The organism is Pseudomonas atacamensis, from assembly GCF_017167965.1.
GTDB lineage: Bacteria > Pseudomonadota > Gammaproteobacteria > Pseudomonadales > Pseudomonadaceae > Aquipseudomonas > Aquipseudomonas atacamensis.
This window is the reverse complement of the sequence record NZ_CP070503.1, coordinates 854,736-969,659: the sequence shown is the minus strand read 5'-3', so window position 1 is coordinate 969,659 and position 114,924 is coordinate 854,736. Positions and strand designations below refer to the sequence as shown.

Sequence of the window (114,924 nt, the reverse complement as noted above, 5' to 3'; positions counted from 1 at the left end):
AGATGTCGTCACAATCGAAGGCGATGTGGTGCACACCGGAGCCGCGATAACTCGATAGCGCATGCGAAATGGCGGTGTTTCGGTTCTCGGAGATGTTCAGCGGCAGCCGGATCGAGCTGTCGCGACTGCGCAGTGCGCGGCTCTTCACCAGACCGTACGGATCGGGCAAGACCACCTCATCGTCGGCTTCGAAATCCAGCAGGCTTTTGTAAAACAGCACCCAACTGTCGAGGCTGTCGGCAGGCAGGGCCATGGCCATGTGATCGATACGCTTGAGGCCGCCGCCGGTCTGCGCGTCGGGCAACAGATTGAAATCGGTGCCGTACACGTCGGCGTCCGCATCGACCAGATAAATCAGGCTGCCGTCCGGTGCGCGCACCGCCGCCAGTTCCAGTTCATTCGGCCCGACCAGCCCGCGATAGGGCTGCCCCTTGTAAGCGACGGCGCGGGCCAGCGCACTGGCGCTGTCCTTGACCCGCACGGCCGTGGCGCACAGCGACGGGCCGTGAGCTTCGAAAAAGCTGTGGGCGAACGAATACGGCTCGGAGTTGAGGATCAGGTTGATATCGCCCTGACGCAGCAGGCTGACGCTCTTGGAGCGATGCTGCCCGGCCTTGGCAAAACCGAGGCGTTGCAGCCAGTGACTGAGCTTCGCGCCTAGCGCTTCGTCGACGGCAAACTCAAGAAATTCCACACCGTTGTATTCGCTGGCCGGCGGCGTTTCGAAAAGAATGTCACGGTTGGCCACCGGCGGCGCTTCCTGCTCGAGACGCTGGCGGGTCTTCTCTTCCAGATACAGCAGCGAGCGCAAACCGTCGGCGGCGTTGGCCCGTGGCGGCGCGGCGCGGAAGCCGTCGTTGAAGATTTCCAGCGACAACGGCCCGGTATAACCACTCTTGATGATCGGCGCGAGGAACCCCGGCAGATCGAATTCGCCCTGCCCCGGGAAACAGCGGAAATGCCGGCTCCACTCCAGCACGTCCATGGCCAGGATCGGCGCGTCGGCCATTTGCACGAAGAAGATCTTGTCGCCGGGAATGTCGGCGATCGCGCTGGGATCGCCCTTCAGCGACAGGGTGTGAAAGCTGTCGAGCAGCACGCCGAGGTTGGGGTGATCAGCTTGACGGACGATGTCCCAGACCTGTTGATAAGTATTGACGTGACGGCCCCACGCCAGCGCTTCGTAACCGATGCGCAAGCCACGGGCGCCGGCGCGTTCGGCCAGCAGGCGCAAATCATCGACGAGGATTTGCTGATCGCCGACACTGTCCGGCGAGGCGTTGCTGCAGACCAGCACCAGGTCGGTGCCAAGTTCCTGCATCAGATCGAACTTGCGCTCGGCACGCTCCAGGTTACGCGCCAGGCGATCGCGGCGGCAGCCTTCGAAGTCACGGAACGGCTGAAACAGGGTGATGGCGATCCCCAGATCGGCGCACATCTGTTTAATTTCCCGGGGACTGCCGTCGTAGTACAGGAGGTCGTTTTCGAAAATCTCCACGCCGTCGAACCCGGCGGCGGCAATGGCTTCGAGTTTTTCCGGCAGGGTGCCGCTCAAGGAAACGGTGGCAATGGAACGCTGCATGTTTCAACTCCCGGACTGCGCCGCTTTATCTTTACTGTAGGAGCTGCCGAAGGCTGCGATCGTTTGATCTTGATTACCAAAACAGCAAAATCAAAAGATCGCAGCCTTCGGCAGCTCCTACCGGGGAATGGGTTTTTATAGTGAGGGAAATTATTGGCTGCATCCCTGCGCGCAGCAATTTAAAGTGTACTACCCGGTTAGTTTTGCGTGCGATTATCGAACACTAAGGCGATTTGGCGAATTGACGATTTTTTGTTCACTGCCCAACATCGGTTGCACATCGAGTCCGGCCACTAACCACCGGGCAAGGTGTTCGACAGAAAAGAACACCAAATAACAAATCCAAAAACGGGTGGAACACATGATTCCTTCACAGACTTCCCGCATGGCTCCGGCCATGAGCACTGCCACGGGTGGCATAGGCGACAAGATCCGCGGCGCCATGGCTGTCGGCAAGACCCGCTGGGGCATGCTGGCGCTGGTGTTTTTCGCCACCACCCTCAACTACATCGACCGCGCCGCCCTCGGCGTCATGCAGCCGATCCTCGCCAAGGAAATGAGCTGGACGGCGATGGATTACGCCAACATCAACTTCTGGTTTCAGGTCGGCTACGCGATCGGTTTTGTCCTGCAGGGACGCCTGATCGACCGGGTCGGCGTCAAGCGCGTGTTCTTCTGCGCCGTGCTGCTCTGGAGCCTGGCCACCGGCGCCCATGGCCTGGCGACCTCGGCGGTCGGCTTCATGGTCTGCCGCTTCATCCTCGGCCTGACGGAAGCGGCCAACTACCCGGCCTGTGTAAAGACCACGCGCCTGTGGTTCCCGGCCGGTGAACGTGCAGTCGCTACCGGCATTTTCAACGCCGGCACCAACGTCGGGGCGATGTTCACGCCGATGCTGCTGCCACTGGTCCTGCATGTGTGGGGCTGGCAAGCCGCGTTTCTGTGCATGGCGGCACTGGGTGGCATCTGGCTGTTGTTCTGGGGCTTGAAGTACTTCAATCCGGAAGATCACCCAACGGTTAAACAGTCGGAGCTCGATTACATCCAGCAGCAAGTCGAACCGGAACAGGCCCGCGTGCCGTTCAGCAAGATCCTGCGCATGCGCGGCACCTGGGCCTTCGCCCTCGCCTACTCGCTGACCGCGCCGGTGTTCTGGTTCTATCTGTACTGGCTGCCGCCGTTTCTCAATCAGCAATACAACCTCGGCATCAACGTCACGCAGATGGGTATTCCGCTGATCATCATCTACGTCACGGCTGACTTCGGCAGTGTCGGCGGCGGGATTCTGTCCTCGTTCCTGATCGGTCGCGGCATGAACTCGATCAAGGCGCGGCTGCTGTCGATGTTGCTGTTTGCCTGCTGCATCATCGGCGTGGTCATGGCTGCCGGCTCGGCGAATCTGTGGGTGGCGGTGGCGGCGATCTCGCTGGCGATCGGCGCGCATCAGGCCTGGACTGCGAACATCTGGAGCCTGGTGATGGACTACACGCCCAAGCACATGATGAGCACGGTGTTCGGCTTCGGCGGCATGTGCGCAGCGATCGGCGGGATGTTCATGACCCAGATCGTCGGCCACATCCTCACCGTCACCAACAACAACTACACGGTGCTGTTCACGCTGATTCCGGCGATGTACTTCCTCGCACTGACGTGGATGTACTTCATGGCACCGCGCAAGATTCCGACTGTCGAATAACCCGCTAAATTGCCCCTGTAGGAGCTGCGGAACGCTGCGATCTTTTGATCTTGCTGTTTAAGATCAAAAGATCGCAGCCTCGTTTCACTCGTCAGCTCCTACAAGGGATCTTTGCTCCTCCTCAGCGCCGGCTCTGCTGCCACGCTGCCGCCAATCCGCTGCAACAGATCACCGCAATACCAATCACCGTCAACCCGCTCGGTGTGTGATTGAACAGCAGCCAGCCCAACAACCCGGCAAAGACGATCTGGCAATAGCCGAACGGCGCCAGCAAGGCTGGTGCGGCGTGACGGAAGGCCTGGGTCAGGAACAGATGCGCCGTCATCCCGCAACTGCCCAGCGCCAGCATCAGCGCGGCATGAGGCAACGTCGGCACTTGCCAGAAGAACGGCACCAGCGCGCTCATCACCAAGGTATTGCACAGCCCGGCAAAGAAGTTGCTGGTGGTCGGGCTGTCCACTTCGGCGAGCTTGCGCGTCAGCAATTGGTAGAAGCAGAAGAACAGCGCCGAGCAGAACGGCAGCAGGATCGCCGGGGTAAACAGTTCGCCGCCCGGGTGGACGATGATCAGCACGCCGATGAAGCCGCAGATCACTGCAATCCACTGCCCGCGCGTCACGCGTTCCTTGAGCAACGGCACCGATAACGCCGTCACCAATACTGGCGCGAGAAAGTTGACCGCCGTGGCTTCCGCCAGCGGGATGTAGAGCAGCGCCGTGGTGAAAAACAGGCTGGTGCCGAGCAGGCACAGGGCACGGGCGAGCTGCCATAACGGTTTCTTGGTGCGCAGCACGCGCAAACCGGACTGCGGCAGGAAAATCCCCGCCATCAACAAGGTGTGCACCACATAGCGCGCCCACACCACCATCACGATCGGATAAAAACCGGAGAGGTATTTCGACAACGCGTCGTGGCTGGAAAACAGGAACGTCGCCACGACAATCAGCAGAATCCCCTTGAAGGGCTGGTTGACACCGGAGAGCGGGGTGCTGACGGTCATTGGCAATCTCTGAAAAAAATCCGGGCGAGCGTTCGCGCTGGCGGCAATCGTTGTGGCAATCATAGTCGGCTGAGCTTTCAGCAACCGCACAGGTTGCACTCTTCTTCGCCGGGAAACCGCCGCCAGGCAAAACCTTGAGGCAAGATTCCCGCCACTTCGGCGCCCGGCCAGTGTGCAACATCACAGACTGCCGTCGAAACAGCGGGTTCATGAATTCGACGGAAGAAATTCCACTCGGGATTGAATTCACGGCCCGCTCGACCGTCAATACCAGGCCCGCACCATGTGGGCGCGTGTGCATGGACGGACGACCGGACTGGCGCCACACTCACACAGCGGCAACACTCATCACCAGCAGATTCATCACCGGCAATAAAAGAGGATTCCCATATGCTATGGAAAAAAGGCCGACGCAGTGACAACGTCGTCGACGCCCGGGGTGATGATGCCGGCGGTGGCGGCGGCATGCGCTTCGGCGGCGGCAAGGGCCTGAGCCTGACGGCCATCGTGCTGATTGTCGGCATCGGCTGGCTCACCGGCCAGGACCCGATGCAGATTCTCGGCCAGTTGACCGGGCAGATGGAGCAGCCGGCGCCCACCTCGCAAACCCGCCAGGCCCCACCGGCCAATGATGAACAGGCTGAATTCGTCCGCTCGATCCTCGGCGACACCGAAGACACCTGGGGTCCGATCTTCCAGCAGGCCGGACGCCAATACAAAGACCCGACACTGGTGCTGTTCAGCAATCGGGTGAACTCCGCGTGCGGCATGGCCACTTCTGCCACCGGCCCGTTCTACTGCCCGGCCGACCAGAAGGTCTATCTGGACATGGCCTTCTTTCAGGAAATGTCGCAGCGCTTCAAAGCCGCCGGCGATTTCGCTCAGGCTTACGTGATTGCGCACGAAGTCGGCCATCATGTGCAGACGCTGCTGGGCGTCTCGGCGAAGATGCAGGCGGCGCGTCAGCAAGGCCGGCAGATGGAGGGCGACGGCGGCTTGCTGGTTCGCCAGGAATTGCAGGCGGACTGTCTCGCCGGTGTCTGGGCGTATAACGCGCAGAAACGCCTGAACTGGCTGGAACCGGGCGACATCGAAGAAGCCTTGAACGCCGCCAACGCCATCGGCGATGATCGCTTGCAGCAACAGGGTCAGGGCCGCGTGGTGCCTGACTCGTTTACCCACGGTACGTCAGCGCAAAGGGTGCGCTGGTTCAAAACCGGATTCGCGCAAGGCCAGGTAAGCCAGTGCGACACCTTCGCGGCGAAAACCCTGTAAATGCATAAATGGCTTGTGGCGTTACTGTTCATCGTCGGCACCGCGCAAGCGGCCGGCGTCGATGCGATCAGCCCCGGTCGCCTGCAACTCAAGGCCGGGGAAATGGCAGTGGGCATCGGCCCGGCACCGGAGAAGATCGAGCGGGTGCTGATCGTCATTCACGGTCGCCTGCGCAACGCCGAGACCTACCGCAAAAGCGCGGAAAGCGCCGCCGAGCTCGCCGGGCAGACCGCGCACACGCTGGTGATCGCTCCGCAGTTTCTCAATGAAAGCGACGTCACCCTGTATTCCTTGCCGCCGACGGTGCTGCGCTGGCAGGGCAACGAGTGGATGGGCGGCGGCTTGTCCACCGGGCCAAATCCGCTGAGCTCCTACGCGGCGCTGGATGAAATCGTCGCGCGGGTCAGCGATCGCAAACAGTTTCCGGACGTAAAGCAGATCGTGATTTTCGGCCACTCCGGCGGTGGTCAGGTGGTGCAGCGTTACGCCCTGCTGGCCAAGGATCAGCCAGCGCTCAAGGCCAACGGCATTCGCTTGCGCTATGTGGTGGCCAATCCTTCTTCTTATGCGTACTTCAACGAGCAGCGGCCAGTGGCGTTCGATCACGCGCAATGTCCTGGTTTCAATCGCTGGAAGTACGGCCTGGCGGACATGCCGGTGTATGCCGGCGGGCAAACGCCGTTGCAGGTCGAGAGCGCTTACGTCAAACGCGAGGTGATTTATCTGCTCGGGCAGCAGGACGTCGATCCGGAACATCCGGCGCTGGACAAGAGCTGCGCGGCCGAGGCGCAAGGGGCTTACCGCTTGATGCGCGGGAAGCTGTATTTCGGTTATTTGCTGCGTCGCCATCCTGAGGGGGTCAATCAGCGGCTGGTGGAGGTGCCTGGGGTCGGGCATGACGGGAATGGCATGCTGACATCGGCGGAGGGGCAGAAGGCGTTGTTTGATCAGTAGGTTTTTTTCTGAATCCACCGCCCCCTTCGCGAGCAAGCTCGCTCCCACATAGCTCTATGACATGCACAAAATATGTGTGCACTGAAGATCCAATGTGGGAGCGAGCTTGCTCGCGAAGGGGCCCGCTCAGGCGACGAAGATGTCAGGCAAACAGCATCCGCCGCAACTCAACACAATCCTTCGCATGCCAATCCGTCAACTCCGGCCACGGGTTATCCGGCAGATTCACCAACACCGTCCGCGCCCCCGCTGCTCGGCCGCAATCCAGATCAAAGCGGTAATCGCCGACCATCACCATGTCACTGGCCGGCACTTGCCAGGCATCGGCCAGTTTCAGCAAACCGCCGGGATGCGGCTTCGGCGGTGCTTCGTCGCGACCCAGCACATCCTCGACCGCAAAGCAGTCGGCCAGGCCGATCGCCTCCAGCGTGACATGTGCCAGCTCCCGCGCATTGCGCGTGAGAATGCCGAGGCGATAACCGCGCGCATGCAGGTCGCGCACCAGCTCCACCGCGCCGGTGGCCGGGGTCGAGCCCAACGCCAGATCGCGTTCATGCTCGAGCAACCAGGCATGCTTGGCCGCCGCTTCATCCGCCGGCAACGCCGCGAGGTGGGTGAGGATGTCGTCCTCCGGCGGAATCGCCAGCACCACACGAATCGCCGCAAAGTCATGCACGGCGACGGTCAAGGTGCCGTCCATGTCGAACACCCAATGGCGAACTGCGGTCAGGCTCATGCCCAGTCCTTGCGATGGCGGATCAGACCCTCCTGAGTCACCGAAGCGACCAGTTGCCCGGCGCGGTTGAACACGCTGCCACGGGAAAAACCACGGGAGTTGCCGGCCCACGGACTGTCCATCGCGTAGAGCAACCAGTCATCGGCGCGCAGGTCGTTGTGGAACCACAGCGCGTGATCGAGGCTGGCGACCTGCATGTCTTTCTGCCAGACCGACTTGCCGTGGGGCAGCATCGACGTGGTCAGCAGGCCGAAGTCCGAGGCGTAGGCCAGCAGGTATTTGTGCAGCGCAGGAATGTCGGCGAGGGCGCCGTCGGCGCGGAACCACACATATTTGATCGGATCGGCCGGTTGCGGGTTGTACGGATCCTTTTCGGTGACCGGGCGTACTTCGATCGGTTTCGGGCACAGCAGTTTTTCACGCATGTGCTCGGGAATCAGGTGCGCACGCTGCTGGATCAGTTCCAGTTCCGAGGGCAGGTTTTCCGGGCCAACCACCGCCGGCATCTGGCCCTGATGCTCGAAGCCTTTTTCGTCGTACTGGAACGAAGCGCTGCACGTGAAGATCGGGTGGCCCTTCTGGATCGCCGTCACGCGGCGAGTGCTGAAGCTGCCGCCATCACGCACGCGATCAACCGAATAGACCACCGGCAACTTGGCATCGCCCGGGCGCAGGAAATAACCGTGCAGCGAGTGCACATGACGCGCCTCTTCCACCGTCTGACTGGCCGCCGACAGCGACTGGCCGAGCACCTGACCGCCGAACAACTGGCGGAACCCCAGATCCTGACTACGACCACGGAACAGGTTTTCTTCGATCGGTTCCAGGGTCAGCAGATCGACCAGATCTTCCAGCACTTGGCTCATTCAGACTCTCCTCACACAAAGCAATGGCCGCGCAGTCTTGGCTGCGGCGGACGATTCAGGTTCTGGCACGGGCCAAATACGATGGCGGCCATTGTAAACGTCCGTGTCGGCTTATTCATGCAAGGTTTGCAGCCATTGTTCGCGGCTGATGCGATACAGAACATGGCGGCGCAACGGGTGATCGAGCGCAAGCCTGGGGTGATCGAAATCGTCCTGCGGATCGTGATGCATGCCGATCGCCTGCATGACCTTCTCCGACTGCGCGTTCTGCCCGGCGGTAAACGAGACGATTTCCTCCAGTTTCAACTGGTCGAAACCCGCGCGCAGTGCGGTCCACGCCGCTTCACTGGCGTAACCCAGGCCCCAGTGTTCCTTGGCCAGACGCCAGCCGATCTCCACCGCCGGGGTAAACGGCGCATCGAAGCCGACCACGCCCAACCCGGTAAAGCCGATGAACTCACCCGTGTCCTTGCGCTCCAGCGCCCACAGGCCAAAGCCATGCTCGGCAAAATGCCCGCGCACGCGGCCGATCAACGCGGCGCTTTCGAGCCGGGTCAACGGCGCCGGAAAGTAGCGCATGACCTGTGGATCGGCGCACATCGCGGCGAATGCCGGCAAATCCTCGTCCTGCCACTGACGCATCAACAGACGCGCGCTTTGCAGCTCCAGTATCGGCTCCATCGTCCCCTCCATTTCCATGCCGTTGAGTCTACATCGCTGGTAGGATCGTTCATTCTTTCCCTGGTTCTGCGCGAAACAAGCCATGCCCTTGCCGTTGATCTACCACGAAGACTACAGCCCCGAGTTTCCCGCGGATCACCGCTTTCCCATGGACAAATTTCGTCTGCTGCGCGATCACCTGGTCGACAGCGGCCTGACCCGCGACGCCGACCTGCTGCGCCCGCAGATCTGTCCCAACGACATCCTCGCCCTCGCCCATGACCGCAGCTATATCGAACGCTACATGAGCGGCGAGTTGTCCCGCGAAGACCAACGGCGCCTCGGCCTGCCGTGGAATGAAGCGCTGGCGCGGCGCACGGTGCGCGCGGTGGGCGGTTCGATTCTCGCCGCAGAGCAAGCGCTGGAGCATGGCCTGGCCTGTCATCTGGCCGGCGGCACCCATCACGCTCACTACGATTACCCCGCCGGCTTCTGCATCTTCAATGACCTGGCGATCATCAGCCAGTACCTGTTACAGAGCGGCCGGGTCAATCGCGTGCTGATCTTCGATTGTGACGTGCATCAGGGCGACGGCACCGCGCGGATTCTGCATGACACGCCGGAGGCGATTACCGTTTCCCTGCACTGCGAAAAGAATTTTCCCGCACGCAAAGCCGAAAGTGACTGGGATATTCCGCTGCCCAAAGGCATGGGCGATGCCGACTATCTGCAGGTGGTCGATGACACGCTCAATTACCTGCTGCCGCTGTATCAACCGGATCTGGTGCTCTACGACGCCGGCGTCGATGTGCACAAGGACGATGCCCTTGGTTATCTGCAACTGACCGACGAGGGCGTAGCCGAGCGCGATGAACGGGTGATGCGCCATTGCCTGGGCCGCGACATTCCGGTGGTCGGGGTGATCGGCGGCGGCTACAGCAAGGACCGCCACGCCCTCGCCCGCCGCCACGGCATCCTCCATCACAGCGCGCAACGAGTGTGGGATTCACACGGCTGTCATTGAAACGTGCTGCGTTACCCACAATCGCTGTGGAACTGCCTGTGGATAACCTGAGCGAAAGGGACTGCAGGCCATGCTGCCCAAGGCGCCCAGCGCACTGTTTATTTTTTAACCAGCCTCGAAATACACCGCAGCCCCGGTGGGAGCGAGCCTGCTCGCGAAAGCTTTAGCACCCACAACATCTAATTGACTGACAGACCGCGTTCGCGAGCAGGCTCGCTCCCACATGGTGTCTCCCACAGGGTTCAGCGCTGTTAGAATGCGCGCCTTGTCCCGCCATACCGCAGCGCACGCCCATGACCCAGAATTCCGCCCCCGCCAACACCCACGTCGCCATCATTGGCGGTGGCCCCGCCGGCCTGATGGCCGCCGAAGTGCTGAGTCAGGCCGGAATCCGCGTCGACGTGTACGACGGCATGCCCTCGGTCGGGCGCAAGTTTCTGCTGGCCGGGGTCGGCGGCATGAACATTACCCACTCCGAAGCGTACCCGGCATTCCTCTCCCGCTACGCTGAGCGTGCACCGCAAATCGCCCCGCTGCTGCGCGCATTCGATGCCGATGCGCTGTGCCAGTGGATTCATGAACTGGGCATCGAAACCTTCATCGGCAGCTCCGGCCGCGTGTTCCCCACCGACATGAAAGCCGCCCCACTGTTGCGCGCCTGGCTCAAGCGCCTGCGCGACAGCGGCGTAGTTATCCACACCCGCCATCGCTGGCTCGGCTGGGACGCAAGCGGTGCACTGCGCATCGCCAGCCCGCAAGGCGAAATCAGCGTAAACCCCGACGCCACCCTGCTCGCCCTCGGCGGCGGCAGTTGGTCGCGCCTAGGCTCGGATGGCGCGTGGATGTTGCCGCTGGAGCAGCGCGGCGTGGATCTGGCGCCGTTGCAGCCAAGCAACTGCGGCTTCGAGGTGCAAGCCTGGAGCGAGCTGATGGTGAGCAAATTCGCCGGCGCGCCGCTGAAAAACATCGCCATCGGTTTGAACGACGACATCCCGCGCTTGGGCGAATGCGTGATCACCGCGACCGGCATTGAAGGCAGCCTGATCTATGCGCTGTCGGCGCCGATACGCGAAGAAATCAATCGCTATGGCGCAGCGGTTATCCACATCGACCTGCTGCCCGGCCGGCCTGTGGATAAATTACAGGCAGCGCTGAGCAAACCACGTGGCTCGCGCTCGATGGCCAAGCATCTGCACAGTCAGGTGGGGATTGATGGAGTTAAGGCAGCGTTGTTGCGCGAGCTGACCGACGCCGAAACCTTCGCCGATCCGGCGCTCCTGGCACGAGCGATCAAGGCGCTGCCGCTGACTCTGGTGAAAACCCGTCCGCTGGACGAAGCGATCAGCAGTGCCGGTGGCGTAAGGTTCGAAGCGATGGATGAGCGCTTGATGCTCAAGGCGCTGCCGGGGGTGTTTTGTGCGGGCGAGATGCTCGACTGGGAAGCGCCGACGGGAGGGTATTTGCTGACTGGGTGTTTTGCCAGTGGGCGGGCGGCTGGGCAGGGAATCGTCCAGTGGTTCAAAAGCAGCAGCAAGTTCTGAGCTGCAAGCCGAAGCAAAGCGCTTCTAACTTGCAACTTGCAGCTGAACGCTCGAAGCTGCTTTCAGGGTTTGCGCTTGCGCGGTCCAGTATTGAACACCGGCACTTTGCGCACTGGCTTGATCGATGGCTCCGGTGCCGAGGTCTCGCCGCTGTCGACCCACTTGCCCAGATTACGCTTACCACCGCCACCGCCCGACGCTTTCGGCTTCTTCGGTTTTTTCGGCTTCTTGATCACCTGACCGCTGGCGTCGGTGTCCGGCACGCGGTGCTCGGGTTCGAAATCCGGTTCGTTCTGGCGCTTCAGGTTCTGCCGCGTCAGCATTTCGATCGCCGAGAGCATGTTCACTTCATCGGCACACACCAGCGAAATCGCCTCACCGGTGGCACCCGCGCGGCCAGTCCGACCAATGCGGTGAATGTAATCCTCGGCGACGATCGGCAGATCGAAGTTGACCACCAGCGGCAGGTCTTCGATGTCCAGACCACGAGCGGCAACGTCGGTCGCCACCAGAATCTGCACTTCGCTGAGCTTGAACCGGTCCAGTGCGCGTTGGCGCGTGGCCTGCGGTTTGTCGCCATGGATGCCGTCAGCATTCACACCGAGGCCCTGAAGCTTTTCCACCAGCGCATCGACGCCGTTGCGGGTCTTGGCGAACACCAGCACCTGCTTCCACTTGTTCTTGCGCATCAGGTGCACGAACAGTTCGGCCTTGCGCTTCTTGTCTACGGTGACGATCCACTGCTTGACCGTGTTGGCAGCGACGTTGCGCGGGCTGACTTCGACGCTCAAAGGATCGTTGAGCATCTGCCCGGCAAGCAGGCGGATGTCATCGGAGAAGGTCGCGGAGAACAGCAGGGTCTGGCGCTTTTTCGGCAGCATGCGGTAAATGTTCGCCAGTTCTTCCGAGAAGCCCAGGTCGAGCATACGATCGGCTTCATCCAGCACCAGCGTTTGCAGCTGATCGAGTTTCAGCGCGTTCTGGCGGAACAGGTCGATCAAGCGACCGGGTGTGGCGACCAGCACATCGACGCCGCCGCGCAGCTTCATCATCTGCGGGTTGATGCTGACACCGCCATACACCGCGTAAGTACGCAGCGGCAGATTTTCCGCGTACTGGCGCACGGCTTCGTGGACCTGCTCGGCGAGCTCGCGGGTCGGCACCAGAATCAGCGCACGCGCCGAGTTGGCGGTGACTTTCGGCCCTTCCATGGCCAGCAACTGCAACAGCGGCAAGGCGAAACCGGCAGTTTTACCGGTGCCGGTCTGGGCCGCTGCCATCAGGTCGCGACCGGCCAGCACCGCCGGAATGGCTTGCGCCTGCACCGGCGTCGGGGTCTGGTAGCCGAGCGTCTCGAGGGAGCGCAGCAAGGGTTCGATCAGGCCAAGGGAGGCGAAAGTCATGGGAGTACCGTAGGAAAAAATGACGCGGGGATGCAATGCCGCGCAGTTTACCCTAATTCGTACGCGCTTCCGTCGGAACGGCTTTCGCCTCTTCCACGGGTGGCTGCGCAGGTCGACGCCACTGCGGCAGGCTGATCAGCAGCACCGCGCTGATGATCACCAGCATCGCCAGCGCTTCTTCGATGCCGATGGTCTCGCCGACAAACACCACACCGAGCAACACCGCCACCGCCGGGTTGACGTAGGCATAACTGGTCGCTGCCGCCGGGCGCACGTGTTTGAGCAGATACATGTAGGAATTGAAGGCGATGATCGAGCCAAAGAAAATCAGATAGGCCAGCGCCAGCCACCCTTCGAGCGGCGGCATGGCTTGCAGGTGCTCGCCACTCAGCGCACTGCCGATCAGCAAGACCACGCCGCCGACGAGCATTTCCACCGCGCTGGCCATGGCCCCCGCTGGCAATGGCAGGTATTTGCTCCACACCGAGCCGAACGCCCAGCTCGCCGCCGCGAAGATCAGCAGCATCGCACCGAGCGGGCTCGATTGCAGGTTGGAACCCATGTTGAGCATGGCGATGCCAATAATCCCCAGCGCCACACCCGCCCACTCCAGCCGCGTATTGCGCGCGCCCCAGAAGTAACCGAACAACAAGGTGAACAGCGGCACCGTCGCCACCGCCAGCGCAGCGACACCTGACGCCACACCAGTGTGCTCGGCCACGCTGACCGCGCCATTACCAAAACTGAGCAGCAGAATGCCGACCAGCCCCGCTGCTTTCCACTGCGCCCAGGTCGGCGCCGGCGCCCCGCGCCAGCGCAGCCAGGCGTACATCAAGCTGCCGGCAATGACGAAGCGCACCCCGGCCAGCAACAGCGGCGGCCAGTATTCGACGCCGATGCGGATCACCAGATAGGTCGACCCCCAAATCACGTACAACGCAAAAAACGCAGCGATCAATGGCAGGGAAAAACGGCGCAAGGCAGGCATGGGCAGCTCGACAGTCAGATTTCTGTGGACCGGTCATTCTAGAAAGACCGCCGCGCAAAAATAAGTTACAAAACCTGTTTTTCGCGCCGGTACACTTTTGCATGAAAGCAGCTGAGACCGACAAGGTCCTTGTGGGAGCGAGCTTGCTCGCGAAGGCGGTGTATCAGCAGACATCCATCTTGGATCGTTCCCACGCTCCGCGTGGGAATGCCTCAACGGACGCTCTGCGTTCGGCTTTGAAAGGGACGCCGAGCGTCCTGGACTTCATTCCCACGCAGAGCGTGGGAACGACCAGTCGGAGTGCCTGGAATCAGCGATAACGCTGCAAATGCTCGCCGACTTTCGCCGCAGGGACTTTCTGCAACTTGCACAACAGGTCGTGATTCAACTCGCGCACCCCGTGCTTGCCCCGCAACTCTTGCGCCAGATGCGCCATCAGATTGGCCGCCATCTCGGCGTCGGCCATGGCCCGGTGAGCCTGACCGGTATGCGGTAGCCGCGCGAAAGTGGTGAGCGTGCCGAGCTTGTGATTCGGCGCCGCCGGCATCAGGCGCCGCGCCAGCAGCAGTGAACAGGCGAAATTCTGCAGGCGGGTGCGTTTGATCCGCCCTAGTTCGAAATCCCAGAACTTTTGGTCGAACGAGGCGTTGTGCGCCAACAGCGGCGTACAACCGACGAACTCGTTGACCTCTTCCATCACCCGCTCGGCCGGCGGCGCGGTGCGCAGCATGGCGTTGCTGATGCCGGTCAGTTGCTCGATGAACGCGGGGACGCGCACGCCGGCGTTCATCAGGCTCTGGTAACGCTCGACGATGCGGCCGTTTTCCAGCATGACCACGGCGATTTCCGTGGCGCGGCAGCTGCTGTTCGGCGACAGGCCGGTGGTTTCAAAGTCGATGACTGCAATGCGTTCCAAACCGGGGTGTACTCCGTTCAAATCTATTGTTCAGCTCAGCTCTTGAGCAACAGTGCGCCTTCGATCGGCACGTAGCGGCTGGCGGCGCGGATCAGCGAGTTGGCGGTCAGGCCGGGGACGCCGTAGGCCACCGCTTGCACGCCGTGCTTGTTGATGATGCGTTCGAGCAACATGTCGAAATCGCCGTCACCGGAGGCCAGCACCACTTCGTCGACATGGTCGGCGGCGTCCATGATGTCCAGGGTAATGCCCACGTCCCAGTCGCCCTTGGCCGAGCCGTCGCTGCGCTGGATGTAGGGCTTGAGCTTCACGGTAAAACCGAGGTTGCGCAGGATCTGCTGAAACTGCTGCTGCTTGCTGTCGCCACGGTCGATCGCGTAGGCGTAAGCCTCGACGATCTGCCCGTTCTTGCTGATGTCGGCCCACAATGCGGCGTAGTTGAAGTGGCAACCATAGGCCTGACGCACGGTGTAGTAGAGGTTCTGCACATCGGCGAACACTGCGATTTTTTTCACCGGAGTTCCTGTGAGCGCGCAAGCGCACGAAGCGGGGTCAGGCGATCAGGCCTGAAAAAGGCGCTCAGTATGCCAGCCCGAAGGAGGGTTCCGCGAATAATCGGCCACAGGCGCAAAGGTGCTGCTGACGAGTGGTGAGTGTGGCGAGGGGATTCATCCCCGTTGGGCTGCGCAGCAGTCCTCGCTTTAACCAGGAAAAGCGGGGGCTGCTGCGCAGCCCAGCGGGGATGAATCCCCTCGCCACAGTGTTTATGTCAGCCTTCAGAGGCAATGCCAGCCTTCAAAGGCGATGTCAGACAAAGGAGTCGTCGTCATCGAAGAACGACGAATTGTCGCTGCTGTAATCGGCGTCGCTGAAACCGCCCTGGTCATTGCCCGAGAAGCCGTTGTCCGTCACGCGCTGATCATCGCCCCAGCCGTTGTTGCTCTGGTCGGCGACCTGCGCCGGTTCTTCCTTGATGACCTCGACGATTTCTTCCGGTTGCTGATTGTGGTGGAACAGGCTGCTGATGCCCTGCGCCAGCATCACACCGCCGGCTACGCCCGCAGCGGTTTTCAGCGCGCCGCCGAGGAAGCTGTTGCCCGCCGCCGGGGCTGCCTGCTGCGCATAGTTGGGCGGCGCGGCGCCGAAGTTCTGTTGCGGTGCCGGAGTCTGGTAGCTCTGCTGCGGCGCCGGTTCACGCCAGCCGCCGGTGGACGACGGCGCTACGCTCTGGCTCGGCGCCGGACGCGAATTGCCGCCGCCAAAGATACTCGACAGGAAGCCACCGCCACCGCTGGATGCCGGTGCGCCGCTCTGGGCCTTGGCCGATTGCAGCTCGGCCTGCAGACGCTGGACTTGCTGAGTCAGCTGCTTGTTCTGCTCGTCGAGGCTTTTCAGCGCGGCCTCTTGCACCAGAATCGCCTGGGTCATGAAATAACCTGCCGCCGGTTGGCGCGTCAGGTGTTCCTTGATCCGCGCCTCGGCCTGGGCGTCGCGCGGGGCTGCCTCCGTTTCGGCCTGTTGCAGCCGGGAAAACAGTCCATCGATCAGGGTTTGCTCTTCGCTGTTCATGGCGACCTCGTAGATTGCCGGTAATAACGTGCCCGCGCCCACTCTGAGCGCGGTGCTCTCCTGTAATGGAGATAGTGACAAAACGTTTCAATGGCCTTTACCGAATGTTTACGTTTGTGTCGGCCCGCGTTGCATCGGTTAAAGTGAGCCACTGTTTTCGACCTGCGATACCAACTGATGAATGCCCTCGAAGTACTGCGCGACTCTTTGTATTTTTTCAAACGCCATCTGGGCAGCATCGTGCAGTTGTGCCTGCCGCTGGTGATTGTCGAAGCCTTCTTGCAGCAGGCAGTCGATCACGCCACCGGGCCGGACACCTTCGCCGGCGTCAGCATCATCGTCGGCCTGCTGGTGTATCCGCTTTACACCGCCGCGCTGATCCTGTTTCTCGATGCACGCAGCCGTGGCGAGTCGCCGCGCAACCGTGACCTGCTGGCGATGGCCGCAACCCTGTGGCCGCGCTTCGCGGTGCTGACCGCGCTCAATACCTTGCTGATTCTGCTTGGTCTGTCGTTGTACTTCCTGCCGGGCCTGATGCTGATGGTCATGCTCGCCTTCGCCGAATACCTGCTGGTGCTGCGCGGCCTCGGGCCGTTGCAGGCGATGAAGGAAAGCCTTCGCCTGACCCGTGGACACTTCTGGCGCATCCTGCTGTGCATTCTCTGCGTGATGACACCGTTGTGGCTGCTCAAGGGCGCGACGCTGGCGGTGTACCCCGAACCGCAGAATCCGCTGATTGCCGGGCTGATCGACAGCGCTCACAGCTTTCTGCAACTGTTCACCAGTGTGGTGCTGTTCCGTCTGTTCATGCTGATCAGCGAATTGCCTGACAAACGTAACGGCGCAGTCTGACCGCGCCGTGCTTGGGCTTCGCCGCTGCCGTCAGGTATGCTCGGGGCCACTTTCTGTAACGCTATAAGCCGAGCCATGACCCGTCTGCTGCGCTACACCCTGCTCCTCGTCATCCTCGCCGCCGTCCTGTTCGGCGTGCTGCTGTTCAGCCTGACCTGGCGCCCCGATGCCCGCGAAACCCTGCCGGTCAGTTGCGGCACTACCGCGCCGACGCTGGTGCCGGGGCAAGCGCTGAAAGTCATGACCTGGAACGTGCAGTTCCTCGCCGGCAAGCGCTACGTATTCTGGAATGACCTGGCCGAAGGCGACGATGAGGCGCCGACCGCCGAAGACATGGCGTTCAGCCTCGACGAAGTAGCGCGGGTGATCCGTGACGAACAACCGGATGTGGTGCTGTTGCAGGAGCTGGACGACGGCGCCAAGGCCAGTGACTACCAGAATCAGCTCAAGCTGTTGCAGGAACGCGTCGCCGACCTGTATCCGTGCAGTGCCAGCGCCTTCGACTGGAAAGCCGATTTCGTCCCCGAGCCACATATCTACGGCAGCGTCGGCCGCCAGTTGGCCACGCTGAGCCGCTATCGCATCGAACACGCCGAACGCCTGCAACTGCCCGTCGCCCCGAGCAACTTCATCAGCCGCCAGTTCCAGCCCAAAGACGCTTTGCTCGCAGTCAAACTGCCGCTCAGCGATGGCGGACAACTGACCGTGTTCAACACCCACTTGCAGCGCGCCAGCCAGGCGGACGGCAACGTGCAGGCGCAAGTGGCTGCCGTGGCCAAAGTCCTCGACAAGTATGAAAGCCAAGGCCTGCCGTGGCTGATCGGTGGCGATTTCAATCTGCTGCCGCTGGGCCAGTATCGACGCCTGCCGGTCGAGCGGCGCACGCCCTACTCTGCCGACAGCGAACTGCATCTGCTGTGGGACAAGTACCCGATGATCCCGACCAACAACGAGGCCGGCGGTATCGATCGAGCCAAATGGCTGACCCATTACCCCAACGACCCCGGCCTCAACGGCCCGGATCGCACGGTGGATTATCTGTTCTACAGCCCGAAGCTCAAACGCCTGCAAGCGCAGGTGCGGCAGGACGATACCCTGCGCATCTCCGACCACTTGCCGGTGATTGCGCGGTTCCTCCTGCCCGCTGCGCCCTGAGCGTTTTTGCCCTTATAGGCCGGGCGGAATGTAACCGGGGACAAACCGGACGCCCAGGCACTTGCCATGCAGGATTCGCCCGTCCTCGATCAGGAACTGTGCAATCTTCTTCTGTTGATCGATCTTCGCCTGCAATTTGCAATCGGAACTGTGCCCAACTTGCTGATAATGCTCGGTGTACACCATGCCGTTGCCGGTATGAGTCATCGAAGTGCCAGCCGCTTCGGTGGTGGTCCAGCTCGCGGACTTGTACCAGGTCAGCACGGCCAAGGGTTCGCCATTCGGGCCGATCTCCTTTTGCATCGAATCTGGCGTGCCGAACAGATTTAGTGCTTCCTGAAGATCGCGCCCTTCCCAACGGCTCTGCGCGATGGTGGTACAACCGCTCAAGAGCAATCCTGCCAGCAGGGTTGCCAGCCATAAACGTGTGTAAGTCATTGGATGCCTCGGCTTATTTCTTCAGTTCGAGCAGGCTGTCGAGGTTGTCCATCATCTGGCTCTTTTGCTGAATCGGCGCGAGCTTGAAGAACATCTGCTGCAGCATCTCGATCATTTGCAGGTATTCCATCTTGCCCACGGCGGCCATGTCGTTTTTCGCGCGACTGCCCGGCGCGCAGGCAAACTTCAGCGCTTGCTGGACCCAGAACTCTTTCGGGGTCTGCCATTGGTTGGCAACTTTCAGATGACGCATGGTGTAGGCGAGACGCTCGATGGACTGGCCATTGATAAAACGCACCTTGCCCGTAGAGCATTGGGCTTCGAGGTTGTAGACGTCGATCATCGGTTTGCCGGGTTCTTCATACACCAGCGTCACCGCGACCATGGTCGCGCCTTTGGTTTTCTGCGAAGGCACCACCGACGTCGCATCGGCGACGTACATGATGTTTTTCTGGGGCACGCCGTTGCCGTAGATAATCCACCAGTCGCCAATCGGATCGGGCTCTTCGGCCATGGCCGAACTGGAGGCGGCCAATAGCGCAGCCGACAAGAAGATCAACTTCTTGAGCTTGAAGAAAGAGGTCATGGGCAGTTCCGTTCCTTGGGCGCAAGTTGCCAGGCAACAAGGCTGTTATTGTTCAGGCGGCGATTTTGCGAGCCGGAACAACCAAGGGCAATTAGCACGGATGGGCTAATGGCGCGCAGCCATTGCGGGTCAGGTGCCGCGTGGTTTCGCCCGCGCCGTGGCTTCGGCGACCAAGGGATCGTCCGGCCAATAGTGCTTCGGATAGCGCCCCTTGAGATCCTTCTTCACCTCGGCATAGGTGCTGCGCCAGAAGTTGGCCAGGTCCTGCGTGACCTGCACCGGCCGCCGCGCCGGCGACAGCAGATGCAGCTTGACCACTTGCCGGCCACCGGCAATCCGTGGCGTATCGGCCAGACCAAACAGCTCTTGCAAACGCACCGCGAGAATCGGTGGATGTTCGCTGTAATCCAGACGAATCGATGACCCCGACGGCACGCTCAAATGATGCGGCGCCAGTTCGTCGAGCTTCTGCGGCAGCGGCCACGGCAGCAGATTACGCACGATGCTCGACAGGTCGAGGCTGGCGAAATGGCTGAGCCGCGAGACCTTGCCCAGATACGGCATCAGCCAGTCTTCCAGGGTATTCAACAATGCCGCATCGCTGACATCCGGCCATTGGCTATCGTCCTGAGTGTTCAGATCGAGCTGACGCAACAGCGCCACCCGCGCCTGCCACTGGCGCAGTTCCGGCGTCCACGGCAACAGCTCAAGACCCTTGCGCCGCACCAGACTGACCAGCGCCTGACTGCGCGCGTTTTCATCCAGACCGGGCAACGGTTCGCGGCTGAGAATCAGCTCGCCGACCTTACGCTGGCGCTCGGCACGCAGCACGCCTTCGCGTTCATCCCAATCGAGTTGATCGACGCTGCGCACTTGCTCGGCGAGCACCGAATCGAACAGCGCCGGATCGAAATCCGCCGCCAGATAGATGCGTTCTTCGCGCTGGCCCTGGCGACTGCCAAGGTCGGCGATGACGATCCACTCGTGCTTCATCAAGCTATCGGCCTCAGCGAACAGCGCCGCGCGACCGTTGGCCAAACGGTATTCGGCCCCGCCGGCACGCCGTTGCTGGGCGACGCGATCCGGGTAGGCCAGCGCCAGCAGGGCGCCGAGCCAGCGCGGATGCTCGGGATCGTTTACCGGTTCGCTCGGCTTGCCACGCAGGTAACCGCGGTACTGCCGGGCCAATTGCCGGGCGCGTTGCACCCCGCCCTGCGCGCCACGACCGGCACGTTCTTCGCCGGAAAGCAGGACCAACCGGCTGTGCAGATCCGCGCCAGCGCCGCGCAGGATATCGCGCTCGCCGAGCAGCGCCGCCACATCGCAGGCCATCGCCGCCAGCCCCAATGCCTGACCGCGCAACAGCAAATGCGCGATGCGCGGATGCGCCGGCAGTTCGGCCATGGCCTGGCCGTGGGCCGTCAGCGTGTCGCCGTGCACGGCGCCGAGGCGTTGCAGCAGATCCTGCGCTTGGGCATACGCGGCGGCGGGCGGTATGTCGAGCCAGACCAGTTCGCCCGGGGTCACGCCCCAGCGCCCCAGCTGCAAAGCGAGGCTGGCCAGATCCGCCGAGAGAATTTCTGCGCTGCCATAGGCTGCCAATTGTTCGTGCTGATCCTGCGACCACAGGCGATAGCACACGCCCGGCTCCAGTCGCCCGGCGCGGCCGGCACGCTGGGTGGCGCTGGCCTTGGAGATGCGTTGGGTGTCGAGGCGGGTCATGCCGCTGCCCGGATCGAAACGCGGCACCCGCGCCAGCCCGGCATCGATGACCACGCGCACGCCGTTGATGGTCAGGCTGGTCTCGGCGATGTTGGTTGCCAGCACCACTTTGCGCTGACCGGGCGGCGCCGGATCGATCGCTGCACGTTGCGCATCGAGGTCGAGTTCGCCGTGCAACGGGCACAGCAAAACGTCCTTGCGCTCACCGATGGCGTCGGCCAATTGCTGGTGCACGCGACGAATTTCCGCCTGTCCCGGCAGGAACACCAGCAGGCTGCCGGTCTCGTCGTGCAGCGCTTCGAGCACGGTTTGGGTAACCCGCTGGTCGACGTATTCGCCTGGCTGAAACGGCCGGCCCCAGCGCATCGTCACTGGATACATGCGCCCTTCGCTGCGCAGGATCGGCGCGTCATCGAGCAACCCGGCCAGACGCTCGCCTTCGAGGGTGGCCGACATCAGCAGAATCTTCAGCGGCTGTTCAGCGCGAAACAGCTCGCGACCGTTCAGACTGAGGGCCAGCGCCAGATCGGCGTCGAGACTGCGTTCATGAAATTCGTCGAAGATCAGCAGGCCCACACCCTCCAGCGCCGGGTCGTCCTGCAAGCGCCGGGTGAGAATGCCTTCGGTGACCACTTCGATACGCGTCTTCGGGCCAACCTTGCTGTCGAGGCGGATGCGATAGCCGACGGTTTCACCGACCTGCTCGCCGAGCTCGCTGGCCAAACGCTCCGCCGCCGCCCGCGCAGCCAAGCGCCGTGGTTCGAGCATGACGATGGTCTGCCCGGCCAGACAGGCTTCGTTGAGCAAGGCCAAAGGCACGCGGGTGGTTTTACCGGCGCCGGGCGGTGCTTCGAGCACGGCTTCGTGGCGTGACGCGAGGGCTTCACGCAGGGCGGGTAAAACATCGTCGATCGGCAAAGAAATCATGCTGGCTCCCAAACAGAGGGCCGAGTATAACGGCGAACTGCCGGGCGTTCGTCAGGGTCTTAACTTCACAAGACGAAGCTTCGTTATTTGATGACTCAGGAGACATTTCCATGCGCTTACCCTCTCGCCTGATCGGCGGTGTTCTGGTTGCCACTCTGCTCACGCAACTGTCGGCGTGCGGTTCGATTTTCTACCCGGACCGGCGTGGCCAGATCGACGGCAAGATCGACCCGGCGATTGCCGTGCTCGATGCCGTCGGCCTGCTGTTCTACATCATTCCCGGGCTGATCGCGTTTGCCGTCGACTTCGCCACCGGGGCGATCTATTTCGAACCGGGCCACACCGCGCAGATCGATCCGGCCAAGCTCAAGCAAGCCATCGGCCCGGATGGACAGGTCGACAATCACAAGTTGCAGGCGATTCTTGAGAGCGAGCTGGGCCGAGATTTTCCTCTGGATGATCCGCGCCTGATCCAGCACAAGGGCAGCACTCAGCAACTGGCGATGTTCGGCCTGCAACCGGCCGCTTGAATAAGGACGTTCAATGACCTCCAGCCCCGAACACGCCCGCCTGCTGCGGCTGGCGACCCGCGCCTCGGTGGCGGTCGCCTGCACGCTGATCGTCGCCAAGGCGATTGCGTGGTGGCTCAGCGGATCGGTGAGCATGCTCGCCGGCCTCACCGACTCGGCGCTGGATGGCGTCACCTCGATGCTCAATCTGCTGGCAGTGCATTACGCCTTGCGCCCGGCGGATGATGATCACCGTTATGGCCACGGCAAAGCCGAATCGCTGGCGGGCATGGCCCAGGCGTTGTTCATCGGTGGCAGCGCGGTGTTGATCGCGTTTCAGGCCTACGAGCGCTTGCAGAAACCAGAGCCGCTTGGCGCGCCGTGGCTGAGCATCGGTGTGATCGTGTTTTCCCTGCTGCTGACGGCGGCGCTGCTGATGTTGCAGCACCGGGTGATCAAGCAGACCGGCTCCAACGCCGTGCGTGCCGACTCGCTGCATTACCGTTCGGACCTGCTGCTCAACGGCAGCATCCTGATCGCGCTGGTGTTGGCCGCGATGGGTTTTGCGCAACTGGATGCGTGGTTCGGGCTGGGGATCGCCGTGTACATTTTCTGGAGTGCGATTCAGATCGCCCGGGAAAGTTTTTCGGTGTTGATGGACGAGGAACTGCCGACCGATGTCAGCCAGCACATGCTCGAACTGGCATGCAGCGTCCCCGGCGTACTGGGTGCGCACGAACTGCGCACGCGGATCTCCGGCAACCACTGGTTTGTGCAATTGCACTTGGAACTGCCGGGCGAACTGACCCTGTCAGTCGCCCATGGCATCAGCGACCAAGCGGCGGCGGCGATTCACAAGGCCTATCCGAAGGCCGAAGTGCTGGTGCACGCCGACCCTGTAAAAGCAGCCACAAGCGACAAGCCTCTAGCTTCAAGCTTGTAGCTCGTAGCTCGTAGCTCGTAGCTGCCCTATCTGACCTGATAACCGCGACTGCTCAGGCAGTTGCCCTGCGCCTGGCGATAGGCCTGAACCACTTCGGGTGCCGGTTGATAGGTCGCGGTGCGCGGGTCGAAACCGCTTTGCTGCACCGCGTACTGAGAGCACTGGTAACCGTCCTGCTGCACTTGCTGCGGCGACTGGCCGTTGGCCGGATAGGCTTCGACGTCATAGCCCTGAGCTTGCGGTTGCGACGGTTGCTGCAGCGGCGGCTCGACCACCACGTAATCCTGCGTCGCCTCTTGATAGGCGTAATACGAACCGGCAGCGAGGAACAGCAGCGAGCCGCCGATCCACACTTCACGGGCGTAATCCGGCAAATACTGGATGCGGATCCCGCGCGGTGGTTGCACGACGATGTAGCGCGGGCCTTGCGGGCGATACCAGTAGCCGCCGGAATAGAAGTAATCCTGACCGCGATACGGCACGCGGTAATCACGATCCGGGAAACGGTCGATCACATGGCCCGGACGATACTGCGGGCCAGGACCCCAGCCATTGCCATGACCGTTCGGCCGTCCCGGCCAGCGGTTGTCATCGGGACGCGGCCGCGTCTGCCACTGTTGATTGTGATAACCGTTCTGCGGGCGCTCGTCGCGGTAGTAACCCTGACGCGGTTCCTGGGTCTGGTGCACGGCGTCGGGACGCGGCTGGATCGGCAGGTTACTACCGGGCTGGCGAGGCGGTTGCGGACGCTCATCAGCACGGTTGCGGTTCTGCCATTGACCGTCATTGTTGTGCGGCTGGCCGTTGTGCTCGAACTGACGGCTGTTGTCGCCACGGATGATCCCGTCGTTCTGCGGCCCGTTGCCCGGCCCACGAATCTGCGGCTCATCGGCCAGCGCTTGCGCACCGACACCCACACACAGCAAACCAACACCGGCCAGACGCCAGATGCGCGAATTCATGCTTTTCCTCACTGCGGGAGCCTGTCGTTGGCAGGGCTTATTGCTGAGACTCGAAACAGCCCCACCGGGTTCTGCAACAGGTTATCAGTCGCGCGACTTATTTATTGAGGCGCCAACATGAAATCGCAGGCAAGAAAAAAGGGAGACCCGTCGGCCTCCCTTCTGAGAACTTCGTCCTGGCTCGACGCTTTTGACGTCGGCTCACCTCACGCCGTCTTCTGGACAGTGTGCAGCTCGGGGGCCGGCACATCCCCGGTGGGGGTGGCGGCCGCGGCGGGCCTGATTGGGCGGGCCGCGTGGACTGTATTACCGAGCAGTGATTCTGGTGATAAGAATAGGCCTGAAGCCGCGACAGAGGATTGCGAAAATTGCTCAATTAAACACTGCTTGCGCAATTTTTAACCCTGGATAGATAATCCGCCGCAATAGTTACGACCAAGGACAGATTGATGAGCAAACTCGACCGGTATGACCTGAGTATTTTGGCGGAATTGCAGCGCGACGCCCGTATCTCCAACCAGGAACTGGCCGAGCGCATCGGTCTGTCGCCCTCGCCCTGCTCGCGCCGGGTCAAGCAACTGGAAGACGATGGCTATATCTCGCGCCAGGTTGCGCTGCTCGATCGCAAGATGCTCGGCTTGAGCCTGACCGCGTATGTGCTGATCGGAATGGACCGGCACACGCCGGAGCGCTTTGAAAACTTCGAAGCGGCGATCCGCACATTGCCGCAAGTGCTGGAGTGCAGTCTGGTGACCGGAGTGGATGCCGACTACCAGTTGAAAGTGGTGGTGCCGGATATGGATCACTACCAGAAATTGCTGCTGGGACACCTGACCCGGATCGAGGGGGTCACCAGCGTGCGGTCGAGTTTTGTGCTGAACCAGGTGCTCAACAGCACCGAACTGCCGCTGACTCATTTGCGTAGCTGAAATCGCTTCGCGAGCAGGCTCGCTCCCACAGGGGAATGCATTTCAACCTGTGGGAGCGAGCCTGCTCGCGAAGGGGCCGGCACAGGCGACGCAGATCAATGCCCCGCCATCCGACCATGGCGTATACTCGCCGCCGCCCTTTCAGCCCTGTCCGCGCCGGAGATCGCCAATGGATCCAGCACTGTTCGAAGAGTGGATGATGACCGGTCTGGTCAGCATCCTGATCATTTTCATGGGTTTCATCGTCTGGGATCTGGCGAAGAAGTCCAAGGCCGGGCGGTTCGGCTCGTTCATTCTGTTTTTCGTGCTAGGCCTGGGCGTGGCCGCGTTCATCATCAAGAGTGTGGTGATCGGCCTGATCGAATCCGGCGCCTTATAAGCGCGCCGGCACTTCCCGCCACTGGCCCTGATCCAGCCCTTCAATCGTCCAGTCACCAATCCTGACTCGCACCAGACGCAACGTCGGCAATCCGACCGCTGCCGTCATGCGCCGCACCTGACGGTTGCGCCCTTCGCGAATCACCAATTCCAGCCACGAGGTCGGTATGGTCGCGCGAAAGCGTACCGGCGGATTGCGCGGCCATAACTGCGGCTCAGCCAGTTGCCGCGCTTCGGCGGGCAGAGTCATGCCGTCATTCAGCTCGACGCCATCACGCAGGCGCTGCAACTGCTCGGCCGTCGGCTCGCCCTCCACCTGCACCCAATAAGTCTTCGCCAGTTTGTGTTTCGGATCGGCGATGCGCGCCTGCAACTGGCCGTCGTTGGTCAGCAGCAACAAACCTTCGCTGTCGCGATCCAGACGTCCGGCCGGGTAAATCCCCGGCACATCGATGTAATCCTTGAGTGTCGCCCGCCCTTCACCGTCGCTGAATTGCGTCAGCACATCGAAGGGTTTGTTGAACAGGATCAGTTTCGGCTCGGCCGGTGGTGCTTTGGCAACACGGCGCGGCGCAGAAGACCGAGGCTTCACGCCGGGACGGCGGGAAGGTGGACGCGGGAGACGGGACATAAGAGACAGAACATTTAGCGATCAGGGCTGACAATGCTAGTGCCCCGACCGCCAAATGACCACGACTAACCGTTAACGGAACGGCGGCTCGTCGAAGCTGCGCAGTTTGCGCGAGTGCAGCGAGTTGAGTTCGGTACGCAGCAGATCCACCGCTTCGATGCCGATTTTCAAATGCTGGCTGACCGCACGCTCATAGAAGGCGTTGGCCGAGCCCGGCAGTTTGATTTCGCTGTGCAGCGGCTTGTCCGAAACGCACAGCAACGTGCCGTAAGGCACACGCAGGCGATAACCTTGCGCTGCAATCGTGCCGCTTTCCATGTCCACCGCAACCGCGCGGGACAGGTTGATCAGCGGCCGCTCCTGAGCCCAGCGCAATTCCCAGTTACGGTCGTCATAGGTCAGAACCGTGCCAGTGCGCAGGCGCTTCTTCAGATCGTCGCCCTTCTCGCCGGTGACATTCGCCGCCGCCTGCTGCAGAGCAAGCTGCACTTCGGCCAGTGCCGGGATCGGAATATTCGGCGGCACCACACGATCAAGAATGCCGTCGCGACGCATGTAGGCGTGGGCCAGCACGTAATCGCCGATGGTCTGCGACTGACGCAGGCCGCCGCAATGGCCGATCATCAGCCAGCAATGCGGGCGCAGCACGGCCAAGTGATCGGTGATGTTCTTGGCGTTGGACGGGCCGACACCGATGTTGACCAGCGTCACGCCGTGGCCATCGCTGGCGATCAGGTGATAGGCCGGCATCTGGTAACGGTGCCAGACCACACCGGCGGCAATCGCCGAGGCTTCGCCGTGGTCCATGCTCTTCTCGATGATCACGTTGCCCGGCAGGACCATGCGCACGAAACGCGGGTCGCGGCGCAACTGCTCCAGACCATGAACGATGAACTGATCGACGTAGCGATGATAGTTGGTCAGCAGAATCCACGGCTGCACATGGCGCCAGTCACTGCCGGTGTAATGCACCAGCCGGCGCAGCGAGAAATCCACGCGCGCCGCGTCGAACAGCGCCAGAGGCAGCGGATCGGTGTTTTCCCAGTCGTAGAGGCCGTCGGCAATGCCATCGGTGGCGGCGGACAGATCGGTGCTCGGGAACACCCGCGCCAGCACCGCTGCAGTGACGCCGGAACCGGCCAGTTCATCGCCCTGCTCGACCACATACGGATACGGAATGTTCTGCTGGCTGACGCCGACTTCGACGGTCACGGTGAAGTCGTGCATCAACGGCGTCAGTTGTTCGAGCAGGTATTTGCGAAACGCCGCCGGGTGGGTGACGGTGACGCTGTAAGTACCGGGCAACTGCACCTTGGCGTAAGCGCGGGTGGTCTGCGGCACTTCGCCCTGGCAGTGGTAGGTCAGACGCAGTTCAGGATAACGAAACAGGGCACGCTGTTCGGCGTCGGGCTCGACGCGGTCCTTGAGGTAACGCTTGAGGGCAGAATTCAGCGCAGTGGTGGCCCGCTCATGCAGCTCGGCCAGACGATCCACGGCTTGTTCGGCGGTTTGAACGACAATAAACGCTTCGGTCACGATCAGCTTCCTGTGTTCTGACTTGCAGAGCTTCATCTTGCCTGCATCGTGGACGCACGGGAACAGTGGCGTTGTGGGTGTACCGAAATCTTTCAGGTAACCCGAATCCCTGTGGGAGCTGGCTTGCCAGCGATGAGGCCGTCACATTCAACATCGATGTTGACTGACAGACCGCCATCGCTGGCAAGCCAGCTCCCACAGGGTTTTGTGGTGTCGGCGAAATTGCGGTCAGAAAAGCTGTGGAGTCGAGCGGGCGACGATCGCTTCAACGTCCAGCCCACGCGGCAACGCGCCGTAGACGCGACCGTCACCGCTCAGACGGCTGGCAATGAAGGCATCGCTGACCACGGAATTCCCAGCCTCCAGCAACAGTTTGGCCTGCAATCCAAGGGCAATGTCTTCGGTCAACTGCCGCGCCCGATACTGAATATCACTGGTGTCCTTGAACTGCGCCTGCAACTGCTGGATATGTGCGGCGAGACGCTTGTCGCCATGGCCATCGCCCAATTCGCTGAACAGCACATCCAACACACCCGGCTCCTTCGACAATGCGCGCAGCACATCCAGACATTGCACATTCCCCGAACCTTCCCACGTCGAGTTCACCGGCGCTTCGCGGTACAGACGCGGCAGGATGCTGTCCTCGACGTATCCAGCACCGCCCATGCATTCGGCGGCTTCGTTGATCATTCCTGGCGCGCGCTTGCAGATCCAGTATTTGCCCACTGCCGTCACCAACCGCGCGAACTGCGCTTCGTGGCGATCATCCAGATGATCGAGCGCCTTGCCCATGCGCAGACTCAGCGCCAACGCCGCTTCGCTCTCCAGCGCCAGATCGGCGAGTACGTTTTGCATCAGCGGCTGCTCGCTGAGCAATTTGCCGCCGACCTTGCGGTGCGCGCAGTGATGGCTGGCCTGGGTCAGCGCCTGGCGCATCAGCGAGCTGGAGCCGACCATGCAATCGAAACGGGTCATCGCCACCATTTCGATAATGGTCGGCACGCCGCGCCCTTCTTCGCCGATCATCCATGCCAGCGCCCCACGAAACTCCACTTCGCTGGAGGCGTTGGACTGGTTGCCGAGTTTGTTTTTCAGACGCTGGATGTAGAACTGATTGCGCGTGTCGTCCGGGCGATGGCGCGGCAGCAGAAAGCAACTCAAGCCCTTGTCGGTTTGCGCCAATGTCAGGAAGGCGTCGCACATCGGCGCCGAGCAGAACCACTTGTGCCCGACCAGTTCATAGGCCTGACCCGGGCCGCTGGCCCCGACCGGATAGGCTTTGGTGGTGTTGGCGCGAACATCGGTGCCGCCCTGCTTCTCGGTCATCGCCATGCCGATGGTCACGCCGGCCTTGTGCGCCATGCCGACGTTGCGTGGATCGTATTCGGTGGCGAGGACTTTCGGCAGCCACTGTTCGGCCAGGTCCGGCTGCAAGCGCAGGGCCGGCACGCTGGCGAAAGTCATGGTCAGCGGGCAACCACTGCCGGCCTCGGCCTGGCTGTGCAGATAGGTCATCGAAGCGCGGGCGACATGTGCGCCGTCCTGCGGGTGTGCCCAAGGCAGCGAGGTCAGGCCATGTTCGATCGCCGTGCGCATCAGCTCGTGGTAAGCCGGGTGAAACTCGACCAGATCGATGCGATGGCCGTAGCGATCATGGCTGGCAAATACCGGTTTGTTCTGGTTGGCGAGAAACCCCGCCTCCATCAGCGGCCCACCCGCGAGTGCGCCATAGGCATGGATGCGCGACTCGGCCCAACCGGCGCCAAAACGCCGCGACCACTCCTGCAGCGGCAGGTCGATGCGGTACAGGTTGGCGCCGTCCAGCGACGGCGGCTGATTGGTGACTTCGTGGGTTTCGGCGAACTGATGCAGGTTCATGACGGCGCTCCGTGTTCAGCAATGGCACCAGTTAAGCACTGGTGCTTTTTTGAACAAAGTGTCATAGACGCCGTTTTTGCGGCGCTTTTACCCCATCAGCAACTGAGCACGCGGCGCTGCAAGGCAGCCTGCAGATCCTCGAATTTCACCGGTTTGTGCAGATAGTCGATAGGCGCGCCCGGGGCGCATTGTTCGCGATCCGCACCCAGCGCCAGCATGAACACTGGCAAATGCGCGCAGCCTGGCAATGCATGGATCTGGCAGCACAGCGATGCGCCTTCGTGGCTGGGCAACTGGCAATCGATCAGCACCGCATCGAAGCTTTCCCGTTGCAGGCAGTCCAGCGCCGCGGCGCCGTTATCAGCGCTGCGCACGCGGAAACCGAGCTTGAGCAACATGCCACGCATCACCAGTTGGTTGACGCTGTTGTCATCCACCAGCAGCACCGTGCAGTCCTGCGGCGCACGAATGCAATCGCGGGGCGGCTGATCCGCAGGCGCTTCGACCACCGGCAGTTCGAATTCGACATCAAGCTGGAAGCGGCTGCCGCGTCCGGGCTCGGAGCGATGGGTGAGTTTGCCGCCGAGCAACTCGACCAGTTGCCGGCAGATCGCCAGACCCACCCCCAGGCCGCCGTATTCGCGAGTCATCGAACCGTCGAGCTGGAAGAAACGCTGATACAGGGTCGCCTCGCCCAGATCAGTGAAACCGATACCGGTGTCGATCACCGCAAACGACAGCGCCATGCGCTCATCCGCCGACGGCCGCCCGGTGACGCGCAGCGCCAACCCGCCGACGCGGGTGAACTTGATCGCATTGTCCAGCAGGCATTCCAGGCACTGCGCCAGTTTCGCGCTGTCGCCGAGCAAGCGATCCGGCAGGGTCGGCAGCACCTCGACCTTGAAGTCCAGCGACTTGCTCGCTGCATTGCCTTCGAACTGCACGCGCAACGCCTCGACCACTGCGCGCAGGCTGAAACTGCCCGGCGTCGCCTTGAGCTTGCCGGCCTGCAATTCAGTGAGCGTGAGGATGCCATTGACCATGCGCATCATGTCGCGAGCAGAACCGGCGGCGGTCTGTTGATATTGCTCCAGCTCGGGATCGAGGTCGACGGTCTGCATCAGCTCCAGCGAACCGATCACGCCGTTCATCGGCGTGCGCAGTTCGTGGGTCAGCGTGGCGAGGAATTCATCCTTGAGCTTGTTGCTGTGGGCCAGTTGCTGGTTGAGCACTTCGAGTTTCTGCCCGGCGTCGAACAAGGTCTGCGCCTGTTGTTCGCGCATGGCGTTGATGCGATCGGCCAGCGCCAGCGACAGCAGCGCAACCTCGATCGCCGAGCCGATCTGGCTGGCGTACATGGTCAAAAACACGTTGGGCAGCAGGCCCAGCACCATCAGCGTATTGACGATGCCGCCGAGCAGGAATGCCGACCAGGCGATGATGAAGTAACGCGCCACGCGCAGGCCGCGCCACCAGGCAAGGATCCCGGCGGCAAAGATCACCACGGTGAAGGTCAGCGCCAGTGTGGTCGCCAGGCGCAGGGCCAGGGCGTAACTGGTCATCAGCGACAGACCGATCACCAGTGCACTGAAGGCAATCAGGCCGATCAGCAAGCGATCCAGCCAGGGGCTGTGGGTCTTGGTCTGCAGGAAACTGCGGGCGAACTGGCTGCCGAACAGCCCGGCGCAACCGATGAAGAACGGCGTCGCGGCGTTGGCCCACCATGGGTTGTCCGGCCAGAAATACTCGACCGCCGCGCCATTCACCGACAATTGATAGAGGCCGAACGAGCCGATATAGAAGATGTAATAGAGGTAACTGGTGTCGCGCACGCTCAGGTAGATGAACAGGTTGTAGACCAGCATCCCCAGCAGTACGCCATAAATGATGCCGAGCACATACAGGCGCACCGGTTGATCTTCGAGGTACGCGGTGCTCGACCACAACGTCACCGGCGCCTGGATCGAGCCTTCGCTGGCCAGTCGCAGGTACAGCGTCTGCTGTTGATCCGGTTTGAAGGGCAGGTCGAACAGGTAGTTGTTCTGGCGGATCTCGCGACTGGCGAAGGGCAAGGCATCGCCGGTCTGGCGCACCAGTCGGTATTCGCCATTGGCGCCAGGCAAGTAAAGATCGAGGTGATCAAGCGGCGGATACGCCAGCTCCAGCAGCCAGGTGCGCTGGGCGGCCGGGTTGCTCGGGCGGTAATGCAGGTCGATCTTCAGCCAGAACGCCGAACGCGAGTAACCGGCATTGAGCGTGGCTTTGTCGTGGGCTTTGAACTGGCCGGCGGCGTCTTGCGCGCGGACGTCGGCAATCGTCGCCTGACCGCTCGGGTCTTCGAACACTTGCAGCGATCGGCCCAGTGGCAGGCTCTGGGTGAATTCGTCGAATTCGACGGCGCTCGCCATGAGGGGCAAGCAGAACAGCAACATCAGCAAATAGCGCATTGAAGCCCCAGCGTGGCTCGTCCGGTTGTGTCAGGAAGCCCCCCATTCCCTTTGAGTAGACGTAAAACCGGTATTACCTGTGATTGTTTGGATCCAGCCTAGCATAGCCGTTGATGGCCATTGAGCACCATGGAAATTTTTCCTACAACGGCTCTAGAACGGGCGTTCCAGGGCAAAGCACCGAGATAGAGCTGTTGGGTTGGTCAACTCGCGACGACAGCCTCCTTGATAGATGACCAATTGTGGCGAGGGGATTTATCCCCGTTCGGCTGCGAAGCAGTCGCAAGTCCATCCAGCGAGGTGTGTCAGAAAGAACCGGATTGCAGGGTTTGGGGCCGCTTCGCAGCCCAACGGGGATAAATCCCCTCGCCACAAATGTGCTCCAAATAAAGACTGCGGGGTTGTCCGACAATCTGCTCGCAAACACCGTGAGTACTGAACCCCAAAATCAGCTTTGGTGGTAAGCTCGCGCACCATGAATATCTACAGCTCCCGCCCCGTTGTCCTCTGTCTCTCCGGCCACGACCCCAGTGGTGGCGCCGGCTTGCAGGCAGATATCGAAGCCCTGCTCGCGCAGGGTTGCCATGCGGCTCCGGCCGTCACCGCCCTGACCGTGCAAGACACCGTCAATGTCACTGACTTCCGCGTCCTCGACCGTGAGTGGGTACTGGCCCAGGCCAACGCCGTGCTCAACGATTCCGAAGTCGCCGCAGTGAAACTGGGCATGCTCGGTTCGCTGGAGATGGTCGACACCGTGGTCGAACTGCTCTCGGCGCACCCGCATCTGCCGGTGGTCTGCGACCCGGTGCTGCGTGCCGGCGGCGGCGGACGCCTGGGCAAGGACGAGGTCGGCTACGCGATGCGCGAGCGTCTGCTGCCGCTGTCGATTATCGCCACGCCCAATCTTCCTGAAGCGCGCATCCTCGCCGAACTGCCCGAAGGCACGGCCGACGAGTGCGCGGAAAAACTCCTGCCATTCGTCAAAAACCTGCTGATCACCGGCGGCCATGGCGACGAAACTGAAATCCACAACCGCGTGTACAGCCGCGACGGCCTGCGCGAAACCTTTATCTGCCAGCGCCTGCCGGGCAGCTATCACGGCTCCGGTTGCACGCTGGCCAGCGCTTTGGCCGGGCGACTCGCTCAGGGCGAACACCTGGCCAGTGCCGTGCGCAGTGCGCTGGATTACACCTGGCGCACTTTGCGCGATGCCGAACAACTGGGCAAAGGCCAGTTCGTGCCGCGTCGCCTGCCGCTGGATTTCTGCTCGTAACGTCGTGAGGTCTGCCCGATGAAACTACGTGGCCTGTATGCCATTACCGACAGCCAGTTGCTGGCCGGCAAGTTTCTGTCTTACGTGGAGGCGGCGCTCGACGGCGGCGTCACCCTGCTGCAATACCGCGACAAGAGCAGCGACGAGGCCCGCCGTCTGCGCGAGGCCGAGGCGTTGCGCAACCTGTGCGAGCGCTACAAGACGCAACTGATCATCAACGATGACGCCGAACTGGCCGCACGCCTCAACGTCGGCGTGCACTTGGGCCAGACCGACGGCCCGCTGTCGCCGACCCGCGCCCTGCTCGGTTCGAAAGCCATCATCGGTTCGACCTGCCATGGGCAAATAGCTCTGGCCGAACAAGCCGCCAAAGAAGGTGCGAGTTATGTCGCCTTCGGCCGCTTCTTCAATTCCACCACCAAACCCGGTGCGCCGAGTTGCAGCCTCGACTTGCTCGACGAAGCCAAACGCACGCTGCACTTGCCGGTCTGCGCGATTGGCGGCATCACCCTCGATAACGCCGCGCCGCTGGTCGAGCACGGTGTCGATCTGCTCGCCGTGATCCACGGTTTGTTCGGCGCCGAGAGCAGCGCCGAAGTGACCCGCCGCGCCCGCGCCTTCAACGAACTTCTGAAAATCTGATTTGAGAGCCCGATCATGTCTCGTTCCGAAACCCTGTTTGCCAATGCTCAGAAACACATCCCCGGCGGCGTCAACTCGCCGGTGCGCGCGTTCAAGAGCGTCGGCGGCACCCCGCTGTTCTTCAAACACGCCGAAGGCGCTTACGTCACCGACGAAGATGACAAGCGTTATGTCGATTACGTGGGTTCGTGGGGGCCGATGATCCTCGGCCACAGCCATCCGGACGTGCTCGACGCGGTGCGCAATCAGCTGCAACACGGCCTGTCCTACGGCGCGCCGACGTCGATGGAAACCGAGATGGCCGATCTGGTCTGCTCGCTGGTGCCGTCGATGGACATGGTGCGCATGGTCAGCTCCGGCACCGAAGCGACCATGAGCGCGATCCGATTGGCCCGTGGTTACACCGGTCGCGACAGCATCATCAAATTCGAAGGCTGCTACCACGGCCACTCCGACAGCCTGCTGGTCAAGGCCGGTTCCGGCGCTCTGACCCAGGGCGTACCGAGCTCGGCCGGCGTGCCGGCAGCGTTCGCCAAACACACCCTGACCCTGCCGTTCAACGACATCGACGCGGTTGAAGCGATGCTCGCCGAAGTGGGCGAGGACGTGGCGTGCATCATCGTCGAGCCGGTCGCCGGCAACATGAACTGCGTGCCGCCAGCGCCGGGCTTCCTCGAAGGCCTGCGTTCGCTGTGCGACAAGCACGGCGTGGTGTTGATTTTCGACGAAGTGATGACCGGTTTCCGCGTCGCCCTCGGCGGTGCCCAGGCGCACTACGGCGTGACGCCGGACCTGACCACGTTCGGCAAGATCATCGGCGGCGGTATGCCGGTGGGCTGCTTCGGTGGCAAACGCGAGATCATGCAGCGCATCGCCCCGCTCGGTCCGGTGTATCAGGCCGGTACGTTGTCGGGTAATCCGCTGGCGATGGCTGCCGGCCTGACGACCCTGCGTCTGATCAGCCGCCCGGGCTTCCACGCCGAACTGACCGACTACACCGCGCGCATGCTCGACGGTCTGCAGCAGCGTGCCGATGCTGCGGGCATCCCGTTCGTGACCACTCAGGCCGGCGGCATGTTCGGTCTGTACTTCAGCGGCGCCGACGACATCGTCACCTTCGACGACGTGATGGCCAGCGACGCGGCAATGTTCGGTCGCTTCTTCCACTTGATGCTCGAAGGTGGCGTGTACCTGGCGCCGAGCGCTTTCGAAGCCGGTTTCACCTCGATCGCCCATGGCGAAGCCGAGTTGCAACTGACGCTGGACGCCGCCGAGCGTGCCTTCGCCGCATTGAAATAATCGCCGTACCGCTGACGTTGGCTATGGCCAGCGTCAGCTTTCGCCTACATCCGCTCGGTTTTTCCGACGCGTCTGCGAAAATCCTGCCTGAATCGGGCGATATATTCCCCACGCAGCAGAAAAACGAGTAAAGACTTTGTAAGGTTGGCCCTGCTTATTTCATAATGCGCGCTTATTGGATCCCTCGACGGGTCCGCGTGCCCTTCAGAGGTAAGTCGATTCCCATGAACCGCACCGGCCGCACCCTTGCATTGGGCTGCCTGTTGCTCCTTCAGCCCCTGCTCGCGCATGCACAAGCAGGCGGCAACTCGTTGTTGATCCCGGCGATGGGTCGTTGCACCCTCAATACTCAGCCGCAAGACGTCACGCAGGCATTGGCCGCCTGCCAGAAAGCGGCGGACGAAGGGGACGCGCAAGCGCAATACGAGTTGGGTGAGTTCTACTACGACGGCAAGAACGCGCCGCGCGACCTCAATCAAGCCCTGAGCTATTTCGAAAAGGCCTCGCTGCAAGGCCACGCCCAGGCGCAATTCAAGCTCGGCAGCATGTTCTTCCACGGCGAAGGCGTGCAGGCCAACAATATCCAGGCCTACATCGTGCTGAAGATGGCAGCGGTCAACGGTGCTGAAGAGGCATTGGACACGGCTGACGAAGTCTCGGAAAAAATGTCCCGCGAAGATCTCGAAACCGCCACTCAGGTGCTCGGGCAGATTTTCCGCAAATACCTGATGGAACTGCAGAACGCCGACGGGCGCACGCCATTCTCCCCACTGCCCTAAAGGCTGTGGAGATGACCTGTGGCGAGGGGATTCATCCCCGTTGGGCTGCGAAGCAGCCCCAAACCCTGCAACCCGGTTCTGCCTGACACATATTGCTGGATGGATTGCGACTGCTTCGCAGCCGAGCGGGGCGGTGCGACGTTTCGCTAAATCCCCTCGCCACAACATCATTCCAAATCCAAAGCTGTGCTTACTTCTCAGGCATCGGCATCGGAAACGGCATGACATTGCCGACCGCGCCCCGGGCCTCGCTGATTTTCGGCGTGCCCAGACGTTCCACTTCGTCGATGCGCACGATCGAATGCATCGGCACAAAACTGCGCACCACGCCTTCGAATTGCGCCTTGAGCTTTTCTTCGCTCGGATCGACGACCATTTGCGTGCGCTCGCCAAAGACGAATTCTTCAACTTCCAGGAAACCCCACAGATCACTTTGATAGATCTGCTTGGCGTACATTTCGAACACCTGGCCCTGGTTGAGGAAAATCACCTTGTAGATTGGAGCTTCGCGTTTGGTCATGGCGGGCGGATAACATCGGGGTAAAAATGAGGGCGCGAACTATAGCATAGCCACCGGACGCACAGCGGTAGGAACCTGACGGCTTGTTCCCTATAATGCGCGGTTCTTTGAATCACGTGACGACCCGAATCCATGGCCAAGAAGCTTTACATCGAAACCCACGGTTGCCAGATGAACGAGTACGACAGCTCGCGCATGGTCGATCTGCTGGGCGAACATCAGGCCCTGGAAGTCACCGCTCGCGCGGAAGACGCCGACGTGATTCTGCTCAACACCTGCTCGATCCGCGAACGCGCGCAAGACCGCGTGTATTCGCAGCTCGGCCGCTGGCGCGAACTGAAGCTGGCCAACCCCGACATGGTCATCGCCGTCGGCGGTTGCGTGGCCAGTCAGGAAGGCGCGGCGATCCGCGATCGCGCTCCCTACGTTGACGTGGTGTTCGGCCCGCAGACCCTGCACCGTCTGCCGGAGATGATCGACGCCGCGCGCAGCAGCAAGCTGCCGCAGGTCGACGTGTCGTTCCCGGAAATCGAAAAATTCGACCACCTGCCGGAGCCGCGTATCGACGGCCCGAGCGCTTATGTGTCAGTGATGGAAGGTTGCAGCAAGTACTGCACGTTCTGCGTGGTGCCGTACACCCGTGGCGAAGAGGTAAGCCGACCGTTCGACGACGTGATCGCGGAAATCATTCACCTCGCTGAGAACGGCGTGCGTGAAGTGACCTTGCTCGGGCAGAACGTCAACGGCTATCGCGGCCAGACCCACGACGGTCGCCTGGCCGACCTGGCCGAACTGATCCGCGTGGTCGCCGCTGTCGATGGCATCGACCGCATCCGCTACACGACGTCGCATCCGCTGGAGTTCTCCGACAGCCTGATCCAGGCCCACGCCGAAGTGCCGGAACTGGTCAAGCACCTGCACTTGCCGGTGCAGTCGGGCTCCGACCGGATTCTCGCGGCGATGAAGCGTAACCACACGGCGCTGGAGTACAAATCCAAGCTGCGCAAATTGCGCGCCGCCGTACCGGGGATCTGCATCAGTTCGGACTTCATCGTCGGTTTCCCCGGCGAAACCGAAAAGGACTTCGAACAGACCATGAAGCTGATTGCCGATGTCGGCTTCGATTTCTCCTACTCGTTCGTCTATAGCCAGCGCCCGGGCACGCCCGCTGCCGATCTGGCCGACGACACGCCGGAAGAATTGAAGAAAGAACGCCTGAACGCGCTGCAACATCGTCTGAATCAGCAGGGCTTCGAGATCAGCCGACAAATGGTCGGCTCGATCCAGCGCATTCTGGTGACCGATTACTCGAAGAAAGACCCGGGCGAGCTGCAAGGGCGTACCGAGAATAACCGTATCGTCAACTTCCGCTGCGACAATCCCACCCTGATCGGTCAGTTCGCCGATGTGCACATCGACGCCGCGCAACCGCACTCACTGCGTGGTTCTTTAATTCAATAACGCCGCATTTCTCCTGTGGGAGCGAGCCTGCTCGCGAAGGCGGTCTGTCAGACACATCAATTTTGAATGTGTCGCCGCCTTCGCGAGCAGGCTCGCTCCCACAGGTAAAGCGCAGCGGCGCTGATCGGCTGAGATATTTAAGAGCTTTCGCACCCACGCCACTGGCGTTATCCTTGATTTCATCCTAATTGCCCCAGGGCGGCTAAATACGACCTTGAACGCACCCATCGAACCACATCGTTTTCTCCTCGAGCCTTTTGAGGCTCGCCGCTTCGCCAATCTGTGCGGGCAATTCGACGAGCATTTGCGCTTGATCGAACAGCGCCTGGCCATCGAGATCCGCAATCGCGGAAACCAGTTCGAGTTGATTGGCGATCCAAAACTCACCACGTCCGCGGAAAACCTGCTGCGCCGCCTGTACCGGGAAACCAAGGGTACCGAGCTGTCGCCAGACCTGGTGCACCTGTTCATTCAGGAATCAGCAGATATCGACAACCCGGCCCCTGCCGAAGCGACCGTCGCCCTGCGCACCAAGAAAGGCATGATTCGCCCGCGCGGCTTGAATCAGCAGCGCTACGTGAAGGAAATCCTCGGTAACGACATCAACTTCGGCATCGGCCCGGCCGGTACCGGCAAGACCTATCTGGCCGTGGCCTGCGCGGTAGATGCGCTGGAGCGCGAGCAGATCCGCCGCATCCTGCTGGTGCGTCCGGCGGTCGAAGCGGGGGAAAAACTCGGCTTCCTGCCCGGCGACCTGTCGCAGAAGATCGACCCGTACCTGCGCCCGCTCTACGACGCGCTGTACGAAATGCTCGGTTTCGAATACGTCGCCAAGCTGATCGAGAAACAGGTAATCGAAGTCGCGCCGCTGGCCTACATGCGCGGTCGTACGCTGAACAACAGCTTCATCATTCTCGACGAGAGCCAGAACACCACCGTCGAGCAGATGAAGATGTTCCTCACGCGCATCGGCTTCGGCTCCACCGCCGTGATCACCGGCGACATCACTCAGGTCGACCTGCCGCGCGGCACCAAGTCCGGCCTGCACCATGTGATCGAAGTGCTCAAAGACGTGCCGGGCATCAGCTTCACCCATTTCCAGCCCAAGGACGTCGTGCGCCACCCGTTGGTGCAGCGGATCGTCGAGGCCTACGAGCGCTTCGAGACCCGTGCCGAAGCCGCGAAGGAAGCCTCGCGCGATGCTTGAGCTGGATCTGCAAATCGCCACCGAGGCCAGCGCGCCGAGTGAAGCCGAGTTCCGCCAGTGGTGCGAACTGGCCCTGCGCCAGCGCAGCGCTGATTCGGAAATGACCATTCGTCTGGTCGACGAGGAAGAAGGCCGCGAGCTCAATCACACCTGGCGCCACAAGGACTACGCGACCAATGTGTTGTCGTTCCCGGCGGAAGTGCCTGACGAGTTTCTCGATATTCCGCTGCTCGGCGATCTGGTGATCTGCGTGGCCGTGGTCGAACGCGAAGCCGCCGAGCAGGGCAAGGAACTAAAGGCCCACTGGGCACATCTGGTCATTCACGGCTGCTTGCATCTGCTCGGTTACGACCATATAGATGACGACGAAGCCGAAGAAATGGAAGCACTGGAACGCGAGTTGCTTGCTGAACTGGGCTATCCCGATCCGTACGCGGATGACGAAACCGAACACTCCCCCATCGTTACAACAAAGGATTCAGAGTAATCGCTATGAGCGAAGATCGATCGAGCAACGGGCAGAAGTCATGGCTGGGTAAACTGACCCAGGCTTTTGCCCACGAGCCGAAGAACCGTCAGGAGCTCCTCGAGCTGCTGCGTGATGCACATCAGAACAAACTGCTGGACAGCGAAGCGCTGGCCATCGTCGAAGGCGCCATCCAGGTGGCTGACCTGCAAGTGCGCGACATCATGGTGCCGCGCTCGCAGATGGTCAGCATCAAGGCGACCCAGACACCCCGCGAATTCCTCCCTGCCGTGGTCGACTCGGCCCACTCGCGCTATCCGGTCATCGGCGAAAGCCATGACGACGTGATGGGCGTGCTGCTGGCCAAGGATCTGCTGCCGCTGATCCTCAAGGAGAACGGCGACAGCTTCAACATCAAGGACCTGCTGCGCCCGGCCACCTTCGTGCCGGAGTCCAAGCGTCTGAACGTGTTGCTGCGTGAATTCCGTGCCAACCACAACCACATGGCCATCGTCATCGACGAATACGGCGGCGTGGCCGGCCTAGTGACCATCGAAGACGTGCTCGAGCAGATCGTCGGCGACATCGAGGACGAGCACGACGTCGAAGAAGACAGCTACATCAAGCCGCTGCCCAGCGGTGACTTCCTGATCAAGGCGCTGACGCCGATCGAGAACTTCAACGAGTTCTTCGACAGCGAGTTCTCCGACGACGAGTTCGACACCGTCGGCGGCCTAGTGATGAGCGCGTTCGGGCACTTGCCAAAACGCAACGAAACCACTGAAATCGGCGCTTATCGTTTCCGCATCCTGAACGCCGACAGCCGTCGGATTCATTTGCTGCGACTGACCCCTATCGCTCGTTGATTCTAAGGACTGAAATGCGCTGGACAACCCGCCCCGGCTGGCCCGGTAACCTGCTGGCCGTGGCGGCCGGTGCAATTACCACCTTCGCTCTGGCACCTTTCAACATCTGGCCGCTGGCTTTGCTCGCGGTCGGTTTGTTCTACGCCGGTTTGCGTGAGCTGAGCCCGCGTCAGGCGCTCGGCCGTGGCTGGTGCTTCGGCTTCGGCCTGTTCGGTGCCGGCACCAGTTGGATCTATTACAGCATTCATCATTTCGGTGGTGCTTCGGTGTTGCTCGCCGGGTTCCTGATGCTGCTGTTCACCGCGGCGATTGCCTGGTTCTTCGCCCTGCCCGCGTGGCTGTGGGCGCGCTGGTTGCGGCGTAACGAAGCACCGCTGGCAGATGCCTTGGCCTTTGCTGCGCTGTGGGTCGGCCAGGAAGCGTTTCGCGGCTGGTTCCTTACCGGTTTCCCGTGGCTTTATTCCGGTTACAGCCAGCTCGACGGCCCGCTGGCCGGGCTCGCTCCGGTGGGCGGCATGTGGCTGGTATCGTTTGTTCTGGCACTTACCGCAGCGCTGATCTACAACGCGTCGCGCTTGTTGCAGGCGCGACGCAAGGGTTTCATCGCGGCTGGTGTGGTACTTCTGGCGGGGCCTTGGGTAGCAGGCATCGCCCTCAAAGGCCACGCGTGGACCAGCCCGTCCGGCGCACCGCTGACCGTGGCCGCAATTCAGGGCAACGTCGCGCAGAGCATGAAATGGGACCCGGCCGAGCTCAACGCGCAACTGGCGCTGTACCGTGATCTGAGTTTCCGCTCCAAACCGGTCGATCTGCTGATCTGGCCGGAAACCGCCGTGCCGGTGTTGAAGGAGTCCGCCGAGGGCTACCTGACGATGATGGGCAACTTCGCCGCCGAGCGTAAATCAGCGTTGATCACCGGTGTGCCGATCCGCCAGACCGTGCATCACGAACGGCGCTTCTTCAACGGCATCACCGTGGTCGGCGAAGGCGACGGTACTTACCTGAAGCAGAAACTGGTGCCGTTCGGCGAGTACGTGCCGTTGCAGGACCTGTTGCGCGGCTTGATCGCGTTCTTCGACCTGCCGATGTCGGACTTCGCTCGCGGCCCGTCGGATCAAGCGCTCTTGCAGGCCAAGGGTTACCAGATCGCACCGTTTATCTGCTACGAAGTGGTCTATCCGGAATTCGCCGCTGGCCTGTCGGCACGCAGTGATCTGTTGCTGACGATCAGCAACGACACCTGGTTCGGCACGTCCATCGGCCCGCTGCAGCATTTGCAGATGGCGCAGATGCGCGCGCTGGAAGCCGGACGCTGGATGATCCGCGCGACCAACAACGGCGTTACCGGCCTGATCAATCCGTTCGGGCAGATCACCGAACAGATTCCGCAGTTCGAACAAGGCGTGTTGTATGGCGAAGTGGTGCCGATGCACGACCTGACGCCATATCTGCAATGGCGTTCGTGGCCGCTGATCGTGTTGTGCCTGCTGCTGTTTGGCTGGGCGCTGATGGCCAGCCGCATGTCGAAGACCCTCTGAGAAATGTGGCGAGGGGATTTATCCCCGCTGGAGTGCGCAGCAGTCTCCTCTTCTGAAGGTAAGAGAGGGGCCGCTACGCGCGCCATCGGGGATAAATCCCCTCGGCACAATGATCTTCAGCGGTAAAACAACGAATACCCTACCTGTCCCACCGCCTCATTGAGCAATTGCCCGCTCTGCCAGATCGACTTGAACTCCGGCAGCCAGCCGCCAAATGGCCGGGCGTTATCCGTACCGAGGAAACCCACCGGTGCCGGCACCACCTCAAAACCCGCCTGCTCAAAGCTCCACACCGCACGCGGCATGTGCCACGCCTGCGTCACCACGACAACCCGCTTGATCCCCTGCGGCAAGAGAATATCTGCCGTCATCTTCGCGTTCTCCCATGTGGTGCGGCTCTCGCCTTCCTGCCAGCGCACGCTCACGTCGAAGTCATCACGCAACGAATCCGCCATCAACTTCGCCTCGGTCGGGGGCGTGCCGTAATGCAGGCCGCCGCTGGTCAGAATCGGCAGGCCCGAGGCCTTGGCCATGCGTGCGGCGTAACGCTGACGCTCAAGGCCGACGCCGGTCGGCTGGTCTTCGCCCCAGGCCAGATCACCGCGCTCACGCCCCGAGCCCAGCACCACAATCGCATCGGCGCGTTGCGCCAGCGTCGCCCATTCCTGCCGCGCCAGCGGCGGCTCTCGTTCCAGCGCCTTGGCGCTCCACTGCACGACCACCGGCAGGCTCATCAGCCACAGGCCGCCAAAGCCGAGGGCAAAACACACACCCGCCAGACGCGGCCGCGAGCGGCGCAGCCACCAGGCGGCCAGCAACAGCAGCAAAAGAATGCCGGGCGGCAGTAAAAGTTGTTTGATGAAATAGCGAAAGGGCATCGGGCATCTCCAAAGATGCCCGAAGCCTAAGAGTGTTGATTACGCGTTACAACCAGTAGGCCGGATCCGGTTGCAAAAGATCCGTTTCATGACCTGCCATGCGCTTACTTGGCCTGCACAGAACGCACCTTGCCGGTGTCTCTGCGCGGCGCCTTGTCCTTGAGCCAGATGACCTTGGCCGAATGTGCTGCATCGAGCTGCTTCACTGCTTGAGACAGGCATCCCTGCGTTTCACGTTCACTGCGATCCAGATAGGCCTTGACCAGTTTGAACTCGGCGGGACTCAAGCCACGCAATTCCAGTTCCAGGGGGCGCTCGTCGCGCAGCCGGTCAGCGGTTTTCACGGCGTCCAGCGCCATGCCCAGACGATCGATCAACCTTTCATACAACTCGGGTTTCGTTACGTTCTTTTTCCGTTGCTCCACCATCCCTCACCTCATTGAAGATAAGACTCACTCCCCAATTAGAGCTTAGCTTCGCTGCACGAACCGGCTACACGCCGCGACCAACGGCCCTCGTCGTCCAAAAGCTCGGGCAAACAGCTGTAATCAGGGTTTCCCTCGGCCAAGCGCGGTCATGTATGCTACGGCGCTTCCTGTCATTCCACTTCCAGCGCAGCCGGGCCATCCCGTATGCCGCCGTCGAAGAGGATTAGGCCACCCCTATCCAGTACAAAAGTAGCCATGCACGAACAATATCAGCCACGTGAGATCGAAGCCGCCGCCCAGTCGTTCTGGGATGAGCAAAAGTCCTTTGAAGTCAGTGAACAGCCAGGCAAGGAAACCTACTACTGCCTGTCGATGTTCCCTTACCCCAGCGGCAAGCTGCACATGGGCCACGTGCGCAACTACACCATTGGCGACGTGATCTCGCGCTACCAGCGCATGCAGGGCAAAAATGTTCTGCAGCCCATGGGTTGGGATGCGTTCGGCATGCCGGCGGAAAACGCCGCAATGAAAAACAACGTAGCGCCCGCCAAGTGGACCTACGAGAACATCGCCTACATGAAGTCGCAGCTGCGCAGCCTCGGCCTCGCGGTGGACTGGTCCCGTGAAGTGACCACCTGCAAGCCGGACTACTACCGCTGGGAACAATGGCTGTTCACCCGCCTGTTCGAAAAAGGCGTGATCTACCGTAAAAACGGCACCGTGAACTGGGACCCGGTCGACCAGACCGTTCTGGCCAACGAGCAAGTCATCGACGGCCGTGGCTGGCGCTCCGGCGCGCTGATCGAAAAGCGCGAAATCCCGATGTACTACTTCAAGATCACCGCTTACGCCGACGAGCTGCTGGAAAGCCTCGACGAACTGACTGGCTGGCCGGAACAGGTCAAGACCATGCAGCGCAACTGGATCGGCAAGTCCCGTGGCATGGAAGTGCAGTTCCCGTACAACGTCGATTCGATCGGCGAAGCCGGCACCCTGAAAGTCTTCACCACTCGTCCGGACACCCTGATGGGCGCGACCTACGTCGCCGTCGCAGCCGAGCACCCGCTGGCCACCCTGGCCGCGCAGAACAATCCCGAGCTGCAAGCGTTCATCGCTGAATGCAAGGGCGGCAGCGTTGCCGAAGCAGACGTCGCCACTCAGGAAAAGAAAGGCCTGCCGACCGGCCTGTTCGTCGAGCACCCGCTGACCGGCGAGAAGCTGCCGGTGTGGGTCGCCAACTACGTGCTGATGCACTACGGCGACGGCGCAGTCATGGCGGTGCCGGCGCACGACGAGCGCGATTTCGAATTCGCTCACAAGTACAACCTGCCGGTGAAATCGGTGGTGCGCACCAGTTCCGGTGACACCAACCCGGCGCCGTGGCTGGACGCCTATGGCGAGCACGGCACGCTGATCAACTCCGGTGAGTTCGACGGTCTCGACTTCGCCGGCGCGTTCGACGCCATGGAAGTGGCCCTGATCAAGAAAGAGCTGGGCGCCTCGCGCACCCAGTTCCGCCTGCGCGACTGGGGCATCAGCCGCCAGCGCTACTGGGGCTGCCCGATCCCGATCATCCACTGCGCCACCTGCGGCGACGTGCCGGTGCCGGAAGATCAACTGCCGGTCGTATTGCCGGAAGACGTGGTGCCGGACGGCGCCGGTTCGCCGCTGGCGCGCATGCCCGAGTTCTATGAGTGCAGCTGCCCGAAATGCGGCGCGCCGGCCAAACGTGAAACCGACACCATGGACACCTTCGTCGAGTCGTCGTGGTACTACGCCCGCTACGCCTCGCCGCACTTCGAGGGCGGTTTGGTGGAGAAATCCGCAGCCGATCACTGGCTGCCGGTGGATCAGTACATCGGTGGTATCGAACACGCCATTCTGCACCTGCTCTACGCGCGCTTCTTCCACAAGTTGATGCGCGACGAAGGTCTGGTCAGCTCCAACGAGCCGTTCAAGAACCTGCTGACCCAGGGCATGGTGATCGCCGAGACCTACTATCGTCGCGAAGCCAACGGTGCTTACACCTGGTTCAACCCGGCAGACGTGGAACTTGAGCGTGACAGCAAAGCCAAGGTCATCAGCGCCAAGCTGAAATCCGACGGCCTGCCGGTGGAAATCGGCGGTACCGAGAAGATGGCCAAGTCGAAGAACAACGGCGTCGACCCGCAGTCGATGATCGACCAGTTCGGTGCCGACACCTGCCGCCTGTTCATGATGTTCGCCTCGCCGCCTGACATGAGCGCGGAATGGTCCGATTCCGGCGTTGAAGGTTCGCACCGTTTCCTCAAGCGCGTCTGGCGTCTGGCGCAAGCCCACGTCACCCAGGGCCTGCCGGGCAAACTGGATATCGCCGCTCTGAACGACGAACAGAAAACCGTGCGTCGTGCGATTCACCTGGCGATCAAGCAGGCCAGCCATGACGTCGGCCAGAACCACAAATTCAACACCGCCATCGCTCAGGTGATGACGCTGATGAACGTGCTGGAAAAAGCCGCCCAAGGCACCGAACAGGACCGCGCGCTGCTGCACGAAGGCCTGGAAGCGGTGACCCTGCTGCTGGCGCCGATCACCCCGCACATCAGCCACGAACTGTGGAAGCAGTTGGGTCACGCCGATGCGGTGATCGATGCAGGCTGGCCGGCCGTGGACGAAAGTGCCTTGGTGCAGGACAACCTGACCTTGGTCATTCAGGTCAACGGCAAGCTGCGCGGGCAGATCGAAATGCCGGCCAGCGCCACCCGCGAAGAGATCGAAGCCGCTGCACGCATCAACGAAAACGTGCTGCGTTTCGTCGACGGCCTGACCATTCGCAAAGTGATCGTGGTGCCGGGCAAACTGGTCAACATCGTCGCCAGCTAAATTGGATCGGCTGCCAGGCTCGCCTGGCAGCCAGTAAAACCTTTCGGGCCGCAGAGTCGGCTCACCTGGTTTCAAGGGGAGCAACACAATGATCAAACGCAATCTGCTGGTGATGGGCCTCGCCGTTCTGCTGAGCGCCTGCGGTTTCCAGTTGCGTGGTACCGGCACCAACGAACTGTCGATCAAGGAAATCGACCTGAGCGCGCGTAACGCTTATGGCGAAACCGTAAGACAGCTGCGTCAGACGCTGGAGTCCAGCGGCGTCAAGGTCTACACAGGCGCGCCGTACAAGCTGTATCTGGCTGACGAACAGGAAAGCCAGCGCATTCTCAGCTATGCCGGTGCCGGGCGCACAGGCGAGTATCAGGTCAACACTGTGCTGAGCTATGACATCCGCGGCGACAAAGACCTGTCCCTGCTTAGCGACAAGCTCGAAGTGCAGAAGGTGTTCATTCACGACGGCAACAACCTCGTCGGCTCCGATCAGGAAGCCAACGACGCCCGTCATGAAATCCGTCGCGAGCTGGTGCAGCGCATGATGCTGCGCCTGTCGCAGCTGACCCCGGGCCAGTTGCAGCAACTGCAGCAAACCGCCAACGACCGCGCCAAGGCTGAAGCCGATGCGCTGGAAGCGGCGCAGAAGGCTGAGGCGGAAACTCCGCGTCAGTCGCCGCTCGAAATCCCGCAGCAGTAAGACGGTCGGGGCGCTCAGGCGCCCCGCTCGCCCTTCTTTATGAAGCTCGCACCCGCGCAACTCGGCAAACACCTGCAAGGCGCACTCGCGCCGGTCTACATCATCAGCGGCGATGATCCGTTGCTGTGTCAGGAAGCCGCCGACGCCATCCGCACCGCTGCCCGTCAGCAAGGTTTCGACGAACGCCAAGTGTTCGCCGCAGACGCCAATTTCGATTGGGGTACGTTGTTGCAGGCCGGCGCAAGCATGTCGCTGTTCGCCGAAAAACGCCTGCTGGAACTGCGCCTGCCGTCCGGTAAACCTGGCGACAAAGGCGCCGCTGCGCTGATCGAATACTGCTCACGCCCCGCTGAAGACACTGTCCTGCTGATCAGCTTGCCGAAGCTCGATGGCAGCGCGCAGAAAACCAAGTGGGGCAAGGCACTGGTCGAAGGCCAACAGACCCAGTTTGTGCAGATCTGGCCGGTGGATGCCAATCAGCTGCCGAGCTGGATTCGTCAGCGCCTGTCCCAGGCAGGCTTGTCGGCCAGTCAGGACGCCGTCGAATTGATTGCCGCGCGTGTCGAAGGCAACCTGCTCGCCGCCGCCCAGGAAATCGAAAAGCTCAAGTTGATGGCCGAAGGTGGGCAGATCACCGTTGAAACCGTGCAGGCCGCCGTGGCCGACAGTGCCCGGTTTGACGTGTTCGGCCTGACCGACGCGGTGCTCAACGGCGAACCGGCCCACGCCTTGCGCATGCTTGAGGGCCTGCGCGGCGAAGGCGTCGAACCGCCGGTGATCCTCTGGGCACTGGCGCGGGAGTTGCGCCTGCTGGCCAACATTTCCCTGCAATACAGCCAGGGCACGCCACTGGACAAGTGTTTCAGCCAGTCGAAACCGCCGGTCTGGGACAAGCGCAAGCCGCTGATGAGCAAGGCTTTGCAACGCTACTCGGCGCAACGCTGGGCGCAATTGCTGCTCGAAGCGCAGCGTATCGATGCGCAGATCAAGGGCCAGGCGGCGGGTTCGCCGTGGATGAGCTTGAGTCGTCTGGCGTTGTTGATGGCTGGCCAGCGCCTGACACTTCCTGCCGAATAACCTGTTTCCCGCATAACGGCCATTCGCGAGCAAGCTCGCTCCCACATTGAAAAGCATTCCAAATGTGGGAGCGAGCTTGCTCGCGAAAGCGCCAGAACATTCCTACACAACAGGCACTGGACAGACGCCCAACATCGGCAGATTATTTGCCGCGCCAAACCCACTCAATCCAGAGAACCCTCATGAGCAAAAAGCCAGCAAAGCATGGCCCCAACAAGGCCAAATCCATCGTCGCCCAGCCCTTGTTCCGCAGCCGCCAGGAACGACCCGCCAAGGGCAAAGGCAGCTACCGCCGCGAAGCCTTCCGGTCTGACAACCGGGAGGCTTTTTACTTTCTGGCTGCCTGAAGCGCACTACCCCTCGCTCATGTTAAGGTCTGCACCTGATTCGTTTCCCCTGGAACTGTGCATGCCCCCAAGTCTTTCCCGTCGTTGGCCCGTGCGCCAATTGATCGCTGCCTCCAGCTTCATTCTGCTTGTCGCCTGCGCGGAAAAACCCACCGCCGCCGATGCACAACCGCTTCAAGCCGCCCCGGTTACCACGGCCCCAGCGATCATTCCGCCGGTAGTGCCGTCCGCCGACCCGCTCGATATTCAACCGACCCAGACCTTTGCCGAATGGCAGGCGGGCTTCCGCAAGGACGCCCTCGCCGCCGGGATTCGCCCCGAGCTGTTCGATCAGGCATTTGCCAACATCAGCTTCGACGCCAGCGTGATCCGTGCCGATCGCAGTCAGCCGGAGTTTTCCCGCCCGGTGTGGGAATACCTCGATGGTGCGCTGTCACCACTGCGCGTCCGCAAGGGCCAGGCGTTGATCAACCAGTACGCTGACATTCTGCAAAGCATCGAGCAGCGCTATGGCGTTGATCGCCAGGCGCTGGTGTCGGTGTGGGGCATGGAAAGCAATTTCGGTCAGTTTCAGGGCAGCAAGTCGGTGATCAACTCGCTGGCCACCCTTGCCTACGAAGGCCGTCGTCCTGGCTTTGCTCACGCGCAATTGATTGCCGCCCTTCAGATTCTGCAACAGGGCGATATCACCCCGGAGAAAATGCTCGGCTCCTGGGCCGGCGCGATGGGCCAGACCCAGTTCATTCCGACCACTTACAACACCCACGCCGTGGACTTTGACGGTGACGGTCGCCGCGACATCTGGGGCAGCCCGGCCGATGCGCTGGCCTCGACCGCGCATTACCTGCAAAGCTCGGGCTGGCAACGCGGCCAGCCGTGGGGTTTTGAAGTGCAATTGCCGAGCGGCTTCAACTACACCCTGGCCGATGGCGCGATTCGCAAAAGCGTCGCCGAATGGCGGCAACTGGGTGTGAACCTGCCAAACGGCGCGCAGGTGCCAGCCGGATCCGAACAACTGTCCGCCGCCCTGCTGCTGCCGGCCGGTTATCGCGGCCCGGCGTTCCTGATCCTCGACAACTTCCGGGCGATTCTCAAGTACAACAATTCGTCGTCGTATGCGCTGGCGGTGAGCCTGTTGTCCGAGCGCTTTGAAGGCGCGGGCCTGATCAATGGCGACTGGCCGAAAGATGATCTGCCGCTGAGCCGCACCGAGCGCATCGAACTGCAGACGCTATTGAGCGCGCGTAATTATGACGCCGGCACGGCGGACGGGATTATCGGCGCCAATACCCGCAAGGCCATTCGCAGTGCCCAGCAGGCGCTGGGCTGGCCGGCGGATGGCTATCCGACGCACAAGTTGCTTGAGAGCCTGCGCAACCAATAGAAAGACCGCCGTATGGCGGATATCGCTTTCGCGAGCAGGCTCGCTCCCACAGTTGACCGTATTCCAATGTGGGAGCGAGCCTGCTCGCGAAGACTGACTGTCAGGCAATAACCGTTTCAGCCTTGATCACCACATCCTGCTCCAGCAGCAACTCCTGCTTCCCCGCATCCAGGCGCACCAGCGCGCCCAACGGCAGTGTCAGGTTCGGGTCGCAATGGCCACTGCGCCAGCCCGACAACACCGGAATTCGCAACGGCTCAAAGGTTTGCTTGAGCAGACGATTCAGCGCGTCGACCTCCACCCCGGCTATATCACCGACCAGCACACCGCGCAGTCTGGCCAGCTTGCCGGCCAGACGCATCTGGGTCAGCAGCCGATCAATGCGATACAGCGGCTCGTTGATGTCTTCGATAAACAGAATCACCCCTTCGACATCAATCTCGTAGGGCGTGCCGAGGGTTGCAGCAATCATCGCCAGATTACCGCCGAGCAAACGCCCGTGAGCGATGCCCGGTTCGACGGTGGATAACGGATAAGCCGCCGGATGGCTCAGCACACTCCCTGACTTCATTTGCCCGCGCAGCATAGCGAAGAATGATGTAACGGTCGGCGGCTCCTTGTCGCCTAGCAGGTCGGCATTGAGCAGCGGGCCGTGAAAGGTCACAAACCCGGCGTAGCGACTGATGGCCAGGTGCAGCGCGGTGACGTCGCTATAGCCGACAAACGGCTTGGCATGCCGGCTGAGCAGGTCGTAATCGATTCGGTCCAGCAGACGCGGCGTGCCGTAGCCGCCGCGCAGGCAAATGATCGCGTCGACTTCGGGGTCAGCGAACGCCGCGTGCAGATCGCGCAGGCGTACGTCGTCACTGCCGGCGAGGTAGCCGTCCTTCTCATAGACACCCGGAAACACCTTCAGCCCATAGCCGCGCGCGCGCATCCATTGCAGCGCTTTTTCAGTATCGAGGGCGCCGGGGCCGGCAGGCGCGATGACGCCAATCGTCCCTTCGGAGGGCAGCGCCGGTACGGCTCGGTGGGCAATCAGGGTGTGGCTCGGTCGAACGGTCATCCTTGGGCTCCAGCGGTAAAGTCATGCGCACACAGTAGTCAGCTGAAGAGACAAACAAAAGCCCCTTGTCTCAGGCAAAAAAATGCCCGCCGAGGAACCGTCCTCGGCGGGCATTTTTACATCAGCAGTGAATCAGGAACCCAGCAGCTCGGCCTTGACCAGCTTCGCCTGCTCGTCGGCATGGTACGAAGAACGTACCAGCGGGCCCGAAGCGACGTTCTTGAAGCCCATCTTGTAACCTTCTTCGGCGAACCAGGCGAAGGTGTCCGGGTGCACGAAACGCTGCACCGGCAAGTGACTGCGCGACGGTTGCAGGTATTGACCGAGGGTCAGCATGTCGATGTCGTGTTCGCGCATGCGCTTCATGACTTCGATGACTTCCTCGTCGGTCTCGCCCAGACCCAGCATCAGGCCGGACTTGGTCGGGATATGCGGCATCATCTGCTTGAAGCGTTGCAGCAGGGTCAGCGACCACTGGTAATCCGAGCCCGGACGCGCAGCCTTGTACAGGCGCGGCACGGTTTCCAGGTTGTGGTTGAACACATCCGGCGGCTCGGCGGCGGTGATTTCCAGGGCGATGTCCATGCGGCCACGGTAGTCCGGGACCAGGGTCTCGAGCTGAACGTTCGGCGACAGTTTGCGGATTTCGCGGATGCAGTCGGCAAAGTGCTGGGCACCGCCGTCACGCAGGTCGTCACGGTCAACCGACGTGATCACCACGTATTTGAGCTTGAGGTCGGCGATGGCGATGGCCAGGCTTTCCGGCTCGTTGACGTCCAGTGGCTTCGGACGACCGTGGCCAACGTCGCAGAACGGGCAGCGACGGGTGCAGATGTCGCCCATGATCATGAAGGTCGCAGTGCCGCCGGAGAAGCATTCGCCGAGGTTCGGGCAGGACGCTTCTTCGCAGACACTGTGCAGCTTGTGCTTGCGCAGCAGGCTCTTGATGCGGTCGACTTCCGGCGAAACCGGGATGCGCACGCGGATCCAGTCGGGTTTCTTCGGCAGTTCGGTGGTCGGAATGATCTTGACCGGGATGCGTGCAACCTTCTCGGCGCCGCGCAGCTTGACGCCGGCTTCAACCTTGGGACGCGGGGCCGGGCGCTCGGTCACGTCGAGCGTCGGGATCATGGTTTGCACTGCATCAGTAGTCATATCAGTCGATTCCGCCCGTGAGGGTCGTCTGCTCAGCATAGTCGAGGTGTTTGACGAGCTGCGCGCGCAGCCGGGCACTTACCTCGGCAAATTCAATCGATCCTGCGTGATCGCTCAGCTGGGTCATGGCCAGCCCGGCGTAGCCGCAGGGATTAATCCGTCGAAACGGTTCCAGGTTCATATCCACGTTCAGGGCCAGGCCATGAAAGGAACAACCGTGGCGAATGCGCAAACCCAGAGAAGCGATTTTCGCTCCATCGACGTATACGCCGGGAGCATCTGGCTTGGCGGCGGCGGTGACGCCGTAGCTGGCCAGCAGTTCGATCAGGCAGGCTTCCATGCGGCTGACCAGATCACGCACGCCGAAACCCAGCTTGCGTACATCCAGTAACAGATAAGCCACCAGTTGCCCGGGGCCATGATAAGTCACTTGGCCGCCACGATCGACCTGCACCACCGGAATATCTCCCGGCAGCAACAGGTGTTCGGCCTTGCCGGCCTGGCCCTGGGTGAACACCGGCGGGTGTTCGACGAGCCAGATTTCGTCGGCGGCAGCAGTGCCGCGCTCATTGGTGAAACGTTGCATGGCATGCCAGACCGGCTCGTAAGCCATCTGGCCCAGCTCGCGAAAGCCCAGCGTGCCGTGCATCACAACACCATGTGCACGAAGCCGGTCGCCCGCAGTTCGCTGTTGATGTTGTACAGCTGATCCTGATCGGTGGCGACGATGTGCAGCTGGATGGTGGTGTACTTACCGGTGCTGCTCTGACGCTCGTCGATGCGCTCGTCATTAATGGTCGCGTGTTTCTTGACGATCTCGATGATCTCGTCCTTGCGGCCGACGCCCGTATCGCTGATCACCTTGATCGGGTAATCAGTCTGGGGAAATTCGATCTTTGGCGCCTGTACTTCGGTATCGGTCATGGCGTAACGGCCTCTATAGCGCAAGCCGTGGTAACGCACATGGCCCCGCACCGGATCGGGGCGGGGCCATGCAGGTCAACACAAAATCAGTTGAACAAGCCGTAGAAGAATAGACGGATGCTATCCCACATGCGGCGGAAGATACCACCCTCCTCGACGCCGTCCAGAGCGATCAGGTCAGCGCTGTGCACCACCTTGTCTTCCAGTTTGACTTCGACTTTACCGATCACGTCGCCCTTGGCGATTGGCGCAACCAGTTGCGGGTTCATGGTCATGCTGGCAGCGAGCTTCTTCAGCTGGCCTTTTGGCAGAGTCATGGTCAGGTCTTGCGCCAGGCCGGCCTTGACTTGGCTGGTGGTGCCTTTCCATACCGGCGCCTGCGCCAGCTCAGTGCCCTTCTGATAGAAGGTCTGGGTTTCGAAGAAGCGGAAACCGTAGGTCAGCAGCTTCTGGGTTTCAGCCGCGCGGGCCACTTCGCTGTTGGTGCCGAACACCACGGCGATCAGGCGCTGGCCATCACGTACAGCCGAAGACACCATGCAGTAGCCGGCTTCATCGGTGTGGCCGGTTTTCAGACCGTCAACGGTCTTGTCGCGCCACAGCAGCAGGTTGCGGTTAGGCTGCTTGATGCCGTTCCAGAAGAACTCTTTCTGCGAGTAGATCGCATAGTGAGCCGGGTCTTCGTGGATGATCGCACGGGCCAGTATCGCCATGTCGTGCGCCGACGAGTAGTGCTCAGGGTTTGGCAGACCGGTCGGGTTCATGAAGTGGGTATTGGTCATGCCCAGTTCGGTGACGGTCTTGTTCATCAGGTCGGCGAAGGCGTCTTCGCTGCCGGCGATGTGCTCGGCCAGGGCGACGCTGGCGTCGTTACCGGACTGGATGATGATGCCGTGCAGCAAGTCGCTGACAGTGACCTGCGAACCGACCTTGATGAACATCCGCGAACCGCCGGTGCGCCAGGCATTTTCGCTGACGGTCACCGGATCGTTTTCACCGATCTGGCCGCGACGGATTTCCAGGGTCGCGATGTACGCGGTCATCAGCTTGGTCAGGCTGGCCGGTGGCAGACGCTGGTCGCCGTTGTTTTCGACCAGCACGTTGCCGCTGCTGGCATCCATCAGAACATAGGCCTTGGCGGCCAGTTGTGGTGGCGACGGCATCATCTCGGCCGCGAAGGCGGCTGGCGAGAGGAGCAGCGGGACTAGCAGACACAGGCGTTTGGCAAAGGTGGTGATGTTCATCCGTCTCTCGAAATCGCTAATGGAAACTTGCCCGAAGGCAAAACTTATTCAGACAGCCTTCTAACGGGCCATCGCGTATTCAGTTGCTCACTCCAGTCACCCTTGCCGGGCTTTTGTTCTTCGACGAGCCAACAACCTGGTTCACCCCCCGAATACCGCAAGTGAACCGTCAATCAAGGTCTACGTGTTACTCGGTGACCACGCTGGGCGAACCCAGATTGGCCAGCCGCACACTGTTCTGCACCTGGGCGATCTCACCCGGCGAGCCGATCGGCCCCAGGCGTACCCGGTGCAGGGTCTGCTGATTGCGCACGATCGAGCTGATGAACACCGGCGCGCTCACCATCCCGCTGAGCTTCGACCTCAGCAGCTCGGCAGCGTCCGGGTTGGCGAACGCGCCCACCTGCAGATACTGGCCAGACGCTGGTGCAGAAGCGTTTTTTTTTGCATCGATCTGCACGGGCACCACGGCCGCGGCGTGTTGCTGCGGCGGCGGTGTCCATTGCTCGACGGTGCCGGCCGAAGCCGTAATCACTGGCGCGCTATTCTGCGCCACTTGCGGCTCGTTGAGCATCAGCGGCGCCGGACGGCCCTTGGCCGCCCACCACTGCTGCGGATCGATGCCTTCGACCTTGACCCGCGCGGTGCCGGTTTCGGCATAGCCGAGCTTCTTCGCCGCTGCGTAGGACAAGTCGATGATGCGATCGGAGTAGAACGGCCCACGGTCGTTGACGCGCAGGATCACGGTCTTGTTGTTGTCCAGGTTGGTCACCCGAACGTAACTTGGCAGCGGCAAGGTCTTGTGCGCGGCACTCATGCCGTACAGGTCATACACTTCGCCGTTGGCGGTGTTCTGACCATGAAACTTGGTGCCGTACCAGGACGCCGTGCCCGAAGCCACGTAGGTCTTGGATTCCTGCAACGGAAAATAGGTCTTGCCCAGCACGGTGTACGGATTGGCCTTGTACGGGCCGGTGTGCAGGGTCGGTGTCGCATCCGGGATGCGCGAAACATCGACATCCCACCACGGCGCGCCGTCTTTGTGCGCGCGGTTGATGTCCAGGCCCGGTTGGGCGCGGACAGCGGTGGACGGGGTTTTCTGCGTCGGCGTACGGCTGGTCGTGCAACTGGCGACCAGAACTGCCAACGCAGCGAAAGCCACCAGCTTCAGGGGTTTATTGTTAGGCAATGCCTGCATTACTTGACGCCCCGTGCTTGTACCAGCTGTTCAGACAGTTGATGTACGGCCATGGCGTACATCACGCTGCGGTTATAACGCGTGATCGCGTAGAAATTCTGCAGGCCCATCCAGTATTCAGGGCCGTTGTCGCCTTCGAGGCGAAATGCGGTAACCGGCATATCATCGCGCAGCGCATCATGACTTGACCAGCCCAGCCCCCGCAACTCTGCGACCGTCTTCACTGGTTCGATACCGGTGGTCAGGCCTTCATCGGCCTGCTCGCCGCGCACATCGGCGCGGCTGACCACCGGCTCGCCGGCGACCCAGCCGTGGCGCTTGAAGTAGCTGGCGACGCTGCCAATGGCATCGTCCGGGTTGTTCCAGATATTGATGTGGCCATCACCGTCGAAGTCCACCGCGTAGGCGCGAAAGCTGCTCGGCATGAACTGCGGCAGGCCCATGGCCCCGGCGTACGAGCCTTTCAGGGTCAGCGGGTCGACCTGCTCTTCACGGGCCAGCAGGAGGAACTCACGCAGTTCCTTGCGGAAAAATTCGGCACGGGGAGGATAGTCGAAGCCGAGGGTCGATAAGGCATCGATCACGCGGAAATTACCGGTATTACGTCCGAAAAAGGTCTCGACGCCGATGATCGACACGATCACTTGTGCCGGCACGCCGTATTCCTGCTCGGCACGGGCCAGGGTCGCCTCATGCTGACGCCAGAAGTCGACACCCCGGGCGATACGCGCGTCAGTGATGAACATCGGGCGATATTCATTCCACTGCTTGACCCGTTCGGCGGGTCTGGAGATGGCGTCGAGAATCGACTGCTTGCGTTGCGCCTCGCGGAACACACCCATCAGTTGTTCACCGGCGAAACCGTAGTCGCGGGTCATTTCGCCGACGAATTCGGCCACCTGCGGCGAGCCTTCATAGTCGCCGGCCAGCGCTTCCTGCACGCTCCCCAGCAGGCCCATCAGGCCAACCAGCGGCGCGCATCGAGTCGCCCAGCCACGCATTACTTGCATTGCACTCTTCACCTTATTCAAACCTGTGCGATCCACTTGCGATGGGTATGGACCGACATCAAAACCCCAAACGCTGACAGCAGCGTCACCAGCGAAGTTCCTCCGTAGCTAATGAACGGCAACGGCACCCCCACGACCGGCAACAGGCCACTGACCATACCGATGTTGACGAAAACGTAAACAAAAAAAGTCATGGTCAACGCGCCGGCGAGCAATTTGCCGAACAGCGTTTGCGCCTGAGCGGTGATCACCAGCCCGCGACCGATCAACAACAGATAGATCAGCAGCAGCGCGCAAATCCCCACCAGACCGAACTCTTCGCCAAGCACAGCAATGATGAAGTCGGTGTGGCTTTCCGGGAGAAAGTCCAGGTGTGACTGGGTGCCGAGCAGCCAGCCTTTGCCGAATACGCCACCGGAACCGATTGCGGCTTTGGACTGAATGATGTTCCAGCCGGTACCGAGCGGGTCGCTTTCCGGGTCGAGGAAAGTCAGGACCCGCTGCTTCTGATAGTCGTGCATGACGAAGAACCACATCGCCACCGACACCGGCACCGCCGCCGCCAGCACGCTGAGAATCCAGCGCCAGCGCAGGCCGCCCATGAACAGGACGAAGGCGCCACCGGCGAGAATCAGCAGCGAGGTACCGAGATCCGGCTGGCGCACGATCAGAATGAACGGCACGCCAATCAGCATCAGGCTGATGCCGACGTGCTTGAGCTGCGGCGGCAGCGTGCGTTTGGACAGGTACCAGGCGATGGTTGCCGGCATCAGGATCTTCATGAATTCCGAGGGCTGGAAGCGGATCACCCCGGGGATGTTGATCCAGCGGGTGGCGCCCATGGCGTTGTGGCCCATGATGTCGACGACGATCAGCAATATCACGCCGATCACGTAACCGAGCGGCACCCAGCGGGCCATGAAACGCGGCTCGAACTGGGCGATGACAATCATCGCCACCAGGCCGATGCCGAAGGATGTGGCCTGCTTGCCGAGCAGCTCCCAGCTCTTGCCGCTGGCCGAATACAGCACGAACAGGCTGCCGGCGGCGAGAATCAGCAACAGGATCAACAGCGGGCCATCGATATGCAGTCTTTGCAGCAACGTCGCGCGGCGACGCATCACATCCTCGCTGGAGAGCATGCGATCGAAATTATTCATCACGGGCCGGGGCCTCCGCAGTGATTGGGCTGGCGTACTCGGCTTTCAGGTGGCCATCCTGGTCGAGCAACCAGGCGTCCATGACCTGGCGCACCACTGGCGCGGCAACGCCGGAACCGGACTCACCGTTCTCGACCATAACCGACACGACGATTTTCGGATCATCGGCCGGGGCGAAGCCGACGAACAGGGCGTGGTCGCGGTGGCGTTCCTGGACCTTGGAGCGGTCGTATTTCTCGCCCTGCTTGATCGCCACCACCTGCGCGGTACCGGACTTGCCGGCGATGCGGTATTGCGCGCCGATCGCCGCTTTGCGCGCGGTACCACGGGCACCGTGCATCACCTGCTGCATGCCGTGGTTGACCTTGTTCCAGTCGGACGGGTCGCGCAGGACGATGTTCGGCATCGGGTTTTCATCCACCGGTTTCACCCCGTCGAGAGACTTGGCCAAGTGCGGACGATTCCAGATGCCTTTGTTGGCCACCAGCGCCGTGGCCTGGGCCAGTTGCAGCGGCGTCGACTGCATGTAGCCCTGGCCGATCCCGAGAATCAGGGTTTCGCCGGGGAACCACGCCTGTTTGCGCGTTGCGCGTTTCCATTCGCGCGACGGCATCAGGCCCGGGGATTCTTCGAACATGTCCAGCGAGACCTTCTGGCCGATGCCGAACTTGTTCATATAGGTCGACAGCCGATCGATGCCGAGCTTGTGCGCGAGGTCATAGAAGTAGGTGTCGTTGGACCGCATGATCGCCGTGTCGAGGTCGACGAAGCCGTCACCGGTACGGTTCCAGTTGCGATACTTGTGGTCGTAGTTGGGCAGCATGTAATAGCCCGGGTCGAACACCCGGCTCGAAGCCGTGACTACGCCAGCGTCGAGACCGGCAATTGCGACCGCCGGTTTGATCGTCGAGCCCGGCGGATACAGACCACGCAGCACGCGGTTGAACAGTGGCCGGTCGATGGAATCACGCAACTCGGCGTAGGCCTTGAAGCTGATGCCGGTGACGAACAGGTTGGGGTCGAAACTCGGCTGACTGACCATCGCCAGCACTTCGCCGGTCTTCGGATCGAGCGCCACCACCGCACCACGACGCCCACCCAGTGCGGCCTCGGCGGCTTCCTGCAACTTGATGTCGAGGCTCAGGACGATGTCCTTGCCGGGAATCGGATCGGTGCGCTTGAGCACGCGCAATACGCGGCCACGGGCGTTGGTCTCGACTTCCTCGTAACCGACCTGACCGTGCAATTCCGGCTCGTAGAAACGCTCGATGCCAGTCTTGCCGATATGGTGGGTGCCGCTGTAGTTGACCGGATCCAGCGACTTCAGCTCTTTCTCGTTGATCCGCCCCATGTAGCCCACCGAATGCGCAAAGTGCGCGCCCTGCGGGTAATGCCGGACCAGTTGCGCGACCACTTCCACCCCGGGCAGGCGGAACTGGTTCACCGCAATCCGGGCGATCTGCTCTTCGGTCAGCTCGAACAGGATCGGCACCGGCTCGAACGGCCGGCGCCCCTGCCGCATGCGTTTTTCGAAGATCACCCGGTCCTCGGGCGTCAGCTCCAGCACCTCGACGATGACATCGAGCACCTGCTGCCAGTCGCCGGAGCGCTCGCGGGTCATGCTCAGGCTGAAGCTCGGCCGGTTGTCGGCCACGACTACGCCATTGCGGTCGAAAATCAGCCCGCGCGTCGGCGGAATCGGCTGCACATGGACGCGGTTATTTTCCGACAGGGTCGAGTGGTACTCGTACTGGATCACCTGCAGGTAATACAGACGCGCGATCAACACACAGATCAGCGCCACAATCACGATCGCACCGAACACGACACGGCTGCGCACCAGACGGGCGTCCTTTTCGTGGTCCTTGATGCGGATCGGCTGAGACATGAGGGCAGGCTTACTTGTGGTAAGGGTGGCCGGACAACACGGTCCAGGCACGGTACAACTGTTCGCCGATCAGGATCCGCACCAGCGGGTGCGGCAAGGTCAGCGGCGACAATGACCAACGCTGGTCAGCGCGGGCACAGACTTCCGGTGCCAGCCCTTCCGGGCCGCCGACCATGAAGTTGACCGTGCGCGAATCCAGGCGCCAGCGATCGAGTTCGACCGCCAGTTGCTCGGTGCTCCACGGCTTGCCGTGAACCTCCAGCGTGACGATCCGCTCGTTGTGCCCGACCTTGGCCAGCATGGCTTCGCCTTCCTGGCGGATGAAACGGGCCACGTCGGCATTCTTGCCACGGGTGTTGAGCGGAATTTCCACCAGTTCCAGCGCCAGCTCGGACGGAAGACGCTTGGCATATTCATGCCAGCCTTCTTCCACCCACTTGGGCATGCGTGAACCGACGGCGATCAGGCGCAGTCGCACAGCGATCCCTTAGAACTGGTCTTTGTTGAGCTTGGTGAAATGCTCGTGGGTGTTTTCCGGGCTGTGGTGCTTGGCATCGGCCGCACGGCTTTGCTCGGCACCGGCCCACAGGCGCTCCAGGTCGTAGAACTGACGCGCCGAGGCAGTCATCATGTGCACGATCACCAGATCGAGGTCGAGCAGAACCCAGTCGCTGTCGCCCTTGCCTTCTTCGCCCAGTGGCTTGGCGCCCTGCTTCTTCACTTCCTCGCGGACCTTGTCCAGCATCGCGTTGATCTGGCGATTGGAGGTACCGGTGGCGATGATCATGTAGTCAGTGATGCTCTGCTTGTCGCGCACATCAATGATCTGGATGTCCTGGGCCTTGACGTCTTCCAGCGCAGCGACGGCAATCTTGACCAGTTCGTCGCCCTTGAGCGGCTCGTTGGTGTTGACGGCTTCCGGCAGTGGTGCGCTCTTGAACGTGCCTTTGCGCTTTACTTTCGGTAGATCTTTATCAGTCATATGTAACTCGTTTTGCTCATGTATTCGGCGGCTTGGGGATACGGTGATCCGTATCAGTGAAGCACGCCTTGTTCAGTTCGACGCACGATACAGACCGTGCGCATCGATGTAGGCCAGGACCGCGTCGGGCACCAGGAAACGTACCGACTTACCGCTGGCCAGCAGTTGACGGATCTGGGTGGCGGAAACCGCGAGCGGTGTCTGCCAGACGAATGCAATCTGTCCGCTCGGCCCTTTCAGGGCCAGCGGGTCGCTCACCGAACGCGCTGCCAGCAGGTTGCGCAAGGCATCCGGCGGTTCGCTGTCGGCGTCCGGGCGCTGTAGCACCAGGATGTGGCAATGCTGGAGCAACTCTTCCCAGCGGTGCCAAGTGGGCAGGCCGCAAAATGCGTCCCAGCCCAAAAGCAGAAAAACCTGGGTCTCGGCGGGCATCTCTGCGCGCAGCGACTCCAGGGTATCGATGGTCCAGGACGGTTTGTCCCGCTGCAATTCGCGGGCGTCCACCACCAGCGGCGGCAATCCGGCCACCGCGCACTCGACCATCGCCAGCCGATCCTGCGCCGACACCTGCGGCGTCCCGCGATGTGGCGGGCGCGCGTTCGGCATCAGGCGCAACTCATCCAGCGCCAGCGCTTCGACAACTTCCAGCGCGCCACGCAAATGGCCGATGTGCACCGGGTCGAACGTACCGCCCAGCACGCCAATGCGTTGCGGGCGCGACTCGCTGCCGGTGTGCGGCGCTGTCAGGTCGAGGTCGGTCAAGTCAGACCGTCGCCTGGCCGCGCAACTGGCCATCACCGACCACGATGTACTTCTCGCAGGTCAGCCCCTCGAGCCCGACCGGGCCGCGGGCGTGCAGCTTATCAGTAGAAATGCCGATCTCGGCACCCAATCCGTATTCAAATCCATCGGCAAAGCAGGTCGGCGTGTTGATCATCACCGAGGCCGAGTCGACTTCCGCCACGAACCGGCGGGTGTCGGCGAGGTTTTCGCTGACGATCGAGTCGGTGTGATGGGAGCCGTAGTGGTTGATGTGTTCGATCGCCTGCTCCAGACCGTCGACCACGCGGATCGACAGAATCGGCGCCAGGTACTCGGTGTGCCAGTCGTCTTCGCTGGCCGCGACCGCTTCGATGATCGCCCGGGTGCGCTCGCAACCGCGCAGCTCGACGCCTTTGTCGCGGAACTGCGTGGCCATCGACGGCAGGAAATCCCTGGCAACAGCTTGATCGACCAGCAGGGTTTCCATCGCGCCGCAGATGCCATAACGGTAGGTCTTGGCGTTGAAAGCGATGCGCTGGGCTTTGGCCAGATCGGCGTGTTCGCTGACGTAAACGTGGCAGATGCCGTCCAGATGCTTGATCACCGGCACGCGGGCATCGCGGCTGATGCGTTCGATCAGGCCACGACCGCCACGGGGCACGATGACGTCGACGTATTCCGGCATGCTGATCAGCGCGCCGACGGCGGCACGGTCAGTGGTTTCGACCACTTGCACCACAGCGGCGGGCAGTTCGGCTTCGGCCAGACCGCGCTGGATGCACGCGGCAATCGCGCGATTGGAATGAATCGCCTCGGAGCCGCCGCGCAGGATGGTCGCGTTGCCGGACTTCAGGCACAGGCTGGCGGCATCGATGGTCACGTTCGGACGGGATTCGTAGATGATTCCGATCACGCCCAGCGGTACACGCATCTTGCCGACCTGAATGCCCGACGGACGGAAGCTCATGTCGCGGATCGCGCCGACCGGATCCGCCAGTGCAGCGACCTGACGCAAGCCGACGATCATGCCGTCGATGCGTGCAGGGGTCAGTTCCAGACGTTCCAGCAGCGCCGGCTCCAGACCGTTGGCGCGACCGGCAGCCAGATCCAGCTCATTGGCAGCGGCCAGCTCGGCGCGCGCAGCGTCCAGAGCATTGGCGGCAGCCTGCAAGGCGCGGTTTTTCTGCGCGGTGCTGGCGCGACCGATGACCTTGGAGGCAGCGCGGGCGGCGCGACCCAATCGGGTCATGTAGTCAAGAACGGACTCAGTCATGGTCTGCTGGGGTCTTGGCAAAGAGGAAAGCGGCAGATTATAGCTGTCGCGTCCCGGGACTAACAGCGGTGACGGGCGGATGGTCGAAATGAGCTGCGTTTGCCCGTCGTTCAGACGTAATTAAGCTCAGCGTTGTTATCATCACGACCTCTTGAGCCTGGATAAACCTTGCCCATCATGACCAACGTGCCCCTTTGCCCCGAGTCCGCGCGCCTGCCCGTGGGCCTGCCGGACAGTTTTTTCGACCGCGACGCCCAGGTTCTGGCGCAGGCGCTGCTCGGCAAAGTCATCCGCCATCGCGTCGGTGATCTGTGGCTGAGTGCGCGAATCATCGAGACTGAAGCCTATTACTTCGCGGAAAAAGGCAGTCATGCCTCGCTCGGTTACACAGAAAAGCGTAAGGCTTTGTTTCTGGATGGCGGCCACATCTATATGTACTACGCCCGCGGCGGTGATTCGCTGAACTTCAGTGCGCAAGGTCCGGGCAATGCCGTGCTGATCAAATCCGCCTATCCGTGGGTCGACGAGGTCAGCGGCCCGGCGAGTCTGGCGCAGATGCTGCTGAACAATCCCGATGCCCAGGGCCGACCGCGGCCGACGCAGAAGCTCTGCGCCGGGCAGACGTTGTTGTGCAAGGCATTGGGCTTAAAAGTACCGATGTGGGACGCCAAGCGTTTCGATCATGAATTGCTGCTGGTCGAAGATACGGGGCCGGCACCCTCGCAGATTATTCAAACCACCCGGCTGGGCATTCCGCTGGGCCGTGATGAACACCTGATGTATCGCTTCGTTGACGCTGCGTATGCGCAATGGTGCACGCGGAACCCGCTGCGACGGGGTCAGGTCGAAGGCCGGGATTATTTCCTTCTGTAAACGCTTACCCCTGTAGGAGCTGCCGCAGGCTGCGATCTTTTGATTCTGCTTTAAAGAAACAAGATCAAAAGATCGCAGCCTGCGGCAGCTCCTACCGGAATCATCAATAGTCTGGAGTTTTTCTGTATGGGCCCATGGCTCGATAGCATCACCGGATGGCTCGGCGCCAATCCGCAGTGGCTGGCCGCAGCGGTGTTCATCGTGGCGTGCGTGGAATGTCTGGCGATCGCCGGGCTGATCGTGCCGGGCACGGTGCTGCTGTTTGCCGTGGCGGTGCTGGCCGGCAGCGGCGCGCTGTCATTGAGCGAAACGCTGCTGCTGGGCTTTCTTGGCGGCATTCTTGGCGACCTGATTTCCTACTTCCTCGGCCGCCATTTCCACCAGAACATCCGCCGCCTCCCCGGGCTACGCCATCATCCGGAATGGATGGCCGGCGCCGAGTCGTACTTCCAGCGCTATGGCATCGCCAGCCTGCTGGTCGGGCGTTTCATCGGCCCGCTGCGGCCGATGCTGCCGATGGTCGCCGGGATGTGCGACATGCCCTTCCCGCGTTTCTTCGCCGTCAGCCTGCTGGCCGCTGCGGGCTGGAGCCTGGCTTATCTATTGCCGGGCTGGGCCACGGGCGCGGCGTTCCGCCTGCCATTGCCTGAAGGTTTCTGGCTCGAAGCCGGAATTGTCGCGGCCAGCATCGCGGTGATGGTCGGCCTGAGCGTCAACAGCAGCGTGCGTCGTCATCGTCGGGCGACGATCTGGATCGGCGGCATGAGCCTGTTGATCCTGATCGGGCTGTTTATCGGCTATCCATACCTCACCGCGCTCGACAACGGTGTGATGACTCTGGTGCAGGAGCATCGCCAGCCAGCGCTGGACGAAATCGCCGTGACGCTGACCCTGATCGGCGAATTCCGCAACATGCTGCTGTTCAGCGCCCTGCTCGTCATATTGCTGTTGCTGTGCAAGCAGTGGCGCCAGGCAGTGTTCGCGGGCGCCACCATGCTGATCACCGCCATGGCCAACACCGGCACCAAGTATTTTTTCGCCCGGGTACGCCCGGAAGTGCTCAGCGATCCACTGACCACCTACAGCATGCCCAGCGGCCACGCTTCTGGCGCGTTCGCTCTGTTCCTGACGCTGGGTGTCCTGGCCGGACGCGGGCAGCCGCCACGCATGCGCCTGACCTGGCTGCTGATTGCCTGCATCCCGGCATTCTCCATTGCTTTGTCGCGGGTCTATCTCGGCGCGCACTGGCCAACCGACATATTGGCCGGTGCAATGCTGGCCAGCTGCGTCTGCGCCGCGATGCTGTGGTCAAACCAGCGGCAGGCGCCGCTCAACGCCATGCCTTTCAAGATCTGGTGGCTGATCCTGCCGTCCATGGTCGCGCTGTTCGGATTCTTCGTTATGCGCCACTTGCCACATACATTGTTGCGTTACGCCTACTAAAACAGGCAATTTACAAGCGACATTTCTTATACGCCGCTCTTTCGGAACATTCCGACAAGAGCGGCGCTTGCAACCTACGCAAACTTCCTCCCTCCCGGTTAACTTTCCTGGTTATAAAACCGACATTTCCGCATTCTCGATCGACGCAAAACTAGCGTTACATATTCAAGTTGAAACATGCCTGCTCAGTGTTTCGCGCTTTTGAAAAACCGTTAGATTGATGGGCCCGACTCGGACATTTGCTGGCTATCCATATTTATTCAAACCACGCATTGAAGTTCTGCCGAGTCATACAACAATCCATTTTTTATCGAGTCTTTCATGAGTCCAAAAATACCCCGCAAGACGTCAGTCACAACGACGCATCAAACTGATGCAAACGTACCAACGCCACATCGACCCATGTTTGATGTCAGCAGCATTGAAATATCGCCAAGAGCCGGCATCCCCGATCTTGCGCTGCACAGTAGCAACTTCGACAGCGCCCTTGCCGATGCAAATCCGCGGTTACCAGCGGTTGAAATCTTTCAGTTACCGGCACACAGCGCCTATCGCTCGGAACATTCCACTTCAATAAACGATTACTGGTTATCGGAGACCTTTGTGCGTGGAATGCAGCCTGCCGACAATGATGGATTTCGCTGGATCGTTGGCAGAAAGTTCGCAGACGTCGAATATCAGGGAGCTGTGCAAACCACGCATGTGGGTGAGGATGAAACCGGCGCATTGCGCAGCAAGTTACTCACCGAGCGCGTTCCCTCCGGACCGCGCCTGTACAAAAACGCAGACAGCCCCACCTGGCGCCTGACCGAACAACCCGCGCCAAAGCGACCGCGCCTCGCCCCCGTGACAACACCCATCAATCAAAGTCGTTACAGCCCATCCTGGCGTTCGCCGGATGCTCAGGGCTATTACGAAATGAATCCGCTATTTGGCTCACGCAAAGACGACATGCTGTTCGCCTTCCGGGATTCATATGGCAATTACATAGCGGTTGATCCTCCAGCGGGTGGATTCGCAGCGTCGCCGCTCCACCTCAAACAGTGGACCGATCATGAGATATGGCAGCTATATGGGCTACAGGGCGAGGACATCGCGCGCTTTCGTGTCCAAGCCCAGGCCACCGGCACGCCGCCACAGTGGGCACACCCCACAACCACGGAAAATCCGCGGACCGATCTGCTGCGCGACTCGTTGCGCTGGCTGCACCCGCAGATGGGCTTTGCCGAGCGCGAAGCCTTTCTGCAATCGTTCAATCTGCTGCCCAGGCAACTGTCGCGTTTGCAGCAGGAAATGGCCAGCCATCTGACGCTCCCGGCGTGGGCACTGGCGCACAAGCGCTTGCTGGAGGACGTCAGCAACCCGCAACGCTTCGACCAGTTTGCCGCCGATGCGCTCGAGCAGCTCAACCTCAAGCGCAATGCCCGCCACGATTGGTACGACGCAGAAAACAGCCTGACCCCCGAGGTGCGCGAAGCGCTGTTGAAACAGCTCGGTTATCTGCGCAACAAGAACAACTGCCTGTACCGCACGGACATTCCGGCGCTGTTTCGCGGTGACGAGCGCACGCCGTTCGAGCTGGCGAACGACGGCACCATGCTGCCGCGCTATCACCACGAACCCGGCGCGACCACACACAAGCCGATCAGCGCGACGTTCAGTCTCCAGGCAGGACAGGGATATGCCCGCGCCCCCGATCCCGAATACCTGCGTTTCAACAGCCAGACCCATAAATACCCGGGACGCGACACGGGCGACAGCGGTTCGGAAAGCGGCGCAAGCGACGCCAGTGATACACCGAGTGACTCCTCGTCAGACTGGTCGGATCCTGACAGCCCTGTGGCATGGGATCACGAACGCGGCTACCGGTCCACGCGCACACGGCAGACGGAAATGTTTCTCTACGCACTCGACACGCGCGATCTGGAGGTCGTCCCCCACGAAGAAAACATGATGTTCAATTCCGCTGCGCGTGACACCCCGCCGACCTGGTTCCCCTCCGACGATTTCGAAGGGCTGATCTCGGTCACGCGCAGCGGAGTTTCAGCCGAGCGTGTCTGGTTACTGAACACAGACCTGACCAAGGGCGCCAGGGTCGAAGACATCAAAGAGCAGGCTGGGGCAAACGCTGATCGCATCGAAGCGGCCACCCATGCCGGGCACTCCAACCGGTTCGAATACGACCAGTTGATCGACCAGGTGGAGGCGGCGGGCCTGCCGATACTCAGGCTCTCAGGCAACAAGGACGAGTTTGCCCATGACATCGCCTGGCCCGAACTTCAAATGCTCAAGTAAAGCCGCCAGGGAAACCGGCTCCTCATGCACACCATTAAAGGATTAATACGTGTCGAAACTCATCGTTCCCGCGGCTCATGTCGCCCACGTGCGCGCGCTTCAAGTTACCCCCATAGACGCCTCGGCCAATGCCCATACGCCGTCCACACCCATGCCCGATCGAGCGGACGTGCCAGGCGAGGTGCCTGACAGCCCCCCATCCCTTCGCCAGACTCTGAAGGCAATCGACAAACACCTGGGCCCACTGCGTATCGGCGAGGTCGTGATCAGTCGGGTCGAGTTGCAAGCGCTGGGGGCGACCGTCGACGGTCAACCTGTCAGTCCGGCGAATGCCAACATGAAGCGCGTGGATCAGGCTTTTCTGGACGGACTCCATTTGGAGTCCGCAAAGGTACAGTCCCGCTTGCAAGCTGTGGACTTTCCCGACAATGACATGGCGGCACTGCTGTTCTATGAGATTGCCTGCAAGCGCTCGGTCGATGCCGGCCCATTGTTCGTCAGTGATACGCCGCTGGTTTCGGGCAGCGCCATGGATCGTCTCAACAAATTGGGCAAGGCTGCGCAAAAGCTGGAAATCCACCGGGCGGACGCGATCGAACACGCGCCCGGCTGGATCAACAAGACCAAAAGCTATTTGATGAGCGGCGCAGGAGTCGGCATGCAAGCCTTCGGCATCTACAGCGGCTACATGGCCCTGACCGATGCGATCAAAAAAGGCGAGGCGCTGGAAATGCTCTACTACGGCGGATCCATCGCCGCAGAACTCGGCTCGCTGATCATCGAGCGGGGTCTGGCCAGAACCGGCCAGGCGATGCTGACTCAGGGCAGCAACGTCCTGAGGGGTTTTGCGCTGACCTCGATCGGCAAATACATGAGCCGTGGCGCGGGAATGTTCGCCAGCGCGATCACCTTGCCGTTCGACATTGTCGACGCGATCAAATCGTTCAACGCCGCCGCCGCGTCATCGGGCAAAGAAGCTCAGGACCATTATTTCAGCGCTGCCCTGAGTGTAGCGGGCGCTGGCATCAGCCTGGTGCTGGGCGTCGCCGCGCTGGCCGGTTTCGGCAGTGTTGCCGGCCCGCTCGGCCTCGCGGCTGCCGCACTGCTCATCTCCGGTTCATTGATCTATCAAGCCGCCAGGGTCGTCGACCAGATCGATGATTACATCGAACTGACAACACTCGAGCGTCTGCGCTCGGGATGGTTCGCTTTTACCGGCAAGGAACTGGACGCCGAAGTGATGGATCGCTTCAAGCTGTCCAGGCTTTCCAGTGACTACGAAAAACAGCTCGAACTGTCGGCCAAAGACATGCTTGCCGGCGCTTACAGCGACTCCATCGCCCAAGTGGTCAATGGCGCGTTTCGCGCCGAATTGCGCCCTGTCGAACTATGGCGTTACCAGTGGGACGAAAGCGTCGGGCAGCTGCCGTTCAGACTCGACAGCCAGGCGGTGATCGTTGGCGGCGACGATATCATCGATGCAAGCCATGGATTACCCGACAACCTCAAGGGCGTTGTCAACGGCAGTGCAGGCGAAGGCAAAGGCGTGTTCTGGCGCCTGGGCGACGGCAATGACCGTGTCACTGGCGTCAAGGCGCAGCCCAACCTGTTTACCTACCGCCAGGGACACAAGGCGCTCAGCGGTGGCGACAAAAACGATGCGTTCTATCAGCAGGTCGCTGACGAGGAACTGGATCGGCTGACCAAACCACCGCACATCAATGTGCTGGATGGCGGCGACGGTAGCGATACGTTTGCGTTTGAAGGCCAGCGGCCGGCCACTGATACACGATACATCGGCCATCGGATTGACCTGCCGAGCGGCAAGGTCACGCTGCGTGGTCTGGACCCGGAAGGCCCAGGCATTGAAGTCGCGCACCTGACATCGTTCGAGAACGTTTCGACGCTGCGCAAAGGCAGCAGCCACGTCATCGGCAGTTCCGAGGCCAACCAGATCTCCGCCCATGGCCATGATCGCGTCAGCGCCGGTGCCGGCAACGACACGATTGCCATCTATGGCCTCGAATGTCACGTGGACGGCGGTAGCGGCGTCGATCGCTATTACATCGCTCACACCAACGCACGCACGACAATTACCGAGGACAGCGCGCATTCGAGCGTGATCGAATTGGGCTGGCCGCACGCGGTGATTCAGCGCTGGCAGATCATCGGCACCTCGCTGGTGATCAATTCCTTGCGCGGCAAGGACGGCGACGACCCAGACCACGTGCTGACCCTGGAAAACGTCTATCGAATGGTCGAAGGCCAGCGTCGGTTGCATAACGATCGATGGCTGTTCCGCACCCAGGATGGCTACGAACTGCTGGCTCAGCTCCCTCAGGAACCAGGTCCAGCGCTGAGTCAGGACATCGATGTCGCCGTGACCGTCATTGGTCAGCCCGCCCCTGCCCCGGCGATCGTCAATGGCGGTACGGTGACGATCGACAATCAGAGCCTGGGCCGACATTTTGTCACCCGTACTCAGCGCGAGGTCGAGTTCGTCATCGCACGCAGCGCCACCAGGCCGCGCAGCGTTTTTCTGGACTACGGCGACGACGAAATCATCGACGTCGAGCTCAGCTATGCCGTCCAGGTGCGCAAAGGCGTTTCGGGCAATACTCACCTGACCTACAAAGACTTCTGCCTGTCGCTGCGGTTGCCGGCAAAAGTGCTGGCATTCAAGGGCGTGATTCAACCGATCGCTGCCGCCACCGGGTACAGCGGGCGCAACAGCCTCAAAGTGACCACGCCGCAATTGGCGCAAGACATCGTTGTGGTCATGCGGGACGGAGTGTCCTATCGCCTGCAACTGCCGCACCTGGACTACGAAGAGGACGCCAACAACCCCGGCGCACGACAGGTCAGCACTCGAAGCTGGCTGAAACGGCGCAACGGCAAATACCCGTTCACCCGGCCCGCCATCAGTGAGAAGCCGCTGCTGACCGATCGACCCAGCAAAATCGTCATCGAATCCCGGGCGCATACCGGCATTTATCTGCTTGAGGGTCATAGCGCGACGTACGACATCTACCTGGCCAGCAACTGCATCGTGCGCCTGGCCACACCTGGGGCTGCGGCAAAAACGGCCAACGCCTCAAGCTGGAATCTGTACACCAGGACAATGGACGAAACCGTCACTCGCGACGAAATCCAATTGCAGGACAACCGCTTGCGCATCGCCAGCGTGACTGTCCAATTGCCGGATATCGGCGATGACACACCGGTGGAATCGGTCAGCGTGGCAACCACCGCCGGCAATCTCTATCAAGTCTCGCTGCTGTTCGAGATGTTGCAGCTGTACGTGATCAATGCCCAAGGCTACGCCAGCGTCGATGCGCTGTTGGCCGAAATCGAGCAACACCGGCAGCGCAACGAGTTGGCAGCGCGGGTCTACGTGACTCACATCGGCTACCAGCCCGACACAGTGGGCACGCTGGTTTACAACTCGGTAAACCGCCACTGGAGCCTGCTGACTGATCGGCAGACACGCGTCAAACGCGAAGACCTGTTCATTCCCGTCAACATCAACTGACCGCGCGCTGCCGGTTTCAACAACGTGCCGGGATGGACCTGAGCTCCATTCCGGCACTTGATCACCTCGGCCAATGACTGGCCGGGTTCACTACATGGAATGACCTTTATGCGCCAGAAACCCGGGACACTTCGCCCATTACCGACACCGGAAACGCCGGGCACCTCGACCTCCCGCCCGATCAGCCTGGATCGTCCCATCGATCTGGATGCACGCTTGCCTGGCCGCGTCAGGCCGGACGGCTCGCTCACATCGCCGGACATTCTTGCCCGCGGTCCTCACGGCAGTCACGCCAGCCCGGAACCCGTGATAACGGTGAGCCGGATCCTTGATGCGCAGAGGCCTACTCAGCGGTCTGCCATGTCGCCGCTGGAGCCTTACCTGCAAGACATCGACGGGACTCTACGCCCGGATGCAGACGGCCTGAAAGAATACAAGGGGCGCAAGTTCGCAGACATCGCCAACGACGACGGATCGGCCGCAGGGCAGACGGTGATAGTGGCGTACCACGATCTGATCAAAGCCTGGCGCGCCAGATTGCCCAGTGAACGGACGCCATCGGGACCGCCTCTTTATCGAGTCGCGGACACTGATTTGTGGAGTTTGAACAAGCCCATCGAAGAGTACCCGCCCGACCGCTACAGCCTGTATGAGTTGGCCAAGCCGCGTTCCGAGCCGGTGCCGAACGAACAAGGTTATTACGCGGTACACGAATGGGCGGAAAATCCCTATGAAGGGCAAGTGAATACACGGCTGAATGTCGGCTTCGCATTCAAGGGCAAATACGGCCGCCTGATCAAGGCAGACCCGAGCGCAGCACGCGCGGATGCCGCCTTGCCGTTGAAGCTGGCGCACTGGACCGATGGCGAACTATGGGATGTGTACAGCCTGCGCGGCGCAGAAACTCTTGCCTTTCGTACCGAGGCCGAGGCCATCGGGGGCCGGCCGGGCTGGGCAAGACGCAGAGATATCAAAAGTCACTACAAATTCCTTCTGGATTCCATGAAATGGTCCCACCCGCAAAAGACTCGCAGTGAGTGCGCCGAGCTTTTGCGCACCTACAATCTCAGCACCGCGCAACAAAAACGCTTGCGTCCGGACATGGAAAACGGCTTTCCCGCATGGGCCGAACAGCACAAAAGCCTGACCCGAAATGTGCAGGATGCCAAACGCTTCGAACAGATTGCCGAAGAGCTTGGCCCCATCAGTCTGAGACTGCGGCAAGAAGGTGAAAGCATCGAGGGTGACTTGCCGCCTGTCCAACAGCGTTACGAAGCAGACTTTCTGCAAAGCTATCTGGAACATGCCGGCTACATGCGCAACAAGCATGATTATCTTTACCGTACGGATATCCCGGCAATGTTCCGCGCCGATTTGCGCACCCCCTTCGAACTGGCGCGGGACAAACGTTTGGTGAAGTTGCGGGGCAACCCTTCCGACTCGACAACCCGGCATGCCTTGAGCTCGACGTTTTCATTGGGCAACGGCATTCAATACCTGCGTTTTGATTACTACTCCAACCCTCGGCACTACAACAGCCAGGCCAATCGCTATCCGGGGCATTTTTCCGACAGTGACTCATCCAGCGGAAATCGACACAGTTCGGGTGAAGAGTCAGACACCTCATTTGAAATGGATAATTCGCGCGATTATCCGTTGCTGCGACGCAAACAGACACATGGTTTCCTGTATGTCATCGACACCCGCGGCATCGAAGTGGTCCCACGGGTGGAAAACCTTTACCTGAACAACAGGGATTTTGATGGCGACAGCCACGAAGGACGTATTTCCATGCCCACGCGGGGCATCAGTGCCGAGCGGATATGGCTGGTGCGCTCGGACCTGAGTCGGGCGGCAAGAGTCGAGGATGTTTTCAGGAAGGCCGGAGGCGATGCCGCGGATATCGAGGAGCACACTTGGGCTGGGGGCAATCACAACAATTCATACGATCAGTTGATCGATCGCGTAGCTGCCTCCAAGGGCCCCATAGTGAGGTTGCCCAAGGGCAGGAAAACATGCTCCAACGATATAGTCTGGCCTGTTGCTGAACATCATCGGCCGTGAAATCCAGACGCCATTCGATAACGAATGGCGTCTGTCCTTCAATTGCGGCGTTGCGCTATTTGAGCACGCTGATCACAAACCGTGCCGGTTTTGGATTGAAGGCGTTATGTCCTGTCCCGTTGGGGTTCGCGTCGAGGAATTTGCTCATGCCATCGCTTACCTGACGATACAGCGGTTTATCTTTCGGCTCGCTGTTCAATTCGATATAAGCCGGGCCGGATGCGATATTGCTTAAAGAAGCCTTGGCCACGCCGTAGGTACTGATTGAATAGAGTTGTGCCGGAGCGCTGGTGCTGACCAGCAAATTGTGTGTCTTGTCTTCGATGAATAATCGCGCACCGTCAAACACGCCCGGATGTATCACTTGGATTGCGTAAAAGTTACCTTCAGGAACAAACCTCAACAGCAATGGAGCATCGTCCTCATTGTCAGCCAGGGTGATAAGGGCGGATGTCCGCGAGTCGGCCAACCCCACTTCAGCATCGAGTTTTTCGCCTTGAGTTATGCGCTTGTGGCGCAGGGTCTGTTGCAGGCGTTGCTGATTAAGAACTACCGGAAGACCGTCCAGATAAAGATTGGCGCTGAAGCTTTCATTGTTTACTTTTGCCAAAGACATAGAACTACCCATTGGTAAACACTCTGCTGTCATGTTCAAGACAGCGACAGAAAAGTTGAAAAAGGAAAAGGATCAGATAGCGACTGTGGCTGTTGCCGACATTCGCAGAACATCGCCATCCGGAATGTTTTCGGCTTTTCGTTTCCGCCGGGCCATTACCATGCGATCCGCATAAATCGCTGCCGCCTCAATGACGTGGCCAGCGTTATGATCAGTACCGGCATGCTTCAAGATATACTTGCCAGCAATATCGTCCCAGAATGCCCGTTCATCTTCATATAAAGTCATGACTTATCCTTGTTGTTTTCAAGTTGTTCGCATCCTGCGAGCAACTTGAAATTAAGACAAAGACAAAAGCGAAACAATACTGGCAGGCAGCTTGAGTTGATTCAAAGTGAAACTAGGCGAACAGTTCGCCCTGCAGTTCATCGAGTAATGCCTGGATCGCATCCAGCCGTTGCTGTGGGTCGTCGAGTTGCAGCAGATCGATCTTGTCCTCTTCGGCAAAAGGCAACAGATAGGCAAGCTGATTGGCCAACGACTGTTGCCCGGCGGCTTCGGTGCCCATGTTCAACGCCTCGACCATCGGGTGTTCGGCCAGCGCCTTGAGCAGCGCGACCAGGTCGGCGTCCTCGTCCTGCAACGGTTGCTCGGGCTCATCGTCCAGCCATTCGACGTCAGCGACAATCAACTGATCGCGCTGCATTTCGGTGCGCAACACCGTGAAACGCCGCCCGCCTTGCACGCGAATGCCGAGCAAGCCGTTGTCCTGTTGCTCGAAATCGGTGATCCGCGCCTCGCAACCGACCATTGCGAAACCTTCTGGTGCCACACCGACTTCGCTGCCCTCAAGGATGCACACCACCCCGAAGCCGACGCCCTGTTTCATGCAGCGGCCGATCATGTCGAGGTAGCGCGCCTCGAAGATCTGCAGATCGAGGTTGCAGCCGGGGAACAGCACCGTGTTCAGCGGAAAAAGCGGCAGACTCATAGACATTTCCTTACACCACCATCGACACCGCCAACGGCAGGAACACCGCCGTGGCCACGCCCATCAAACTCATTGCCAGCGCGGCGAACGCGCCGCACTCGTCGTTTTCCTGCATCGCCACCGCCGTGCCGACCGCATGCGCGGTCATGCCCAGCGCCATGCCGCGCGCTTCGGGGCTGTGCACGCCGAGGCGGGTCAGCAGCGCCGGGCCGAAGATCGCGCCAATCACCCCGGTGATCAGCACGAACACCGCGGCCAGCGCCGCCACGCCGCCGATCTGCTCGGCGACCAGCATGGCGATCGGCGAGGTCACCGATTTCGGCGCCATGGTCATCAGGATCATGTGATCGGCACCGAACCACCAGCCCAGCGCCACGCCCATGCCCGTTGCGACCACCCCGCCTATCACCAGCGTAGTAAAAATCGGCCAGAACAATTGGCGAATGCGCCGCAGATTCAAATACAGCGGCACCGCCAGCGCCACCGTGGCCGGCCCCAGCAGAATGCTGAGGATCTCGGCGCTCTTGCGGTACTCCGCGTAAGTCAGGCCGCAGCCGACCAGCACACCGATCACCAACAACATGGAGACCAGCACCGGTTGCAGAAAGATCCAGCGGGTTTTCTCGAACGCCGCCAGCACCAGTTGATAGGCGCCGAGGGTGATGCCAATGCCGAACAACGGATGATGAATCACCGACGCCCACGCGCCTTGCCAGTCAAACAGCATCAGGACTCCTCCGCCGGCGGCGCGTGACGTTTGACCAGCCGCTGCATGAGCACGCCGGCAAAGGCCATCGACAGGATCAGCGAGACCACCAGCGCGCCGACAATCGCCCAGAAATCCGCAGCAATCGCCGTGGCATACACCATCACGCCCACCGCCGGCGGCACCAGCAGCAACGGCAGATAACGCAGCAGACTGCCCGCTGCCTGATTCAACGGCTCGCCGACTTCACCGCGAATGATCAGGAACACCAGCAACAGCAGCAGCCCGATGATCGGCCCCGGCAATATCGGCAACAGCAAGTGATTGAGCGCGGTGCCAAGCAATTGGAACAGCACCAGCAGGGTCAGGCCACGTAACAACATCCGACATCTCCGTCTTACATTTTCAGCCAGCAGGGGCTCGGCATTATAAGCATGCCGGCGCTATGGACCGGCATTCGCCAAAAGCATGGTCGGTTGACCTGAGCAAATCGCCATGATGATCTACAGTGGTTCGCAGGCCGGTCAAATCCGCCCCCTGAAAAACTATAAAACCGATGAACCCAAGGAGAGTCTCAATGCCCTATGTTCCCGTTGCAGAGCTCAAAGATTATGTCGGCAAGGAACTTGGACGTTCCGAATGGCTCACCATCGATCAGGAGCGCATCAACCTGTTCGCCGAAGCCACCGGTGATTTTCAGTTCATTCACGTCGATCCGGTCAAAGCCGCGCAAACGCCGTTTGGCAGCACGATTGCCCATGGTTTCCTGTCGCTGTCGCTGATGCCGAAACTGATGGAAGACATCCTCGTGCTGCCCGAAGGCGTGAAGATGGTCGTCAACTATGGCCTGGACAGCGTGCGTTTCATCCAGCCGGTCAAGGTCAACTCGAAAGTCCGACTGAAGGTCGACATGGTCGAAGTCACCGAGAAAAAACCCGGCCAGTGGTTGCTCAAGGCTACCGCGACACTGGAGATAGAAGGCTCGGACAAACCGGCCTACATCGCCGAGCCGCTGTCACTCTGCTTCGTCTGATCATCCCGGATGCGAAGCAGCGCACGCTGTTTCGCGTCACGTCTGTATATATGCGACGCATAGCTGCGGCATACTCGGTCGCCTAATTGCCCGGATCCCGCTATGCGCTCAATCGCTCGACTTGCACCCCTTGCCCTGACCCTGATGCTCACCGCTTGCGGCGACGGCGAATCGCTGTTGCCGCCGGATGCGCGCCTGCCCGATGGCGGACGCTATCGCGGTGAACTGGTCGACGGCTTGCTGCAAGGTCAGGGCCGCGTCGACTACCCCAACGGCAGCTGGTACGCCGGAGAGTTCGACAAGGGTCAGTGGCACGGGCAGGGCGAATGGCATGGCAGCAACGGTGAGGTCTATCGCGGCCAGTTTCAGCAAGGTCTGTTCGATGGTCAGGGCAGCCTGAGCACCAACGCCAGCAGTTACACCGGTGGCTTCAAGCAGGGCCGGCGCGATGGCGAAGGTACGCTGAAAGAAAACGGCATGACCTATCGCGGCGAGTTCAAGGCTGACCAGTATTCCGGCCTCGGCCGTCTGGAAATGGACGACGGCAGCTCCTATCAAGGCCAGTTCGCCCACGGCAAACCCAACGGCGAAGGCCAGCGCGGCGATGCCAGCGGCAATTCGTTCAGCGGGCATTTCGTCAACGGTCAACTGGAAGGCAACGGCACCTACAACAGCGCCGACGGCGATATCTACGTCGGCGGCTTCAAGAACAATCAACTGCACGGCAAGGGCCGCTACGAGAACGCCGACGGCGACGTCTGGCTCGGCCAGTTCAAGGAAGGCGCGCTGACCGGCAAGGGCGAATTGATCGGCGCGGATGGCAGCCATTACATCGGTGTGTTCAATGACTGGCGTTTTACCGGCCAGGGCCGTTTGAACCTGGCCGATGGCAGCTTCTACATCGGCGGCTTCGACAACGACAGCTATTCGGGACGCGGTACTTTGGTGCTGACCGATGGCAGCGTGCTCAGCGGCACCTGGATCAACGGCCAACGCGTGCGCGACGCCGACGGCAAATTGCTCCCCGACACCCTCGAACTCGGTTTGCTCGCCCAGGGTCGGTTGCTGGACGACGCACTGGCGGCGATTCCCGCTTCGACTCCGGCAGTCGAGTTGTACACCCTGACCCTCGGTGGCGACGGCAAGCAAAGCGTGTTCCTGCGTGAATCCGACTACGTCGCCAACATGCTCAACACGCGCTTCGGCGCTTTCGGCCAGATTCGTCTGGTCAATCATCGCGATCATCTCGGCGACCGGCCGATGGCCACCCGGGAAAACCTGCGCCGCGCCGCGCAAGCCCTTGCCGAACGCAGCGGGCCGGAAGATCTGCTGTTCATTTATCTGACCAGCCACGGCACCGCCGAGCACGAACTGGTGCTCGATCAGCCGCGCATGGAACTGGCCGATCTGCCCGCCGATGAGCTCGCCGCGGTGCTCGCGCCGCTGAAGCATCGCGACAAGGTCATCGTGATTTCTTCGTGCTATTCCGGCGGTTTCATCCCGGCGCTGAAAGACGAACGCACGCTGATCATGACTGCCTCGCGCGCCGATCGGGTGTCGTTCGGTTGCTCGGAAGAAGCCAACTTCACTTATTTCGGCGAGGCGCTGTTCGCCCAGGCGCTGAACCAGACTGACGACCTTGAGCAGGCATTCAAACTGGCCAAGGCCACCGTTGCCGAACGCGAGCTGGCCGACGGCTTCGAAGCCTCGGAGCCGCAGATCTGGGCGCCGAAAACCGTGCTGTCGCACTGGCAACTGCTGCGTAAACAGCAGGCGCGCAAAGCTTTGCACAGCAGCGCATTGAACGACGCGGCGAAAAAAGGCAACTAAGCTGAACAGTATCAAGGGAGAGACACTATGTACTTGACGCCTCAGCACGTATTGCTTGCCGGAGCCACCGGACTGACCGGTGAACATCTGCTCGACCGTTTGCTCAACGAGCCAACCATTACCCGTGTCCTCGCCCCTTCGCGCCGGCCGCTGGCCGAGCATCCGCATCTGGAAAACCCGGTCGGTGACCCGCAGGCGTTTCTGCCGCAGCTCAGTGGCCGGGTCGATATCGCCTACTGCTGCCTCGGCACCACGATCAAGCAGGCCGGCTCCGAAGAAGCCTTTCGCGCAGTGGATCTGGACATGGTCGTGGCGTTCGCCAAGCGCGCCCGGGAGATGGGCGCGCGGCACCTGATCGTGATCAGCGCAATCGGCGCCGATCCGAATTCCTCGGTGTTCTACAACCGGGTCAAGGGTGAAATGGAACAGGCCCTGCGCGCGCAGAACTGGCCGCAACTGACCATTTGCCGACCTTCGCTGTTACTCGGCGAACGCACCGAACCGCGTCTGGTCGAGCAACTCGCCGGGCCGTTGTCAAAGCTGATTCCGGGCAAATACCACGGCATCGAAGCGTGCCAGTTGGCGCGAGCGATGTGGCGCCTGGCGTTGGAAGAACAGGATGGGGTGCGGGTGATCGAGTCGGATGAGCTGCGCAAGCTCGGCAAATAATCCATCCGCCCATGATGATCGTTCCCACGCTCTGCGTGGGAATGCAGCCATGGACGCTCTGCGTCCTGAAGAGCGTGACGCGGAGCGTCACAGGATGCGTTACCACGCAGAGCGTGGGAACGATCAGTCGCTACAATCCACAGAGGTTGTGCGCCCCCCCCCTACAATCCACCAGTCGCTTGAAAGCCTACGCCAATCACGGTGAGCAACGACAACGGCAACAACAGCGTGTCGAGCAACGCGCTGGCAGGCAGGTCCACTCCCGGATAGCTCGGCGCCTCGGCACCGAACCGGTCCATGGCGCAGCAGCCGCCGTTCAACGCATACAAATCCAGGCGCGTCCCGGCATACACCACCGGTGCGCCGGGTTTGGCTGCATCCAGCGTGCGCACGGTAGCGCATCCAGCCAATTGCAGCGCCAGCACAAGCACCAGCAGCTTATTCATCGCTGCTCAGGTGATGCTCGCCCCAGCGCGGCAGCATGTCCTGCGGGATGCCGAGCAGATTGAGAATCCGCGCCACAACGAAGTCGATCAGATCATCGATAGTCTGCGGCTGGTGATAGAAGCCCGGCGAGGCCGGCAGAATCGTCACGCCCAGATTCGACAGCTTGAGCATGTGCTCCAGATGAATGCTCGAGTACGGCGCCTCACGCGGCACCAGAATCAACTGACGGCGCTCTTTCAGGGTGACGTCCGCCGCGCGTTCGATCAGGTTGTTGCAGGCGCCGGTGGCAATCGCCGACAGCGTGCCGGTCGAGCACGGCACCACCACCATGGCTGCCGGCGCGCCGGAGCCGGAGGCTACCGGCGACATCCAGTCTTCCTTGCCATACACGCGAATCTGCCCGGCAGCCGCGCCGGTATATTCGGTCAGAAAGGCCTGCATCATCTGCGGCTTGTTCGGCAGGGACACGTCGGTCTCGGTGGCCATTACCAGTTGCGCAGCCTTGGAGATCAGGAAGTGCACTTCGCGATCCTCGCGCACCAGGCAATCGAGCAGGCGCAAACCGTACTGCGCGCCGGAGGCGCCGGTCATCGCCAGGGTGATGCGTTCCGGGCCGCCGGCCTGGGAAAAACTGTTCATTGCAGTGCCTCGGCGAGCTTGCCGTGCAGGCCGCCGAAGCCGCCGTTGCTCATGATCACCACGTGAGTGCCGGGCTGCGCCTGGCTCTTCACGCGTTCGATGATGCCTTCCAGGGAATCGCTGACGATTGACGGCACGGTGCACAGGGCAGCGGTCGCGCCAAGGTCCCAGCCGAGGTTGGCCGGGGCATACCAGATCACTTGATCGGCATCGACCACGCTGTCCGGCAGACCGTCACGGTGGGCGCCGAGCTTCATCGAATTGGAGCGCGGCTCGATGATCGCAATCAGCGGCGCGTCGCCGATGCGCTTGCGCAGGCCGTCGAGGGTGGTAGCGATGGCGGTCGGGTGATGGGCAAAGTCGTCGTAAATGGTGATGCCGCGCACCTCGGCGACTTTCTCCATGCGTCGTTTGACGTTCTTGAACGCGCTCAACCCGGCGATGCCCATGGACGGCACCACGCCAACGTGACGCGCTGCGGCCAGAGCAGCCAAGGCGTTGGCGACGTTGTGTTGACCGGTCAATTCCCACTCGACGGTGCCCTGGGACACGCCTTCGAACATCACTTCGAACGCCGAGCCGTCCTCGCTGAGCAGCTTGACCTGCCACTGACCGCCGGCGCCGGTGGTTTGCACCGGGGTCCAGCAACCCATCTCGATCACGCGCTGCAACGCTGGCTCGGTGGTCGGGTGGATGACCAGACCTTCGCTCGGAATGGTGCGCACCAAGTGGTGGAACTGACGTTCGATCGCTGGCAGATCGGGGAAGATGTCGGCGTGATCGAATTCAAGGTTGTTAAGGATGGCTGTGCGTGGACGGTAGTGGACGAATTTCGAGCGCTTGTCGAAGAAGGCGCTGTCGTATTCGTCAGCCTCGATCACAAAAAACGGCGTGCCGCCCAGACGCGCCGACACCGAGAAATTCTGCGGCACGCCGCCGATGAGGAAACCCGGGCTCATGCCGGCATGCTCCAGCACCCAGGCGAGCATGCTGCTGGTGGTGGTCTTGCCGTGCGTACCGGCCACGGCCAGCACCCAGCGCCCTTGCAGCACGTGATCGGCCAGCCACTGCGGGCCGGAGACGTATGGCAGGCCTTTGTTCAGCACATATTCCACCGCCGGGTTGCCACGGGACATGGCATTACCGATCACCACCAGATCCGGCGCCGGATCGAGCTGTGCCGGGTCATAACCCTGCGTCAGCTGAATGCCCTGGGCCTCGAGCTGCGTGCTCATCGGCGGATAGACGTTGGCGTCGGAGCCGGTGACGTGATGGCCCAGCTCTTTGGCCAACACCGCCATCGAGCCCATGAAAGTCCCGCAGATACCCAGAATATGAATGTGCATAGTCGACCTCGTAAAACATGGCCGCAGGTTAGCGTAGGGAGGGGGAAATGGCACTCTTTAGCTGAGGGGCGGGCCTGTTCGACCTGATCGTTCCCACGCTCTGCATGGGAATGCAGCACGGGACGTTCTGCGTCCCAAAGCGGACGCGGAGCGTCCGGGGAGGCGTTACCACGCGGAGCGTGGGAACGATCAGGTCGGTCAGGCAGAGCGGGCGATGCCGTGCTTGCGAAGCTTTCTGTACAGCGTATTGCGGCTGACGCCCAACTGTTCAGCGGTATGGGTCATATGCCAGCGCGTCTGCTCAAGCGCATTGAGCAATGCGACACGCTCGGCGTCGTCCAATGGCTGCCCGACAATCTGCGCCGCCACCACCGCCGGCCGCGCCTGCCGAATCATCACCGGCAAATCCTCAACGCCGACCCGCCCGCCATCACACAACGCCGCCAGCGTGCGCAGGACATTGCGCAACTGCCGCACATTGCCCGGCCAGTTGAATGCCAATAACGCTTGCCGCGCCGCTTCGTCGATCAGAATCGTTTCGCCGCCGGCCTCCTCGGCCAGGAGAAAATCCAGCAACTGCGATTTATCACTGCGCTCGCGTAACGCCGGCAACGCCACTTCCAGCCCGTTCAAGCGGTAATACAGGTCTTCACGGAAACTGCCGTCCTCGACCCGCTCGAGCAAATAGCGGTGCGTCGCACTGATGATGCGCACGTCTACCGCTTGCGGCTCGCCGCCAATCGGCACCACTTGTCGATCTTCCAGCACACGCAGCAAGCGCGTTTGCAACGCCAGTGGCATGTCGCCGATTTCGTCGAGGAACAAGGTGCCGCCATCGGCCTGTTGCAGCTTGCCGCGCATGCCGTCCTTGCGCGCGCCGGTGAAGCTGCCGCCGCGATAGCCGAACAGTTCGCTCTCGATCAGGCTTTCCGGAATGGCCGCGCAATTGAGTGCGACGAAGGCATTGCCGCAGCGCTGGCTGGCCTGGTGCACAGCCTTGGCGAACGCCTCCTTGCCCGAGCCGGTTTCGCCGTTGATCAACAGCGGCACGTCGCGCTCGAACACGCGCAGGGCTTTGCGAAATTCCGCCTGCAACGCTTCATCGCCGAGGCAGATGCCGGACAGGCGTGGCGCTGGAGCAGCGATTGGCGCTGGAACAATGGCAGTAGGTTTGCGCGATTCGCCGCGCAACACCGCGAACAGATGCCGGCCATCACGGGTGCGCAGCGGCCAACTGGCGCTGGCGTTGGCACTCGCGCGGCCAAGCAGGTCATCCAGCGAACAATCGAAAAACGCTTCCACCGGTTTACCGAGCAAACCACCGCGAATATGCCCGAGCAGGTTCAGCGCGCTCTGGTTGACTGCGCTGATCCGCCCTTCGCCGTCAAACGCCAGCAGCCCTTCACTGAACAGGCCAACGGACTCGGCCTGCAGATGAAAACGCAGCAACCATTGATTATCGAAACAGCGCAGGAAGTAGCAGCTCTCGATCATCTTCGCCGACAGGTTGACCAGCGCCATGGTGTGGAACTGGCTCTGCCGCGAGACGTCCGGCCGCGCCGAAGACACATCGAGTACCGCCAGCAACTCACCATGGGGATCGAACACCGGGCTCGCCGAACAGGTCAGCCCGGTGTGGCGGCCGCGAAAGTGTTCGTCCTGGTGAATGGTCAGCGCCTGACGCTCCACCAAGCAGGTACCGATGCCGTTGGTGCCTTCGCAGGCTTCGCTCCAGTCAGCGCCGAGCCAGAGACCGGCGCGCTCGAAAATCTTCCGTTCGGCCGGCGCGGTGACGCAATTGAGGATCACACCGCGCGCGTCAGTCAGCAGCACCGCATGGCCGGCGCCGGAGAGTTGCTGATGCAGGCTGCTCATCTCGGTGCCGGCGATTTGCAGCACTTGTTGCAGACGTTCGCGACTTTCCAGCACCCGGCCATGCTCGAGCACGGTCGGCGCCATGGTCACGGAAGGATCGAGGTGATAGTCCTCAAGGCAACGCAGCCACGAACGGGCGATCGACGGATCGGCGCCGGGGCCGTGCAGGTGCGGTTTGCCCTGGGTGACGGTGAGAACCTGGCGGGCATGGCGACTCAAATGGTTGTCGTGCATTTCTTATTGTTCTCCCCGGGGCGCGATGGCCCAAAGCATGAGGTGACGCCCAGCATCCTCCAGCGGCTCCGGCAATGCAATGCCGGCAAGACCGCCCGGTCACGGGCTGTGCCGCAAGCGGTACAAACTGTCACCCGTGCTGTACCGAAACCGTCACAGCACCACTCCATTCGTCCGAGACAAACCGGCCAAGCCCTTGATTTGCCTGACCTGCACGGCAGTGGCCCGAGCCTTGCTCTACGCTTATAGCAAGCGCACTTGCGCGTTTCTCTAATAAGTACAAAGCCAAGGAGAACATCATCATGCGTTACGCCCACCCCGGTACTGACGGCGCCAAAGTCTCGTTCAAGAGCAAGTACGGCAACTACATCGGCGGCGAGTTCGTCGCGCCGGTCAAAGGTCAGTACTTCACCAATACCTCGCCAGTCAATGGCCAGCCAATTGCCGAATTCCCCCGCTCCACCGCCGAAGACATCGACAAAGCGCTGGACGCTGCCCACGCCGCCGCCGATGCGTGGGGCGCCACTTCGGTGCAGGCGCGCTCGCTGATCCTGCTGAAAATTGCCGACCGCATCGAAGAAAACCTCGAACTGCTGGCGATCACCGAAACCTGGGACAACGGCAAAGCCATCCGTGAAACCCTCAACGCCGACATCCCCCTGGCCGCTGACCATTTCCGTTATTTCGCCGGTTGCCTGCGCGCTCAGGAAGGCAGCGCTGCGGAAATCGACGGCAACACCGTGGCTTACCACATTCATGAACCGCTGGGCGTGGTCGGCCAGATCATCCCGTGGAACTTCCCGCTGCTGATGGCCGCGTGGAAACTCGCGCCAGCGCTGGCCGCCGGTAACTGCGTGGTGCTCAAGCCTGCCGAGCAAACCCCGCTGGGCATCTGCGTGCTGATGGAACTGATCGGCGACCTGCTGCCGCCGGGCGTGCTCAACGTCGTGCAAGGTTTCGGTAAAGAGGCCGGCGAAGCCTTGGCGACCAGCAAGCGCATCGCCAAGATTGCCTTCACCGGCTCGACCCCGGTCGGCTCGCACATCATGAAATGCGCGGCGGAAAACATCATTCCATCCACCGTGGAACTGGGCGGCAAGTCGCCGAACATCTTCTTCGAAGACATCATGCAGGCCGAGCCGAGCTTCATCGAAAAAGCCGCCGAAGGCCTGGTACTGGCGTTCTTCAACCAGGGCGAAGTGTGCACCTGCCCTTCCCGCGCACTGGTACAGGAGTCGATCTACGACGAATTCATGCAGGCCGTGATGAAGAAAGTCAGCCAGATCAAACGCGGCGACCCGCTGGACACCGACACCATGGTCGGCGCCCAGGCATCCGAGCAGCAATTCGACAAGATCCTCTCGTACCTGGAAATCGCCAAGGGCGAAGGCGCGGAACTGCTGACCGGCGGCAAGGTGGAAAAACTCGAGGGCAGCCTGGCCACCGGTTATTACATCCAGCCGACCCTGCTCAAGGGCACAAACAAGATGCGCGTGTTCCAGGAAGAAATCTTCGGCCCGGTGGTGAGCATCACCACTTTCAAGGACGAAGCCGAAGCCCTGGCGATTGCCAACGACACCGAGTTCGGCCTCGGCGCCGGCCTGTGGACCCGCGACATCAACCGCGCCTACCGCATGGGCCGGGCGATCAAGGCCGGTCGCGTGTGGACCAACTGCTACCACCTCTATCCGGCGCATGCCGCATTCGGCGGTTACAAGAAGTCCGGCGTCGGGCGTGAAACCCACAAAATGATGCTCGACCATTACCAGCAGACCAAGAACCTGTTGGTGAGCTACGACATCAATCCGTTGGGATTCTTCTGATCCTGCAATGCTGATCGTTCCCACGCTCCGCGTGGGAATGCCTCAACGGACGCTCCGCGTTCGGTTTCGAAGGGACGCGGAGCGACCCGGGCTGCATTCCCACGCAGAGCGTGGGAACGATCAGGTTCCTGGCTGTAGTCGGGCCAATAAAACAATAAAAATGGTGAACCCTATGCCAAGCGAATCCCCGGCCGGCGCTCCGGCGACCGGCTCCTCCGTCGACTTCGAAAAAGTCGGCACCGATTATTTCCAACAACGCGAACTGAAAAAAGGCGCCGCCGGCTGGGTCCTGCTGGTGGGCCTCGGCGTCGCTTATGTGATTTCCGGCGACTACGCCGGCTGGAATTTCGGCCTCGCCCAGGGTGGCTGGGGCGGGATGTTTCTCGCCACGCTGCTGATGGCGACCATGTACCTGTGCATGTGCTTTTCCCTGGCCGAATTGTCTTCGATGATTCCCACCGCTGGCGGCGGCTACGGTTTCGCCCGCAGTGCGTTTGGGCCGTGGGGCGGGTTTCTCACCGGCACCGCGATCCTCATCGAGTACGCCATCGCCCCCGCTGCCATCGCGGTGTTCATCGGCGCCTACTGCGAGTCGCTGTTCGGCATTGGCGGCTGGATGATCTATCTGGCGTTCTACATCATCTTCATCGCCATCCATATTTTCGGGGTCGGCGAAGCGCTCAAGCTGATGTTCATCATTACCGCAGTCGCCGCCTTGGCGCTGGGGGTGTTTCTGGTGGCGATGGTGCCGCACTTCGACGTCGCCAACCTGCTCGACATCCCGGTGACCACTGCGGTCGGCGCCAGTGCGTTTCTGCCGTTCGGCTATGTCGGCGTATGGGCGGCGATTCCCTATGCGATCTGGTTTTTCCTTGCCGTTGAAGGCGTGCCATTGGCCGCCGAAGAAACCAAAAACCCCAAGCGCGACCTGCCGCGCGGTCTGATCGGGGCGATGCTGGTGCTGCTGATGTTCGCCCTGCTGATTCTGATCGTCGGCCCTGGCGGCGCCGGTGCAAATTCGCTGCTGACGTCGGGTAACCCGCTGGTCGAAGCACTGAGCAAGGCCTACGGTGGCTCGACGTGGATGGGCAGCTTCGTCAATCTCGTCGGCCTGGCGGGGCTGATCGCCAGTTTCTTCTCGATCATCTACGCCTACTCGCGGCAGATCTTCGCGCTGTCGCGGGCCGGTTACCTGCCGCGCAAACTGTCGCAGACCAACAAAAGCAAGGCGCCGGTGCTGGCCCTGGTGATTCCCGGCATCATCGGCTTTGGTCTGTCGCTGACCGGTCAGGGCGACTTGCTGATTCTGGTCGCGGTGTTCGGCGCTACCATTTCCTACGTGCTGATGATGGCCGCGCACATCACCCTGCGCATCCGGCGCCCCAAAATGGACCGGCCGTACCGCACGCCGGGTGGCATTTTCACCTCGGGTGTGGCGCTGGTATTGGCGTGCATCGCCGTGGTGGCGGGCTTCCTCGTCGATCCACGGGTGGTGATCGGCGCGGCGATCATCTATGGAGTGTTAATTGCTTACTTTGCTTTCTACAGTCGGCATCACTTGGTAGCGGGCACGCCGGAAGAAGAATTCGCGGCGATTCAAAAAGCTGAACAAGCCTTGCACTGATTGTCGAAAACCACGGCGCAGAGGCATTCTGCGCCGTCACGGAGAACGCTGAATGGCCAGTTTTGCTCACACGGTCGGCGCGCAGACTTACCGCTTCGACAGCCTCAAAGACGTCATGGCCAAGGCCAGCCCCGCCCGCTCGGGGGATTTTCTCGCCGAGATCGCCGCGCTCAACGACGGCGAACGGGTGGCCGCGCAAATGGCCCTGGCGGACATCCCGCTCACCCACTTCCTGCAAGAAGCGCTGATTCCCTACGAAGCCGATGAAGTCACCCGGCTGATCATCGACACCCACGACAAGCAAGCCTTCGCCGTGGTCAGCCACCTCACCGTTGGCGGCTTTCGCGACTGGCTGCTCAGTGATGCGGCGGACGAAACCAGCCTGCGCGCCCTCGCCCCCGGCCTGACCCCGGAAATGGTCGCCGCCGTGTCGAAAATCATGCGCGTGCAGGATCTGGTGCTGGTCGCGCAGAAAATCCGCGTGGTCACCCAATTTCGCGGCACCCTCGGTTTACGCGGGCGCCTGTCGACCCGCCTGCAACCCAACCACCCGACCGACGAGCCGTCCGGCATCGCCGCGAGCATTCTCGACGGCCTGCTCTACGGCAACGGCGATGCGATGATCGGGGTCAACCCGGCCACTGACAGCATCGCTTCGATCTGCGCGATGCTGGAAATGCTCGACGCAATTATCCAGCGCTACGACATCCCGACCCAGGCCTGCGTGCTGACCCACGTCACCACTTCGATCGAGGCGATCAACCGTGGCGTGCCGCTGGATCTGGTGTTCCAGTCGATTGCCGGTACCGAGGCCGCCAATGCCAGTTTCGGCATCAATCTCAACGTGTTGCAGGAAGGCTACGACGCCGGGCTCAGTCTCAAGCGCGGCACCCTCGGGCAGAACCTGATGTATTTCGAAACCGGTCAGGGCAGCGCGCTGTCGGCCAACGCCCACCACGGCATAGATCAACAGACTTGCGAGACAAGGGCCTACGCCGTGGCGCGACATTTCAAGCCGTTCCTGGTGAACACCGTCGTAGGATTTATCGGCCCGGAGTACCTCTACAACGGTAAGCAGATCATCCGCGCCGGCCTCGAAGACCACTTCTGCGGCAAGTTGCTCGGTGTGCCGATGGGCTGCGACATCTGCTACACCAACCACGCCGAAGCCGATCAGGATGATATGGATACCCTGCTGACGTTGCTCGGCGTCGCCGGGATCAACTTCATCATGGGCATCCCCGGCTCGGACGACATCATGCTCAATTACCAGACCACTTCGTTTCACGACGCCTTGTACGCCCGCCAGACCCTGGGCCTGAAACCGGCGCCAGAGTTCGAGCAATGGCTGGCCAACATGGGCATCTTCACCCAGGCGGACGGCAAGGTTCGCTTCGGCAACAACCTGCCGCCGGCCTTCCGCCAGGCCTTGGCGCACTTGGGATGAGTCTTATGGAAAAACCACCGGTCGATCCGCAAAACCCCTGGCTGGAACTGCGCCGCCTGACCCCGGCACGCATTGCCCTGGGCCGCACCGGCACCAGTCTGCCGACGCGGGCGCAGCTGGATTTTCAGTTTGCCCACGCCCAGGCCCGCGATGCTGTGCACTTGGCCTTCGATCACAGCGAAATCAGCGCACAACTGAGCGAGCGCGGGCGGGAAACCCTGGCGCTGCAAAGCGCCGCGCCGGACCGACACACCTATCTGCAACGCCCGGACCTGGGGCGCAAGCTCAGCGATGAATCGGCGCAGACCTTGCGCGACTACGCCAGCAAACACCCGGGCGGCGTCGATCTGGTGCTTGTCGTCGCTGATGGCCTGTCGGCGCTGGCGGTGCACCGCCACACCCTGCCGTTCCTGACGCGCCTGGAAGAGCAGATGAGCGGCGACGGCTGGTCCGTGGCACCGGTGGTGCTGGTCGAGCAGGGCCGAGTGGCCATCGGAGACGAAATCGGCCAGCTGCTCGGGGCGAAAATGGTGGTGATGCTGATCGGCGAGCGCCCGGGCCTGAGTTCGCCGGACAGCCTCGGGCTGTATTTCACCTACGCGCCAAAGGTCGGCCTCACCGACGCGTATCGCAATTGCATTTCCAATGTCCGGCTTGAAGGTTTGAGCTACGGCATGGCGGCGCATCGCTTGCTGTATCTGATGCGCGAGGCCTGTCGGCGGCAGCTGTCGGGGGTCAATCTGAAGGATGAAGCTCAGTTGCACACATTGGAGGCGGACGACGCCGTCGACATGAAAGGCAACTTCCTGCTCGATCCACCGCCAGCCTGAACCGTTTCCGCATTGCCTTTCTGCGCTGCTTTCAGGCAGGATCGACGCACGGCCGCCCGGGTTTCCCATCGCCGTCAGAGCAGTTGAAGACAGCCACTTGAAGACGAGACCTATCATGCGGATTATTCAAGCGACCCTCGAACATCTGGATTTGCTGACTCCTTTGTTCGTCAAATATCGCGAGTTCTACGGCTCCCTGCCTTACCCGGATTCCTCCCGCGCGTTCCTCGAAAAACGCCTGCGCCGCAAAGAGTCGGTGATCTATCTGGCCCTGGCCGACGATGACGACAAGAAACTCATGGGCTTCTGCCAGCTCTATCCGAGCTTTTCGTCGCTGTCGCTCAAACGCGTGTGGATTCTCAACGATATCTACGTTGCCGAAGATGCGCGCCGGCAACTGGTCGCCGACAACCTGATCCGCACTGCGAAGAAAATGGCCAAGGAAACCCAGGCCGTGCGCATGCGCGTATCGACCAGCGCAAACAACGAAGTGGCGCAGAAAACCTACGAATCAATCGGCTTCAAGGAAGACACCGAGTTCAAGAACTACGTACTGCCAATCAGCGACGAGCTCTGACTCCAACGGCTTCGGTGATGAGGGAGTTCGCTCCCTCGCTACGGCCGCCCCTTCCCTGACAATTGCTCACTTCGCGACACTCCCCGCTACAAAACCGGCGCGCTTTTCAGCGGTCAGACCGTATAATCCCGATCTTTCCGGCTTGTAAGAAAAACTACACCCCGCTGTAGGCTTACACGAAGTCATCCGCACAGGCCTGCCGAGTCGGGCCGTCATACAGGTGCCCCCATGGATTTCAACCCGCTCGACCTTATCCTGCATCTCGATGTGTATCTCGATTTGCTGGTGAACAACTATGGGCCATGGATCTACGCCATCCTGTTTCTGGTGATCTTCTGTGAAACCGGGCTCGTGGTGATGCCATTCCTGCCGGGTGACTCGCTGCTGTTCATCGCTGGCGCAGTGGCGGCCGGCGGCGGCATGGATCCGGTGCTGCTCGGTGGCCTGCTGATGCTGGCGGCGATCATGGGCGACAGTACCAACTACGTGATCGGACGCACGGCCGGGGAGAAGCTGTTCAGCAACCCGAACTCGAAAATCTTCCGTCGCGACTACCTGCAAAAAACCCACGACTTCTACGACAAGCACGGCGGCAAGACCGTGACCATGGCGCGTTTCCTGCCGATCATCCGCACCTTCGCGCCGTTCGTCGCGGGCGTGGCGCGGATGCCGTACCCGCGTTTCTTCGGCTTCAGCGTGCTCGGCACCATCCTCTGGGTTGGCGGTCTGGTCACCTTGGGTTACTTCTTCGGCAACGTGCCGTTCATCAAGAAAAACCTCTCGCTGCTGGTGGTGGCAATCATCCTGCTGTCGCTGGTGCCGATGATCATCGGCGTGGTGCGCAGCCGGTTCGGCGGCACCAAAGTGCAATCGCACTGAACCGATGTGGTCACTGAGCGCCTGGCGACGCCGGCGCCTCCTGGCCAGGCACCCGATTGCCGACGACCTGTGGCAACGGGTGCGCCATCAACTCTCCTTCCTCGATGGCATCAGCGCTGCTGAAGACCAGTGGTTGCGCGAGGCCTGCGTGGTGTTTCTCGACGACAAACACCTGACCGCCCTGCCCGGTGTCGAACTGCATCAGGAACAACGCCTGCTGCTCGCCGCGCAAGCACAGTTGCCGCTGCTGCATCTCGGCGATCTGAACTGGTATCAGGGTTTCCACGAGATCGTGCTGTACCCGGATGACTTCCTTAGCCCGCAACGTCATCGCGATGCCAGCGGCGTCGAGCATGAGTGGGACGGCGAACACAGCGGTGAGGCCTGGCAGCAGGGGCCGGTGATTCTCGCTTGGCCCGGCGTACAGGCCAGCGGTGGCTGGGAAGGCTACAACCTGGTGATCCACGAACTGGCGCACAAGCTCGATATGCTCAACGGCGACGCCAACGGCCTGCCGCCACTGCACACCGACATGCGCGTCAGCGACTGGGCTGAAGTGATGCAGGCCGCCTACGACGACCTCAACCGCCAGCTCGACCACGATCCCGACGCCGAAACCGCCATCGATCCCTACGCCGCCGAGAACCCGGCCGAGTTCTTCGCTGTCACCAGCGAATACTTCTTCAGCGCCCCGGATCTGCTCCACGAGGCTTATCCACAGGTCTACTTGCAACTGCAGCTTTTCTACCGGCAGGATCCGTTGGGCAGACTGCGGCAACTTCAGGCCACAGACCCGGTCTATCAGGCGCACGACTAAGCTCTGCACGACTTCTGGTACGTGGCGTCGGCGTAGGAATGTGCCTATAATCGCCGCCACTTTTTGGTCAATCCGGCCAAGTGTTTTTGGTCAACTACGGGGGCAACGCCCAATGAGCTACAGCAAGATTCCGGCTGGCAAAGACCTGCCGAACGACATCTACGTCGCGATCGAGATCCCGGCCAACCACGCGCCGATCAAATACGAAATCGACAAAGACAGCGATTGCCTGTTCGTTGACCGTTTCATGGCCACCCCAATGTTCTACCCGGCCAACTACGGTTACATCCCGAACACCCTGGCTGACGACGGTGATCCCCTCGACGTGCTGGTCGTGACCCCTTACCCGGTAGCGCCAGGCTCGGTAATCCGCGCCCGTCCGGTCGGCATCCTGAACATGACCGACGACGGCGGCGGCGATGCCAAAGTCATCGCCGTGCCACACGACAAGCTGTCGCAGCTGTACGTCGACGTGAAGGAATACACCGACCTGCCACCCCTGCTGATCCAGCAGATCGAGCACTTCTTCGCGAACTACAAGGATCTCGAGAAGGGCAAGTGGGTCAAGATCGAAGGCTGGGCCGGCGCAGACGCCGCCCGCGAAGCGATCACCAAGTCGGTTGCCGCCTACAAGGGCTAAGCCATTGCGCTTTGCGTGACGCTTGAAAAAAACCCCGGATTTCCGGGGTTTTTTGTTATTGGCGTCTGCATAATCGACTCGGTTGTTCTGGTCGATGTAACTCGAAATACACCTTGGTCGGCCCCCTCTCCCTCCGGGAGAGGGTTGGGGTGAGGGGCTCTTGAAAAAGCCCGACTAAACAACCCGTTTAAATTCCTACATGCAGTTTTAATCTGTTTAATTTCCCACAAGTACGTCTTACATCCCGTCGCAAAATACAGGCTTTTTTTGAACGCCCGGTTTATTCAAACCGCTCTAGTCCGGCCGTAGACTCCGTGTTTATGAGAAAGAACACTAGCGGTCCACGATTCAAGGCACTCCTGGAAGCAGCGAACATCAGCACCACGGATTTCGCAAGGTTCTGGGGCACGGAAGCCCAAAACGTTCATAACTGGTACACCCGGGGCGTCCCGGCGTATCGCATGGAAGAAGTCTCACGCCTGTTGTCGGTCAATAGTGAATGGCTGAAAACCGGGGAAGGCGTCAAGGAGGTCGCGCGCCTGCACCCACCCGCCAGCAACGGCGACACGTTCGATGCCCAGTCCATCTGCGGCGTCTACACCGTCATCAACCCCAGCGACATTGACTTGGCATTTTTCAAGGAAACCCCGATCGCCAACGGCGACGGCAAAACCCACGTCATCCTCGACCCCGACCAATCCCTGCGCCTGCCCCGCGCCCACCTCGATCAACTCGACATCCAGCACGCCAACGCCATCTGCGCGCACATGATCGGCAACAGCATGGCCGATCGCATCGAAGACGGCTCCATTGTCGCCATCGATCGCGGCCTGACCCAGGTCGTCGACGGCGAAATCTACGCCATAGAGCACGACGGCATGCTGCGCATCAAATACCTGCACCGCATGCCCGGCAATGGCCTGCGCATGCGCAGCCACAACAGCGCCGAATACCCCGACGAGGTCTTCCGGCCGGCGCAGATCGAAGAGCAGCGGATTCACATTCTTGGCTGGGTATTCTGGTGGTCGACACTGGGCAAGCGCCGGCCGGTGGTGCCGTTTCTATGACAGTTCACTCGAATCTGTGGGAGCGAGCCTGCTCGCGAAGAGGGCCCTGATAACCGGTACAAATCCAGGATTTGTACCGCTTCAGTCGCTCTAAACCGCACTTGAGGCTGGGAATCCAAAGCAAAACTCAGTATCCTGCGCCCCACATTCGCGCATCGACCCGCCCAGCGGCTCGGATGACGCCCGACGCGGCAGACCAACGTCTGACCAAGTCCCACAGCCGGACGCAGATCCGGATGTACGTTTTGAAGGCTGGCGCGGTTTACCAAAAATAAACCAAGCCAGTCCCCGAGAAGCCGGCCACAAGCCGGCTTTTTAATGCCTGCAACAAACCATATCCATTGCTGAAATTGCATTCCAGCTTGTATAGCGCCCAATGCACTGGTTACCGTCCCGCCAAATATCGCAGGAAACACCAAATGCCCAAAACCTCATTCCCCATTGAGGACGCGCTGAAGCGCGCCGCCGAACGAGGCGAGCCGCCTGCCGAAGATAAGTTGGCCAGTGAAGAAGATGACGAACTTGCCGCCATCGTTCACGAGCGCCTCGCCGCTCCTCAGCGAATGCAGGTCAGTCTGGCTGATCTGTAAGCTGTTCGAGCGCCCAGCTACAGTTGCTGAATTTGTCCAACAACCTGTTGGACAAATGCCCCTCACGGATAACTGAACGACTTCACCAACGTCAGCTCCCCCGCCGTCCGCATCGGCACTACAAACGTCTCCATCTTCTCGCTCGGCGTCCCTTCTTCAGTAATCACCGTCACCTGCGCCGTGGTCAGCGCCTGCACCGCTTCATCCCCACCTTCGTCATCTCCGCGATACCCGCCGCCGTAATAATTCACATAGACAAGATACTGCCCCTTGATCGGCGCGGGCATGGCGGCGATTTCCGGGCCGTAGCCGGTGGTGACGTCGACGTCGAGGGCGGCGCCGTTGGGTGCGACGCGGTTGCCGTACCATATGTGGGCGCCGTCGGGGGTGACGAGGTGCAGGTCGAGGTCGGTGCCGTCGCTGTCCCAGGCCAGCAGCACGCGCAATTTGGCCGGGGTGGCGCCGCCGCGGGTGTTGAGGAATTGCGTGCGGTGGCGTTGCTGGCCGTCGGCGCTGCGCACTTCGATGCTGTTGCTGCCGTTGGGGAAGGAGAACGGGCGATCGAAGCCGCCGGCGGGGTCGATTTTCAGCGGCATGCTGACGCCGTTGACGATCAGGCGGCCGGGTTCGTTGTTCTTCGGCACGGCTTTGATCTGGCCGCTGATTCTGGCGGTATTGGCCTGGCCAAGCGGTGTGTTGACCGACGAGGCCGGGTAGTTGACGGTCTGGCGAAAGCTCTCGCCCTCGCCTTGCGGTGCGCCGCTGCGCCAGCCGCCCACCGGGGTGTCGAGTTTGACGCCATCGGCGGCGAACGCTTGCGGCAGTACGTTGAGGGCACAGAGCAGCAGCAAGACCTGTGGATAACGGAGTGTCATGGTCTATTCCAGCAAAAGGTGACGGGCGAGCCCTTCGATGAAGGTTTCATCCTGGCCGTTGGGGTGTGCTTCGAAGGCCAGGTGCAGATATTCATGAGTCAGGTCGAGGCGATCCTGCAGGGTCAGCACGCCGCGCACATAAATGCGCTGACGCTCACGGTCGACGAAGGGCCGGCCGAAGGCGAGTTTGCATACGGCGAAAGTGCTGACTTCGTTGTAGCCGGTTTCGCTTTCAAGCCTCGGACGCCAGCCGCGCCGCTGCTTCTGCAGCCAGTCTTGCGCGGCGGGCAATGCTTCGCAGGAGGCGACCGGGTTGTCCCAACGGCTGAGGCTGGCGCGTGGATAGGCGTGCAGCAGAATCGCGTCGTAACGTTGGCCGGCGTTCGCTTGCTCGACGGCTTGCTGCCAGGCGAGTTTGTCCGGGCCGGGCTGGTCGGAGTGATAGGTGACGGTGCTGCCGGCCAGTACCAGGTCCGCCGTCCACGCCGCGATGTTGCGTGACTCGGCCGAGGCTGGACGCGGGGCGACGCGCTGGCGATTGCTGCTGTCGTCGATGCTCAGGCAGTCGCCGTTGCGCGTGGCGTTTTGCAGCAGATAAGTGCGGATCGCTACGGCCAGCGCCTTGGCGGCTTCGGCAGGTTCCGGTTTGGCTTCGCGCTCAAGGACGCGGGCGACATATTCTTCGCGATCAAGCCTTGCGACGAGTTTGTCGTTGAGCAGAAACAATTCGCCGTCGCTGTGGATGAGCAGCGCGTTGCCGTTGGCGAATTCGACGCGGTAGTCGCCGCGCAATGGCCCGGACGTGGCGACACGATCCCCGACCAGAACCTTCGAAACCGGATATTTCGAAAACAGCCCGACTTCCACACAACGCCCCGCGTCCACCGGCCAAGCCGTCGGCAATACGCTGGCCAACGCTTGGCCGTAATGACGCAGGACCATCTGACTGGTGCCGCGCCCGCCCACCCAGATCGGCGCGCCGTCGGCGCTCCAGCCGGCGAATCCACCCTGGCGCGATTGTGCATCCTGGTCGCCGAGCCAGCTCCAGGTTTTCACCCGCAGGCGTCCGCCCAACTCGCCGGCGACATTGCCGTCCGCCGCGTTCAGTACGACATCGAGCAGCACGCGGCGCATCTGTTCCTGCGCTGGCAGCAACGCCAGAACGCTCAATAACTCGGCAACCGAAACCCTTGTTGCCGGTTGCACGGCTGGCAAATCCAGCAACCACGTCGGCGCTTGCCGCGCCTGCCAATACGCTCGCCAATCCGTCGCTGCAATGCCCAACCGCGCCGGTTCGAAATACAGACCGCAGGACTTCACCAGTGCCTGATCCCGCTCTATCCTGCCGCCCGCCGAGCAGCAATAAACTTCTTCTTTGGACTGCCCGCGACATTCATACGCCGGTTCCTGTGCACCGGTATCCACCAGCCACGCGTAGACGAACAACTTCCACAGACTGCCCAGCGGCGCATCCAGCGACGCTGGCAACGGTTCGCGCTTGATCAGTTGCGTCTGACTCAACGACAACAACTCGCCCTGATAGGCCACACGCAACAGCTCGTCCTGCGCTGTCGCCAGCGCAGGCATCACACCCATCAGCAGCCACAACAGCGGCCGGCGCATGTCAGTTGACCGTGACCTGACCGAGGGCGGCTTTCGCCTCTTGGGCCTGATGCTGCGGTGCATACACTTGCTTGAAGCGTACCGGCGGGAGGTTGAACTGGCCCTTCTGCGAGAAGCGCACCAGATGACGCAGGCGCAACTCACCGCTCAATGCATCGACCGGCACCGCGTAAGCCAACTGACCCGGTTCGAAACGCGCCTTCTCCAGCGCGGTCGGTTCGGTGCCGTCCTTGCCCTGCAACTTGATGCCCCAGGTCGTGCGCTCGACATCCGCGCCCGGTGGCAGCGGCACTTCAAGCACGCCGTAGCGCAACGGTTTCGGTGCCTTGCTGGTGAGGATCACCTCATCCAGGTACAGGCTGTCGCTGGACAACGGTTTAGTGCCGACCGGCTCGAGTTTGAAGGTGAACGCTTCTTCGCCCGGCACCAGACGCGACAGGCGCCGGGTGATGGTCACGGCCATCGGATCGACCTGCGGCTGTTGCGTCTGGAAGCTCAGTGCTGCACGCAGCGGTCGTTCTTGCGTGCCGGACACGCTCAGCACGCTCGGCAGCGGCGCCGCGCCCTGCCATGTCCAGTACATCTCGCCGCTGGCCCCGTAGTTTTTCTTCCAGCCTTCACCCGGCATCAGCGCGATGGTCGGCGAAGCCTGAGCGATGCTGCGTTGCAGCCAGGTCAGCGCCAGTGCACGTTCCAGTGTCGATTGCTGCGGCAGTAACCGTTGCAGCAACGCCGTGGCGCGAGCCTGATCAAACGGTTGCAGCGACAGGTTCAGTGCTTCAACGAAGGGCTGCGAGCTGACCGCCAGACGTTGTTGCGCTGCGCCCAGTTGCCGATTGAACGCCTCCGGCAAAGCAACTTTCGCCTGCGAGGCCAACGATGCAGTGAGTACCCGTGCCGTCGCCAGACCAAGTGCCGAATCCGGGTCGTTCATCACCAGACTGTCCTGGCCGTCGTCGAGCAAGGTTTCGGCAGCGCCTTCACCGGCCTTGGCCAGATCGTCGATCAAACCGCTGAGCAGCGTGTTCACTGGCAGCTGCATCTGTTTGGCGAACGACAGAATCAGCGCCCGTTGCAGCAATGGTGTATTCGGCGCTTGCTTGGCATAGACCTCCAGCACCCGCTGCCAGTGCTCCGGCGGCAGGGTCAGGTCGAGTACGCGGCTGGCATTCCAGTCGGCGTAATAGGCATAGGCGGTGAGAAATGCATCCGGCTCGCCGTCGTAGCCCCACCAGGTGAAGCTCGCCGACGGCCCGGCCATTTGCACCAGGCGCAGGCGGCTGTTCTGCATGATCAGGCGCAAGCGATCGCGAATCTGCGGGTTCGAAGCCAGCGATGGATAGGCGATGCTCAACGGCAGCAAGCGACTGGCCGTCTGCTCGACGCCGCCGTACGGGTAGCCGAGCAGATCATCGAGGGCGGAACGGAACAGCGCTTGCGGACCGTCATCCAGACGCAGGCGGATATCCGTGGCATCCGCCGGCAAACTCAAGGGTGTATCGCCGCTAACCACGTCGAGGCTTTGTGTCTGGGTGACCTGCCAGCCTTCACCGGTGGCACTCAAGCGCACAGCCAGGGCATCGGCGACTTTGCCATCCTGCACAAGCTCCGCCGTCCACTCGCCAGAGGCCAAAGCGAACGCCGGCAGTGGCAGGTAATTGATGCCGCTGTTCAGGGTCACCGGCGAGCGCTGTTCGGCGCCGGCATAGTGCGTGACCAATTCAGCCTTGACCGGTTTCTCCGCCTGACTGAAAGCGAACACGCCCAGTTGCGGCTGATCGCCCTTGCGGAATCTGCTCGGCCCGCTCCACTTCAGGTACAGCGGTTTTTCCGAACGGACAAACTGCTTCTTCTGCCCGACCTGACCGTCATCGGCAATCGCCCGCGCGGTGATGCGCCAGCGGGTCAGCGAGTCCGGCATCTTGAAGGTGAAGCGGGTTTTGCCGTCGGCGCCGGTCAACAACTCCGGCTGCCACGCAGCGGTGTCGACGTCTTCACGGCGCGGACGCTCAAGCACTTTCACGCCGCGCTCGCTGCGATTGGCCTTGCCCGGTGCGCCGGGGCTGCCCGGCAATGCCACGTCGTAGCTGATGAATGACAGGCTGGCACTGGTACGCACGTTGTTGCGCCGTGGGTGATAGAAGAACTGGTCGATGCTAGGCGCGACTTCCGGTTGCAGCGCGTAGACCATTTCGTCGACCACGCTGACCGTCAGATGCGCCGGAACCGCTTTGCCGGCGAACTGCGTGGTCAGGTCGACCGTGACCGTATCGCCCGGCAGGTACACCGCTTTGTCGGTGCTGATCGCCACGTCGATTTGCGGCGCGACCACTTTGATCCCGGCGTTCTGGAAACTGTACTGACCGCCCTTGGTATAGAGCACGGAGAAGGTCAGGTTCGGCGCGAAGTTGTCCTTCACCGCAATGCGCGCGCGGTATTGGGTGTCGCTGAGTTTTTCCAGCTTCAACCAGTCAGCGCCCTTGGCCAGCAGCGCAGTGGCCTCGACCTTGTCGCGCTCCAGCGACAGCAATGCATCGCTGACCGGCTCAGGGAAGGTGATCAGCGCCAGCGCTTCTTCGCCCGCCTTGTACTCGGGCTTGTCGAGGACGATTTCCACGGTACCCGGCACCGCTTTCACGCCGTCGCCGGTGACCGAATGGCCGGTGGCGCCGAGGACGCGACCGTGTTGATCCTTCAGCGTCAGGTTGTAGGTGCCCGGACGTTCGAAGGCGAGGCTGAAGCCTTTGTCCGTTGCGGCGAGTTTGCCTTCGCCGGTGCTCTGATCTTCCAGGCGCACCCAAGCGTAGCTGCTCGGCGTTACGGCTTTGCTTTGTTCGGTGCCACCCTCATTCGCGTAGCTGAAGGCAACCTTGTCAGCGACCGCGCTGAACCGCTGCGGCGCGCTCAAGCGGAAACTCGCCGCACCACGGTCGATGAGGATTTCCTTGGTGGTCTTGACCCGATAAGCCGCGCCGTCGCTGGCAAACACAGTGAGCATGTAGCGGCTGGGCTTGTCGGCGGCTGGCAGATCGAGGGTCGCGTTGCCCTTGCTGTCGGTGATCAGTTCGGTGCTGGTCAGCTCCACCGGGAATTGCCCGAGGTATTGCAGCTCGTTGTCGACCATGGACAGTTGCTGGGCGCGCAGGCTCAGGCTCAATTTGGCATTGGCCACCGGTTTGCCGTCGGGGTAGAGCAGCACCAGACTGCCTTTCACCGGCTCACCGGTGCGGTAATCCTGCTTGGCCAGATTCAGCGAGATCTCGAAGTGCGGCTTGATGTACTCAGCCACACGAAAGGCGCTGCTGTAGGCCTGCTCCTTGTAGTTGAAACGGATCTCGTAACCACCGGCCACGGCGTTATCCGGCAACTGGAAACGGCCCTGAGTACCGGCCTTGGAATCCAGTTTCAGATCGAGGGTCTGCAATTCGGTCCCCGTGGCATCAAGCACGCTTACACTGACATCCGCCGCGCCCGGCAGCACCGAATCCCGGGCATTCTTGAACTCGCGACCGACGATTTTCAGCGACACCCAATCGCCCGGACGATACAGCGGCCGGTCGGTGAAGGCGTAAAGTTTGGTGTCGTAGATTTCGCTGTCGTAGTAGAAGTTTTCCGAGACGAACACGCCGCCCTCTTCGTCCTCGCCGATGACGAACGAGCGCTCCGGGCTGACGTGTTTCAGGCGCAGCAGACCGTCGGCATCGGTAGCACCGCTGCTCATCACGCCGAGGCCATCGGTCCACAGCACGTTGACCTTCGGCACCGAACTGCCTTCGTGCTTGCGCGCGGCCCAGACCAGCAGTTCATCACCGGCAATCTTGCTCACTGCGACGGTGTTGGAGACGAAAACCATGGTGGTCGCGCGGTACTTGCCGATCAGCGCTTCAACCAGATACAGCCCCGGCTTCAGGTTACCCAACGGGATGTAAACGTTGCCCGGCGCGACGCTGACGAAGTCACTGGACGAGCCGGCCAGATTGACCCCGGCCGGCGGCTGGATAGGCTTGGCCTGCCACAGCGGATAACGGAACTGGCTGACCACCGGCAAACCCGGGATCAGCGCGAATTGCGGCTGCGCGTCGTATGGCGTCGGCGCGACCATGGCCTCGCCCATTTTCAACTCCGGCACTTCTTCGGTGACCTGCTTGCGCGACTCGTAGGAGAACGCACGCTGCATCACCCGCCGGGACTTGCGATACCAGTTGTCCCACAGATAGGCGAGAGTGTTGGACAGACCTTCGCCCTTGAACTGGCCGTCGCTGACGACGCGATGCAGGTTCTTCTGGCGCTTGAGGAAATCCAGCGGCTTGTCGATGCGGTATACGCGAATGTCGGCGCCGCCGTACGGTTCCATGCGAAAGCGCCGGTAGTCACGACCCGGGGCTTCGAGGCGGACCATCGCCGGCTCGTCGCTGGCAAAACTGCTGTCGGCGAGCAGGAAGAAACTCTCACCGGCCACCGGCGTGTAATTGCTCGGCTCCACCGAATCTTCGGCATTGACGCAGGAAAACGGCAACAACAACGCCAACAGCAAGGAAATTCGCGAACAGATACGCAACATGCGGGCACCGGTCATTGGGAGAGAAAGTTCAGTCGATAGACGCCGATGAAGTTGGGGTTGGCTGCGTCGGGTATCCATCGGGTGTCCTTCCATGTCATGAGTTGCTGCAGGCTTGCCGAACGCATGCCGTTGTCAGTGGGGGTGGTGGTGCCGGTGTGATAGGCGATGTAGCGGCCCATCCAGATCATCAGGTGCTGGTCGTCGCCCTGATCGAAAAACATCAGGTCACCGGGCCGCGCCTGCGACACATCGCGGCCGACCAGATGGCTGTTGAACTGAATCAGTTTGATCGCGTTGACGTACGGCCCGACCTTGCCGCCGCCCTGCTGCCATTGTTGCGCGAGCTTGCGTTGCGCGTCGCTCAGCGCCAGTTCCGGTGGCAGATAGCGATTGGACAGACCATTGCTGCGCAGCCATTTGTCGTCATGGACTTTCAGCGCTTCGTTGGCGGCAAAGCGCACCAGCCCGGCGCAGTCCTGCTGATACCAGCGCGGGCTCGGACCTTGGCTTAATTGCTCTTGAGCAATACGCACAAACCAGGCGCGAAACACCTGGGATTGCGCCGGGTCGAGCGCTGGCGCTTCAACCGCACGGGCGCCTGCGCTCAGCAGCAACGCAAGCAAGCCGAGGCTGCGGATCAGTGCGCTCACAGCGCTTTCCATTCCAGCGGCAGCCATTGCCAGTGGCCGTCAGGCTCGCTGCCTTCGGGCAGGGTCAGGGCATATTTGCCGTAGCCGCCGAGGGTGCGCAGTTTCGGCATCAGGTAGGTTTGCGCAGCGTTATAAAACACCGGCTCCATGTCCTGCGGCAGGCTGTCGAGGGTTTCGCGCTGCATCAGTTGCGCCATCGCGTCCGGGCCGAAGTAGATCGGCATCAGTACGTCTTTTGGCAAAACGTCGGCCATCGGCGGGAAGCGCTTGTCGAGAGTGCCGAGGGCTTTGTCGACGAGTTTGTCGTCGAGGGAGAACAGCAGCGTCGAGCCATGACGGGCGAGGCTGACTTTCATGAACGCCTTGCCGGAAATCGCCTCCGGGTTTTCAGCGGTCTTCGCCGCGTACGGACCGAAACTGGAACTGACCTGACGCTGCCAGACGTGGCTCTGGCCTTCCTGCTTGTCGATCACCGGGAATACGCTTTCGGCGACATTGGCTTCGAACGCGCCGACCATCGAACCGAACAACTTGCCCAGATCACCGTCAAGCTTGCTGCTGTCTTCGTCTTTGAGGCTGGCGACCAGCAACGGTGTGTATAACCGCGAATCGGCGTACCAGCACAGGCCGGCCGCGCCAGCGACGTGTTCGGTCAGCGTTTGCGCAACAGCTTCATCGGCACCGAGTTTGATCAATATCGGCTTCTGCGGCTCCGCCGCCACCGGCAGGGTCACGCAAGCGCTCGCCCCCAACGGCATCGCCTGCCAGACCGGTTTGAAATCGAAGTCCGGCTGGTTTTCCAGTTCATCCATGGCCAGATAGCTGTGCCAGCCCTTGTCGTCCATGTCGAAACGCAGGCCGGCGAAATTCGGGATGAAGCGCTGATAGCCCATGGCGAGCACGCTGGAATTGACCGACAGACGCTGCTTGGTTTCCGGACTTTTCGCTGGCAAGCCGAACGCTTCGGGGAAGAGTTTTTCACCGTTGAGCAACGCCGCCAGCGCTTGCGCGGAAACGCGGCCCGACTCTTCCGAGACGCCGCTCTCGGGGTCGTAGTACTTGGCTGGATTGGACAACACCACCAGTTTGTCGCCGCGCGACGCGAACAGCAGTGATTTGCTGGCGTTGTAGCTGAGTTGATACAGCGGCACGTCATCGCCGCCGACTTTGAGAGTGCCGAAGATGCTGAGCTGGGTGTCATCCAGCGCCACTTTCGCCAACGGTTCGAGCAGCTTGGCCAACCCGCCCCGATCCATCACCAGCAGGAAATCCTTCAAGCGGCCATCCGCACCGCGCCACAACGCCACATCGGCCGGTTGATCAAAAAGCTGCTCGATCAGGCTGTCCTGCAATTTGAGGTCATGCTCGTAGATGATCCGGCGCAGGCTGCCGATCAGGCCGAGGCGGTCGGCGTGGGTTTCGTAATAGAAGACGAAATCCTCGGTGAGCGTGGCCTTGAGAAACGGCACTGTCAGCAGGTCCTTGGGCAACTGGCTCAGTGAACGGGTTTCGAGCAAGGCATCCGGACGGCCGAGGCCGAGCCTGTCACTGGCAAGTGTCGCCGGCGGCGCTTTGGGCTTGAGCAGCAGCCAGCCGAAACCGCCCGCCACACCGGCCACCAGGCACAGGCCGAGCAATACCAGCGGCCAGCGCCGCGAAGGTTTGGCCGCCGGTGTCGCGGCAGCTGGAGTCACAGTGTTATCGCTCATGTTCACAACATCCGAGTTCATCCGTGGCGGGATGCTTAATAGTTGAAAGTCTTGACCAGCAGCAGATCACCGATCGCCCGCAGGGGCACGATGAAGGTTTCGCGTTTTTCGTCGACGGTGTTTTCGTTGAGCACCAGTGTGATCTGCGAGGTGATCACCTCGTTCTGGTTACTGGTTTCCTCGAAGTTATAGCCACCATCGCCGTAGTTGCCCCAATAGTTGACGTAGACCAGATACGTGCCGTGCAGCGGCGCGGTCATGGTGAACATTTCCGGGCCGGGGCCGTCGACACCATCCGGGTCGAGGCCGCCGCCATTGCTCAGCGCCGGCCGTGCCCAAAAGGCATGCTGACCGTCGGGGGTGACAATATGCAGATCCAGCTCGGCTTTCGGGTCGTCCCATCCCAAGACAAGACGAATCTTCGCCGGCGTGCGCAGATTATTTGCTTCATAAAATTGCACGCGCTTGAGCGACTGGCCTTCGGCGCTGATCACTTCGACGCTGTTGGAACCGGCGCCAAATGCGTAGGGCCGGGCAAAACGCCCCTGATCGTCGGTGTACAGATTCAATGGATTGCCGTTGACGGCGAGACTGTGCGGCGGACGCATATGCCCCAGAGCCTTGAGCTGGCCCTGGATCATCGTGCGATTGCGCTGAATGCCGCGATCGATCGGCGGCGTCGGGTAGGCGACCTGCGGATTTTCCGAACGATCGAGCAGGCCGTGATAACGCCAGCCGCCGACCGGCTCGGACAACTGCGCAGTCGGCGCGGCCCACAGCGCAGGCGCGCAGGCGAGGCCGATCAGCAGCAAAAGAAATGAACGCATGTGACGCCTCCTGCCATGCCTTGAACGAAACCTTGCACCCGATCCTCGGTACTTCACAGCGGTGAACTGCGTTTCGTCTGAATGCCCCGCAACTGTCGGGGCCGTAGAAGCCGCGAAGAGTAGCGATTCGGCAGTTTTTTAACAATCGGATACATGTGTGATTGCTGTAGGAATCTCGCTTTCGAGAGGGCGTGAGCCGAATAGCGAAGTTATTCGGCTCATAAAATGAGCCGAATAAGCCTCAGCCCCGAAACTTCACATTAACTTTGTGACGAGGGGATTTATCCCAGCTCGGCTGCGCAGCAGTCGTAAAACCGGCGACTTCGATTTTCCTGAGAGTATCGGTTGTCTGGTTTTAGGGTTGCTACGCAACCCAGCGGGGATAAATCCCCTCGCCACGGGGGTCATGTGCGCGGCTTTGGGTAGGGCGCCTCATTTGCCCATACCCCCCCTATCTGCTAGTGTCGCGCCGGTTTAACGTCTACCGGAAATTGCCGCCATGGCCCGCAAAAAAGCTGCACTGGATTTCGAACAATCCCTCGCCGACCTGCAAACACTGGTCGAGCGTCTGGAGAACGGTGAATTGTCGCTGGAAGACTCGCTGACCGCTTTCGAGCAGGGCATCGGCCTGACCCGTGACTGCCAGGCGGCGCTGGCCCAGGCCGAGCAGAAAGTGCAGGTGCTGCTGGAGCGCGATGGCGAGCTCGCCGAGGAACCCTTCGACGCGGATGAGCCAGAATGATCGCGGCGTATTCGGCGAGCAGTCAGGCCCGGGTCAACGCGGCGCTGGAGACGCTGTTCAACGCGCCGCTGCCGGAACTGGCGCGGCTCTACGAAGCGATGCGCTACAGCGTGATGAACGGCGGCAAACGCGTGCGTCCGTTGCTGGCTTACGCGGCGTGCGAAGCCCTCGGTGGCCAGGCTGAACAGGCCAGCGGCGCGGCCTGTGCGGTCGAGTTGATCCACGCCTACTCGCTGGTGCATGACGATTTGCCGGCGATGGACGATGACGATCTGCGTCGCGGCCAGCCGACGACCCACAAGAAATTCGACGAAGCCTGCGCGATCCTCGCCGGTGACGGCTTGCAGAGCCTGGCCTTCAGCGCCCTGCTCGATCCGCGCCTGAGCGATTGCAGCAGCGACATCCGTCTGCAGATGGTCACGGCGCTGGCCCATGCAGCCGGTCCGGCGGGCATGGTCGGTGGTCAGGCCATCGATCTGGGTTCGGTCGGTCTCAAGCTCGATCAAACAGCCCTCGAACAAATGCACCGGCACAAGACCGGCGCGCTGATTGAAGTCAGCGTCAGGCTCGGCGCCCTGGCCAGCGGCCGCGCCCAGCCTGATCAGCTTCAGGCGTTGCAGACTTATGCACAGGCCATCGGCCTGGCCTTTCAGGTGCAGGACGACATCCTCGACGTGGAAAGCGATACCGCGACCCTCGGCAAACGCCAGGGCGCCGATATCGCCCGCGACAAGCCGACCTACCCGGCCCTGCTCGGCCTCGACGCCGCCAAGGCCTATGCTCTGGAACTGCGCGATCAGGCCTTGCAGGCGCTGCGACCGTTTGACGCGGCCGCCGAGCCGTTGCGCGAGCTGGCCCGGTATATCGTCGAGCGGCGCAACTGACGGCGTATCGGCCAAAAAAGACCAACGCGTGGGCAGGGGCCGATGCATCAGGTAAACTGCCGCATCTTTTATACCTATAACGATTCGCCTGATGCCCACGACGTTTCATGAGATTCCCCGCAAGCGCCCGACCACGCCCCTGCTCGACCGTGCGAACACGCCGGACAGCCTGCGCCGGTTAGGCGAAGCCGAGCTGGAAACCCTGGCCGATGAGTTGCGCCTGGAATTGCTCTACACGGTCGGCCAGACCGGTGGGCATTTCGGTGCCGGCCTGGGCGTGATCGAGCTGACCATCGCGTTGCATTACGTCTTTGACACCCCGGACGACCGTCTGCTGTGGGACGTCGGGCATCAGGCGTATCCGCACAAGATCCTCACCGGTCGCCGCGAGCGCATGGCCAGCCTGCGTCAAAAGGCCGGCATTGCCGCGTTCCCGCGCCGCTCCGAGAGCGAGTACGACACCTTCGGCGTCGGCCACTCCAGCACCTCGATCAGCGCTGCGCTGGGCATGGCCATTGCCGCCCGTCTGCAGGACAGCGATCGCAAGGCCATCGCCGTGATCGGCGACGGTGCGCTGACGGCCGGCATGGCTTTCGAGGCGCTGAACCATGCGCCGGAAGTCAACGCCAACATGCTGGTGATCCTCAACGACAACGATATGTCGATCTCGCGCAACGTCGGCGGGTTGTCGAATTATCTGGCGAAGATCCTGTCCAGCCGCACCTACGCGAGCATGCGCGAGGGCAGCAAGAAAGTCCTTTCGCGCCTGCCCGGCGCGTGGGAAATCGCCCGTCGCACCGAAGAATATGCCAAGGGCATGCTGGTCCCCGGCACCCTGTTCGAAGAGCTGGGCTGGAATTACATCGGCCCGATCGACGGCCACGATCTGCCAACCCTGATCGCCACGCTGCGCAACATGCGCGATCTCAAAGGCCCGCAGTTCCTGCACATCGTCACCAAGAAAGGCAAAGGCTTCGCCCCGGCGGAAGTCGACCCGATCGGTTACCACGCCATCACCAAACTCGAACCACTGGACGCCCCCGCCGCTGCGCCGAAAGCCGTCAGCGGGCCGAAGTATTCGGCGGTGTTTGGCGAGTGGCTGTGCGACATGGCGGCGGCTGACGCTCGTCTGGTCGGAATTACCCCGGCGATGAAGGAAGGCTCGGATCTGGTGGCATTCAGCGAGCGCTTCCCCGAGCGTTATTTCGACGTGGCGATTGCCGAGCAGCACGCGGTCACTTTCGCTGCCGGCATGGCCTGCGAAGGCGCGAAACCGGTAGTGGCGATCTACTCGACGTTCCTGCAACGCGGTTACGACCAATTGGTACACGACGTCGCGGTGCAGAACCTGGACGTGCTGTTCGCCATCGACCGCGCCGGCCTGGTTGGCGAAGACGGCCCGACCCACGCTGGCAGCTATGACCTGTCCTACCTGCGCTGCATCCCGGGCATGCTCATCATGACCCCGAGCGATGAAAACGAATTGCGCAAAATGCTCACCACCGGCCACCTCTACAATGGCCCGGCGGCAGTGCGTTACCCACGCGGCAGCGGCCCGAATGCAGTCATCGAAAAAGATCTCGAAGCGATCGAAATCGGCAAGGGCATCGTCCGTCGTCAGGGCAGCAAGGTCGCCATGCTGGTGTTCGGCGTGCAACTGAGCGAAGCCTTGAAAGTCGCCGAGAAGCTCGACGCCACCGTGGTCGACATGCGTTTCGTCAAACCGCTGGATGAAGCGCTGGTGCGCGAGATCGCCGGTGGCCACGAGTTGCTGGTGACCATCGAAGAGAACGCGATCATGGGCGGCGCCGGTGGCGCGGTCAGCGAATTCCTCGCCCGCGAGAACATTCTCAAGTCGATGCTGCATCTGGGCTTGCCGGACATTTACGTCGAGCATGCGAAACCGGCGCAGATGCTTGCCGAGTGCGGGCTGGATGAGGCCGGGATCGAAGCGTCGATTCGCCAGCGCCAGGCATTGCTCGCCCAATAAACGCAATACCCTTGTGGGAGCGAGCCTGCTCGCGAAAGCGGACTGTCAGTCAAAGACGAACTGACTGATACACCGCCTTCGCGAGCAGGCTCGCTCCCACATTTGATTTGTGTACACCTGAAACTCCCGTTGGACTGTCCATGAACCTCTCGCGCCTCGCCCTGCCCTTCCTCCTGCTGCCAACCGCCAGCGTCCTTGCCGATACATTCGAACGCGAACAGGCGCTGAAGCTGCCGGACACGCTGATCAGCGCCAATCGTCAGGTCGAGGCGCGCAACGACAGCAGCGCCGCCAACACCGTGTTCACCCGCGAAGACATCGATCGCCTGCAACCAAGCGACGTGCCCGATCTGCTGCGGCGCGTGCCCGGCGTGCAAGTGGCGCAGACCGGCGGGCGCGGCAGTCTGCCGGGGATCTACATTCGCGGCACGCAATCGGCGCAGAGCCTGGTGCTGGTCGATGGCCAGCGCATCGGTAACTCGACTTCCGGCGACAGTAACCTGCAACATCTGAACATCGAGCAGATCGAGCGCGTCGAAGTGCTGCGTGGTTCACGCTCGGTGATTTACGGCAGCGACGCGATTGGCGGGGTGATCCAGATCTTCACCCGGCGCGGCACCGAGCAAGGCTTGCAGCCACGCCTGCATGTGGGCTTTGGCAGTCAGCAGACATGGGAACGCAGCCTCGGCTTGTCCGGCGGTGACGACAAAACCCGTTTCAACCTCGGCGCCAGCCTCGACGAAACGGCCGGGCTCGACCGTACCCACGAGTCGTATCCAAGCGACAGCGACCATGACGCCTACCGCAACAAATCCCTGAGCCTGAGCCTCAGCCACGCGCTGACCGATGACGTCGAAGTCGGCGCCAATCTGCTGGATAACCGTGGCAGGAGCGAATTCGACAGTCCGTCCGGATCGGTGCAACAGCAGCCCTATAGTGACTTCAACGTCAGTAGCGTTAGTAACTACTTTGATGCGCGGGTCAACAACATCTGGAAAACCCGCGTCGAGTTCGGCCATACCGAAAACCGCGAGAAGACGCTGGATAAACTCTTCGACGAACACTATGTCTTCAACACTTATCGCGACTCGGTGAACTGGCAGAACGACCTGGCGCTCGATGCGCGCAACAGCTTGATCGTGGGCAGTGACTGGTACGAAGACCGGGTCAACAGCAGCACTGCATTCGACGAGGACAGCCGCTGGAACCGCGCAGCGTTCATCCAGCATCGCTATGAGGCCGACAGCTTCTCTACGGAGCTGGGCCTGCGTCACGATGACAATGAGCAATTCGGCAGTGAGAATTCCTGGAGTGGCACCTTCACCCTGCCGCTCAATCCGGATAACGACGTGCTGCTGAGCTACAGCGAAGGTTTCCGCGCGCCGACCTTCAACGACCTGTACTACCCGAGCTACAGCAACCCGGATCTGAAACCCGAAACCTCAAAGAGCTACGAACTGCAATGGCGCAGCAAGCTCGGTGAAAATAGCCGTGTAGAGGCCTCGCTTTACCAAATAGACTTGAAGGACGCGATTATCTACGCCGACGGCAGGCCTCCACAGAACGTTGCGTCAGCGCGCATCAACGGTTTTGAAGCAGCGTTGAAGCACGAGCTGTTTGGCTGGCAGAGCAATCTTGGCGTGGCGATCATTGACCCACGTGATCGCGATACCGGGCATACGCTGGCGCGACGGGCGCGGCGCACGGCCAGTTGGGATCTGGATCGGCAGTTTGATCGCTTGGGTCTCGGCGCCAGCTGGCAATTGGTCAGCGGCAGTTACGATGATTTGAACAACACTCAGTCGCTGGGCGGCTACGGCACGCTTGGACTGCGCAGCAGTTGGGCGCTGAGCCGTGAGATCAAGCTGGATCTGAAGGTGGATAACCTGCTGGACAAGGGCTACAGCCGGGCGAATTACAGCTATGACGGCGCGCAGTATGGCTATCGTGAGGAAGGTCGGGCGTGGATGTTCGGGGTGACGTGGACCCCTGAACTCTGAGCTGAGATTTGTATTGGCTGGCTGACCTCTTCGCGAGCAGGCTCGCTCCCACAATAGACTGAGTGCGGCCACACAGTTTGTTTTCAGCGAAAATCCAGTGTGGGAGCGAGCCTGCTCGCGAATACAGGCGATGCGGTCTACCGATCCGGCGCGATCGATTGGCAAAGCTTGGCGGTGGCGCTGATCATCTGCCCGCTCGGTCGCTCAAGGCCTTTGTCAGTGACCAATAGCAGTCTCCCCTGCCTGACCGCCGCCACCTGCGGCCAGGTTTTCCACGCCCCTAGCTGCGCCTGATCACCGGCGACAATCACTTCCGGATCACGCTGCAATACCGCCTCGATACTCACCTGCGGTGCCGGCAGATTCAGCTCGGCGAAGACATTGAGCGCGCCGCACACCTCAAGCGCATCGCTGATGATCTGCCCGCCACCCACGGTGTATAGCGGTTTGTCCCAGACTTGATAAAACACCCGCAGCGGCACATCACGACGATAACGCTGACGAAGGTCATCCAGTTGTTTGCGCAATTCGGCCGCCCGTTTCGCCCCGCGTTCAGGACGCCCGAGCTGTTCGGCAATGGCTTCGATCTGCGCCGCGAGTTGCGTCAACGTGTGCGGCTCGGCGACGAAGGTCGGAATGTTCAGGCGCTTGAGCTGATCACGCTGCCCGGTGCCAACACTGCCGGGCCAGAGCAGCAGCAAATCCGGTTTCAGGCTGAGCAAGCGCTCCATGTCGAGCTGGCCGTAGCGGCCCACTGATGGAACATCCGCTATCGCCGCCGGCCGCTCGCCCGCATCCAGTACGCCGACCAGCAGGTCAGCGGAATCCAGTTCAACGACGATTTCAGACAGTGAGGGGGCGAGGCTGACCACCCGCAATGCAGCCAGCACCGGGCTGCTCAGGGCGAGCAGCAGAACCGCCAGCCACAGGCGATGCATCAACCGAGTTGACGCGGAATACGGTAGAGGTAGAACAGCACGGCAGTGGACAGCGCCAGCAGCATCAATGGCACGGCTTCGAGGCCGACGAATACCGACAGTGCGCCGATCCAGGCCGGCAAAGACGCCACCAGCAACGCCGCACGCCGACGCGCCGCAAGGGCAATCCAGGCGGCGGGTTCATCGGCGGTATCGAGGGCTTTTTGCGTGGCGATCAGGGCGTGTTTGTAGCGGGCGAAATACTTCAGGCTGACAAACATCGAGGCGACGCCGGCGATGAACAAAGGCATTGCCAGCACTGGCAGCAGGCCCTGGCCTTCACCGAACAGCGCGTTGAGCACGAACAGCGGCAACAGCGCCAGCGCCAGGTATTGCCACCAGGCCACCGACAACCGCCGCCGCACCTGGCCACGGGTCACGCGCGGTCAACCTCGCCCTGATGCTCGTTGCCCATCATGTGGTCGAGCTTGCTGGCCTTGGTCGCCAGATAGAGTTTGTTGTGCGGATTGTGCCCGGTGTGCAGCGGCACGCGCTCGGCGACGACGATGCCCATGTCGGTCAGCGCTTTGACCTTGCGCGGGTTGTTGGTCATCAGGCGCAGGGATTTCACGCCCAGATGCTCAAGCATCGGCAGGCACATGGCGTAGTCGCGCTGATCGGCGGCAAAGCCCAGACGCTCGTTGGCTTCCACGGTGTCGGCACCGCCGTCCTGCAATTCATAGGCGCGGATCTTGTTCAGCAGCCCGATGCCGCGCCCTTCCTGACGCAGATACAGCAACACGCCACGGCCTTCGCGCGCAATCGCCTGCAAAGCTGCCTCTAATTGCGAGCCGCAGTCGCAACGCTGGCTGAACAAGGCATCGCCGGTCAGGCATTCGGAATGCAGGCGACCGAGTACCGGGGCGCCATCGGCAATTTCACCGAGGCTCAGCACGACGTGCTCACGCCCGGTGCTCTCATCGAGAAAGCCGTGCATGGTGAATTGCGCAAAAGGCGTTGGCAGCTTGGAAGCGGCGACGAAGACGACAGGCACCGATGTGCTCCTGATCTAGAAGACTGAAAATTCGCAGGCGGGCATTGTAACAGCAGGTTCCTGTGGACGCTTAGGCTGAATTATCGGGCATAACCATCAAAAAGTTTGATGACAGTTGCCATGCGCTCCCACAGGACATTGTGATCATTTTGGATCAAACGGATACGGCTGCTGCCACTTCTCGAAGACCGGCTTCAACTCTCCGCTCTTGACCAGCTCCGCCATGCGGCGGTCATACAGCGCCATCAACGCGCGAGCCTGTGGGGTATCGGCGAAACCGAGAAACAGCGGCAACTCAGCCAGATGCGAATAGCGATACTGCGCTGGATCCGCGGCATCGCGCACGACCGCTTCAATCTCGGTCAGCGCATCGATGTAGTAATCCGCCCGGCCCTGCTTGAGCATCAGCAGAATGCCGGTACGTCGTTCGATCTGGTTGAAACGCTGGATGTTCGGCAAGTAGTTCTCGTAGCGGTAGCCGCGCACCCAGGCCAGACGATATTTGCCCAAGGTCGCCTGGGTCGGCGGCGGGCTGCTCGCCAGGCCCAGCGCGTAGATGTGATCAGAATCGAACTTCGATTGCGGGTACAGCACGTGCTCGGCTTCGTCGCGGTAGGAGCCGACCAGTGCGTCGACCTCCTTCAACTGCACCAGCCCGATCGAACGGGTGTACGGCACCGTGCGAATATCCAGCTTGACCCCGGCCGGCTCGAACACTTTGCGCAACACGTCCCAGGCCAGACCATGGCCATCGGCGGCGGTGTAATCCTCCCAGTCTTCGCTGGCCAGATGGATCACCCCAGGCACGGGCGCGGCGGCCTGCGCATGGGCGAACGTGCCCAGCAGAGCCAGAAGCAGCAGCGCCAACCTGCGTCGCAGCATTGCGTGTTTCCTCACGTGAGTCGAATCAGGCGAATACCCAGACCAGCCCTTGCATCGCCAGCCAGGCGAACACACCGGCCAGCACGTCGTCGAGCATGATGCCGACGCCGCCATGCACGTGCTTGTCGATCCAGCGGATCGGCCACGGCTTGAGGATATCGAAGAAGCGGAACACCAGAAAACCCGCGAGCAACCAGTACCAGCCTTCCGGCACCAGCCACAGGGTGATCCACATGCCGACCATTTCATCCCAGACGATGCCTTCGTGGTCGTGCACGCGCAAATCGTCAGCGACTTTGCCGCACAGCCAGAAGCCGAACAGCATGGTGATGCCGAGCATCAGCCAGTAGCCCCAGTCGGGCAGCATCTGCCACAGCGGAATGAACGGCAGCGCCACCAGCGAGCCCCACGTGCCCGGCGCTTTTGGCAAGGTACCGGAGCCGAAGCCGAACGCGAGGAAATGCCACGGATTGCGCCAGACCGAAGGAGGCACGAATTCGGCAGGGACCTGTTTCGGGTGATCTGTCACGGTGTCTCCTGAAAATGTTGGTAGCCGCGAATCTGCGGAGTGATGTCGCGCCCGTCGCGGTCCAGCAGCAGCACGCCCTGGCCCGGCAGCACACGGCCGATCACATGAATCGGCCAGCCGTCGGCCAGCAGTGCCGGCAACTCGGCGGACGGCAAGGTGAAGGCCAGTACGTAATCATCACCACCGCTCAATGCCGCGCGCTCGGCACCGCGCTGGCCGAGAAACGCGACTAAAGCATCCGACAACGGTACACGCTCGCGTTCAATCTCAAGTCGCACCTTCGACGCCAGCGCGATATGCCCGCAATCGGCGAGCAGGCCGTCGGAGATGTCCAGTGCCGCCGTGGCCTTGCCGCGCAGGGCCTGACCGAGGGCCAGTTGCGGCTGCGGCGACCAGTAATGCTCGAGCAGCGGCTGGGCGATATGCGCTTCGGCATCACGTTGAGCCAAAACCAGCGGCAAGGCGCCGGCGGCATTGCCCAGTTTGCCGCCGACGCAGAGCAGATCACCGGCCTGCGCACCGCTGCGGGTCAAGGCCTGGCCAGCGGGTACGCGGCCGAACACGGTGACCGTCAGGCTCAACGGTCCGCGCGTGGTATCGCCGCCGACCAGCGCGACGCCGCAGCTTTGCGCCATGCGGTTCAAACCCCGGGCATAGGCTTGCAGCCAATCGGCAGTCACCGTCGGCAAGGTCAGGGCAAGGGTAAAGGCAACGGGCGCGGCGCCCATGGCGGCCAGGTCACTGACCGCGACGGCCAGCGAGCGCTGACCGAGCAGAAACGGATCGCAGGGGTCGGCGAAATGCACACCGGCCACCAGCGTATCGGTAGAAACCGCCAACTGTTCCCCAGCGGGAACCGCCAGCAAGGCGCAGTCGTCGCCGATCCCCAGAGCAACGCCTTCGCCGCCCTGCGCACAAGGCGCGGCGGCGAAGAAATTGCGGATCAGCTCAAACTCGCCCATGGCCGAGAAAAAGTATTCAAGCGCCGATCAGCGCTTGAACGCCTTCACTTCAGCTTCACGCAGGCGCGGGGCCAGCTTGTCGAGCACACCGTTGACGAACTTGTGGCCGTCGGTCGAACCGAACACCTTGGCCAGTTCGATACCTTCGTTGATCACAACGCGGTACGGCACGTCGACGCGCTTGAGCAGTTCCCAGGTCGACAGGCGCAGAACCGCCAGTTCAACCGGGTCGAGCTCTTCGATCGCCAGATCCAGGCACGGCGTCAGGGCGGTGTCGATTTCGGTCTTGAACTGCGGAACCCCGTGAAGGATTTCACGGAAGTAGGCGCCGTCGACATCGGTGAAATCGTTATCAACGCGAAACTGCGCTTCGATCTCGTTCAGCGATTGCCGGGCCATGTGCCACTGGTACAGCGCTTGAGTCGCGAGCTGACGGGCTTCACGACGCTTGGCGCTCTTCGACGGCTTGCCGGCATCCGCAGGTTTCGGATCGCGCGGGTTGAAACGATCGCTTTCGTCGCTAATCACTTGGCCTCCAACTGCGCCAGCAGGCTGACCATTTCCAGAGCGGACAGGGCAGCTTCGGCACCTTTGTTACCGGCCTTGGTGCCGGAACGTTCGATGGCTTGCTCGATGGAATCGACGGTCAGCACGCCGAACGCGACCGGTACGCCGAATTCCATGGAGACCTGGGCCAGGCCTTTGGTGCACTCGCCAGCTACGTATTCGAAGTGCGGAGTACCGCCACGAATGACCGCGCCAAGGGCGATGATCGCTGCGAACTCGCCTTTCTGGGCGACTTTCTGCGCAACCAGCGGGATTTCGAAGGCGCCCGGCGCGCGGATGATGGTGATGTCGCTTTCGCTCACGCCGTGGCGAACCAGGGCATCAACGGCACCGCTGACCAGGCTTTCAACCACGAAGCTGTTGAAGCGGCCCACTACCAGAGCGTAGCGGCCTTTGGGGGCGATGAAGGTACCTTCGATGGTCTTCAGGGTCATTCGTCAGTTCTCTTAAAGAGCCGGGACGCGTCTGCTACGCGCCCCTCAGTGATTATTTGCCGCGAATTGGAGTCCGGAAACAGCCGGTCATTATTCGGAGGGCACGTATTCTACAACTTCCAGATCGAAACCGGATATCGCATTGAATTTCATTGGTGCCGACATCAAGCGCATTTTGCGCACGCCGAGGTCACGCAGGATCTGCGAACCGGCCCCGACGATGCTGTAGGTGGTCGGTTTTTTCGGCGTTGCCTGCTCACCGGTTTCACGGATATGCGCCAGCAGCACGTCGCCATCGAGCGGGTGACCGAGCAGCAGCACCACACCGCTGCCGGCCTCGGCGAC

At 61.5% G+C, this 114,924-nt stretch carries 105 protein-coding genes (2 of these 105 running past the window's edge); 47 read left to right on the top strand and 58 right to left on the bottom strand.

All coding sequences use genetic code 11. The features are described from left to right. Window positions 1–1,582 carry the 5' portion of a 3-dehydroshikimate dehydratase QuiC gene (quiC, locus tag JWU58_RS04500; protein WP_024014416.1) on the bottom strand. The gene continues 320 nt to the left of window position 1, outside the view, so the window shows 1,582 of its 1,902 coding nt (coding positions 1–1,582); it begins with the start codon at window positions 1,580–1,582; its stop codon lies off the left edge, out of view. 361 nt (window positions 1,583–1,943) lie between these two features. On the opposite strand from quiC, the gene JWU58_RS04495 reads away from it, so the two are divergent. Then, entirely contained in the window at window positions 1,944–3,278 is a 1,335-nt protein-coding gene (locus JWU58_RS04495; RefSeq protein ID WP_041477757.1) for an MFS transporter, read from the top strand. Between the two features lie 121 nt (window positions 3,279–3,399). Here JWU58_RS04495 and JWU58_RS04490 read toward each other — a convergent pair whose 3' ends face one another. Then, window positions 3,400–4,278, bottom strand: a complete 879-nt coding sequence (locus JWU58_RS04490) for a DMT family transporter (protein ID WP_041477756.1) — start codon at window positions 4,276–4,278, stop codon at window positions 3,400–3,402. Between the two features lie 390 nt (window positions 4,279–4,668). Between JWU58_RS04490 and ypfJ the strand changes: the two genes are divergently transcribed. Then, window positions 4,669–5,553, top strand: coding sequence for a KPN_02809 family neutral zinc metallopeptidase (ypfJ, locus tag JWU58_RS04485; RefSeq protein ID WP_016773076.1), 885 nt, complete (start codon window positions 4,669–4,671; stop codon window positions 5,551–5,553). Beyond that, a complete protein-coding gene (locus JWU58_RS04480) occupies window positions 5,554–6,507 on the top strand; it encodes an alpha/beta fold hydrolase (RefSeq protein ID WP_206421528.1) in 954 nt (317 codons plus the stop codon). Window positions 6,508–6,649: 142 nt separating this feature from the next. On the opposite strand, the gene JWU58_RS04475 is transcribed toward JWU58_RS04480, so the two are convergent. From JWU58_RS04475 to JWU58_RS04465, 3 genes are all read right to left on the bottom strand, one after another. Then, a complete protein-coding gene (locus tag JWU58_RS04475; RefSeq protein ID WP_206421527.1) occupies window positions 6,650–7,243 on the bottom strand; it encodes an HAD family hydrolase in 594 nt (197 codons plus the stop codon). Next, window positions 7,240–8,109, bottom strand: coding sequence for an acyl-CoA thioesterase II (tesB, locus tag JWU58_RS04470; RefSeq protein WP_016773073.1), 870 nt, complete (start codon window positions 8,107–8,109; stop codon window positions 7,240–7,242). Before tesB ends, JWU58_RS04475 begins: the two co-directional genes overlap by 4 nt. 111 nt (window positions 8,110–8,220) lie before the next feature. Next, window positions 8,221–8,790, bottom strand: coding sequence for a GNAT family N-acetyltransferase (locus JWU58_RS04465; protein ID WP_110603105.1), 570 nt, complete (start codon window positions 8,788–8,790; stop codon window positions 8,221–8,223). 82 nt (window positions 8,791–8,872) lie between these two features. Here JWU58_RS04465 and JWU58_RS04460 point away from each other — a divergent pair, with 82 nt between their 5' ends. Both JWU58_RS04460 and JWU58_RS04455 read left to right on the top strand, forming a co-directional pair. After that, window positions 8,873–9,793, top strand: coding sequence for a histone deacetylase family protein (locus JWU58_RS04460; protein ID WP_016773071.1), 921 nt, complete (start codon window positions 8,873–8,875; stop codon window positions 9,791–9,793). A gap of 293 nt (window positions 9,794–10,086) precedes the next feature. After that, complete coding sequence (locus JWU58_RS04455) at window positions 10,087–11,334, top strand: TIGR03862 family flavoprotein (protein WP_206421526.1); 1,248 nt, start codon at window positions 10,087–10,089, stop codon at window positions 11,332–11,334. Window positions 11,335–11,396: 62 nt separating this feature from the next. Here the strand turns inward: JWU58_RS04455 and JWU58_RS04450 are convergent, their stop codons facing one another. The 5 genes from JWU58_RS04450 to JWU58_RS04430 all read right to left on the bottom strand — a co-directional run bounded on the left by JWU58_RS04450 (window position 11,397) and on the right by JWU58_RS04430 (window position 16,210). Next, window positions 11,397–12,737, bottom strand: coding sequence for an RNA helicase RhlE1 (locus JWU58_RS04450; RefSeq protein WP_125918182.1), 1,341 nt, complete (start codon window positions 12,735–12,737; stop codon window positions 11,397–11,399). 52 nt (window positions 12,738–12,789) lie between these two features. Beyond that, on the bottom strand, window positions 12,790–13,725 hold the full coding sequence (gene yedA / locus JWU58_RS04445) for a drug/metabolite exporter YedA (protein ID WP_110602775.1): 936 nt from the start codon (window positions 13,723–13,725) through the stop codon (window positions 12,790–12,792). A gap of 310 nt (window positions 13,726–14,035) precedes the next feature. Next, window positions 14,036–14,641, bottom strand: coding sequence for a 3'-5' exonuclease (locus JWU58_RS04440; RefSeq protein WP_076564198.1), 606 nt, complete (start codon window positions 14,639–14,641; stop codon window positions 14,036–14,038). Window positions 14,642–14,676: 35 nt separating this feature from the next. Next, the gene (locus JWU58_RS04435) at window positions 14,677–15,156 is read right to left on the bottom strand and encodes a LabA-like NYN domain-containing protein (protein WP_056790604.1); all 480 of its coding nucleotides are present in this window, start codon (window positions 15,154–15,156) and stop codon (window positions 14,677–14,679) included. A gap of 292 nt (window positions 15,157–15,448) precedes the next feature. Then, on the bottom strand, window positions 15,449–16,210 hold the full coding sequence (locus JWU58_RS04430) for a DUF2076 domain-containing protein (protein WP_206421525.1): 762 nt from the start codon (window positions 16,208–16,210) through the stop codon (window positions 15,449–15,451). Window positions 16,211–16,387: 177 nt separating this feature from the next. Between JWU58_RS04430 and JWU58_RS04425 the strand changes: the two genes are divergently transcribed. Together JWU58_RS04425 and JWU58_RS04420 are read left to right on the top strand one after the other, a co-directional pair. Beyond that, window positions 16,388–17,062: a YciC family protein gene (locus tag JWU58_RS04425; protein WP_016773061.1), complete on the top strand. Its 675-nt coding sequence runs from the start codon at window positions 16,388–16,390 to the stop codon at window positions 17,060–17,062. A gap of 75 nt (window positions 17,063–17,137) precedes the next feature. Continuing rightward, complete coding sequence (locus JWU58_RS04420) at window positions 17,138–18,217, top strand: endonuclease/exonuclease/phosphatase family protein (protein WP_024014427.1); 1,080 nt, start codon at window positions 17,138–17,140, stop codon at window positions 18,215–18,217. 12 nt (window positions 18,218–18,229) lie between these two features. On the opposite strand, the gene JWU58_RS04415 is transcribed toward JWU58_RS04420, so the two are convergent. From JWU58_RS04415 to hrpB, 3 genes are all read right to left on the bottom strand, one after another. Next, a complete protein-coding gene (locus JWU58_RS04415) occupies window positions 18,230–18,655 on the bottom strand; it encodes a hypothetical protein (RefSeq protein WP_206421524.1) in 426 nt (141 codons plus the stop codon). Window positions 18,656–18,668: 13 nt separating this feature from the next. After that, window positions 18,669–19,241, bottom strand: coding sequence for a hypothetical protein (locus tag JWU58_RS04410; protein WP_206421523.1), 573 nt, complete (start codon window positions 19,239–19,241; stop codon window positions 18,669–18,671). A gap of 129 nt (window positions 19,242–19,370) precedes the next feature. Then, a complete protein-coding gene (gene hrpB / locus JWU58_RS04405) occupies window positions 19,371–21,890 on the bottom strand; it encodes an ATP-dependent helicase HrpB (protein ID WP_206421522.1) in 2,520 nt (839 codons plus the stop codon). A gap of 110 nt (window positions 21,891–22,000) precedes the next feature. Between hrpB and JWU58_RS04400 the strand changes: the two genes are divergently transcribed. Next, a complete protein-coding gene (locus tag JWU58_RS04400; protein ID WP_016773056.1) occupies window positions 22,001–22,420 on the top strand; it encodes a hypothetical protein in 420 nt (139 codons plus the stop codon). 13 nt (window positions 22,421–22,433) lie between these two features. Then, on the top strand, window positions 22,434–23,342 hold the full coding sequence (locus JWU58_RS04395; protein ID WP_206421521.1) for a cation diffusion facilitator family transporter: 909 nt from the start codon (window positions 22,434–22,436) through the stop codon (window positions 23,340–23,342). A gap of 26 nt (window positions 23,343–23,368) precedes the next feature. Here JWU58_RS04395 and JWU58_RS04390 read toward each other — a convergent pair whose 3' ends face one another. Then, complete coding sequence (locus JWU58_RS04390) at window positions 23,369–24,304, bottom strand: DUF6515 family protein (protein ID WP_206421520.1); 936 nt, start codon at window positions 24,302–24,304, stop codon at window positions 23,369–23,371. Window positions 24,305–24,753: 449 nt separating this feature from the next. Here JWU58_RS04390 and JWU58_RS04385 point away from each other — a divergent pair, with 449 nt between their 5' ends. Beyond that, window positions 24,754–25,233: an Lrp/AsnC family transcriptional regulator gene (locus JWU58_RS04385; protein ID WP_007909658.1), complete on the top strand. Its 480-nt coding sequence runs from the start codon at window positions 24,754–24,756 to the stop codon at window positions 25,231–25,233. Between the two features lie 169 nt (window positions 25,234–25,402). Then, window positions 25,403–25,612 (top strand): DUF2788 domain-containing protein, encoded by a 210-nt coding sequence (locus JWU58_RS04380; RefSeq protein WP_016773053.1) that lies wholly within the window; start codon window positions 25,403–25,405, stop codon window positions 25,610–25,612. On the opposite strand, the gene JWU58_RS04375 is transcribed toward JWU58_RS04380, so the two are convergent. The 4 genes from JWU58_RS04375 to JWU58_RS04360 all read right to left on the bottom strand — a co-directional run bounded on the left by JWU58_RS04375 (window position 25,607) and on the right by JWU58_RS04360 (window position 32,103). Then, window positions 25,607–26,242 carry a pseudouridine synthase gene (locus tag JWU58_RS04375; RefSeq protein ID WP_241196149.1) on the bottom strand — a complete coding sequence of 212 codons (636 nt, stop codon included), beginning with the start codon at window positions 26,240–26,242 and terminating at the stop codon, window positions 25,607–25,609. The two genes, JWU58_RS04380 and JWU58_RS04375, sit on opposite strands and share 6 nt — an antisense overlap. 72 nt (window positions 26,243–26,314) lie before the next feature. Then, entirely contained in the window at window positions 26,315–27,814 is a 1,500-nt protein-coding gene (gene amn, locus JWU58_RS04370) for an AMP nucleosidase (RefSeq protein WP_016773051.1), read from the bottom strand. A 192-nt stretch (window positions 27,815–28,006) separates the two neighbouring features. Beyond that, a complete protein-coding gene (locus JWU58_RS04365; protein ID WP_206421519.1) occupies window positions 28,007–29,656 on the bottom strand; it encodes an acyl-CoA dehydrogenase family protein in 1,650 nt (549 codons plus the stop codon). A gap of 95 nt (window positions 29,657–29,751) precedes the next feature. Then, the gene (locus JWU58_RS04360) at window positions 29,752–32,103 is read right to left on the bottom strand and encodes a hybrid sensor histidine kinase/response regulator (RefSeq protein ID WP_123443281.1); all 2,352 of its coding nucleotides are present in this window, start codon (window positions 32,101–32,103) and stop codon (window positions 29,752–29,754) included. Window positions 32,104–32,578: 475 nt separating this feature from the next. Here JWU58_RS04360 and JWU58_RS04355 point away from each other — a divergent pair, with 475 nt between their 5' ends. The 4 genes from JWU58_RS04355 to JWU58_RS04340 all read left to right on the top strand — a co-directional run bounded on the left by JWU58_RS04355 (window position 32,579) and on the right by JWU58_RS04340 (window position 36,096). Continuing rightward, the gene (locus tag JWU58_RS04355; protein WP_007909650.1) at window positions 32,579–33,376 is read left to right on the top strand and encodes a hydroxymethylpyrimidine/phosphomethylpyrimidine kinase; all 798 of its coding nucleotides are present in this window, start codon (window positions 32,579–32,581) and stop codon (window positions 33,374–33,376) included. 18 nt (window positions 33,377–33,394) lie between these two features. Continuing rightward, entirely contained in the window at window positions 33,395–34,018 is a 624-nt protein-coding gene (gene thiE, locus JWU58_RS04350) for a thiamine phosphate synthase (RefSeq protein WP_024014437.1), read from the top strand. A gap of 15 nt (window positions 34,019–34,033) precedes the next feature. Continuing rightward, window positions 34,034–35,317, top strand: a complete 1,284-nt coding sequence (hemL, locus tag JWU58_RS04345) for a glutamate-1-semialdehyde 2,1-aminomutase (protein ID WP_016773047.1) — start codon at window positions 34,034–34,036, stop codon at window positions 35,315–35,317. A gap of 224 nt (window positions 35,318–35,541) precedes the next feature. After that, the gene (locus tag JWU58_RS04340) at window positions 35,542–36,096 is read left to right on the top strand and encodes a tetratricopeptide repeat protein (protein WP_016773046.1); all 555 of its coding nucleotides are present in this window, start codon (window positions 35,542–35,544) and stop codon (window positions 36,094–36,096) included. A 190-nt stretch (window positions 36,097–36,286) separates the two neighbouring features. Here JWU58_RS04340 and JWU58_RS04335 read toward each other — a convergent pair whose 3' ends face one another. Further along, window positions 36,287–36,616, bottom strand: a complete 330-nt coding sequence (locus tag JWU58_RS04335) for a DUF1820 family protein (RefSeq protein ID WP_016773045.1) — start codon at window positions 36,614–36,616, stop codon at window positions 36,287–36,289. Window positions 36,617–36,748: 132 nt separating this feature from the next. Here JWU58_RS04335 and miaB point away from each other — a divergent pair, with 132 nt between their 5' ends. The 5 genes from miaB (at window position 36,749) to lnt (ending at window position 42,154) form a co-directional block, all read left to right on the top strand. Next, entirely contained in the window at window positions 36,749–38,077 is a 1,329-nt protein-coding gene (gene miaB, locus JWU58_RS04330; protein ID WP_206421518.1) for a tRNA (N6-isopentenyl adenosine(37)-C2)-methylthiotransferase MiaB, read from the top strand. A 214-nt stretch (window positions 38,078–38,291) separates the two neighbouring features. Then, window positions 38,292–39,284 (top strand): PhoH family protein, encoded by a 993-nt coding sequence (locus JWU58_RS04325; RefSeq protein WP_016773043.1) that lies wholly within the window; start codon window positions 38,292–38,294, stop codon window positions 39,282–39,284. After that, window positions 39,277–39,771, top strand: coding sequence for an rRNA maturation RNase YbeY (gene ybeY, locus JWU58_RS04320; protein ID WP_016773042.1), 495 nt, complete (start codon window positions 39,277–39,279; stop codon window positions 39,769–39,771). The genes JWU58_RS04325 and ybeY overlap by 8 nt, the downstream gene beginning before the upstream one ends. Before the next feature lie 5 nt (window positions 39,772–39,776). Continuing rightward, window positions 39,777–40,616, top strand: a complete 840-nt coding sequence (locus tag JWU58_RS04315) for an HlyC/CorC family transporter (RefSeq protein ID WP_024014438.1) — start codon at window positions 39,777–39,779, stop codon at window positions 40,614–40,616. 14 nt (window positions 40,617–40,630) lie between these two features. After that, window positions 40,631–42,154 (top strand): apolipoprotein N-acyltransferase, encoded by a 1,524-nt coding sequence (gene lnt / locus JWU58_RS04310; RefSeq protein ID WP_206421517.1) that lies wholly within the window; start codon window positions 40,631–40,633, stop codon window positions 42,152–42,154. 116 nt (window positions 42,155–42,270) lie between these two features. On the opposite strand, the gene JWU58_RS04305 is transcribed toward lnt, so the two are convergent. Continuing rightward, a complete protein-coding gene (locus tag JWU58_RS04305; RefSeq protein ID WP_206421516.1) occupies window positions 42,271–43,032 on the bottom strand; it encodes a YdcF family protein in 762 nt (253 codons plus the stop codon). A gap of 104 nt (window positions 43,033–43,136) precedes the next feature. Continuing rightward, window positions 43,137–43,460, bottom strand: coding sequence for a hypothetical protein (locus tag JWU58_RS04300; protein ID WP_024014441.1), 324 nt, complete (start codon window positions 43,458–43,460; stop codon window positions 43,137–43,139). 255 nt (window positions 43,461–43,715) lie between these two features. Between JWU58_RS04300 and leuS the strand changes: the two genes are divergently transcribed. The 5 genes from leuS (at window position 43,716) to JWU58_RS04275 (ending at window position 49,824) form a co-directional block, all read left to right on the top strand. Next, window positions 43,716–46,322: a leucine--tRNA ligase gene (leuS, locus tag JWU58_RS04295; protein WP_125918241.1), complete on the top strand. Its 2,607-nt coding sequence runs from the start codon at window positions 43,716–43,718 to the stop codon at window positions 46,320–46,322. An 88-nt stretch (window positions 46,323–46,410) separates the two neighbouring features. Beyond that, entirely contained in the window at window positions 46,411–47,016 is a 606-nt protein-coding gene (locus JWU58_RS04290) for an LPS-assembly lipoprotein LptE (protein ID WP_016773037.1), read from the top strand. A gap of 39 nt (window positions 47,017–47,055) precedes the next feature. Beyond that, a complete protein-coding gene (gene holA, locus JWU58_RS04285; RefSeq protein ID WP_016773036.1) occupies window positions 47,056–48,093 on the top strand; it encodes a DNA polymerase III subunit delta in 1,038 nt (345 codons plus the stop codon). Between the two features lie 182 nt (window positions 48,094–48,275). Continuing rightward, complete coding sequence (gene arfA, locus JWU58_RS04280) at window positions 48,276–48,440, top strand: alternative ribosome rescue factor ArfA (RefSeq protein WP_016773035.1); 165 nt, start codon at window positions 48,276–48,278, stop codon at window positions 48,438–48,440. Between the two features lie 61 nt (window positions 48,441–48,501). Beyond that, a complete protein-coding gene (locus tag JWU58_RS04275; RefSeq protein WP_123443274.1) occupies window positions 48,502–49,824 on the top strand; it encodes a lytic murein transglycosylase in 1,323 nt (440 codons plus the stop codon). 100 nt (window positions 49,825–49,924) lie between these two features. Here JWU58_RS04275 and JWU58_RS04270 read toward each other — a convergent pair whose 3' ends face one another. From JWU58_RS04270 to JWU58_RS04210, 13 genes are all read right to left on the bottom strand, one after another. Further along, window positions 49,925–50,890, bottom strand: a complete 966-nt coding sequence (locus tag JWU58_RS04270; RefSeq protein WP_206421515.1) for a S66 peptidase family protein — start codon at window positions 50,888–50,890, stop codon at window positions 49,925–49,927. Window positions 50,891–51,022: 132 nt separating this feature from the next. Beyond that, window positions 51,023–52,021: a lipoyl synthase gene (gene lipA / locus JWU58_RS04265; protein WP_160768663.1), complete on the bottom strand. Its 999-nt coding sequence runs from the start codon at window positions 52,019–52,021 to the stop codon at window positions 51,023–51,025. Window positions 52,022–52,046: 25 nt separating this feature from the next. Further along, complete coding sequence (gene lipB / locus JWU58_RS04260) at window positions 52,047–52,694, bottom strand: lipoyl(octanoyl) transferase LipB (protein ID WP_016773030.1); 648 nt, start codon at window positions 52,692–52,694, stop codon at window positions 52,047–52,049. After that, on the bottom strand, window positions 52,694–52,969 hold the full coding sequence (locus tag JWU58_RS04255) for a DUF493 domain-containing protein (protein ID WP_076564274.1): 276 nt from the start codon (window positions 52,967–52,969) through the stop codon (window positions 52,694–52,696). Before JWU58_RS04255 ends, lipB begins: the two co-directional genes overlap by 1 nt. An 86-nt stretch (window positions 52,970–53,055) precedes the next feature. Continuing rightward, window positions 53,056–54,213, bottom strand: coding sequence for a D-alanyl-D-alanine carboxypeptidase family protein (locus JWU58_RS04250; RefSeq protein ID WP_016773028.1), 1,158 nt, complete (start codon window positions 54,211–54,213; stop codon window positions 53,056–53,058). Window positions 54,214–54,400: 187 nt separating this feature from the next. Continuing rightward, window positions 54,401–55,411, bottom strand: coding sequence for a septal ring lytic transglycosylase RlpA family protein (locus JWU58_RS04245; RefSeq protein WP_016773027.1), 1,011 nt, complete (start codon window positions 55,409–55,411; stop codon window positions 54,401–54,403). Continuing rightward, entirely contained in the window at window positions 55,411–56,421 is a 1,011-nt protein-coding gene (gene mltB / locus JWU58_RS04240; RefSeq protein WP_071173698.1) for a lytic murein transglycosylase B, read from the bottom strand. Before mltB ends, JWU58_RS04245 begins: the two co-directional genes overlap by 1 nt. Before the next feature lie 17 nt (window positions 56,422–56,438). After that, window positions 56,439–57,542, bottom strand: coding sequence for a rod shape-determining protein RodA (rodA, locus tag JWU58_RS04235; RefSeq protein ID WP_206422158.1), 1,104 nt, complete (start codon window positions 57,540–57,542; stop codon window positions 56,439–56,441). A gap of 31 nt (window positions 57,543–57,573) precedes the next feature. Further along, entirely contained in the window at window positions 57,574–59,469 is a 1,896-nt protein-coding gene (gene mrdA / locus JWU58_RS04230) for a penicillin-binding protein 2 (RefSeq protein WP_071173699.1), read from the bottom strand. 10 nt (window positions 59,470–59,479) lie between these two features. Then, a complete protein-coding gene (gene rlmH / locus JWU58_RS04225; RefSeq protein WP_011063671.1) occupies window positions 59,480–59,947 on the bottom strand; it encodes a 23S rRNA (pseudouridine(1915)-N(3))-methyltransferase RlmH in 468 nt (155 codons plus the stop codon). A gap of 9 nt (window positions 59,948–59,956) precedes the next feature. Beyond that, complete coding sequence (rsfS, locus tag JWU58_RS04220) at window positions 59,957–60,451, bottom strand: ribosome silencing factor (RefSeq protein ID WP_016773024.1); 495 nt, start codon at window positions 60,449–60,451, stop codon at window positions 59,957–59,959. Window positions 60,452–60,523: 72 nt separating this feature from the next. After that, window positions 60,524–61,246, bottom strand: a complete 723-nt coding sequence (gene nadD, locus JWU58_RS04215; protein WP_024014451.1) for a nicotinate-nucleotide adenylyltransferase — start codon at window positions 61,244–61,246, stop codon at window positions 60,524–60,526. Continuing rightward, on the bottom strand, window positions 61,215–62,486 hold the full coding sequence (locus JWU58_RS04210) for a glutamate-5-semialdehyde dehydrogenase (protein ID WP_206421514.1): 1,272 nt from the start codon (window positions 62,484–62,486) through the stop codon (window positions 61,215–61,217). Before JWU58_RS04210 ends, nadD begins: the two co-directional genes overlap by 32 nt. A gap of 177 nt (window positions 62,487–62,663) precedes the next feature. Between JWU58_RS04210 and JWU58_RS04205 the strand changes: the two genes are divergently transcribed. The 5 genes from JWU58_RS04205 (at window position 62,664) to JWU58_RS04185 (ending at window position 72,693) form a co-directional block, all read left to right on the top strand. Next, window positions 62,664–63,359 carry a DNA-3-methyladenine glycosylase gene (locus tag JWU58_RS04205; protein ID WP_024014453.1) on the top strand — a complete coding sequence of 232 codons (696 nt, stop codon included), beginning with the start codon at window positions 62,664–62,666 and terminating at the stop codon, window positions 63,357–63,359. Between the two features lie 126 nt (window positions 63,360–63,485). Then, on the top strand, window positions 63,486–64,802 hold the full coding sequence (locus tag JWU58_RS04200) for a bifunctional DedA family/phosphatase PAP2 family protein (protein ID WP_016773020.1): 1,317 nt from the start codon (window positions 63,486–63,488) through the stop codon (window positions 64,800–64,802). A 402-nt stretch (window positions 64,803–65,204) separates the two neighbouring features. Then, window positions 65,205–67,097 (top strand): hypothetical protein, encoded by a 1,893-nt coding sequence (locus JWU58_RS04195; RefSeq protein ID WP_241196148.1) that lies wholly within the window; start codon window positions 65,205–65,207, stop codon window positions 67,095–67,097. Window positions 67,098–67,278: 181 nt separating this feature from the next. Beyond that, complete coding sequence (locus JWU58_RS04190; RefSeq protein ID WP_241196147.1) at window positions 67,279–70,629, top strand: calcium-binding protein; 3,351 nt, start codon at window positions 67,279–67,281, stop codon at window positions 70,627–70,629. Between the two features lie 108 nt (window positions 70,630–70,737). Beyond that, window positions 70,738–72,693 carry a hypothetical protein gene (locus tag JWU58_RS04185; protein ID WP_206421511.1) on the top strand — a complete coding sequence of 652 codons (1,956 nt, stop codon included), beginning with the start codon at window positions 70,738–70,740 and terminating at the stop codon, window positions 72,691–72,693. Between the two features lie 55 nt (window positions 72,694–72,748). Here JWU58_RS04185 and JWU58_RS04180 read toward each other — a convergent pair whose 3' ends face one another. From JWU58_RS04180 to JWU58_RS04160, 5 genes are all read right to left on the bottom strand, one after another. Further along, the gene (locus JWU58_RS04180) at window positions 72,749–73,309 is read right to left on the bottom strand and encodes a hypothetical protein (protein WP_206421510.1); all 561 of its coding nucleotides are present in this window, start codon (window positions 73,307–73,309) and stop codon (window positions 72,749–72,751) included. Between the two features lie 72 nt (window positions 73,310–73,381). Next, window positions 73,382–73,597 carry a hypothetical protein gene (locus JWU58_RS04175; protein WP_206421509.1) on the bottom strand — a complete coding sequence of 72 codons (216 nt, stop codon included), beginning with the start codon at window positions 73,595–73,597 and terminating at the stop codon, window positions 73,382–73,384. A gap of 112 nt (window positions 73,598–73,709) precedes the next feature. Beyond that, window positions 73,710–74,300, bottom strand: a complete 591-nt coding sequence (locus JWU58_RS04170) for an LON peptidase substrate-binding domain-containing protein (RefSeq protein ID WP_110602915.1) — start codon at window positions 74,298–74,300, stop codon at window positions 73,710–73,712. Between the two features lie 10 nt (window positions 74,301–74,310). After that, window positions 74,311–75,027, bottom strand: a complete 717-nt coding sequence (locus JWU58_RS04165) for an LrgB family protein (protein WP_206421508.1) — start codon at window positions 75,025–75,027, stop codon at window positions 74,311–74,313. Next, on the bottom strand, window positions 75,027–75,389 hold the full coding sequence (locus JWU58_RS04160) for a CidA/LrgA family protein (protein WP_016773012.1): 363 nt from the start codon (window positions 75,387–75,389) through the stop codon (window positions 75,027–75,029). The genes JWU58_RS04165 and JWU58_RS04160 overlap by 1 nt, the downstream gene beginning before the upstream one ends. A gap of 194 nt (window positions 75,390–75,583) precedes the next feature. On the opposite strand from JWU58_RS04160, the gene JWU58_RS04155 reads away from it, so the two are divergent. From JWU58_RS04155 to JWU58_RS04145, 3 genes are all read left to right on the top strand, one after another. Continuing rightward, window positions 75,584–76,039 carry a MaoC family dehydratase gene (locus tag JWU58_RS04155; protein ID WP_016773011.1) on the top strand — a complete coding sequence of 152 codons (456 nt, stop codon included), beginning with the start codon at window positions 75,584–75,586 and terminating at the stop codon, window positions 76,037–76,039. 102 nt (window positions 76,040–76,141) lie between these two features. Continuing rightward, window positions 76,142–77,869, top strand: a complete 1,728-nt coding sequence (locus tag JWU58_RS04150) for a C13 family peptidase (protein ID WP_024014460.1) — start codon at window positions 76,142–76,144, stop codon at window positions 77,867–77,869. Window positions 77,870–77,896: 27 nt separating this feature from the next. Continuing rightward, complete coding sequence (locus JWU58_RS04145; protein ID WP_016773010.1) at window positions 77,897–78,538, top strand: oxidoreductase; 642 nt, start codon at window positions 77,897–77,899, stop codon at window positions 78,536–78,538. A gap of 161 nt (window positions 78,539–78,699) precedes the next feature. Here the strand turns inward: JWU58_RS04145 and JWU58_RS04140 are convergent, their stop codons facing one another. The 4 genes from JWU58_RS04140 to JWU58_RS04125 form a co-directional block, all read right to left on the bottom strand. Continuing rightward, entirely contained in the window at window positions 78,700–78,984 is a 285-nt protein-coding gene (locus tag JWU58_RS04140) for a YceK/YidQ family lipoprotein (RefSeq protein ID WP_024014461.1), read from the bottom strand. Further along, entirely contained in the window at window positions 78,977–79,624 is a 648-nt protein-coding gene (gene ubiX, locus JWU58_RS04135) for a flavin prenyltransferase UbiX (protein WP_071173708.1), read from the bottom strand. Before ubiX ends, JWU58_RS04140 begins: the two co-directional genes overlap by 8 nt. Beyond that, the gene (mpl, locus tag JWU58_RS04130) at window positions 79,621–80,970 is read right to left on the bottom strand and encodes a UDP-N-acetylmuramate:L-alanyl-gamma-D-glutamyl-meso-diaminopimelate ligase (RefSeq protein ID WP_016773007.1); all 1,350 of its coding nucleotides are present in this window, start codon (window positions 80,968–80,970) and stop codon (window positions 79,621–79,623) included. The genes ubiX and mpl overlap by 4 nt, the downstream gene beginning before the upstream one ends. Before the next feature lie 198 nt (window positions 80,971–81,168). Further along, on the bottom strand, window positions 81,169–83,079 hold the full coding sequence (locus JWU58_RS04125; RefSeq protein WP_206421507.1) for a sigma-54-dependent Fis family transcriptional regulator: 1,911 nt from the start codon (window positions 83,077–83,079) through the stop codon (window positions 81,169–81,171). Window positions 83,080–83,381: 302 nt separating this feature from the next. Between JWU58_RS04125 and exaC the strand changes: the two genes are divergently transcribed. From exaC to JWU58_RS04075, 10 genes are all read left to right on the top strand, one after another. Beyond that, window positions 83,382–84,902 (top strand): acetaldehyde dehydrogenase ExaC, encoded by a 1,521-nt coding sequence (exaC, locus tag JWU58_RS04120; RefSeq protein WP_024014465.1) that lies wholly within the window; start codon window positions 83,382–83,384, stop codon window positions 84,900–84,902. Between the two features lie 172 nt (window positions 84,903–85,074). Then, the gene (gene eat, locus JWU58_RS04115) at window positions 85,075–86,526 is read left to right on the top strand and encodes an ethanolamine permease (protein WP_016773005.1); all 1,452 of its coding nucleotides are present in this window, start codon (window positions 85,075–85,077) and stop codon (window positions 86,524–86,526) included. A gap of 52 nt (window positions 86,527–86,578) precedes the next feature. Continuing rightward, a complete protein-coding gene (locus JWU58_RS04110) occupies window positions 86,579–87,973 on the top strand; it encodes an ethanolamine ammonia-lyase subunit EutB (protein ID WP_024014467.1) in 1,395 nt (464 codons plus the stop codon). Window positions 87,974–87,978: 5 nt separating this feature from the next. After that, window positions 87,979–88,803 (top strand): ethanolamine ammonia-lyase subunit EutC, encoded by an 825-nt coding sequence (eutC, locus tag JWU58_RS04105; protein WP_123443262.1) that lies wholly within the window; start codon window positions 87,979–87,981, stop codon window positions 88,801–88,803. A gap of 115 nt (window positions 88,804–88,918) precedes the next feature. Further along, entirely contained in the window at window positions 88,919–89,380 is a 462-nt protein-coding gene (locus tag JWU58_RS04100) for a GNAT family N-acetyltransferase (RefSeq protein ID WP_016773002.1), read from the top strand. A gap of 228 nt (window positions 89,381–89,608) precedes the next feature. Further along, the gene (locus JWU58_RS04095) at window positions 89,609–90,259 is read left to right on the top strand and encodes a DedA family protein (protein ID WP_016773001.1); all 651 of its coding nucleotides are present in this window, start codon (window positions 89,609–89,611) and stop codon (window positions 90,257–90,259) included. Between the two features lie 4 nt (window positions 90,260–90,263). Beyond that, window positions 90,264–91,076, top strand: a complete 813-nt coding sequence (locus JWU58_RS04090) for a M90 family metallopeptidase (RefSeq protein ID WP_123443261.1) — start codon at window positions 90,264–90,266, stop codon at window positions 91,074–91,076. Between the two features lie 112 nt (window positions 91,077–91,188). Next, entirely contained in the window at window positions 91,189–91,716 is a 528-nt protein-coding gene (ppa, locus tag JWU58_RS04085; RefSeq protein ID WP_003205933.1) for an inorganic diphosphatase, read from the top strand. 320 nt (window positions 91,717–92,036) lie between these two features. After that, complete coding sequence (locus tag JWU58_RS04080) at window positions 92,037–92,783, top strand: S24 family peptidase (RefSeq protein WP_071173711.1); 747 nt, start codon at window positions 92,037–92,039, stop codon at window positions 92,781–92,783. Between the two features lie 419 nt (window positions 92,784–93,202). After that, window positions 93,203–93,373, top strand: a complete 171-nt coding sequence (locus JWU58_RS04075; protein WP_016772997.1) for a hypothetical protein — start codon at window positions 93,203–93,205, stop codon at window positions 93,371–93,373. 62 nt (window positions 93,374–93,435) lie between these two features. On the opposite strand, the gene JWU58_RS04070 is transcribed toward JWU58_RS04075, so the two are convergent. The 6 genes from JWU58_RS04070 to JWU58_RS04045 are packed head-to-tail and all read right to left on the bottom strand — an operon-like array spanning window position 93,436 to window position 103,618. Continuing rightward, complete coding sequence (locus JWU58_RS04070) at window positions 93,436–94,248, bottom strand: YfaP family protein (RefSeq protein WP_206421506.1); 813 nt, start codon at window positions 94,246–94,248, stop codon at window positions 93,436–93,438. Between the two features lie 3 nt (window positions 94,249–94,251). Then, window positions 94,252–95,871 (bottom strand): DUF2300 domain-containing protein, encoded by a 1,620-nt coding sequence (locus JWU58_RS04065; RefSeq protein ID WP_206421505.1) that lies wholly within the window; start codon window positions 95,869–95,871, stop codon window positions 94,252–94,254. A 1-nt stretch (window position 95,872) separates the two neighbouring features. Then, window positions 95,873–100,447: an alpha-2-macroglobulin family protein gene (locus JWU58_RS04060; RefSeq protein ID WP_206421504.1), complete on the bottom strand. Its 4,575-nt coding sequence runs from the start codon at window positions 100,445–100,447 to the stop codon at window positions 95,873–95,875. After that, window positions 100,444–101,094, bottom strand: a complete 651-nt coding sequence (locus tag JWU58_RS04055; RefSeq protein ID WP_071173713.1) for a DUF1175 domain-containing protein — start codon at window positions 101,092–101,094, stop codon at window positions 100,444–100,446. The genes JWU58_RS04060 and JWU58_RS04055 overlap by 4 nt, the downstream gene beginning before the upstream one ends. Continuing rightward, complete coding sequence (locus JWU58_RS04050; protein WP_123443257.1) at window positions 101,079–102,791, bottom strand: DUF2138 domain-containing protein; 1,713 nt, start codon at window positions 102,789–102,791, stop codon at window positions 101,079–101,081. Before JWU58_RS04050 ends, JWU58_RS04055 begins: the two co-directional genes overlap by 16 nt. A gap of 35 nt (window positions 102,792–102,826) precedes the next feature. Next, the gene (locus JWU58_RS04045; protein WP_024014479.1) at window positions 102,827–103,618 is read right to left on the bottom strand and encodes a YfaP family protein; all 792 of its coding nucleotides are present in this window, start codon (window positions 103,616–103,618) and stop codon (window positions 102,827–102,829) included. A gap of 499 nt (window positions 103,619–104,117) precedes the next feature. Here JWU58_RS04045 and JWU58_RS04040 point away from each other — a divergent pair, with 499 nt between their 5' ends. The 4 genes from JWU58_RS04040 to JWU58_RS04025 all read left to right on the top strand — a co-directional run bounded on the left by JWU58_RS04040 (window position 104,118) and on the right by JWU58_RS04025 (window position 109,234). Then, window positions 104,118–104,360 (top strand): exodeoxyribonuclease VII small subunit, encoded by a 243-nt coding sequence (locus JWU58_RS04040; protein ID WP_016772991.1) that lies wholly within the window; start codon window positions 104,118–104,120, stop codon window positions 104,358–104,360. Then, entirely contained in the window at window positions 104,357–105,244 is an 888-nt protein-coding gene (gene ispA, locus JWU58_RS04035) for a (2E,6E)-farnesyl diphosphate synthase (RefSeq protein WP_125925919.1), read from the top strand. The genes JWU58_RS04040 and ispA overlap by 4 nt, the downstream gene beginning before the upstream one ends. Window positions 105,245–105,335: 91 nt before the next feature. Beyond that, entirely contained in the window at window positions 105,336–107,234 is a 1,899-nt protein-coding gene (gene dxs / locus JWU58_RS04030) for a 1-deoxy-D-xylulose-5-phosphate synthase (RefSeq protein WP_206421503.1), read from the top strand. Between the two features lie 140 nt (window positions 107,235–107,374). Further along, window positions 107,375–109,234 (top strand): TonB-dependent receptor domain-containing protein, encoded by a 1,860-nt coding sequence (locus JWU58_RS04025; RefSeq protein ID WP_206421502.1) that lies wholly within the window; start codon window positions 107,375–107,377, stop codon window positions 109,232–109,234. A 137-nt stretch (window positions 109,235–109,371) separates the two neighbouring features. Here the strand turns inward: JWU58_RS04025 and JWU58_RS04020 are convergent, their stop codons facing one another. The 9 genes from JWU58_RS04020 to ribBA form a co-directional block, all read right to left on the bottom strand. Next, window positions 109,372–110,172, bottom strand: coding sequence for a cobalamin-binding protein (locus JWU58_RS04020; protein WP_206421501.1), 801 nt, complete (start codon window positions 110,170–110,172; stop codon window positions 109,372–109,374). Continuing rightward, window positions 110,172–110,591, bottom strand: coding sequence for a hypothetical protein (locus tag JWU58_RS04015; RefSeq protein WP_024014484.1), 420 nt, complete (start codon window positions 110,589–110,591; stop codon window positions 110,172–110,174). Before JWU58_RS04015 ends, JWU58_RS04020 begins: the two co-directional genes overlap by 1 nt. Then, window positions 110,588–111,205 (bottom strand): GTP cyclohydrolase II, encoded by a 618-nt coding sequence (gene ribA, locus JWU58_RS04010; protein WP_024014485.1) that lies wholly within the window; start codon window positions 111,203–111,205, stop codon window positions 110,588–110,590. The genes JWU58_RS04015 and ribA overlap by 4 nt, the downstream gene beginning before the upstream one ends. 144 nt (window positions 111,206–111,349) lie before the next feature. After that, entirely contained in the window at window positions 111,350–112,087 is a 738-nt protein-coding gene (locus tag JWU58_RS04005; protein ID WP_110602950.1) for a substrate-binding periplasmic protein, read from the bottom strand. Between the two features lie 25 nt (window positions 112,088–112,112). Then, a complete protein-coding gene (locus JWU58_RS04000) occupies window positions 112,113–112,616 on the bottom strand; it encodes a phosphatidylglycerophosphatase A family protein (RefSeq protein ID WP_039761886.1) in 504 nt (167 codons plus the stop codon). Further along, a complete protein-coding gene (gene thiL, locus JWU58_RS03995; protein WP_206421500.1) occupies window positions 112,613–113,578 on the bottom strand; it encodes a thiamine-phosphate kinase in 966 nt (321 codons plus the stop codon). Before thiL ends, JWU58_RS04000 begins: the two co-directional genes overlap by 4 nt. A 27-nt stretch (window positions 113,579–113,605) precedes the next feature. Further along, the gene (gene nusB / locus JWU58_RS03990; RefSeq protein WP_024014489.1) at window positions 113,606–114,106 is read right to left on the bottom strand and encodes a transcription antitermination factor NusB; all 501 of its coding nucleotides are present in this window, start codon (window positions 114,104–114,106) and stop codon (window positions 113,606–113,608) included. Further along, window positions 114,103–114,579 (bottom strand): 6,7-dimethyl-8-ribityllumazine synthase, encoded by a 477-nt coding sequence (gene ribH, locus JWU58_RS03985; protein WP_003228649.1) that lies wholly within the window; start codon window positions 114,577–114,579, stop codon window positions 114,103–114,105. Before ribH ends, nusB begins: the two co-directional genes overlap by 4 nt. Before the next feature lie 90 nt (window positions 114,580–114,669). Next, window positions 114,670–114,924: the 3' portion of a bifunctional 3,4-dihydroxy-2-butanone-4-phosphate synthase/GTP cyclohydrolase II gene (ribBA, locus tag JWU58_RS03980; protein ID WP_024014490.1), read on the bottom strand. 837 nt of this gene lie beyond the right edge of the window; only the last 255 of its 1,092 coding nucleotides appear in the window; its start codon lies beyond the right edge, outside the window; its stop codon occupies window positions 114,670–114,672.

Bases quoted from the DNA above. Each gene is read 5' to 3' on its own strand.
- JWU58_RS04495 (WP_041477757.1), top strand. From the start codon at position 1,944: ATGATTCCTTCACAGACTTCCCGCATGGCTCCGGCCATGAGCACTGCC.
- JWU58_RS04490 (WP_041477756.1), bottom strand. From the start codon at position 4,278: ATGACCGTCAGCACCCCGCTCTCCGGTGTCAACCAGCCCTTCAAGGGG.
- ypfJ (WP_016773076.1), top strand. From the start codon at position 4,669: ATGCTATGGAAAAAAGGCCGACGCAGTGACAACGTCGTCGACGCCCGG.
- JWU58_RS04480 (WP_206421528.1), top strand. From the start codon at position 5,554: ATGCATAAATGGCTTGTGGCGTTACTGTTCATCGTCGGCACCGCGCAA.
- JWU58_RS04475 (WP_206421527.1), bottom strand. From the start codon at position 7,243: ATGAGCCTGACCGCAGTTCGCCATTGGGTGTTCGACATGGACGGCACC.
- tesB (WP_016773073.1), bottom strand. From the start codon at position 8,109: ATGAGCCAAGTGCTGGAAGATCTGGTCGATCTGCTGACCCTGGAACCG.
- JWU58_RS04465 (WP_110603105.1), bottom strand. From the start codon at position 8,790: ATGGAGCCGATACTGGAGCTGCAAAGCGCGCGTCTGTTGATGCGTCAG.
- JWU58_RS04460 (WP_016773071.1), top strand. From the start codon at position 8,873: ATGCCCTTGCCGTTGATCTACCACGAAGACTACAGCCCCGAGTTTCCC.
- JWU58_RS04455 (WP_206421526.1), top strand. From the start codon at position 10,087: ATGACCCAGAATTCCGCCCCCGCCAACACCCACGTCGCCATCATTGGC.
- JWU58_RS04450 (WP_125918182.1), bottom strand. From the start codon at position 12,737: ATGACTTTCGCCTCCCTTGGCCTGATCGAACCCTTGCTGCGCTCCCTC.
- yedA (WP_110602775.1), bottom strand. From the start codon at position 13,725: ATGCCTGCCTTGCGCCGTTTTTCCCTGCCATTGATCGCTGCGTTTTTT.
- JWU58_RS04430 (WP_206421525.1), bottom strand. From the start codon at position 16,210: ATGAACAGCGAAGAGCAAACCCTGATCGATGGACTGTTTTCCCGGCTG.
- JWU58_RS04425 (WP_016773061.1), top strand. From the start codon at position 16,388: ATGAATGCCCTCGAAGTACTGCGCGACTCTTTGTATTTTTTCAAACGC.
- JWU58_RS04420 (WP_024014427.1), top strand. From the start codon at position 17,138: ATGACCCGTCTGCTGCGCTACACCCTGCTCCTCGTCATCCTCGCCGCC.
- JWU58_RS04415 (WP_206421524.1), bottom strand. From the start codon at position 18,655: ATGACTTACACACGTTTATGGCTGGCAACCCTGCTGGCAGGATTGCTC.
- JWU58_RS04410 (WP_206421523.1), bottom strand. From the start codon at position 19,241: ATGACCTCTTTCTTCAAGCTCAAGAAGTTGATCTTCTTGTCGGCTGCG.
- hrpB (WP_206421522.1), bottom strand. From the start codon at position 21,890: ATGATTTCTTTGCCGATCGACGATGTTTTACCCGCCCTGCGTGAAGCC.
- JWU58_RS04400 (WP_016773056.1), top strand. From the start codon at position 22,001: ATGCGCTTACCCTCTCGCCTGATCGGCGGTGTTCTGGTTGCCACTCTG.
- JWU58_RS04395 (WP_206421521.1), top strand. From the start codon at position 22,434: ATGACCTCCAGCCCCGAACACGCCCGCCTGCTGCGGCTGGCGACCCGC.
- JWU58_RS04390 (WP_206421520.1), bottom strand. From the start codon at position 24,304: ATGAATTCGCGCATCTGGCGTCTGGCCGGTGTTGGTTTGCTGTGTGTG.
- JWU58_RS04385 (WP_007909658.1), top strand. From the start codon at position 24,754: ATGAGCAAACTCGACCGGTATGACCTGAGTATTTTGGCGGAATTGCAG.
- JWU58_RS04380 (WP_016773053.1), top strand. From the start codon at position 25,403: ATGGATCCAGCACTGTTCGAAGAGTGGATGATGACCGGTCTGGTCAGC.
- JWU58_RS04375 (WP_241196149.1), bottom strand. From the start codon at position 26,242: ATGTCCCGTCTCCCGCGTCCACCTTCCCGCCGTCCCGGCGTGAAGCCT.
- amn (WP_016773051.1), bottom strand. From the start codon at position 27,814: ATGAAGCTCTGCAAGTCAGAACACAGGAAGCTGATCGTGACCGAAGCG.
- JWU58_RS04365 (WP_206421519.1), bottom strand. From the start codon at position 29,656: ATGAACCTGCATCAGTTCGCCGAAACCCACGAAGTCACCAATCAGCCG.
- JWU58_RS04360 (WP_123443281.1), bottom strand. From the start codon at position 32,103: ATGCGCTATTTGCTGATGTTGCTGTTCTGCTTGCCCCTCATGGCGAGC.
- JWU58_RS04355 (WP_007909650.1), top strand. From the start codon at position 32,579: ATGAATATCTACAGCTCCCGCCCCGTTGTCCTCTGTCTCTCCGGCCAC.
- thiE (WP_024014437.1), top strand. From the start codon at position 33,395: ATGAAACTACGTGGCCTGTATGCCATTACCGACAGCCAGTTGCTGGCC.
- hemL (WP_016773047.1), top strand. From the start codon at position 34,034: ATGTCTCGTTCCGAAACCCTGTTTGCCAATGCTCAGAAACACATCCCC.
- JWU58_RS04340 (WP_016773046.1), top strand. From the start codon at position 35,542: ATGAACCGCACCGGCCGCACCCTTGCATTGGGCTGCCTGTTGCTCCTT.
- JWU58_RS04335 (WP_016773045.1), bottom strand. From the start codon at position 36,616: ATGACCAAACGCGAAGCTCCAATCTACAAGGTGATTTTCCTCAACCAG.
- miaB (WP_206421518.1), top strand. From the start codon at position 36,749: ATGGCCAAGAAGCTTTACATCGAAACCCACGGTTGCCAGATGAACGAG.
- ybeY (WP_016773042.1), top strand. From the start codon at position 39,277: ATGCTTGAGCTGGATCTGCAAATCGCCACCGAGGCCAGCGCGCCGAGT.
- JWU58_RS04315 (WP_024014438.1), top strand. From the start codon at position 39,777: ATGAGCGAAGATCGATCGAGCAACGGGCAGAAGTCATGGCTGGGTAAA.
- lnt (WP_206421517.1), top strand. From the start codon at position 40,631: ATGCGCTGGACAACCCGCCCCGGCTGGCCCGGTAACCTGCTGGCCGTG.
- JWU58_RS04305 (WP_206421516.1), bottom strand. From the start codon at position 43,032: ATGCCCTTTCGCTATTTCATCAAACAACTTTTACTGCCGCCCGGCATT.
- JWU58_RS04300 (WP_024014441.1), bottom strand. From the start codon at position 43,460: ATGGTGGAGCAACGGAAAAAGAACGTAACGAAACCCGAGTTGTATGAA.
- leuS (WP_125918241.1), top strand. From the start codon at position 43,716: ATGCACGAACAATATCAGCCACGTGAGATCGAAGCCGCCGCCCAGTCG.
- JWU58_RS04290 (WP_016773037.1), top strand. From the start codon at position 46,411: ATGATCAAACGCAATCTGCTGGTGATGGGCCTCGCCGTTCTGCTGAGC.
- holA (WP_016773036.1), top strand. From the start codon at position 47,056: ATGAAGCTCGCACCCGCGCAACTCGGCAAACACCTGCAAGGCGCACTC.
- arfA (WP_016773035.1), top strand. From the start codon at position 48,276: ATGAGCAAAAAGCCAGCAAAGCATGGCCCCAACAAGGCCAAATCCATC.
- JWU58_RS04275 (WP_123443274.1), top strand. From the start codon at position 48,502: ATGCCCCCAAGTCTTTCCCGTCGTTGGCCCGTGCGCCAATTGATCGCT.
- JWU58_RS04270 (WP_206421515.1), bottom strand. From the start codon at position 50,890: ATGACCGTTCGACCGAGCCACACCCTGATTGCCCACCGAGCCGTACCG.
- lipA (WP_160768663.1), bottom strand. From the start codon at position 52,021: ATGATCCCGACGCTCGACGTGACCGAGCGCCCGGCCCCGCGTCCCAAG.
- lipB (WP_016773030.1), bottom strand. From the start codon at position 52,694: ATGCACGGCACGCTGGGCTTTCGCGAGCTGGGCCAGATGGCTTACGAG.
- JWU58_RS04255 (WP_076564274.1), bottom strand. From the start codon at position 52,969: ATGACCGATACCGAAGTACAGGCGCCAAAGATCGAATTTCCCCAGACT.
- JWU58_RS04250 (WP_016773028.1), bottom strand. From the start codon at position 54,213: ATGAACATCACCACCTTTGCCAAACGCCTGTGTCTGCTAGTCCCGCTG.
- JWU58_RS04245 (WP_016773027.1), bottom strand. From the start codon at position 55,411: ATGCAGGCATTGCCTAACAATAAACCCCTGAAGCTGGTGGCTTTCGCT.
- mltB (WP_071173698.1), bottom strand. From the start codon at position 56,421: ATGCAAGTAATGCGTGGCTGGGCGACTCGATGCGCGCCGCTGGTTGGC.
- rodA (WP_206422158.1), bottom strand. From the start codon at position 57,542: ATGCGTCGCCGCGCGACGTTGCTGCAAAGACTGCATATCGATGGCCCG.
- mrdA (WP_071173699.1), bottom strand. From the start codon at position 59,469: ATGTCTCAGCCGATCCGCATCAAGGACCACGAAAAGGACGCCCGTCTG.
- rsfS (WP_016773024.1), bottom strand. From the start codon at position 60,451: ATGACTGATAAAGATCTACCGAAAGTAAAGCGCAAAGGCACGTTCAAG.
- nadD (WP_024014451.1), bottom strand. From the start codon at position 61,246: ATGGCCAGTTGCGCGGCCAGGCGACGGTCTGACTTGACCGACCTCGAC.
- JWU58_RS04210 (WP_206421514.1), bottom strand. From the start codon at position 62,486: ATGACTGAGTCCGTTCTTGACTACATGACCCGATTGGGTCGCGCCGCC.
- JWU58_RS04205 (WP_024014453.1), top strand. From the start codon at position 62,664: ATGACCAACGTGCCCCTTTGCCCCGAGTCCGCGCGCCTGCCCGTGGGC.
- JWU58_RS04200 (WP_016773020.1), top strand. From the start codon at position 63,486: ATGGGCCCATGGCTCGATAGCATCACCGGATGGCTCGGCGCCAATCCG.
- JWU58_RS04195 (WP_241196148.1), top strand. From the start codon at position 65,205: ATGTTTGATGTCAGCAGCATTGAAATATCGCCAAGAGCCGGCATCCCC.
- JWU58_RS04185 (WP_206421511.1), top strand. From the start codon at position 70,738: ATGCGCCAGAAACCCGGGACACTTCGCCCATTACCGACACCGGAAACG.
- JWU58_RS04180 (WP_206421510.1), bottom strand. From the start codon at position 73,309: ATGTCTTTGGCAAAAGTAAACAATGAAAGCTTCAGCGCCAATCTTTAT.
- JWU58_RS04175 (WP_206421509.1), bottom strand. From the start codon at position 73,597: ATGACTTTATATGAAGATGAACGGGCATTCTGGGACGATATTGCTGGC.
- JWU58_RS04170 (WP_110602915.1), bottom strand. From the start codon at position 74,300: ATGAGTCTGCCGCTTTTTCCGCTGAACACGGTGCTGTTCCCCGGCTGC.
- JWU58_RS04165 (WP_206421508.1), bottom strand. From the start codon at position 75,027: ATGCTGTTTGACTGGCAAGGCGCGTGGGCGTCGGTGATTCATCATCCG.
- JWU58_RS04160 (WP_016773012.1), bottom strand. From the start codon at position 75,389: ATGTTGTTACGTGGCCTGACCCTGCTGGTGCTGTTCCAATTGCTTGGC.
- JWU58_RS04155 (WP_016773011.1), top strand. From the start codon at position 75,584: ATGCCCTATGTTCCCGTTGCAGAGCTCAAAGATTATGTCGGCAAGGAA.
- JWU58_RS04150 (WP_024014460.1), top strand. From the start codon at position 76,142: ATGCGCTCAATCGCTCGACTTGCACCCCTTGCCCTGACCCTGATGCTC.
- JWU58_RS04145 (WP_016773010.1), top strand. From the start codon at position 77,897: ATGTACTTGACGCCTCAGCACGTATTGCTTGCCGGAGCCACCGGACTG.
- JWU58_RS04140 (WP_024014461.1), bottom strand. From the start codon at position 78,984: ATGAATAAGCTGCTGGTGCTTGTGCTGGCGCTGCAATTGGCTGGATGC.
- ubiX (WP_071173708.1), bottom strand. From the start codon at position 79,624: ATGAACAGTTTTTCCCAGGCCGGCGGCCCGGAACGCATCACCCTGGCG.
- mpl (WP_016773007.1), bottom strand. From the start codon at position 80,970: ATGCACATTCATATTCTGGGTATCTGCGGGACTTTCATGGGCTCGATG.
- JWU58_RS04125 (WP_206421507.1), bottom strand. From the start codon at position 83,079: ATGCACGACAACCATTTGAGTCGCCATGCCCGCCAGGTTCTCACCGTC.
- exaC (WP_024014465.1), top strand. From the start codon at position 83,382: ATGCGTTACGCCCACCCCGGTACTGACGGCGCCAAAGTCTCGTTCAAG.
- eat (WP_016773005.1), top strand. From the start codon at position 85,075: ATGCCAAGCGAATCCCCGGCCGGCGCTCCGGCGACCGGCTCCTCCGTC.
- JWU58_RS04110 (WP_024014467.1), top strand. From the start codon at position 86,579: ATGGCCAGTTTTGCTCACACGGTCGGCGCGCAGACTTACCGCTTCGAC.
- eutC (WP_123443262.1), top strand. From the start codon at position 87,979: ATGGAAAAACCACCGGTCGATCCGCAAAACCCCTGGCTGGAACTGCGC.
- JWU58_RS04100 (WP_016773002.1), top strand. From the start codon at position 88,919: ATGCGGATTATTCAAGCGACCCTCGAACATCTGGATTTGCTGACTCCT.
- JWU58_RS04095 (WP_016773001.1), top strand. From the start codon at position 89,609: ATGGATTTCAACCCGCTCGACCTTATCCTGCATCTCGATGTGTATCTC.
- JWU58_RS04090 (WP_123443261.1), top strand. From the start codon at position 90,264: ATGTGGTCACTGAGCGCCTGGCGACGCCGGCGCCTCCTGGCCAGGCAC.
- ppa (WP_003205933.1), top strand. From the start codon at position 91,189: ATGAGCTACAGCAAGATTCCGGCTGGCAAAGACCTGCCGAACGACATC.
- JWU58_RS04080 (WP_071173711.1), top strand. From the start codon at position 92,037: ATGAGAAAGAACACTAGCGGTCCACGATTCAAGGCACTCCTGGAAGCA.
- JWU58_RS04075 (WP_016772997.1), top strand. From the start codon at position 93,203: ATGCCCAAAACCTCATTCCCCATTGAGGACGCGCTGAAGCGCGCCGCC.
- JWU58_RS04070 (WP_206421506.1), bottom strand. From the start codon at position 94,248: ATGACACTCCGTTATCCACAGGTCTTGCTGCTGCTCTGTGCCCTCAAC.
- JWU58_RS04065 (WP_206421505.1), bottom strand. From the start codon at position 95,871: ATGCGCCGGCCGCTGTTGTGGCTGCTGATGGGTGTGATGCCTGCGCTG.
- JWU58_RS04060 (WP_206421504.1), bottom strand. From the start codon at position 100,447: ATGACCGGTGCCCGCATGTTGCGTATCTGTTCGCGAATTTCCTTGCTG.
- JWU58_RS04055 (WP_071173713.1), bottom strand. From the start codon at position 101,094: ATGGAAAGCGCTGTGAGCGCACTGATCCGCAGCCTCGGCTTGCTTGCG.
- JWU58_RS04050 (WP_123443257.1), bottom strand. From the start codon at position 102,791: ATGAGCGATAACACTGTGACTCCAGCTGCCGCGACACCGGCGGCCAAA.
- JWU58_RS04045 (WP_024014479.1), bottom strand. From the start codon at position 103,618: ATGCGTTCATTTCTTTTGCTGCTGATCGGCCTCGCCTGCGCGCCTGCG.
- JWU58_RS04040 (WP_016772991.1), top strand. From the start codon at position 104,118: ATGGCCCGCAAAAAAGCTGCACTGGATTTCGAACAATCCCTCGCCGAC.
- ispA (WP_125925919.1), top strand. From the start codon at position 104,357: ATGATCGCGGCGTATTCGGCGAGCAGTCAGGCCCGGGTCAACGCGGCG.
- dxs (WP_206421503.1), top strand. From the start codon at position 105,336: ATGCCCACGACGTTTCATGAGATTCCCCGCAAGCGCCCGACCACGCCC.
- JWU58_RS04025 (WP_206421502.1), top strand. From the start codon at position 107,375: ATGAACCTCTCGCGCCTCGCCCTGCCCTTCCTCCTGCTGCCAACCGCC.
- JWU58_RS04020 (WP_206421501.1), bottom strand. From the start codon at position 110,172: ATGCATCGCCTGTGGCTGGCGGTTCTGCTGCTCGCCCTGAGCAGCCCG.
- JWU58_RS04005 (WP_110602950.1), bottom strand. From the start codon at position 112,087: ATGCTGCGACGCAGGTTGGCGCTGCTGCTTCTGGCTCTGCTGGGCACG.
- thiL (WP_206421500.1), bottom strand. From the start codon at position 113,578: ATGGGCGAGTTTGAGCTGATCCGCAATTTCTTCGCCGCCGCGCCTTGT.
- ribH (WP_003228649.1), bottom strand. From the start codon at position 114,579: ATGACCCTGAAGACCATCGAAGGTACCTTCATCGCCCCCAAAGGCCGC.